97 protein-coding genes, 1 tRNA gene and 6 pseudogenes (1 of these 104 only partly in view) are annotated in these 114,402 nt (G+C 67.6%); 38 read left to right on the forward strand and 66 right to left on the reverse strand.

Going from position 1 to position 114,402, the window contains the following annotated elements; genetic code table 11:
• Positions 1-66: 66 nt before the first annotated feature.
• The 8 genes and pseudogenes from ASG60_RS00005 to ASG60_RS00035 all read right to left on the reverse strand — a co-directional run bounded on the left by ASG60_RS00005 (position 67) and on the right by ASG60_RS00035 (position 6,786).
• A protein-coding gene (locus tag ASG60_RS00005; protein ID WP_156398736.1) for an IS3 family transposase occupies positions 67-1,208 on the reverse strand; the annotation gives its coding sequence in 2 pieces (ribosomal slippage) (positions 67-941 and positions 941-1,208; 1,143 coding nt in all).
• Between the two features lie 211 nt (positions 1,209-1,419).
• Positions 1,420-1,707, reverse strand: a pseudogene (locus tag ASG60_RS00015) (transposase); the annotation flags it as partial.
• A 43-nt stretch (positions 1,708-1,750) separates the two neighbouring features.
• Positions 1,751-2,230: a transposase gene (locus ASG60_RS00020; RefSeq protein ID WP_200947642.1), complete on the reverse strand. Its 480-nt coding sequence runs from the start codon at positions 2,228-2,230 to the stop codon at positions 1,751-1,753.
• Positions 2,220-3,196, reverse strand: a pseudogene (locus ASG60_RS00025) (IS3 family transposase); the annotation flags it as partial. The pseudogene ASG60_RS00025 and the gene ASG60_RS00020, both read right to left, overlap by 11 nt.
• 88 nt (positions 3,197-3,284) lie before the next feature.
• Positions 3,285-3,572: pseudogene (locus tag ASG60_RS21655) on the reverse strand (transposase); the annotation flags it as partial.
• 163 nt (positions 3,573-3,735) lie between these two features.
• Positions 3,736-4,440 (reverse strand): annotated as a pseudogene (locus ASG60_RS00030) (helix-turn-helix domain-containing protein); the annotation flags it as partial.
• A 94-nt stretch (positions 4,441-4,534) separates the two neighbouring features.
• Positions 4,535-5,206, reverse strand: a complete 672-nt coding sequence (locus ASG60_RS22325; RefSeq protein WP_156398737.1) for a hypothetical protein — start codon at positions 5,204-5,206, stop codon at positions 4,535-4,537.
• Positions 5,207-5,445: 239 nt separating this feature from the next.
• The gene (locus tag ASG60_RS00035) at positions 5,446-6,786 is read right to left on the reverse strand and encodes a hypothetical protein (RefSeq protein WP_056383829.1); all 1,341 of its coding nucleotides are present in this window, start codon (positions 6,784-6,786) and stop codon (positions 5,446-5,448) included.
• 159 nt (positions 6,787-6,945) lie between these two features.
• Between ASG60_RS00035 and ASG60_RS00040 the strand changes: the two are divergent.
• Positions 6,946-7,287, forward strand: a pseudogene (locus ASG60_RS00040) (transposase); the annotation flags it as partial.
• Positions 7,288-7,328: 41 nt separating this feature from the next.
• Positions 7,329-7,622: a hypothetical protein gene (locus ASG60_RS00045; RefSeq protein ID WP_244476537.1), complete on the forward strand. Its 294-nt coding sequence runs from the start codon at positions 7,329-7,331 to the stop codon at positions 7,620-7,622.
• Between the two features lie 418 nt (positions 7,623-8,040).
• Here ASG60_RS00045 and ASG60_RS00050 read toward each other — a convergent pair whose 3' ends face one another.
• The 5 genes and pseudogenes from ASG60_RS00050 to ASG60_RS22330 all read right to left on the reverse strand — a co-directional run.
• Positions 8,041-8,394, reverse strand: coding sequence for a hypothetical protein (locus ASG60_RS00050; protein ID WP_056383835.1), 354 nt, complete (start codon positions 8,392-8,394; stop codon positions 8,041-8,043).
• A gap of 35 nt (positions 8,395-8,429) precedes the next feature.
• Positions 8,430-8,849 carry a hypothetical protein gene (locus ASG60_RS00055; protein ID WP_056383837.1) on the reverse strand — a complete coding sequence of 140 codons (420 nt, stop codon included), beginning with the start codon at positions 8,847-8,849 and terminating at the stop codon, positions 8,430-8,432.
• A gap of 13 nt (positions 8,850-8,862) precedes the next feature.
• Entirely contained in the window at positions 8,863-9,096 is a 234-nt protein-coding gene (locus ASG60_RS00060; RefSeq protein WP_056383839.1) for a hypothetical protein, read from the reverse strand.
• A 273-nt stretch (positions 9,097-9,369) separates the two neighbouring features.
• Positions 9,370-10,692: a site-specific integrase gene (locus tag ASG60_RS00065; RefSeq protein WP_056383841.1), complete on the reverse strand. Its 1,323-nt coding sequence runs from the start codon at positions 10,690-10,692 to the stop codon at positions 9,370-9,372.
• Positions 10,693-11,163: 471 nt separating this feature from the next.
• Positions 11,164-11,657: pseudogene (locus tag ASG60_RS22330) on the reverse strand (IS5 family transposase); the annotation flags it as partial.
• 727 nt (positions 11,658-12,384) lie between these two features.
• Between ASG60_RS22330 and ASG60_RS00070 the strand changes: the two are divergent.
• The 7 genes from ASG60_RS00070 to tssG all read left to right on the forward strand — a co-directional run bounded on the left by ASG60_RS00070 (position 12,385) and on the right by tssG (position 20,816).
• Positions 12,385-13,173, forward strand: a complete 789-nt coding sequence (locus tag ASG60_RS00070; protein WP_244476538.1) for a MetQ/NlpA family ABC transporter substrate-binding protein — start codon at positions 12,385-12,387, stop codon at positions 13,171-13,173.
• Positions 13,174-13,259: 86 nt separating this feature from the next.
• Complete coding sequence (locus tag ASG60_RS00075) at positions 13,260-14,060, forward strand: MetQ/NlpA family ABC transporter substrate-binding protein (protein ID WP_056383843.1); 801 nt, start codon at positions 13,260-13,262, stop codon at positions 14,058-14,060.
• Entirely contained in the window at positions 14,048-15,196 is a 1,149-nt protein-coding gene (locus ASG60_RS00080) for an ATP-binding cassette domain-containing protein (protein ID WP_244476539.1), read from the forward strand. Before ASG60_RS00075 ends, ASG60_RS00080 begins: the two co-directional genes overlap by 13 nt.
• Entirely contained in the window at positions 15,177-15,830 is a 654-nt protein-coding gene (locus ASG60_RS00085) for a methionine ABC transporter permease (protein ID WP_056383844.1), read from the forward strand. Before ASG60_RS00080 ends, ASG60_RS00085 begins: the two co-directional genes overlap by 20 nt.
• Positions 15,827-17,200 carry an LLM class flavin-dependent oxidoreductase gene (locus ASG60_RS00090; RefSeq protein WP_056383846.1) on the forward strand — a complete coding sequence of 458 codons (1,374 nt, stop codon included), beginning with the start codon at positions 15,827-15,829 and terminating at the stop codon, positions 17,198-17,200. The genes ASG60_RS00085 and ASG60_RS00090 overlap by 4 nt, the downstream gene beginning before the upstream one ends.
• A 776-nt stretch (positions 17,201-17,976) precedes the next feature.
• Positions 17,977-19,785, forward strand: coding sequence for a type VI secretion system baseplate subunit TssF (gene tssF, locus ASG60_RS00095; protein WP_056383848.1), 1,809 nt, complete (start codon positions 17,977-17,979; stop codon positions 19,783-19,785).
• Complete coding sequence (gene tssG, locus ASG60_RS00100) at positions 19,782-20,816, forward strand: type VI secretion system baseplate subunit TssG (protein WP_210168481.1); 1,035 nt, start codon at positions 19,782-19,784, stop codon at positions 20,814-20,816. The genes tssF and tssG overlap by 4 nt, the downstream gene beginning before the upstream one ends.
• Before the next feature lie 64 nt (positions 20,817-20,880).
• Here the strand turns inward: tssG and ASG60_RS00105 are convergent, their stop codons facing one another.
• From ASG60_RS00105 to ASG60_RS00140, 8 genes are all read right to left on the reverse strand, one after another.
• Positions 20,881-21,951: a serine/threonine-protein kinase gene (locus ASG60_RS00105; protein WP_056383852.1), complete on the reverse strand. Its 1,071-nt coding sequence runs from the start codon at positions 21,949-21,951 to the stop codon at positions 20,881-20,883.
• Complete coding sequence (gene tagF / locus ASG60_RS00110) at positions 21,944-23,407, reverse strand: type VI secretion system-associated protein TagF (protein ID WP_056383853.1); 1,464 nt, start codon at positions 23,405-23,407, stop codon at positions 21,944-21,946. The genes ASG60_RS00105 and tagF overlap by 8 nt, the downstream gene beginning before the upstream one ends.
• Positions 23,408-23,423: 16 nt before the next feature.
• The gene (tssM, locus tag ASG60_RS00115) at positions 23,424-26,333 is read right to left on the reverse strand and encodes a type VI secretion system membrane subunit TssM (RefSeq protein ID WP_056383855.1); all 2,910 of its coding nucleotides are present in this window, start codon (positions 26,331-26,333) and stop codon (positions 23,424-23,426) included.
• Positions 26,330-27,793, reverse strand: a complete 1,464-nt coding sequence (gene icmH / locus ASG60_RS00120) for a type IVB secretion system protein IcmH/DotU (RefSeq protein WP_056171554.1) — start codon at positions 27,791-27,793, stop codon at positions 26,330-26,332. Before icmH ends, tssM begins: the two co-directional genes overlap by 4 nt.
• A 187-nt stretch (positions 27,794-27,980) precedes the next feature.
• Positions 27,981-29,318, reverse strand: a complete 1,338-nt coding sequence (gene tssK / locus ASG60_RS00125; protein WP_056356809.1) for a type VI secretion system baseplate subunit TssK — start codon at positions 29,316-29,318, stop codon at positions 27,981-27,983.
• Between the two features lie 22 nt (positions 29,319-29,340).
• Positions 29,341-30,603 carry an FHA domain-containing protein gene (locus tag ASG60_RS00130; RefSeq protein WP_056383857.1) on the reverse strand — a complete coding sequence of 421 codons (1,263 nt, stop codon included), beginning with the start codon at positions 30,601-30,603 and terminating at the stop codon, positions 29,341-29,343.
• Positions 30,604-30,673: 70 nt separating this feature from the next.
• Entirely contained in the window at positions 30,674-32,059 is a 1,386-nt protein-coding gene (locus ASG60_RS00135; RefSeq protein WP_056383859.1) for a TrbI/VirB10 family protein, read from the reverse strand.
• Positions 32,060-32,162: 103 nt separating this feature from the next.
• Complete coding sequence (locus tag ASG60_RS00140; protein WP_156398738.1) at positions 32,163-33,380, reverse strand: DotH/IcmK family type IV secretion protein; 1,218 nt, start codon at positions 33,378-33,380, stop codon at positions 32,163-32,165.
• 295 nt (positions 33,381-33,675) lie between these two features.
• Here ASG60_RS00140 and ASG60_RS23685 point away from each other — a divergent pair, with 295 nt between their 5' ends.
• Genes ASG60_RS23685 through ASG60_RS00150 form a run of 3 tightly spaced genes read left to right on the forward strand, consistent with a single transcriptional unit; the run spans position 33,676 to position 35,551 of the window.
• Complete coding sequence (locus ASG60_RS23685) at positions 33,676-33,810, forward strand: hypothetical protein (RefSeq protein ID WP_274533789.1); 135 nt, start codon at positions 33,676-33,678, stop codon at positions 33,808-33,810.
• On the forward strand, positions 33,807-34,970 hold the full coding sequence (locus ASG60_RS23690) for a type IV secretory system conjugative DNA transfer family protein (RefSeq protein ID WP_056383863.1): 1,164 nt from the start codon (positions 33,807-33,809) through the stop codon (positions 34,968-34,970). Before ASG60_RS23685 ends, ASG60_RS23690 begins: the two co-directional genes overlap by 4 nt.
• Entirely contained in the window at positions 34,967-35,551 is a 585-nt protein-coding gene (locus ASG60_RS00150; RefSeq protein WP_056265793.1) for a DUF882 domain-containing protein, read from the forward strand. The genes ASG60_RS23690 and ASG60_RS00150 overlap by 4 nt, the downstream gene beginning before the upstream one ends.
• Before the next feature lie 77 nt (positions 35,552-35,628).
• On the opposite strand, the gene tssE is transcribed toward ASG60_RS00150, so the two are convergent.
• The 6 genes from tssE to tssA form a co-directional block, all read right to left on the reverse strand.
• Positions 35,629-36,099, reverse strand: coding sequence for a type VI secretion system baseplate subunit TssE (tssE, locus tag ASG60_RS00155; RefSeq protein ID WP_056383865.1), 471 nt, complete (start codon positions 36,097-36,099; stop codon positions 35,629-35,631).
• A gap of 8 nt (positions 36,100-36,107) precedes the next feature.
• Positions 36,108-36,917, reverse strand: coding sequence for a type VI secretion system accessory protein TagJ (locus ASG60_RS21665; RefSeq protein ID WP_156398740.1), 810 nt, complete (start codon positions 36,915-36,917; stop codon positions 36,108-36,110).
• A 28-nt stretch (positions 36,918-36,945) separates the two neighbouring features.
• The gene (gene tssC / locus ASG60_RS00160; protein ID WP_244476540.1) at positions 36,946-38,358 is read right to left on the reverse strand and encodes a type VI secretion system contractile sheath large subunit; all 1,413 of its coding nucleotides are present in this window, start codon (positions 38,356-38,358) and stop codon (positions 36,946-36,948) included.
• A gap of 7 nt (positions 38,359-38,365) precedes the next feature.
• Positions 38,366-39,859 carry a type VI secretion system contractile sheath large subunit gene (tssC, locus tag ASG60_RS00165; protein WP_056383867.1) on the reverse strand — a complete coding sequence of 498 codons (1,494 nt, stop codon included), beginning with the start codon at positions 39,857-39,859 and terminating at the stop codon, positions 38,366-38,368.
• Positions 39,860-39,861: 2 nt separating this feature from the next.
• Positions 39,862-40,398, reverse strand: coding sequence for a type VI secretion system contractile sheath small subunit (tssB, locus tag ASG60_RS00170; RefSeq protein WP_056171576.1), 537 nt, complete (start codon positions 40,396-40,398; stop codon positions 39,862-39,864).
• 120 nt (positions 40,399-40,518) lie between these two features.
• Positions 40,519-41,595 carry a type VI secretion system protein TssA gene (tssA, locus tag ASG60_RS00175; RefSeq protein WP_056383869.1) on the reverse strand — a complete coding sequence of 359 codons (1,077 nt, stop codon included), beginning with the start codon at positions 41,593-41,595 and terminating at the stop codon, positions 40,519-40,521.
• 243 nt (positions 41,596-41,838) lie between these two features.
• Here tssA and tssH point away from each other — a divergent pair, with 243 nt between their 5' ends.
• The 3 genes from tssH (at position 41,839) to ASG60_RS00190 (ending at position 46,187) form a co-directional block, all read left to right on the forward strand.
• A complete protein-coding gene (gene tssH, locus ASG60_RS00180; protein ID WP_082531562.1) occupies positions 41,839-44,514 on the forward strand; it encodes a type VI secretion system ATPase TssH in 2,676 nt (891 codons plus the stop codon).
• Between the two features lie 66 nt (positions 44,515-44,580).
• Positions 44,581-45,057 carry a type VI secretion system tube protein Hcp gene (locus ASG60_RS00185; RefSeq protein WP_056171580.1) on the forward strand — a complete coding sequence of 159 codons (477 nt, stop codon included), beginning with the start codon at positions 44,581-44,583 and terminating at the stop codon, positions 45,055-45,057.
• A gap of 116 nt (positions 45,058-45,173) precedes the next feature.
• On the forward strand, positions 45,174-46,187 hold the full coding sequence (locus tag ASG60_RS00190; protein ID WP_056356832.1) for a LysM peptidoglycan-binding domain-containing protein: 1,014 nt from the start codon (positions 45,174-45,176) through the stop codon (positions 46,185-46,187).
• Positions 46,188-46,221: 34 nt separating this feature from the next.
• On the opposite strand, the gene otnI is transcribed toward ASG60_RS00190, so the two are convergent.
• Positions 46,222-47,013 (reverse strand): 2-oxo-tetronate isomerase, encoded by a 792-nt coding sequence (otnI, locus tag ASG60_RS00195; protein WP_056302575.1) that lies wholly within the window; start codon positions 47,011-47,013, stop codon positions 46,222-46,224.
• Between the two features lie 158 nt (positions 47,014-47,171).
• Between otnI and glp the strand changes: the two genes are divergently transcribed.
• The 3 genes from glp (at position 47,172) to ASG60_RS00210 (ending at position 52,658) form a co-directional block, all read left to right on the forward strand.
• Positions 47,172-48,422, forward strand: a complete 1,251-nt coding sequence (glp, locus tag ASG60_RS00200; RefSeq protein WP_056356837.1) for a gephyrin-like molybdotransferase Glp — start codon at positions 47,172-47,174, stop codon at positions 48,420-48,422.
• Positions 48,423-48,943: 521 nt separating this feature from the next.
• Positions 48,944-49,639, forward strand: coding sequence for a TerC family protein (locus ASG60_RS00205; RefSeq protein WP_056172148.1), 696 nt, complete (start codon positions 48,944-48,946; stop codon positions 49,637-49,639).
• The gene (locus ASG60_RS00210; protein WP_056383873.1) at positions 49,632-52,658 is read left to right on the forward strand and encodes an ATP-binding protein; all 3,027 of its coding nucleotides are present in this window, start codon (positions 49,632-49,634) and stop codon (positions 52,656-52,658) included. Before ASG60_RS00205 ends, ASG60_RS00210 begins: the two co-directional genes overlap by 8 nt.
• Positions 52,659-52,664: 6 nt before the next feature.
• On the opposite strand, the gene ASG60_RS00215 is transcribed toward ASG60_RS00210, so the two are convergent.
• From ASG60_RS00215 to ASG60_RS00230, 4 genes are all read right to left on the reverse strand, one after another.
• The gene (locus ASG60_RS00215; RefSeq protein WP_056265813.1) at positions 52,665-52,916 is read right to left on the reverse strand and encodes a hypothetical protein; all 252 of its coding nucleotides are present in this window, start codon (positions 52,914-52,916) and stop codon (positions 52,665-52,667) included.
• Between the two features lie 77 nt (positions 52,917-52,993).
• Positions 52,994-53,473 carry a 30S ribosomal protein S9 gene (gene rpsI / locus ASG60_RS00220; protein ID WP_056171590.1) on the reverse strand — a complete coding sequence of 160 codons (480 nt, stop codon included), beginning with the start codon at positions 53,471-53,473 and terminating at the stop codon, positions 52,994-52,996.
• Positions 53,474-53,475: 2 nt separating this feature from the next.
• Positions 53,476-53,949, reverse strand: a complete 474-nt coding sequence (gene rplM / locus ASG60_RS00225; RefSeq protein ID WP_056171592.1) for a 50S ribosomal protein L13 — start codon at positions 53,947-53,949, stop codon at positions 53,476-53,478.
• A 313-nt stretch (positions 53,950-54,262) separates the two neighbouring features.
• Positions 54,263-54,703 carry a PaaI family thioesterase gene (locus tag ASG60_RS00230; protein WP_056265815.1) on the reverse strand — a complete coding sequence of 147 codons (441 nt, stop codon included), beginning with the start codon at positions 54,701-54,703 and terminating at the stop codon, positions 54,263-54,265.
• 59 nt (positions 54,704-54,762) lie between these two features.
• Here ASG60_RS00230 and ASG60_RS00235 point away from each other — a divergent pair, with 59 nt between their 5' ends.
• Complete coding sequence (locus tag ASG60_RS00235) at positions 54,763-55,188, forward strand: CoA-binding protein (RefSeq protein WP_156398742.1); 426 nt, start codon at positions 54,763-54,765, stop codon at positions 55,186-55,188.
• 18 nt (positions 55,189-55,206) lie between these two features.
• On the opposite strand, the gene ASG60_RS22345 is transcribed toward ASG60_RS00235, so the two are convergent.
• The 3 genes from ASG60_RS22345 to ASG60_RS00245 form a co-directional block, all read right to left on the reverse strand.
• Entirely contained in the window at positions 55,207-56,400 is a 1,194-nt protein-coding gene (locus ASG60_RS22345; protein WP_156398743.1) for a hypothetical protein, read from the reverse strand.
• Between the two features lie 48 nt (positions 56,401-56,448).
• Entirely contained in the window at positions 56,449-57,729 is a 1,281-nt protein-coding gene (locus ASG60_RS00240) for an MFS transporter (protein ID WP_056383877.1), read from the reverse strand.
• 243 nt (positions 57,730-57,972) lie between these two features.
• The gene (locus tag ASG60_RS00245) at positions 57,973-58,320 is read right to left on the reverse strand and encodes a DUF3140 domain-containing protein (RefSeq protein WP_056384271.1); all 348 of its coding nucleotides are present in this window, start codon (positions 58,318-58,320) and stop codon (positions 57,973-57,975) included.
• A 231-nt stretch (positions 58,321-58,551) separates the two neighbouring features.
• Between ASG60_RS00245 and ASG60_RS00250 the strand changes: the two genes are divergently transcribed.
• The 3 genes from ASG60_RS00250 to ASG60_RS00260 all read left to right on the forward strand — a co-directional run bounded on the left by ASG60_RS00250 (position 58,552) and on the right by ASG60_RS00260 (position 61,748).
• Positions 58,552-59,829, forward strand: a complete 1,278-nt coding sequence (locus ASG60_RS00250; RefSeq protein WP_056384272.1) for an O-acetylhomoserine aminocarboxypropyltransferase — start codon at positions 58,552-58,554, stop codon at positions 59,827-59,829.
• 198 nt (positions 59,830-60,027) lie between these two features.
• Complete coding sequence (locus ASG60_RS00255; RefSeq protein WP_056383879.1) at positions 60,028-60,423, forward strand: response regulator; 396 nt, start codon at positions 60,028-60,030, stop codon at positions 60,421-60,423.
• A gap of 29 nt (positions 60,424-60,452) precedes the next feature.
• Positions 60,453-61,748: an aminotransferase class I/II-fold pyridoxal phosphate-dependent enzyme gene (locus tag ASG60_RS00260; protein WP_056171601.1), complete on the forward strand. Its 1,296-nt coding sequence runs from the start codon at positions 60,453-60,455 to the stop codon at positions 61,746-61,748.
• Between the two features lie 174 nt (positions 61,749-61,922).
• Here ASG60_RS00260 and ASG60_RS00265 read toward each other — a convergent pair whose 3' ends face one another.
• Both ASG60_RS00265 and ASG60_RS00270 read right to left on the reverse strand, forming a co-directional pair.
• Positions 61,923-62,651 (reverse strand): RNA methyltransferase, encoded by a 729-nt coding sequence (locus tag ASG60_RS00265; RefSeq protein ID WP_056171603.1) that lies wholly within the window; start codon positions 62,649-62,651, stop codon positions 61,923-61,925.
• Positions 62,652-62,655: 4 nt separating this feature from the next.
• The gene (locus ASG60_RS00270) at positions 62,656-63,204 is read right to left on the reverse strand and encodes a formaldehyde-activating enzyme (RefSeq protein WP_056171605.1); all 549 of its coding nucleotides are present in this window, start codon (positions 63,202-63,204) and stop codon (positions 62,656-62,658) included.
• A gap of 220 nt (positions 63,205-63,424) precedes the next feature.
• On the opposite strand from ASG60_RS00270, the gene ASG60_RS00275 reads away from it, so the two are divergent.
• A complete protein-coding gene (locus ASG60_RS00275; RefSeq protein WP_056093930.1) occupies positions 63,425-64,636 on the forward strand; it encodes an NADP-dependent isocitrate dehydrogenase in 1,212 nt (403 codons plus the stop codon).
• Between the two features lie 41 nt (positions 64,637-64,677).
• On the opposite strand, the gene ASG60_RS21670 is transcribed toward ASG60_RS00275, so the two are convergent.
• Positions 64,678-64,989: a plasmid stabilization protein gene (locus ASG60_RS21670; protein WP_082483744.1), complete on the reverse strand. Its 312-nt coding sequence runs from the start codon at positions 64,987-64,989 to the stop codon at positions 64,678-64,680.
• A gap of 212 nt (positions 64,990-65,201) precedes the next feature.
• Entirely contained in the window at positions 65,202-67,466 is a 2,265-nt protein-coding gene (gene glgX / locus ASG60_RS00280; protein ID WP_056171607.1) for a glycogen debranching protein GlgX, read from the reverse strand.
• A 234-nt stretch (positions 67,467-67,700) separates the two neighbouring features.
• Here glgX and ASG60_RS00285 point away from each other — a divergent pair, with 234 nt between their 5' ends.
• From ASG60_RS00285 to ASG60_RS00295, 3 genes are all read left to right on the forward strand, one after another.
• Positions 67,701-68,477: an SHOCT domain-containing protein gene (locus ASG60_RS00285; protein ID WP_056383880.1), complete on the forward strand. Its 777-nt coding sequence runs from the start codon at positions 67,701-67,703 to the stop codon at positions 68,475-68,477.
• Between the two features lie 87 nt (positions 68,478-68,564).
• Positions 68,565-69,632 carry a spore photoproduct lyase family protein gene (locus ASG60_RS00290; protein WP_056356869.1) on the forward strand — a complete coding sequence of 356 codons (1,068 nt, stop codon included), beginning with the start codon at positions 68,565-68,567 and terminating at the stop codon, positions 69,630-69,632.
• A 39-nt stretch (positions 69,633-69,671) separates the two neighbouring features.
• On the forward strand, positions 69,672-70,136 hold the full coding sequence (locus ASG60_RS00295) for a nucleoside deaminase (protein ID WP_056265836.1): 465 nt from the start codon (positions 69,672-69,674) through the stop codon (positions 70,134-70,136).
• Positions 70,137-70,304: 168 nt separating this feature from the next.
• On the opposite strand, the gene ASG60_RS00300 is transcribed toward ASG60_RS00295, so the two are convergent.
• From ASG60_RS00300 to ASG60_RS00335, 8 genes are all read right to left on the reverse strand, one after another.
• Positions 70,305-70,616: an ETC complex I subunit gene (locus ASG60_RS00300; RefSeq protein ID WP_056302594.1), complete on the reverse strand. Its 312-nt coding sequence runs from the start codon at positions 70,614-70,616 to the stop codon at positions 70,305-70,307.
• A gap of 39 nt (positions 70,617-70,655) precedes the next feature.
• Positions 70,656-70,732: transfer RNA gene (locus ASG60_RS00305), tRNA-Pro, on the reverse strand.
• A gap of 62 nt (positions 70,733-70,794) precedes the next feature.
• Complete coding sequence (locus tag ASG60_RS00310; protein WP_056356882.1) at positions 70,795-71,028, reverse strand: hypothetical protein; 234 nt, start codon at positions 71,026-71,028, stop codon at positions 70,795-70,797.
• A gap of 463 nt (positions 71,029-71,491) precedes the next feature.
• Entirely contained in the window at positions 71,492-72,001 is a 510-nt protein-coding gene (gene msrA / locus ASG60_RS00315; protein ID WP_056171617.1) for a peptide-methionine (S)-S-oxide reductase MsrA, read from the reverse strand.
• 126 nt (positions 72,002-72,127) lie between these two features.
• On the reverse strand, positions 72,128-73,816 hold the full coding sequence (locus tag ASG60_RS00320) for a methyl-accepting chemotaxis protein (protein WP_056383882.1): 1,689 nt from the start codon (positions 73,814-73,816) through the stop codon (positions 72,128-72,130).
• Positions 73,817-74,098: 282 nt separating this feature from the next.
• A complete protein-coding gene (locus tag ASG60_RS00325) occupies positions 74,099-74,812 on the reverse strand; it encodes an RlmE family RNA methyltransferase (RefSeq protein ID WP_056265849.1) in 714 nt (237 codons plus the stop codon).
• Complete coding sequence (locus ASG60_RS00330; protein ID WP_056265853.1) at positions 74,809-75,918, reverse strand: Ppx/GppA phosphatase family protein; 1,110 nt, start codon at positions 75,916-75,918, stop codon at positions 74,809-74,811. The genes ASG60_RS00325 and ASG60_RS00330 overlap by 4 nt, the downstream gene beginning before the upstream one ends.
• A 147-nt stretch (positions 75,919-76,065) precedes the next feature.
• Entirely contained in the window at positions 76,066-76,533 is a 468-nt protein-coding gene (locus ASG60_RS00335; RefSeq protein ID WP_056171626.1) for a response regulator, read from the reverse strand.
• 375 nt (positions 76,534-76,908) lie between these two features.
• Here ASG60_RS00335 and ASG60_RS23695 point away from each other — a divergent pair, with 375 nt between their 5' ends.
• Both ASG60_RS23695 and ASG60_RS00345 read left to right on the forward strand, forming a co-directional pair.
• On the forward strand, positions 76,909-77,682 hold the full coding sequence (locus ASG60_RS23695) for a cold-shock protein (RefSeq protein ID WP_056171628.1): 774 nt from the start codon (positions 76,909-76,911) through the stop codon (positions 77,680-77,682).
• A gap of 112 nt (positions 77,683-77,794) precedes the next feature.
• On the forward strand, positions 77,795-78,046 hold the full coding sequence (locus ASG60_RS00345) for a hypothetical protein (RefSeq protein ID WP_056383884.1): 252 nt from the start codon (positions 77,795-77,797) through the stop codon (positions 78,044-78,046).
• Between the two features lie 148 nt (positions 78,047-78,194).
• On the opposite strand, the gene rpsD is transcribed toward ASG60_RS00345, so the two are convergent.
• Both rpsD and murI read right to left on the reverse strand, forming a co-directional pair.
• The gene (rpsD, locus tag ASG60_RS00350; RefSeq protein ID WP_056086744.1) at positions 78,195-78,812 is read right to left on the reverse strand and encodes a 30S ribosomal protein S4; all 618 of its coding nucleotides are present in this window, start codon (positions 78,810-78,812) and stop codon (positions 78,195-78,197) included.
• A gap of 221 nt (positions 78,813-79,033) precedes the next feature.
• Positions 79,034-79,897 carry a glutamate racemase gene (murI, locus tag ASG60_RS00355; protein ID WP_244473791.1) on the reverse strand — a complete coding sequence of 288 codons (864 nt, stop codon included), beginning with the start codon at positions 79,895-79,897 and terminating at the stop codon, positions 79,034-79,036.
• 221 nt (positions 79,898-80,118) lie between these two features.
• Here murI and egtB point away from each other — a divergent pair, with 221 nt between their 5' ends.
• Together egtB and egtD are read left to right on the forward strand one after the other, a co-directional pair.
• On the forward strand, positions 80,119-81,390 hold the full coding sequence (gene egtB, locus ASG60_RS00360) for an ergothioneine biosynthesis protein EgtB (protein WP_056383885.1): 1,272 nt from the start codon (positions 80,119-80,121) through the stop codon (positions 81,388-81,390).
• Positions 81,391-81,456: 66 nt separating this feature from the next.
• Entirely contained in the window at positions 81,457-82,395 is a 939-nt protein-coding gene (gene egtD, locus ASG60_RS00365; protein ID WP_244476563.1) for an L-histidine N(alpha)-methyltransferase, read from the forward strand.
• Positions 82,396-82,444: 49 nt separating this feature from the next.
• Here the strand turns inward: egtD and ASG60_RS00370 are convergent, their stop codons facing one another.
• The 4 genes from ASG60_RS00370 to ASG60_RS00385 form a co-directional block, all read right to left on the reverse strand.
• Complete coding sequence (locus ASG60_RS00370; protein WP_056265863.1) at positions 82,445-82,702, reverse strand: hypothetical protein; 258 nt, start codon at positions 82,700-82,702, stop codon at positions 82,445-82,447.
• A gap of 194 nt (positions 82,703-82,896) precedes the next feature.
• Positions 82,897-85,356, reverse strand: coding sequence for an ATP-dependent Clp protease ATP-binding subunit ClpA (clpA, locus tag ASG60_RS00375; protein WP_056383890.1), 2,460 nt, complete (start codon positions 85,354-85,356; stop codon positions 82,897-82,899).
• Between the two features lie 24 nt (positions 85,357-85,380).
• On the reverse strand, positions 85,381-85,782 hold the full coding sequence (gene clpS / locus ASG60_RS00380) for an ATP-dependent Clp protease adapter ClpS (RefSeq protein WP_056172158.1): 402 nt from the start codon (positions 85,780-85,782) through the stop codon (positions 85,381-85,383).
• 254 nt (positions 85,783-86,036) lie between these two features.
• Positions 86,037-86,396, reverse strand: a complete 360-nt coding sequence (locus tag ASG60_RS00385; RefSeq protein WP_244474305.1) for a phasin family protein — start codon at positions 86,394-86,396, stop codon at positions 86,037-86,039.
• Between the two features lie 327 nt (positions 86,397-86,723).
• Here ASG60_RS00385 and ASG60_RS00390 point away from each other — a divergent pair, with 327 nt between their 5' ends.
• A complete protein-coding gene (locus tag ASG60_RS00390; RefSeq protein WP_056171641.1) occupies positions 86,724-88,193 on the forward strand; it encodes a D-alanyl-D-alanine carboxypeptidase in 1,470 nt (489 codons plus the stop codon).
• Positions 88,194-88,322: 129 nt separating this feature from the next.
• On the opposite strand, the gene ASG60_RS21675 is transcribed toward ASG60_RS00390, so the two are convergent.
• The 3 genes from ASG60_RS21675 to ASG60_RS00400 form a co-directional block, all read right to left on the reverse strand.
• Positions 88,323-88,862 carry a J domain-containing protein gene (locus ASG60_RS21675; protein WP_082531563.1) on the reverse strand — a complete coding sequence of 180 codons (540 nt, stop codon included), beginning with the start codon at positions 88,860-88,862 and terminating at the stop codon, positions 88,323-88,325.
• Entirely contained in the window at positions 88,859-89,122 is a 264-nt protein-coding gene (locus ASG60_RS21680; protein WP_082515286.1) for a hypothetical protein, read from the reverse strand. The genes ASG60_RS21675 and ASG60_RS21680 overlap by 4 nt, the downstream gene beginning before the upstream one ends.
• 70 nt (positions 89,123-89,192) lie before the next feature.
• Positions 89,193-90,329, reverse strand: coding sequence for a trypsin-like peptidase domain-containing protein (locus ASG60_RS00400; protein ID WP_056171643.1), 1,137 nt, complete (start codon positions 90,327-90,329; stop codon positions 89,193-89,195).
• 427 nt (positions 90,330-90,756) lie between these two features.
• On the opposite strand from ASG60_RS00400, the gene ASG60_RS00405 reads away from it, so the two are divergent.
• Positions 90,757-90,972 carry a hypothetical protein gene (locus ASG60_RS00405; protein WP_056171645.1) on the forward strand — a complete coding sequence of 72 codons (216 nt, stop codon included), beginning with the start codon at positions 90,757-90,759 and terminating at the stop codon, positions 90,970-90,972.
• Positions 90,973-91,243: 271 nt separating this feature from the next.
• Here the strand turns inward: ASG60_RS00405 and ASG60_RS23825 are convergent, their stop codons facing one another.
• Both ASG60_RS23825 and galU read right to left on the reverse strand, forming a co-directional pair.
• A complete protein-coding gene (locus ASG60_RS23825; protein WP_056383891.1) occupies positions 91,244-91,450 on the reverse strand; it encodes a DUF817 family protein in 207 nt (68 codons plus the stop codon).
• A 459-nt stretch (positions 91,451-91,909) separates the two neighbouring features.
• Positions 91,910-92,776 carry a UTP--glucose-1-phosphate uridylyltransferase GalU gene (gene galU, locus ASG60_RS00415; RefSeq protein ID WP_056383893.1) on the reverse strand — a complete coding sequence of 289 codons (867 nt, stop codon included), beginning with the start codon at positions 92,774-92,776 and terminating at the stop codon, positions 91,910-91,912.
• 255 nt (positions 92,777-93,031) lie between these two features.
• Between galU and galE the strand changes: the two genes are divergently transcribed.
• The 3 genes from galE to ASG60_RS00430 all read left to right on the forward strand — a co-directional run bounded on the left by galE (position 93,032) and on the right by ASG60_RS00430 (position 96,672).
• Entirely contained in the window at positions 93,032-94,021 is a 990-nt protein-coding gene (galE, locus tag ASG60_RS00420) for a UDP-glucose 4-epimerase GalE (RefSeq protein ID WP_056171650.1), read from the forward strand.
• Between the two features lie 80 nt (positions 94,022-94,101).
• The gene (locus ASG60_RS00425; protein ID WP_056384273.1) at positions 94,102-95,241 is read left to right on the forward strand and encodes a lytic murein transglycosylase; all 1,140 of its coding nucleotides are present in this window, start codon (positions 94,102-94,104) and stop codon (positions 95,239-95,241) included.
• 84 nt (positions 95,242-95,325) lie between these two features.
• A complete protein-coding gene (locus tag ASG60_RS00430; RefSeq protein ID WP_056383896.1) occupies positions 95,326-96,672 on the forward strand; it encodes an SGNH family hydrolase in 1,347 nt (448 codons plus the stop codon).
• 18 nt (positions 96,673-96,690) lie between these two features.
• Here ASG60_RS00430 and ASG60_RS00435 read toward each other — a convergent pair whose 3' ends face one another.
• Positions 96,691-98,121, reverse strand: a complete 1,431-nt coding sequence (locus ASG60_RS00435) for a glutamate synthase subunit beta (RefSeq protein WP_056265875.1) — start codon at positions 98,119-98,121, stop codon at positions 96,691-96,693.
• 204 nt (positions 98,122-98,325) lie between these two features.
• Entirely contained in the window at positions 98,326-102,993 is a 4,668-nt protein-coding gene (gene gltB / locus ASG60_RS00440; RefSeq protein WP_244472875.1) for a glutamate synthase large subunit, read from the reverse strand.
• Positions 102,994-103,646: 653 nt separating this feature from the next.
• Between gltB and ASG60_RS00445 the strand changes: the two genes are divergently transcribed.
• Complete coding sequence (locus ASG60_RS00445) at positions 103,647-104,543, forward strand: hypothetical protein (protein ID WP_244476541.1); 897 nt, start codon at positions 103,647-103,649, stop codon at positions 104,541-104,543.
• Positions 104,544-104,553: 10 nt separating this feature from the next.
• Here ASG60_RS00445 and ASG60_RS00450 read toward each other — a convergent pair whose 3' ends face one another.
• The 6 genes from ASG60_RS00450 to ASG60_RS00475 form a co-directional block, all read right to left on the reverse strand.
• Entirely contained in the window at positions 104,554-104,844 is a 291-nt protein-coding gene (locus ASG60_RS00450) for a formate dehydrogenase subunit delta (RefSeq protein WP_056171658.1), read from the reverse strand.
• A 34-nt stretch (positions 104,845-104,878) separates the two neighbouring features.
• Positions 104,879-105,733, reverse strand: coding sequence for a formate dehydrogenase accessory sulfurtransferase FdhD (gene fdhD / locus ASG60_RS00455; RefSeq protein ID WP_056356916.1), 855 nt, complete (start codon positions 105,731-105,733; stop codon positions 104,879-104,881).
• Complete coding sequence (gene fdhF / locus ASG60_RS00460) at positions 105,720-108,581, reverse strand: formate dehydrogenase subunit alpha (RefSeq protein ID WP_056171661.1); 2,862 nt, start codon at positions 108,579-108,581, stop codon at positions 105,720-105,722. The genes fdhD and fdhF overlap by 14 nt, the downstream gene beginning before the upstream one ends.
• A gap of 13 nt (positions 108,582-108,594) precedes the next feature.
• Positions 108,595-110,154 carry a formate dehydrogenase beta subunit gene (locus ASG60_RS00465; protein WP_056383898.1) on the reverse strand — a complete coding sequence of 520 codons (1,560 nt, stop codon included), beginning with the start codon at positions 110,152-110,154 and terminating at the stop codon, positions 108,595-108,597.
• Complete coding sequence (locus ASG60_RS00470; protein WP_056383900.1) at positions 110,151-110,624, reverse strand: formate dehydrogenase subunit gamma; 474 nt, start codon at positions 110,622-110,624, stop codon at positions 110,151-110,153. Before ASG60_RS00470 ends, ASG60_RS00465 begins: the two co-directional genes overlap by 4 nt.
• A 158-nt stretch (positions 110,625-110,782) precedes the next feature.
• Positions 110,783-111,691 carry a LysR family transcriptional regulator gene (locus tag ASG60_RS00475; protein ID WP_056171667.1) on the reverse strand — a complete coding sequence of 303 codons (909 nt, stop codon included), beginning with the start codon at positions 111,689-111,691 and terminating at the stop codon, positions 110,783-110,785.
• 276 nt (positions 111,692-111,967) lie between these two features.
• Between ASG60_RS00475 and coxB the strand changes: the two genes are divergently transcribed.
• Together coxB and ctaD are read left to right on the forward strand one after the other, a co-directional pair.
• Entirely contained in the window at positions 111,968-112,810 is an 843-nt protein-coding gene (gene coxB / locus ASG60_RS00480; RefSeq protein WP_056171669.1) for a cytochrome c oxidase subunit II, read from the forward strand.
• Positions 112,811-112,895: 85 nt separating this feature from the next.
• A protein-coding gene (gene ctaD, locus ASG60_RS00485; protein WP_056171670.1) for a cytochrome c oxidase subunit I crosses the window boundary here: on the forward strand, positions 112,896-114,402 show its 5' portion. The gene runs 125 nt beyond the window's last position; only the first 1,507 of its 1,632 coding nucleotides appear in the window; its start codon is at positions 112,896-112,898; the stop codon falls past the right edge of the window.

A 114,402-nucleotide genomic window follows, 5' to 3' on the forward strand; every position in this document is an offset into this window, starting at 1 on the left:
TGACCTGACCGGTATTTTGGACCGAGCCTGACCTGACCGGTATTTTGGACCGAGCCAATTGGAAGGCTACTGCATGGTGGCGGCCATGGGTAGCCGGAAGGCCAGATCCGGGAGGGTGACAGGCGCAGGTGGCCGGTAGCCCAACGACGAATGCGGCCGAACGCGGTTGTAGGTATTCTGCCAGATCCCAATCACGGTCTGTGCCTCCTTGAGCGAGTAGAAGATCTCTTGGCGTAGACACTCGTCCTTTAGCTTGCCATTGAAGCTCTCGCAGTAGCCATTCTCCCACGGCGATCCTGGTGCAATGTACTGGATCTGCGGGCCGGTTTTGGCGACCCATTTCCGCAAAGCCTTCGAGATCATCTCTGGACCATTGTCGCAGCGGATGTTCTCTGGGATGCCGTGCAGACACATCGCATCGGCCAGCGCCTCGATCACGCCCAGGCTGTTGATGCGCCGGGCCACCTTCAGCGCCAAGCACGCCCGGCTGTGCTCGTCGATCAGCGTCAGGATGCGCAGGCTCCGCCCGTCGTGGGTCTGTGTCTGCACGAAATCGAAGCTCCAGACGTGATTGCGATGGAGAGGCCGCAGCCGCACGCAGGAGCCATCGTTCAACCACAACCGGCTTCGCGGCCGATGCTTTTGCGGGACCTTGAGCCCCTCACGACGCCAGATCCGCTGAACCCGGTCCTTGCCCACCTGCCAGCCCGCTGCCTGCAGCAGCGCGGTGACACGGCGGTAGCCATAGCGTCCGTATTCAGACGCCAAGGCGATGATGGCGCGGGTCAGCGCATCCTCGTCAGCCGGCACAGTCGGTATGTAGCGTTGCGTGCCCCGGTGCTGGCCAACGATCCGGCAGGCATGGCGTTCTGAGAGACCATACTTCTCCCTGATGCCGTCGACGGCCTGCCGACGTCGCTCCGGGGCTATAAGTTTCCCGCGGCGACGTCCGCCAGCACCTGCTTCTCCAAAGACAAATCAGCCACGAGCCGGCGCAATCGCGCGTTCTCACGTTCCAGATCCTTCATCCGGCGCGCCTGGTCGATCGGCAAGCCGCCGTACTCCTTGCGCCAGCGATAGTAGCTCTGCTCGGAGATCTCGGCCTCCTTGCAGGCCAGGGCCAAACTCTTGCCCTGCGCCGTCTGAACCTCGATCTGGCGAAGCTTCAGCACCACCTGCTCCGCACCCGTCTTCTGACCTCGCCGCATGTCCAGCTCCTTCGGTCCTGGCTGATCCTCTCAATCAGCCCGGTCCAAAGCCAGCCAGTCACGTCAGCTCCGCACCCGTCTTCTGACCTCGCCGCATGTCCAGCTCCTTCGGTCCTGGCTGATCCTCTCAATCAGCCCGGTCCAAAGCCAGCCAGTCACGTCAGCCTGTCGCGGGTTAGTTTGATTGAGGAGTTATACCAGCTCTCATTGATCAGCACGCATGTGCCCATTGGCGCAATCCGATGGACGTGATGCGCCAGGGCTGGGCGATAATCTTGTTCCAGGCATCGCAACAGTGGTTGAGGATGTCGGCATAGGATCGGAAGATGCGATTGCCGAGCCAGTTGTCCCGTATGAACTGCCAGAGGTTTTCGACGGGGTTGAGTTCGGGTGAGAGCGCCGGCAGGGGCAGTAGGGTGATGTTGTTGGGGACGGGCAGCTTCCTGGTGGTGTGCCAGCCGGCCTGATCGAGCAGGAGCACGGCGTGGGCACCTGGAGCGTACGCCTTCGGTGAAGGCCGCGTTGGTAGTCCCGGCGGGGTTTCAGGCGGCAATCTGCCGGGACTGACGCTGGGTCCAGTTCCACGGCAGCAGATCGTCGATGCACCGGGCGGGATGGTCGGGTAGCCGCGCGAGCACGTCGGCGAGCCACGCCTGCGGGTCGATGCCGTTGAGCTTGGCGGTCTTGATCAGCGTGTAGAGGGCAGCAGTGCGATGGCCGCCCGCATCCGACCCGGCGAAGATCCAGTTGCGGCGGCCTACCGCGATGGGCCGGATAGCGCGTTCGGCGGCATTGTTGGAGAGGCAGATGCGTCCGTCATCAAGGAACCGGGTGAAGGCGGTCCAGCGCTTGACCAGGTAGTCGATCGCCGCGGCTGTGGGAGCTTTTACCGAGAGCCTGGCGCGGTTCTCCCGCAGCCACGCCTCCAGGTTGGTGACGAGGGCAGCCGAGCGAGAGCGGCTGTGGCCGACACGGGCCTCTGATCCTCCCCCGCTTTCGCGGACACGGGGTTTAGCTTGCATTCGGCTCGGCTTGCTCGGGCGTGATGTAACCGAGCGCCGAGTGGATGCGCTGCCGATTGTAGTAGCCCTCGATGTAGGCGAACAGGTCGCGTCGGGCCTCGTCCCGGGTCGCCCATCGTCGTTGGTGGACGAGTTCGACCTTGAGTGTGTGGAAGAAGCTTTCCATGGGAGCATTGTCGTAACAACAGCCCGTACGGCTCATGGAGGGCGTCGCCTTCATGTCGGCAAGCTGCTTTCGGTAGGCCTCGGCGGCGTATTGGCTGCCGCGATCCGAGTGACAGATGAGCCCAGCGGCCGGTCGCTGCCGTTGGGTGGCCATCATCAAGGCGGCCGATGTCAGCTCGGTCCGCATGTGGTCGCGCATGGACCAACCGACGATTCTTCGCGTGGCGAGATCGAGGACGGCGGCCAGATAGAGCCAGCCCTCGCCGGTGGGCAGGTAGGTGATATCGGCCAACCAAACCGTGTTGGGCAGGGCAGCCGAGAACTGTTGTTTGAGGAGGTTGGGCGCGATCGGCAGATCATGACGACTGTCGGTGGTGCAGGGCCGGAACCGACGCCCTGCCAGAGCCCGGATGCCTTGACGGCGCATGAGGCGCTCCACCCGCCCGCGACTGACGGTTCGGCCCTCTGCGCGCAAGGCCGCGTGCACCCGAGGTGAGCCATAGCGCCGATGATGCTCGGCATGGATCCGCCGGACGTCGTCAAGGAGCTGACGGTTCGTCACCGACCGGTCGCTCTCGGGACGTGACCGCCAGCCGTAGTAACCGCTGGGGGAGACTGCGAGCACGCGGCACATGAGACGCACCGGCCAGGTGTTCGCATGCTGCTCGATGAAGGCGAACGTCACTTGGGCATCTCCGCGAAGATGCCGATCGCTTTTTTTAGGACGTCGCGCTCCATGCGCGTCCGGTCGAGTTCACGCCGCAGACGGGCGATCTCAGCGGCTTGGTCGGAGGGGGACGCCTGCCGGGCCTCGCGCTTCCCCCCGTCGGCCTCGCCCTGGAAGATGCCGATCGCTTTTTTTAGGACGGAAGATGCCGATCGCTTTTTTTAGGACGTCGCGCTCCATGCGCGTCCGGTCGAGTTCACGCCGCAGACGGGCGATCTCAGCGGCTTGGTCGGAGGGGGACGCCACTGGGCTCGCAGGCGCGGCTCCCGGTGACCCTGCTCTCCGCGGTGGTGGGGAGCCACCCATCAGCGCCGAGCGCCACTGCCTCAGCATTGAGGGTTGGATCCCGAGCTCGGCTGCGATCTGCATCTGCGGCCGGCTGCTACTTTCCAGCAGGGCCACCGCCTCGCGTTTGAACTCGGGGGTGAACTCGCGTCTCGTCTTGGCCATCAAACACCTTCCCCGCCCGCAAGGAGCGTATCAGAGGTGTCCGTGAAAGCGGGGGAGGATCAGTGAACTCGGGGGTGAACTCGCGTCTCGTCTTGGCCATCAAACACCTTCCCCGCCCGCAAGGAGCGTATCAGAGGTGTCCGTGAAAGCGGGGGAGGATCACCTCGTCGCATAACCAGATCTCTACGGGCTTGGCCCCGACAGCCTCCGCGATCTGCGCCAAACGGTCGGGGAAGCCTTTTTAAAAACGGCGGCGGCCTCGGGGGCCTGGGCGTGATGGCGCGGGCGAGCCGAGAGTTTGCGGTAGCCCATCGCCCGCAAGACCCGGCTCAAGGTCTGCTCGGAGACCTATACGCCGTGATCCTCGCACAGGATCTGGGTCAGATCGCACAAGCGCCAGCGGACCACGCCGTGGGCGGCGGGTGTCGGCCCCTGTTCGACCAGGGCCCTAAGAACCTCGCGCTGGTCGGCGTTCAGGCGCGGACGGGCACCGGGAGCCTTGCCGTCGATCAGCCCGTCCGGGCCATCGGCGTTGAAGGCCACGACCCAATCACGCACCGTCTGCAACCCGACCCCGCCGATCTCGGCCGCCTCCCCCTTGCCGTCGATCAGCCCGTCCGGGCCATCGGCGTTGAAGGCCACGACCCAATCACGCACCGTCTGCAACCCGACCCCGCCGATCTCGGCCGCCTCCGAGCGCATACCGCCCGCGGCGATCACCGACAGCGCTAACAGGCGGCGGGTCTGGGCCGGGTCACGTCAACACTTGGCCAGGACGCGCAGGGCCTCGGCATCAAAATCCGTCCGCAGCGGTACCGGAACAGGCATCGCATCCTCCTCGGGCTCCAAAACCAGAGGACAGAATCATGGCCCAGATAGCGATGCTACCCCGCATGAGCCTTGCTCAATGATGCTTGGTATAAGTTGATATTTTTCATCGGAACAACATACCCGCCACTCACTCAGTAGCCATCCTCTTGTTTCTGTAAATTAGTGATACCAGATATCGCATTCCTTAGCGCATAATCAATGGACTTAAGATACTCAGGACACTTGTGTTCTAGCCATTCGGGTAGATCCTCCTCAACAATTTCGAGGGCTCGGCCATAATTCTTTTCACTGAGGTGCTCTTCAAGGTAGGCAAGTTTTCTCCCAACCCCAAAACATTGGATTGGGTCTATCGCGTGATTTGCTTCCACCTCACCGGTTTTGCGATCTATCTCCTCGTAACCAACCTCTTTCATTGCTTTCAAGAGGGAAGCGATTAGCTCGTTGAACGGGGCAGCAGCCTCTACGGACAATGGTAGACCGGAGGCAGCATCCAAGAAGTTGTCCTCCAACTCCTTCGCCGATGTAAACATGTGATCCGGCAGAGACGAAGATTCCGGTCCGGTCGGCCGGTCCCTTAATAGCTCTCTGTGTAGCGCTATGAACGATAGGGCGCTCCGATCCAAGGAGTTTGCCTTGAGATAAATTTGCGCGCGGCGAGCTGCTCGACCGAGTCGCATATAGTACAGATTACCCTCTAGGTGGTCGAGATCGACCGTTGCAAGCTCTGCGCATCCGATTAGATCGAGTAGAAACGCTTCCGCATCGGCCCGAAGCACGAACCAGCTATTTGGCATTTCGCTCATGTTATTATTTCCTCGCCTTTATCGGGCAGCAACGAGTCCCGTGGTCATTTGAGAAATATTATAAACTGGAGTAATTTGTACACTAATTCATGGTGAAAAAGTGGGACAAGTGGCAAGGTCGGAATACGAGCGCGGACCAGGTCGTTCTGAAGCTGCGCCAGATTGGAGTGCAAATACCTCAACAAGAGTTTTCAGCGAAATGCCCGTTAGGAGGAGGTCGAGGGATTGCGCAACATGCCTCAAAAGGTGAACGCTTCGGAGTCGCTGCCCGTTTTGCGGGGGCGTCCTGCGAGCCAATCCTGAACGTCCTCTCTCTCGTCCGCCGTAAGTTCCAGAACAGAGAGGTCCCGAGCGGCCTCGGCCTCCCGCAGCTTAGTGCCGACGAACGACTGTCGCGCTCTCAGAGCGAGCGTTTCAAGGAGGCTGGCTTTCACCCCTTCAAGCTCGTCCGTGCTTCCGAAATCGTAGGGTAACTCAAACGCATCGTATCGGAGGAACAAGCGTTCGAGCTGACCCTTGTTGTTGCGTAATAATTGAATCTTTGCGGTCCACCGCTCGAAACGGTCTTCTTGGTCCACGATCAACCCTTGCTCCACCATCCCCGATGCGGCTTGCCCTTCTGCGGCCACGAGCTGCTCAAGGCGGTCGGTCTCTGTCGCGGTCAAGAACCCCTTGTGGAAAGCCTGGAACTCACCGCTGTGGCGAACCGCCTCCTCGGCTATGGCCCAGATGTCTCGCGGGCACCACAGTCCGAGGAGGGTGTCGACGGCGTAATTGCGGGTGAAGCCGTTCGGCAACGATCTCTGCCCAGCCGTTTCCATAACGGTAGACAGCGGGTTGCGGGAGATCGTCACCTGATCAACATCGGCGCCGAACGCCTGCAAGGTAGGGTCAACCGTCACCCGACGCCGCCCTTCAGGGGTCAGGGCGTAGCGGATGCTGACCTTCTCGCCTATGCGGCCCTCCCACTTGTGTAGGTAAACACCGCTCGCGAGGAGGCCGTAAGTGAAGCTCCGTTCATCATGGCGGCGCAGGGCGGCGTCCAGGGAAGTTGCCTTATCTAGCAGCCACTGCCAGTGCCCGAGGAAGGCCTGAACGCCCTCCTGTTCGACGGTTAGGCTCATCAGCTCGACGTTCATGCTGCTGTTAGTCAGGCCACCTCCTAAGCCGGGCCGGGTCGCGTTCCCGGAGCCAATCCAGACCAGACCTTCGCCGTAGCCGTCGCTCGTGACCTGAACGACAGCAAAGGCTTTTGCATGCATGAGCGACCCAAGCCGCAACGGCGACCAGCAGATACGCACGTCGGGTCCGAAGCCTGCCCGTAGCTGATCCAGCTCGCATTGCAGGTCGGACGGTGTTCGACCACGCCATGCTTCCATCAGCTCGAAGGCGAGGTGGACCTCGACCAGATTGACACCCGCGGCGATTCTCTCCGCCAAGCGCTTCACGGCCGGTACGTCGATGTAGCAGCTTAGGACCAGCAGCGCATACCGGCGTCTCGTCCTATAGCGTAGCAACCCGAGCGATAAAACTATTTCTTTTTGCAGACTGCTGCTGCGCGATGTCTGCAGGTGGATCATCAATGTTCTCGTGAGTGGTTTTGTAGATTCGAGTTTACAACGTAAGATGGCGTCCGTCAACGAGATGAAATCTGGAAGAAAGGTAATAAAGTCGAAATTATGCTTCGGTGGAGCTCCACGCTTGAGCCAGAAAGGTCGGGATATGGGCTGGTATCTTCGAGGAGCCTTCGACCCAGGGCGATCTCGGTGGGTGCCGACATGGCCTATGACGCCGAGGACTTCGTCAACGAGCTCAGGTCGATGAACGTGCGCGCGCACGTGGCCCGGAACACCAACGGCCGCCGCTCCTCCATCGACGGACGAACCACTCGCCACGCCGGCTACGGTCGGTGCCAGAAGATCCGCAAGCGCATTGAGGAGGGCTTTGGCTGGATCAAGACCGTCGGCGGCCTGCGCAAGGCCCGCTTCAAAGGCCGCGACAAGGTCGGGTGGGCCTTCACTCTGACGGCGGCGGCCTATAACTTGGTCCGCCTGCCAACGCTGCTCGGAGCTCTGGCGTGAGCGTCCTGGGCAAGTGGCGGATCGTCGAGTTGCCCGGCTACATGGACGACTACGCCGACATGGTCGAGGCGGCCTACATCCTCTTCGAGACCGGCTGCGGCGCGTTCGCCTTCGGGTGTGTCACCGGGGCATTCGTTGGCGGAGCCACCTGCGGGAGTGATCGCGCCGCCATCGTGTTCGACTGGAATGGCAATGACGAGATGGAGGCGGTCTGCGGCTCGGGATCGGCCGAGGTCCAGGCCGACGGCTCGCTTCGCGGCGAAATCGGCGTCCACCGCGGCGACGAAATCTCCTTCATTGCCCGCCGTTGGCTGAATTCTTCAACACCCTGCTAGGTAGCCTTGTCGACCAGCGCTGAGACTGCGAGCATGGCCGTCAGGAGGACCGATTGGCTTGGCTCACGCTGCCTACACCTGGGCGGCTGAAGGCCCAACAGAGTGATCGAACCACCTGCGCTTCTTGAGCCATCGTTGAGGCGGCAGCAGCTTCGGAAGTGCAAGTGCAGGTAGGAGTATGGCCGTGCGTAAGGGACCGTGGTCGTGCTGGTCATCGCTTGGTTAGCCCTGCGTCGCGCTGAACGTGGGTCTACGCGGCGGCTGGCGGTGTAGTTGGTCGCCGCAGTCGCCCTCCTGCCCAATCTGTGGTCGGCAGGGGAGTTCTTTTGATGTAGCGCTGAAACCGCCGAAGAACAGGCGCGCGTCCCGTGTGCCTCGCAGCGATGGAGGGGTGTGTCGTGCCGACCGCGGGAGCGTTCTATCCGCCCGCGCCATTCGGATCCGGTGGATCGCGCAGACGCCAGACCGGTACGCGGTCTGACTTGAGTCGGGCGCGCCGCTCCTCCATTTGGTTGCTGAAGAAGAGCTCGGAAGTGAGTAGTGCGTCACCGATCGCCAGCCGCAGGCGCATATGAGCCGCCCCCTCGTCATCCTCGACTTCACGCAGAAGCCGCAAGACCCGGTGCAAGTCGACCGGAGCGGCCTGGATCAGCGCTGCCGCATCGGCGCGGTGGTCGAGCGCGTCGGAGCGGTACCAGAGCCGCAGCAAGTGCTCGGCACTCGCGAGCCGCGCCTCGGTCCCGAACCACTCGCAGGGGGGGGGCGCTTCCATCAGCAGCCGCGCTTCCGTGGTCCATGCTCTCGGTATCAGCCAAGCGTTCGGTAGTGCACGTCTGAGCGCACAAGGTGGCGCTCTCCGTCGAGGCCAAAGAGACGGACGAGCTCCGTGATCGCCTCCGGCCGCTGCAGGTGTCGGTCGGCGTAGAGGGTGAACAGCGCGGGCGTGCGCATGTAGACGACGCGCCCTCGCGGAAGCTCTTCGTACTCATGTCCCGCAATGGCCGCTGGCATGCCGCGTCGGCGCAGCTCCGTGGCGCCAAGTGCCCGCCATGTCTCCCAGATCTCGTAGTGACCGTGTGGGTGGGTGAGGCAGTCGCCATAGGTTTCTGCCACTGCCAGGGGCGTCCGGTCCGTCACCAGTACGGTGCGCCGACCATCCGGTACGCCCCAGAAGATGCCGACACTCGGGGGGATGGCTACGACCGGATCGGTGAATGTGGTGCTCATACCGCTCGCTCCATCAGTACACGAACTTCCAGTCGATCCGGCTCACCCCCGCTGCTGTGTCGGCGAGGTGCGCCGTGCAGAGGACGACGATGTCCTGCCGGATGGCCTGCGCGCCCGCCTGCACCGGGGTTGGCTTGACCATGAAGCACGCGCCGGTGGCCTTCCACATGCGCTGGCTGGTCGGCTTGTCGTAGGTCATCAGCGTCAAGTTGGTCACGCGTAGGGCGTAGCCATAGGCATTCTCCATTTCGGGGGACCGTTCTAGGCGGGGTGACGGGACGGGCTGAACATGACGAAGGGGTCTCGCGCACGCTCCGGGGGAGCTGAGGGCAGGGATTCCCGTTGCCGACGGCGGAATTTACCGTGGAACTCAGATTCCCACCGCGGCCAGTTGTTATATCCCTCCCAGGCTGGTGTCGTTAGACCGCGTCGGGTGTCTGCACGGCCTACATGTTCTGAACGGCGAGTTGCTGCGCTGCTCCTTCGGGATGCGGCGTCATGCCTACTGATAGCGACGTGCCTACCGTAAGGTGGTGAGCGAGGTTGCGATCAGGTTCGAGACGTGTTCCGCCGCAGCGCGTGCTGGGTCGCGCGCGATGTGAGCGTATCGCTGTGTCGTCTTGGGGTCGCGGTGTCCTAGGATAGCGCCGAGTAGCGGAAGGCTACTGCCGGCGGACGCGCCTACGCTTGCGAAGGAGTGGCGTAAGTCGTGCAGGCGCACATCCGGCAGGCCTGCACGAGCACGGATGCGTTCCCAAACCTTCGCCAGCCCAACAAAGGGTCGGCCTGGGACGTTGCCAGTGAACACGAATGGATTGTTCTCCAGCCTCGGCTGCAAGTCAATCAAGGCCAATGCCGCCGTCCCGATTGGGATTGCCTTCGCGCCCGTCTTGCTCGTCGGCAGTCGGAGATAACCGTGCTCGCGATCGACATGCGTCCATTGGAGTTGCAGGACCTCAGATTTGCGAGCCCCCGTCAGTAGGAGGAGCCGAATGGCGCCTGTTGCCGAGAGACTCTCGGCGTGTGCAGGGGGGCGAGGTGGCTTTCCACGCCCAGCGCGCTCGCTCCAAGTCGCGAGATCGGCCGCGTGCTGCCGCCAAGCGTCGTCCGAGACAGAGAGGGCCTGCCCAAGCTGCCGAAGCTCTGGGCCTGACAAAAAGCGCTCGTTGCGCTTGTCCTTGAACCGCTGCACGCCTCGAACTGGGTTGTCGATACGCATACGCTTGCGCACCGCGAACGCGAAGATACCGCCGAGAAGCCCGACCGTTCGGGTGGCAGCCCCGCGGCCACCTTCGACGATCGCGCGGCCGCGTGAGCCGGTTCTCATGTCGAGAGCGGTCCTACCCGCCGCCACATCGTGCAGGAATGCTTCGATGTCGTCAGTAGTCACGTCCTGCACGCGCTTCCGGCCGAGCAGCGGTTCTATGTGGCGCTGGATGCGGCTCTCGTCCGTGAGGATTGTTGAGGCCTTCTTCGGCTCATCGAACTTCGTCAGAATCTGTCCCGCTCGGGCTGCGGCGAGGTAGAGATTACACAGTTCCAATACCGTCAGATCGGCTGTCGTCTGTGCCTGCTTTGCTTCCTGGGGATCAATGCCATTTCGTGCCTGCACAAGGAGCCGCATCACCTCACTGCGCGCTGTGTCGGGTGTCCAGGGTGAGCCGTGCTTCCCAATGGTGTGCCAGCGCTGGCGACCTCGGAACAGGTACTTCAACGCGTAACTCTTTGTGCCGTCGGCGTTCACCCGCAGTCCGAAGCCCTTCAATTCTGCGTCCCAGAGCGTGTAGCGCACGTCCCTCGGCTTAGCCGCCTTAACGATCTGAAGGGTCAACCTACCGGTCACGCTGCTCTCTGGGCTACAACGGGGCTACAGCATTGCAGGATACTCCCTATGATACCTGCCGGGAAGTGTCGCCCTAAGTCATTGTTTTTACGTAGGTAAGGCGGGTCGCGGCGGCTGGTGTCAGCCTGGATACTTGCCCTCCGAAGGCAAAGGTCACACGTTCGAATCGTGTCGGGTGCGCCAATCATCAAGCCATTGGTCTCGCTTATGATTCGGCTCCGCGTTTCAACCTCCCCATGGCGTCGTTGATCGACCTGTCGCCCGTTTTGTAACAGGTAACGGGTTTCGAATCATGGCTGCCATTCGTCGGCGCAGTCGATCCTGGCAAATTCAAGTGCGAGGCGCTGCCCCGCCTCGTCACGGGCATTCTCTCCGAAGAGTGAAACCGTATCGTGGGCAGAAGCGCAGGCGCGTGAAGCCCAACGGCGAAGGCGTCTCTGCAAAATCATGTGAGCCAGAGCATGCTGATGCCAGGGCGAATCGCTCGTGGCGCTCGCCCGCCATCAGCACCGTAGTGCTGGGTGCACAACCGCCTTCGGCGCGCAGAGGCAGCTTGGTCGACAACCCGCCCTGGCTGCGCCCAGGGGCGCCCCCCGCCTTCGACCGTGCCCTCATCCCCCAATGGCGCCGGACCGGCGTGCTGGTGGACGCGCACCACCGTGGTGTCCACGAAGTGCAGGTCCCAGTCGAGGTCGCGTCGGGCATCGGCTTGCGCCTGCAGGCGCCGCCGCACCCGGTCGAACACGGCTGGCCTGCCGCCCGCGATGGAACCGGCTCGACCCGGTCCCGACAGCACCATAGCGGGCCGGCAGATCCGCCCAGGGTGCGCCGCTCCGCAAGATCCACAGCGTAGTGTTCAGAATTTGCCGGTTGTCCTCGGAAGAAGGGCCCGTGCGTAGCTGCTGCGGAGGCAGCAGCGGAGCGATCGGCTCCCACTGCGCACCGGTCAATTCGTAGCGTCGCATCCCGTCCACCTGGGGGCGATCACCCCGCCGATGAAGCCTTCGCAGAGACGCTCTATGACGCGGTGTGTCGGCTGATCTGCCAGGTGGCGGCGCGCGCAGGGGGGCCGGAGGCGAGGTCCGAGCCAGCACTGGGGCGGGTCTACGGCTGGAACCGGACCTTCGAGCCGGTATCGATCGCGGAGGCGCGCTGGGGCCCGACCACCTACGGCCACGATACCAACGGTCAGGTGACAGAGGCGCGGCGACGGACTGGCGGAGCGCTTCGATGACGATCGGGCCCTGAACGGGGCGGCGTTCCACGTGGTGGATGCGGGTCGGGGCGGTCTGGCGCAGGCGGCACGCCTGCCGGAAGCGGCAACCGACAAACGCCCGGGGGCGCCTTCGACGCGACGGGATCAACCCGGAGACGGTCGCCGAGTAGAAGAAGCGGGCCTGGGTCGCCGACCAGCGCACGGGATCGAAGAATCGCCGTTCGCCGGTACTGACGGTGCTGAGCGCTGTGTCGAATTTGTCTGGAAGCCCAAGCCGACGCGACACGAAGTTTCGTCGGCAAGGCTCGTCTCGGCGTCGTGCAGGGAGAAGATCGATGCGCTTCGAGCACGGCATGTGAAAACAACAGTCTGCAAAGTGACAAAATTTTGATATTCAGCACTCTTGATGCGAGCCGTTCCTTTGGAGATACAGAGATCGTCTTTCCTTGTTCTAACAACAGCGAGAAGCGTGCGCCGTGCTTGCACCGACCCGTCGCGTCTTCCTGTCCGGCGCCCTGGCCCTGAGCATCGCACCGGCCCGCGCCGCATCGACGCCCCTGCGGGTCGTGGCCTCCTCGCTGCCGCATACGGAGATCCTCGAATTCGTCGGCGAAAAGCTCGCCCCCGAACTGCCTCTGAAGATCATCGAGATCTCGGGCGATCTGCGCCCGAATGCCCTGCTGCGTGACGGCGACGCCGATGCCAACTTCTTCCAGCACGTCCCCTTCCTCCGCTCGGAGGAAGCCGCCATGGGAATGCGCTTCGCCGTCGTCGCGGCGGTGCATGTCGAGCCCCTGGGATTGTACAGCCGCCGCGCCACGTCGCTCGCGGCCCTCCCGAGTGGCGGTGCCGTCGCCCTGTCGAACAGCGTCTCCAACACCGGCCGCGGGCTGTCGCTGCTTCAAGCGAACGGCTTGATCCGACTGCGGGCGAGGGACGCGGGCGTGGACGACATCGTCGAGAACCCGAAGAACTTCCGCTTCGTCGAGATCGCACCTCCGCAACTGCCGCGCTCCCTCGACGACGTGGCGCTCGCGGTGATCAACGGCAACTACGCGTTGGAAGCGGGGCTGGAGCCCGCGCGGGATGCGTTGGCCCTCGAAGCCGCCGAGGGCAACCCGTATGCGAACGTCCTCGTCACCATCGAGGGCTTGGCGAAGGATTCCCGCGTGCTGCGTCTCGGAACCCTGCTGACCTCGGCCGAAGTCGCTGGGTTCATCGGCCACCGCTACCGCGGCTCGGTCGTCCCTGTCCGCCCGTCCTGACCGGCGGGGGTGAAACTGCCCCCCACACGTCGATAGTCCCATCCTGCCCTGCCTTCGCCGAGTTGGGCGACCGGAGTCCACGACCGATGCGCTTCCTGAAGACCCTCGCCATCGCCCTTTTTTCCATGGGTACGATGGCGGCCCAGGCCAAGACCTTGACGATCGGTACCGTGCCGGGCGCCTACAGCGACGCCATCACCGCGGCCGCCAAGGAGGCCAAGGCGCAGGGCATCACCGTGAAGGTGATCGAGTTCAGCGACTGGACGACGCCCAACGTCGCCCTCGATGCCGGCGACATCGACCTGAACTTCTTCCAGCATCGCCCCTTCATGGAGAACGCCGCGAAGCAGAAAGGCTACCGGTTCGACATCGTCGGGCTCGGCATCCTGCAGAACATCGGGCTGTTCTCGCTCAAGCATAAGAGCTTCGACGGGATCCCGGCGGGGGGCAAGGTCGCCATCGCCAACGACCCGGTGAACCAGGGCCGAGGCCTGCTGCTGCTGCAGAAGGCCGGCCTCATCAAGCTCAAGGACGGTGTCGGCTTCCTCGGTACCGTCGACGACATCGTCGAGAACCCGAAGAAGCTGAAATTCACCGAGGTCGAGGGTCCGCAATTGGTGCGGATCACCGGCGACGTCGATCTCGCCCAGGGCTACCCGCATTTCATCGTCGCCGCCGGGGCCTTCGACCCGAAGAGCGGGCTGATCTATTCCGGGATCGAGGACAAGCTGTTCGCCGTAAGCTTCGTCACGAAAGCCACCCGCAAGGACGATCCGACCATCCGAAAATTCGTCCAGATCTTCCAGAACTCCGAGGCCGTGAAGCAGCAGATCCACACATCGTTCGCCGGCAGCGAAAAGCTGTACCTGCTCGCGTGGCAGAACTGACCATGGTGAGCCTGGCTTTGGATCGCCTCGGGGCGACGGGTTCGGCCCGGTCGAAGGCGATCGGCCTGGACGCGATCCCCGCCGCCCGGACCGAAGCGGGCCGGCGCGGCACCGGCACCGTGCGGTTCGAGAACGTCTCGAAGACATATCGCTCTGCGGGTGGCGAGGTCCGTGCCCTCGACGACGTCAGCCTCGACGTTCCGTCCGGCGCGATCCTCGGCATCATCGGCCGCTCGGGTGCCGGCAAGTCGACCTTGCTCCGAACCGTCAACCGTCTGGAGGCGCCGACGTCGGGACGGGTGCTGGTCGACGACGAGCCCATCGAGGCCCTCCAGACGGACGGCCTCGTGGCCCTGCGCCGCCGCACCGGCATGATCTTCCAGCACTTCAACCTGCTGTCGGCCAAGACCGTCCGGCAGAACGTGGCCCTGCCGCTCAAGGTGGCCGGAATCCGCCCGTCGGAGATCGAAGGCCGGGTGGAAGCGGTGCTGCGCCTCGTCGGTCTCGAAGGCAAGGCGGAGGCCTATCCGTCGCGCCTCTCGGGCGGGCAGAAACAGCGCGTCGGCATCGCCCGCGCCCTGGTCAGCGACCCCGAGATCCTCCTCTGCGACGAGGCGACCTCGGCCCTCGACCCGGAGACCACCCTGTCGATCCTGGGCCTGCTGCGGGATATCAACCGGCGGCTCGGCCTGACCATCATCCTCATCACCCACGAGATGAGCGTGATCCGCGAGATCTGCACGGACGTCGTGGTGCTGGAAGCCGGGCGGATCGCCGAGTCCGGTCCGGTCTGGCGCGTGTTCGGCGCCCCGGAACACCCGGCGACGCGGGCCCTGCTCGCGCCCCTCACCCGCGACCTGCCCGACGATCTGGCGGAGCGGCTCGTGCCGCATCCCGTCCCGGGCGCCCAGGCCGTCCTGCGGATCACCTATTCCGGGCGGTCTGCCCCCGACCTGTCGGCCCTCGTCGCGGCGACGGGCGGCCCGCTGCGGCTCCTACAGGCGAGCGTCGAGCGCATCCAGGGACACGCCGTCGGCCGCCTGCTGATCGCCGCCGAGAACCGGCAGGCAGAGGCCCGCCTGAGAGCCATCGGGGTCACCGTCGAGGGAATCGGCTATGTCGCCGCAGATGATTGACCGCCTCTGGCAGGCGGCGTTCGACACGATGTTCATGGTGGGCGTCTCGGCGGGAATCGCGGTGGCCGCCGGCATCCCGCTCGCGCTGTTCCTCGTCACCTCCGGGCCGGGCGGCATCTTCCCGGCACCGCGGACGAACCGCTTCGTCGGCCTTCTCGTGAACGGCTTTCGCGCCGTGCCCTTCATCGTGCTCCTGGTCGCGCTGATCCCGTTCACCCGGCTCGTCGTGGGAACCACGATCGGTGTCTGGGCGGCCATCGTTCCCCTCGCGGTCAGCGCGACGCCCTTCTTCGCACGGATCGCCGAGGTCTCGCTGCGGCAGGTCGATCCCGGACTGGTCGAGGCGGCCCAGTCCATCGGCTGCCGCCGCCGCCACATCCTGCTCCACGTGCTGCTGCCCGAGGCGCTGCCGGGGATCGTCGGCGGCTTCACCATCACGATCGTGTCGATGATCGGCGCCTCGGCCGTGGCCGGCGCGGTCGGCGCGGGTGGGCTCGGCGACGTGGCGATCCGCTACGGCTACCAGCGCTTCGACACCACGGTGATGTCGGTGGTGATCGCGATCCTCATCGTCCTCGTCTGCCTCGTGCAGTTCGCGGGCGACAGCGTGGTGCGGAGGCTCCGGGCACGATGACGGGCGCCGCCAAGCAGATCCGGCTCAACGCGTTCAACATGAACTGCGTCGGTCACATCAACCACGGCATCTGGACCCATCCGCGCGACCGCTCGGCCGAGTACAACACGCTGCGCTACTGGACGGACCAGGCCAAGCTCCTGGAACGCGGCCTGTTCGACGGGATGTTCATCGCCGACATCCTCGGCGTCTACGACGTCTACGGCGGCGGCATCGACGTGACGGCACGGGAAGCCGTGCAACTGCCGGTGAACGACCCGACACTGATCGTTCCGGCCATGGCGGCGGTGACGGAGCATCTCGGCTTCGGCGTCACCGTCAACGTCTTCGCGGAAGCGCCCTACACCTTCGCCCGGCGCCTCTCGACGCTCGACCATCTCACCGGCGGGCGGGTCGGCTGGAATATCGTCACCGGCTATCTCGAGAGCGCCCATCGCGGCCGGGGCGAGACCCTTCCGGCGCACGACCGCCGCTACGATTACGCCGATGAGTATCTGGAGGTGCTCTACAAGCTCTGGGAGGGAAGCTGGGACGACGCGGCGGTACGCCGGGACTGCGGGGCGCGGGTGTTCGGCGATCCAGCGTTGATCCGGCCGGTCTCCCATCGCGGCGAGTTTCTTTCCGTCGACGGCTACCACTTGTGCGAACCCTCGCCGCAGCGGACGCCCGTGCTCTATCAAGCGGGCGCCTCCGGCCGGGGCCGCGCCTTCGCCGGGCGACACGCCGAGTGCGTGTTCATCTCGGCGCGGGACAAGGCGGCGGCCCGAGACGCCGTCCGGGCGATCCGGGCAGAGGCCGCCGCCGCCGGGCGCGACCCACAGGACTTGAAGGTGTTCATCGGCATCGCCGCCATCCCCGGCCGCACCCGTGCCGAAGCGGAGGATAAGCGCGCCGAGTACATGCGCTACGCCAGCGCCGAGGCCGGGCTCGCCCACTTCTCCGCCTCCACCGGCATCGATTTCGCCCGCTACGGCCTCGACGAGCCGATCCCCTACGCCCCCGGCAACGCGATCCAGTCGGCCACCGCGGCTGCGGCCAAGCGCGGGCTGACCAAACGCGACCTCCTTGCGGAACTCGGCCTCGGCGGCCGCTACGCGGTGCTGACCGGGGACGCCACGTCCATCGCCGACGAGCTGCAATCCTGGGTCGAGGAGGGCGAAGTGGACGGATTCAACCTCAGCCGCATCGTCGTGCCGGAAAGCTTCTCGGACTTCATCGATCTCGTGATCCCCGAGCTTCAGGACCGCGGCCTGTACAAGACCGCCTACGCGCCGGGCTCGTTCAGAAACAAGCTGTTCGGCGCGGGCGACCGCCTACCCGCCCGCCACGCCGCCCAAGCCTACCGAGGCGCCGCCGCCGTGAGCGGCTGACGGCAGACGCCGCGATACCGGCGGGCATGGCCGCGGCGATAGACGGACGAAGCAGAACACCCCCAAACGCGTCTTGGAGATCGTCGCAGGGAGAGATCCGCAAGTGTCCGGCCGGCGCCGTGGGCCAAGGCAGCGGTGGGATCGTGCGAACAGGCCTCATCCCCCTGATGTCCTCATCCCCCGTGGTATCCTCATCCCCCGTGGTATCCTCGGGCTGCGTCGTACGGGTAGGCCTGGACGCGTTCACCGACGCGCGCGGGATTCGCGGCGGCGCCGTTGTCAGGCCGCCCGCCGCGCCCGGGGAGGCAGCTCGCGAAGGTGGACTTGGCCGGGTGGGTCCGGGTCGCCGCACAGGAAGGCGAGTGCACCAGGCACCGCGATCGCCCGGGGGCGCATCCCGAGCCGATGTCTTCGCATGAGAAAGCGCGATCCCCGCAGGGAAACGACAGCGCGGGCGCCCGGCGGTCGAACATCCGCGGGCACGCTTCACCGGCTCGGAGCCACCTCCTCAAGACAACCCAGGGTCGCATAGAATACGGATCGCTGGTTCAGGGACGGGACGGCTCGGCACAACAGGACGTCCGGGATCGATTGCTGCGCGACCCAGCACGTGTACCTCTGGCCGGATCGGAAGTACAAATCTGTATTTGCGACGATCTCATGAAGACCATCATCGTCCATGTCCCTGCACAACCAAGCAGACCGGCGCGATTTTCCGTGATTCGACCGATCGTCCGGTGTAGGTTTTCTACCGTCCGAGCCTGGAGAGCGCCCCCGTGAACGACCGCCTCTACGGCTTCTACAATTCCGAACTCGAGGCCCTGCGCGGCCTCGGCGGCCGGTTCGCCGAGCGGCATCCGAAGATCGCCGGGCGGCTGCGGCTGTCGCCGGATGCCATCGACGATCCCCATGTGGCCCGGCTGATCGAGAGCTTCGCCTTCATCGCCGCGCGCCTGCGGCTCAAGCTCGACGACGACTTTCCCGAGCTCACCGAGACACTGCTCGAATTCCTCTATCCGCACTACCTCGCGCCGATCCCGGCGCTCGCCGTGACGCAGGTGGCGTTCCCGCCAGACCTCAAGGAGGTCATCACCCTACCGCGCGGCGCCGTGGTCGAGAGCGAGGTGCTGGAGGGCGACGTCTGCCGGTTCCGGACCACGCAGGACGTGGAGCTCTGGCCCGTCCGGGTCGCCTCGGTCGCCCTGACCGGGCGTCCCCTCGTCGCGCCGCCCTGCCCGCATGTCGAGGCGCCCGCCAGCCTGCGGATCGTCCTGGAGACCGTCGATCCGGGCGTGACCTTCACGGATCTCGGCGTCGACCGCCTGCGCTTCTACCTGCGGGCGCCCTGGCAGCCGGCGGTGGCGCTCTACGAACTCCTGCTCAACGACTGCCTCGAGATCGCCCTCGCGGATCACGCCGAGGACGGGGGAGCCGTCTTCATCGGGCCGGACGCGATCCGCGCGGTGGGGTTCGAGCCCGCCGAAGCGGTGCTGCCGCCCGCGCCGCGGTCGCATCCGGCCTACCGCCTGCTGACGGAGTTCTTCGCCTATCCGCAGAAGTTTCTCTTCCTCGACCTGTCGCGCCTCTCGGCGAAGACCCTGCGGCGGGCCGACAACCGCCTGGAGATCTTCTTCTATCTCGGCCGGCATGCGCAGGAGCTCGAACGGGCCTGCACCGCCGGAACCTTCGCCCTTGCCTGCACGCCGGTCGTCAACCTGTTCGAGCAGCGCGCCGAACCGATCATGCTCACCCAGGTGGCGAGCGAGTACGCTCTCGTGCCCGACGCGCGTAGGCACGCCTCGCGCGAGGTCTACGCGGTGGAACGCGTCACCCTGACCGACCGCGCCGGGATGACCCGCGACGCGAGTCCCCTGTTCGGACGGACGCTGGCCCAGCACGACGCGGTCGGCGCGCTCTACTGGCAACTGCGCCGCCGGCATCTGGCGGAAGGGGGCGAAGGCACGGATGCCCGGCTCGCCCTCGTCGATGCGGCCGCCTCCCCGGCCTCGCCCACGGATGCGGTCCTCTCCGTCGACACCACCTGCATCAACCGGGACCTGCCCGCCCGCCTGCCCTATGGCGGCGAGCACCCGGTCCTCACGGTGCTGCGCGGACCGGGCGAGGTCGGGCGCCTGAAAGCCCTGACGCCCTTCACCGCCACCCTGCGGCTCACGCCGGGCGACGGCCTCCTGTGGCGGCTGATCTCGCACCTGACGCTCAACCACCTGTCGCTCTCCAACGGCGAGGGCGGACCGGAGGCGCTGCGCGAGATCCTGCGGCTCTACGACTTTCGCGATGCGCCGGAGACCCGCACCCTCATCGACGGGATCGTGTCCGTCACGCACCGGCGCGCGACGGCGCGGGTGGCCGAGGGCGGTCTCGCACGCGGCCTCGACATCGAGGTGGAGATGGACCGCCGCTACATCGATCCGGGCGCGGCCTTCCTGCTCGGGCAGGTGCTCGACCGGTTCTTCGGCCTCTACGTCAACCTCAACAGTTTCACGCGCCTGACCGTGCGGATGCGCGGGGCCGCCCGGGCGCTGAAGACATGGCCCGCCCGCTCCGGCGCCCGGCCGCTCGTATGAGCCCGCGCGATGGAAAGGCCGTCCCGGAGCGGCTCGGCGACAAGCTCGCCGCCGAGATCGACCGCTTCGAGCCGTTCGAGGGCTTGCGCCTCGTCGAGGCGTTCGGCCCCAGGCCCGCGCCGGACGAGGCGGAGGCCCCGGCCGATCGGCCCCTCGCGACGGGCGCCCTGACGAGCCGGCACGTCGCCACGCCCCTCGTGCCGGGCGGTCGCTTCGGCCTGGACCGGAGCGGGATTCCCGAGATCGCCTTCGTCGGGCTCGCCGGCCCCCTCGGCCCGCTGCCGCCGATCTACACCGAGGTGGCGCTCAAGGAACGCAAGGCGCGCAATCCGGGATTCGCGGCCTTCTTCGACGTATTCGTCGCCCGGATCACCACGGCCTTCCTCGACACCTCCGAGAAATATCGGCTTCCGGCCCTGGTGGCGCGCCGCGGCAGCGGCGGGGCCAACCGCATGACGGAGGCGTTGCGCGCCCTCATGGGCCTCGGCCTGCCGTCGCATCGGGGCCGGCTCGCCACCCCGGACGCCGAACTCCTGCCCTATGCGGGCCTGCTCGGGCAGGACGTGCGCTCGGCCGCGGGCCTCGAAGTGCTCCTGGCCGACCGGCTCGGCACGCCGATCCGGGTCGCGCCGTTCATCGCACGCTGGCTGCCCATCGCCCCCGCCGAGCAGAGCCGCCTCGCCGGGCCGAACCCGGCCTTCGGACGCCTCGGCGTCGATGCCGTCGCGGGCTCGGGGATCATGGATGCCTGCAGCACCTTCCGGGTGGTGGTGGGGCCCCTCGACGCGGCGACCTTCGCGGCCTTCGCGCCCGACGGGACGCGGATGGCGGAACTGGTGGAGCTCGTGCGGCTCTACATGGACCCCGGCCTCGACTTCGACGTCCAGATCATCCTGCGCAGGGACGACGTGCCCGAGTGCCGACTCGGCCCGGCCGCCCCGTCCCTCGGCTGGAACGCCTGGCTGCGCCAGCTGCCCGCCGAGCGCGACGCCGATCAGTCGGTGCACGATCCCATGCGGGGCGCGCACTGAGCCCGACGCCGGGTGTCGTCCAGCCGGACGCTCGCGCGGCTCGCTCGCGCGGCTCGCTCGCGCGTCAGCGCCGCCGCAACACGCGCGGCAGCCAGCCGCCCGCACCGAGCCGCGACAGGACCTCCTCCGCCGAGGGCCGGCGGTCCGGATCGGCGCGCAGCAGGGCCCGCACCAGGCGCCCCAACCGGCCGTCGAGGCCGCTGTCCGGCGGCCGCAGCCGCGCCGCCCGCGCGCTCTCGCGATCGGTGCCGAGGGGCGGCCGCTCGCCCCGCGCGGCGCAGGCGAGGAGGAGGCCGAGGGCGAAGAGGTCCGCGGCCGGACCGCCGGGCTGCCCGTCGAGCTGCTCGGGGGCGGCGACGGACCACTTGCCCGCGAACGCGATCTCCGGATCGGGCTCGCCGATCCTCCGGGCGACGCCGAAATCGATCAGCGTGGCGCCCGCGGCACCACCGCACAGCATCACGTTCTCGGGCGAAAGATCGCCGTGCACGAAGCCGGCCGCATGAACGGCCGCGAGGGCGCCGGCGATGCGCCGGGCCAGGACCGCGACCTCGTCCGGCGCCAGGCCCCCCCGGGCCCAGATCGCCCGTGCCAGCGTCTCGCCGTGGAGCAGGTCCATGACGATGAAGGCGCGGCCGTCGGCGTGCCGCAGCAGATCGCGCACCTGCGGGATGGCCTCGTGGCGCAGGCTCATCAGCGTGCGGGCCTCGGCGACGTGGAGACGGGCGATGACCGGATCGCGGACGCGATCCGGCCGCAGGATCTTCACGGCGTGGTCGCGCCGCAACTCGCGATGGCGGACCTGGTAGATCTCGGCGATCCCGCCCCGTCCGATGCGGTCGCGCACCACGTAGGTGTTGGCCAGGACCGTATCGGGGCTGAGCGAGGCGGTGTCCGGCGCGTCCGGCGCGGCGGAAGGCTGCGCGCGCGACGCCTGCGCCAGGGCGGAGCCGCCGTCGCCGAGGCGGTCGAGGGCGGCGCGCGCCGCGTCCACCAGCGCCCGTCGCTCGGGTTCGAGGCGCGGACGGCCGTCGCCACCGGCGACGATGGCCTGGACCAGGGCGTCCAGCCGCACCTGGACCCGCAGGGTTTCACGCCGGGCGGCCTCGCCCTCCACGTTCGCCGCCTCACCCATCGGCGCCGACGACATCGACGACGACGGCCGAGATGTTGTCGCGCGCACCGGCGATCAGCGCGTCGTCGATGGCGCTTCCGACGGCCTCCTGCGGGGTGCCGTGACCGACGGCGTGGCCGAGCCCGGCCTCGCCGAGCGCTCCGACCAGCCCGTCGCTGCACAGGACGAAGCGGTCCCCCGGCCGGATCGTCCCCTCGACCCAGTCCGCCGCGAACGCATCCTCCGCCCCGACCGCACGGGTGACCATCCTGCGGCCCTCGCGGGTCACGTGGTCCTGCGTCAGGGGCCGGAGCGCATGGCCGCGCAGGAGATAGGCGCGGCTGTCCCCGACCCAGACCACGGCGTAGCGGCCCCGGTGGACGAGGAGCGCCACCACGACGGCCGCCACGATCTCCTCGGGCCCGAGCCGGCGGGCACGGGCCCGCAGGGCGGCGTTCGCCTCCAGGAGGAGATGGTCGATCTCCGCCCGCTCCGGCGCGCGGCCGAGGGGGGCCGGCATCGCTTCCAGCCGGTCGGCGACGACGCCGGCCGCGTAGTCCGCCGCCGCATGGCCGCCGGCGCCGTCGACCACCGCCCACAGGCCGAGGTCCGACCGGTTCACCACGGCGTCGTCGTTGCGCCGCCGCCGCGTCCCCTTGTGCGACCGGGCGGCGCCGACGAGCTTGACCAGCCCCGGATCGGGCTCCGGTTCCGGGGGCCCGGCGGGCTTCGACGCGGCGGGCGGCCCGGCCCGCAGGCCCTCGTGCCAGCCCCATTTGCGCCAGCGCCCGTCGAGCAGGGCGGCGAACTGCTCGGGTTCCGGCGCCGCGTCATGGAGGAGCAGGGACGGCGCCACGGTGCTCGAGCCTCGCGTCCACCAGGCGGAGAAGGGTCGGTTCGTCCCCGCCAGCATCGCCTCGACGGCGTCGGCATAGGCCTGGATCGGGCCATCCGCGCCGTCGCGCGCGAAGCGGCTCGGGTTCGGCCGGGCCGGCTCGTCCGGTATCGGGGCCGGCGGGCCGAACGCGCGCACGGCCTCCTCAAAGGCCTCGAAATCGTAAGCGTCGTCGAGACAGCTCCGGGCCAGGGCCTCGACACCGTCGAACCAGGCTTCGGCGGCGCGCACGAGCCGCCACGGGCTGGCCAAGCCCGGAAGTTCGAGGGCGATCACCAGGGGGAAATAGCGACCGACCCGGTCGACGGAGGGCATCAGGACGCCAGCCGTGGCATGCGGCCCGAGGGTCCCGGGGCCGGCGACGAAGCGCCAGACCGGGGCGACGAGATAGGTCGGCAACCACTCCGTTCCGAGCTGGCGCCGGCTCGTCACGATGGCGCGGGACAGCCATTGGTCGAGGGCGGCCTGCAGGGCCTGACCCAGGCGGCGGTTCACGAAGTCGCCCCGGGTCGGGACCTTGCCGAAGAAGCCGAGCTGCGGCGGGCCGGGCGGCGCGGCGCCGGCCGCGCGCTTCACGGGCATGGGCCACGCCCCCCCGTCATGGAAACCTCGGGCAGCGGAAGCTCCGCAGGGCCGCGAGCCCGAACGGACTCGGCAGCGCCAGGCTGCGGATCTCGAAGGTCACGGCGTGGCTCGCCGTGCCGTAGGTCACCCGGGTCCGGTCCGGCGCGACGGCCTCCGCGCGGCCGGCATCGAGGAGCCGGAGCAGGGCCCAGGGTCCGGTGAAGGAGAGGGCCTCCGGGGCGCCCGGCTGCACGCTCACCCGCGCCGCCGGGCCGGCGAGGCCCGGCGTCGGCCAGGTGAAGCGCAGGGGGCGCGCGCTGCCGCGCGAGAAGGCCGCCTCCTGGCCGTCGCTGACGAACGAGGCGGCCGTCGCCTCGGGATCGAGGCGAATCGGCGTCACCTCGAAGGCCAAGGCGGGCTGCGCCCCGGCCGCCGGAAAGAAGGCCTGCCGGATCTCGTCCGCATCCTCGAAGCTGCGCAGGAGGGCGGCGCTGCCCGCCGATCGCCATCGCCAGGGCTTCCCCGTCCCGTCGACGGCATCCGCCATGTGGGTGCGGAAGAAGGTGGCGAAGACGCCCTCCGGTCCGAACACCGCGGCGAACTCCCCCAGCGGCGTATCGGCCGCCGCATTCCGATCGAACGGGAAGCGCCTGTCCGTCGCGGCGCGGCAAGCCTGCTCGCCGGCCTGGCTCCAGCGGCGGGCGAGATCGACCACCTGCGCCTTGCCCTCGGCTCCCGCGATGAGGGTCTCGTCGAGGGCGATCGGCACCAGGGGACGCGCCAGCATCGCCGCGACGTGCCCGTCGAGGCTCGTCCGCAGGACGGCGTGCTTCTCCTCCGGGTAGAGCCGCGCGAACAGCCCCTCGAGCCGCGCGTCGGCGAAGGGCTTGTCGAGGGAGTCGGCGCCGCCGAGCATGCGGTAGAGACGCAGGGTCTCGCCGATATCGGCTCCGGCCGATCCGGAATCCGCATCCTTCGCGCCCCTGTCCTTGCTTACCGCGTCCTTGCTCCCCGCGTCCTTGGCACCCAAGTCGGCGACACCGGCCTGGATCGATTCGCGGACCAGCCTCGGCGAAGCTGCGCCGGCCACGCCCGGGACGGCCTCCCGCGCCGCGGCGGCGGGCGGCCGGGGCATTCCTCTCGGCACCACCGGCGCGTCCGGGTTCGGTTTCGGGGCAGCGTCGGCGTCGGCGTCCCCGGCCGCGCCGGCCTCGCGCAGGGTGTTCCCGAGCGCGACCAGGATGCGCGGCAGCAGGAAGCCCGTCAGGGCGCGCTCGTAGAGGTTGGCCCGCCCGGCCGAGATCTTCTCCGCCTGGTCGAAGGTATCGAGCAGACGTGGAGTGCCGGCCTCGGTGAAGGGCGTGGCCGCATCGCGGGCCTGGCTCAGCACCACTTCGGCGCGCACGAAGTCGGTATCCGCTACGGCCTCGACGGGTAGGGTCCCGGCCCCGGCGGTGTAGACGGCGAGGCGCGCATCGGTGTCCGAGAGCATCCGCTCCTGGCGCAGGTAGGCGACGAGCCAGGTCAGGGACAGGCCGAGGACGAGGGCCGCGGCCAGGCCGCCCGCCGCGGAGCGCAGGATCCTGCGGCGGCGCTCCAGGGCCGGATTGGTCGAGACGAGGTTCGCCTCGTTGAAGATCACCTCCCGCAGCAGGCGCGCGAGGAAGTAGCTGTGCTGCCCGTCCGCCGAAGCGGCACCGAAGCGCGGCAGGTCGATGGCGAAGCGCTGGCTCGCCGAACGCGTCACGAGGTCGAGGCCGCTGCCGCTCTGCTCGGCCGAGGCGAGGTAGAGGCCGCGCAGCCGCGGCGGGGCGTCGAAGCGCGAGGACGCCGCGATCTCGCCGATGGTCTCGTGGAGCGGCTCGGCGATGAGGGCGAGCTGGCTCGGAAAAGCGAAGATCTGCGCGCGCCGCTCGGGGTCCGTCTCGGCCTGCAACCGGTCGAGGAGGAGTTGGTCGAGGCGTCCGACGAGCCGGTCGAAGGCGGAGCCGAACCGGTCGGCGAGGTCGCGGCCCTCGATCCCGCCGCGCGGCGGCGGCAGGGTGACGCCCCAGACCTGCTCGCGGCCGGTCCGGGCCATGTCGTCGAAGAAGGCCGTGAATCCGGCGAGGCGGTCCGCCTTGGTCAGCACGAGATAGACCGGCACGCGAAGGCCGAAGGCCTCGTCGAGTTCCCGCAGGCGCTTGCGGATCGTCCGGGCGTGATGCAGCCGCTCGGTGGCGGAGGCCTGCACCAGCAGGTCCATCCCGACCATCACGATGGCGCCGTTGAGGGGCTGGCGCCGCCGGTGCTTGCGCAGCAGCGTGAGGAACCCGCGCCAGCCCGCCGCATCGGCCTCGCCGTCGCCCTCCTGCGCGGTGTAGCGCCCTGCAGTGTCGATCAGGATGGCCTCGTCCGTGAACCACCAGTCGCAGTGGCGGGTGCCGCCGACGCCCTCGACGGATTCGCCGACGCTGTCGGCGAGGGGAAAGCGCAGGCCGGAATTGCGCAGGGCGGTGGTCTTGCCGGAGCCGGGCGGGCCGATCAGCGCGTACCAGGGCAGCGCGTAGACGGAGGCGCGCCCCATGGTCTTGCGCAGGAGCTTCAGGGCGTCGCGCAGCCGCGACTTCAGTTCGGCGACGTCGTCGGCCGCGGCCCGGGCGGGATCGGCCTCGGCCCCGGCCGCGACGGCGTCGATGAGCGCCGCGTCGCGCCGCTGGCCCCGGACGAGGCGGACGAGGCAGTAGAGCACGAAGCCGACGGCGATCGCCCCCACCGCGTACAGGCGGGTCTCGAAGCGCTCGAACGGCCGCCAGCGGCCGAACGAGACGCCGTCGCCGTAGAAGAACACCACGCAGGCGGCGACGAGCGCCCAGATCAGGGCGACCAGCCACCAGGCCTTGACCCGGCTGGCATAGGTCGTCGCGTAGGACCGGATCTCGTAGATCCAGTTGAGGATGTTCATGGCGTGGCTCCCGCCCTCGACGGTCCCGGGGCCGGTGCGCCCGATGCAGGACCGTCCGATGCAGGACCGTCCGACACGCCCCGGGCCGGCGTGTTGCGGCGGATCAGGAGTTCGGTGCGCCGGTTCTCGGCCCGTCCCTCGCGGGTGTTGTTCATGGCGATGTTCTCGGCAGAGTCGTTCGGGCGGGTCGGCTGCGCCTCGCCGCGGCCCTCGGCCCGGATCGCGTCGCTGCCGATGGAGCGGCCGAGGATGGCCGCCACGGCCTCGGCGCGGGCGACGGAGAGCTGGTAGTTCGAGGGGAACCGCACGGTCTGGATCGGGACGTTGTCGGTGTGCCCGACCACCTGCACCGTGACGTCGTCCGTCCGGATCGCCGCGCCGACGCGCTCGAAGAGCTGGACGAAGGCGGGAGCCACCGTCGCGCTGCCCGAGTCGAACAGTCCGGCGTTGCGGATGCGCACGATCGCGCCGGAGCCGCTCGGCTCGACGTCGATGGCGCCCCGGTCGATCTCCGGCTTCAGCACGCGCCCGAGCCCGGCCGCGAGGGATGTGTCGGATGCCGGGGGCGCTTCGGCGATCGGTTCCGCCGGAGCTCGGGCCGACGGCACGCGACGCAGGCTCGGCGTCCCGCGCGGCGGCGCGTCGAGAAAGGCCGCGAAGGTCGCGTCCGAGCGCCGGTTGACGGCCCATTGCAGGGCGAGGAACAGGCCCGCGAGGGCGAGGATGCCGAGTCCGGCCCCCGCCCAGAGCAGGAGCTGCCCGCGGATCGGGGGCAGGCGCGCATCGACGCCGCGCCACTCGGGCGACAGTTCGCGCTCCACCGGCCCGCGCAGGGTGCGGTAGAGCCCCTCCCGGATACGCCCGATCTCGAGATGCCCCTGCGGATGCACCCGCATCCGCCCCTCGAAGCCGAGGGAGAGGCAGTGGTACATGAGCAGCAGCACGTCCCGGTTCGAGCCGGGGTCCTTGTGCAGGTGCGCCAGGAGGTCGAAGAAGCGCTCACCGCCCGTCACGTCGGTGTGGAAGGTCGAGACCATGCCCTGCCGCGCCCACAGGCTGTAGGCGCCCCAGGACGAGTTCAGCACCACGTCGTCCACCGTCGCGCAGAGGGCGTAATGCGCCGCCTGCGCCCGCTCGCGCGTGACCGCGACGCCGAGGATCGCCGCCTCGAAGGCCTTGACGGCGGCGATCACCTTGAGGCGCAGGGCCTCGAGATCCGGCGGGCTCGACAGGCTGCGCAGGCGTCCGACGAGGCTGAGGATCGGCAGGGCGGCCGCCACCATCGGGGGCACGCCGGACCGGGCGAGATCGAGGCTGCCGAGGGTCTCGATGGCCGCGTCCGGGGGGGCCGCCGCCGGCTGCGGGTCCACCCGGAGCACGGGCTGGGGACGCACCCCGCCGGGCGTCGGCTTGACCACCGTGGATTCGCCCGCAAGCCCGCGGGCCTCAGCTTCCGACACCGTTCGCTCCCGCTCGCTCCAAGGTCGTCCACCGGCTCGCGACGGCCCGCGGGCGAGGGCCGCGGCCGACCGCTCCGCGCACGGCCGAGGTCACCCGCGACACTGCGCCAGAACCACCGCCCGTCCCAAGGGAAATTCTACCGAGGATCGCATAAAACAGAACAGACACCGTTTGCGTGTTTCGCGCTCAGCCCTTGATCGCCCACAGTTCGAGTTCGAGATCGGGGAAATTGCCGGCGAGGTGGATGGCGACCGCACTCGAATGCTCGAGTTCCCGCCAGAGCGGGCCGGTGGTGTCGAGCTCGAAGTAGACCGTGCCGCCGCGATAGGGGAGCTGGCGCGGCGCGACGGCGAGGGGCCTGACCGCGATGCCCGGCAGGGCGACGTTGACGAGCTGGGCGATCTGCTCGACGGGACCGATCTTGACCTGGTTCGGCAAGGACCGCCGCAGGCTCTCGGCCGGCATGTTGGCGCGCACGGCGAGGACGAACCCGGCGCCGAGCAGCAGGGAGCGGTCGTTGATCGCGCCCACCCGCACGCCGTGGCGGCGCTCCTGAAGGTCGATGGGCACGGCCACCTGATCCAGGAGTGCGGAGAGCGCCGCCCGCAGGTCGGAGAAGACCGTCGCGAACGTCGCCGCCAGATCCTCGTGGGAATAGTCGGGAAAGCGCGTGGCGCGCTTCGAGGGCGCCGTGAAGGTCGCGAGTTCGCCCGCCAGGGCGAGGCAGAAGCCGTAGAACGCCTCCGGCGGCAGACGACCCGCCTGGGCCGCCGCGTGGCGCAGGGGCGGATCGGCCCGGTTCAGGGCCTGGAGGAGCAGGAAGTCGGCGACCTCGGCGGTGCCGCGCACCGTCGGGTCGGCGATCCGGGCCGCGATGGCTTCGGCCCGATGCGAGACGAGACCCTGCAGCTCGTTGACGAGGGCGGCCAGGGGCGCCTGCGCGGCGCAATTGAGGCAGGGCGCGATGAACCGGTCGTCGAGGACGATGCTGAGGTCGGAGCGGACCTCGACCACCCGGGCGACGGCGAGGCGTTCCGTGCCCGCGAGCGGTCCGTTCGACGGGGCATAGGCGAGGCGCAGGCGCCCCACTTCGAGGCTCGCGCTCGTGAAGCTGTCGCCGTTGGCGTCCGGCGCGTCGTAGGCGGTCCGCCGCAGGCGGGTGGCGGCGTCCTCGCGGCGCTCGGCGCCGATCTCGGGACTTCCCGGCTGGCGCATGGGAATCGCGAGGTAGATCGTGACGTCGCGGGTGCCGGGCAGCAATTCGAGGGGCGGCGGGAGGTCGGCGTCGCCGGGCGCTTCGAAGGGGGTTCCATCGGGGAAGATGCCCCGGGCGTGCGCGACCGCGAAGCGCCCGGCGCCGAGGGTCTCGCGATTGATGCCGATGTCCGAGAAGCCCCAGGGATAGGGCGCGAGGTCCCGCGTCAGGCCGCGCACGAAGCGTTCCGTCCAGCGGTCCGCCTGCTGGAAGTGCTGGACGCGGAGGAACATGCCCTCCGACCAGACCACACGGTTCTCGCTCAGCATGGATCGGGGCTCCCGGGCTCTGTCAGGTCCTGCGGGCGTAGGCCCGACGCAGCGGCGTCAGCACGACGTCGGCCGCGGGGGCGTCGGGCGCGCCGCAGAGGTTGGCGTGAAGGGCGACGTAGCGGTCCCACGAGGCGGCGCGCAGGAGCGGGCCCACGGCGAGGCGGGTCCGCTCGCGGGCCGCGTCCTCGAGGAATTCGGGCTGGATCTGCGCGCCGAGATCGGCGGCGGCCTCGCCGACGGAGAGGCCGAGGGCACGGCTCGCCTGGGCGAGGCGGGCGAGGCGGGCGGTGAGTTCGTCCGTCGCCCCGGCATCCCCCGTCGCGAGGGCGGCGGCGAACAGGGAGGCGAGGTCGGCCCCCGACGTCTCCCGGTCGGACAGGCCGAGGTCGCGTTCGGCGGTGCGATGCACCGCCTCGAGGGCGGCGAGGACGTCGATGAGGCGACGCAGGATCTGCCCGCTGCGGACCATCGCGGCGCGGTCGCGGGCGGGCGCGACGCCCTCCGGCATCAGGCTGCCGAGGCCGGCGCCTTCCACCAGGGCGGCCTGCGCATCGCCCCAGTCGGGTCCCGCGGCGCCGCCCGACGCGGGCGCCGCATCGTCGCCCAGATCCCAGTCGGCCGGCAGGATCGCCCGGACGCCGCCGAGCTGCAGCGCCTCGCTCACCGGCGAGAGGTGCTCGCTGCGGCTGGCGAAGTCGCTCAACGGCTGGAGCATGGCCTCGGGCTCGTCCGTCAGGGACGTCGCGGGCGGAGCCTGCCAGCCGAAGGGCTGCACGACCTGCGCATCGACGGCCCCGCCCGGCAGGGTCGAGAGCCAGTCGCTGGCGCTGCCGCCGAGGCTGCGCGCGGCGCGCCCCTCGCTCGCCTCGCTGGTGCCGGCGAGGATCCCGGTCACGCCCTCGGCGGTGCCGGGCGCGATCCGGTCCGTCCCGCCACGCGGGTCGGGCAGGGTCGCGTCGGCGGTCCGATCGAGGGCGATGCGATAATCTCCGATGCGGAAGACGTCGCCCGGCCCGAGGAGGCGCCGCTGGTCCCGTCCGACGGGGCGCGTCTCGGCGGCGAAGAACACCCCGTTGCTCGACAGGTCCACGAGGTACAGGCCATCGGGTCCGTTCTCGATCCGGCAATGCACCTTGGAGATGTGGCGGTCGGGATCGGCGAGGATCCAGTCGTTGTCCGGCGCCCGGCCGATGGCGAACGGACAGGCGGACGGTTCGAGGCGCCGCGGGTCGATCCCCGGAACGCCCGCGGGCGTCTGCAGGACGCGCAGGGTGAACGTCATCGTCCCATGAGGCTCCGCCGGAGCCCCCGTTTCGTGAACCCCCGAATCCTGCGATTCCCCGCCCGCACCGCTAGTTCGCCCGCATCCGGACGCGGGTGTCCCGCTCGCTTCGGCCCGAGCCGTAGACTGCGTCGCGCGGTAGGGCCGGCGGCTCGAGGAAGACGACGCCGATGCCCATGCCCGGGGCGCCCGCGATGGTGGCCGGCTTGTTGAAGTTCTGCGCGCCGATGGCGGTGGCGGCCTGGCCCAGGGGCAGGAGCGCGCCGATGGCGGCCTGCGTGCGGATGCCCCCGCCCTGCGAGGAGACCGCGAGGCCCGTGCCCGGGTCGATGGCGATGTTGCGGTTTCCCTGCAGCAGGAGTTGGCCGGCCTGGCCGGCGCCCTGGATCAGCGCCCCCGCGAACAGGCCGGCGTAGCGTTCGAAGACGTGCTGGTCGACATCGTTCGAGACGCCCGTGCGCGCGTCGCGGGCCGAGATCGCATAGGCCTTCAGGGGGAACTGGCGCCCGTCGTTGAGGACCATTTGGCTGAACTGGATCGCCGCCTGGTTGCTGCTGTAGACGATCTGGCCGATCAGGCGGACGCCGTGCAGGGGGCCGGGCCGCTGCGCCCCGTCGACATCGTAGATCGTGGCGAAGATCGGCGCCTGCGGATCGTCGGAATTGAAGCCCTGGTCGAGGGACGCGTAGACCGTGTCGCCGGCGCGCGCGACGGCGTAGCGCCGGACCGGCGCCCCCCCGAACTGGCCGTTCGGACCGGCCTGCCCCGGATATGCCCCCTGCCCCGGATATCCCCCCTGCCCCGGATAAGCATTCTGGCCCGGATAACCGCCCTGGCCTTGCGAACCGCCGCCATAGCCCGCCGGCCCCGGGGCGCCGCCCGGCCCAGCGGAGCCGCCCGGAGACCCGGACTGGCCGCCGCCGCCAGCGCCGCCGAAGCCGCCCGGCTGTGCCCCCGCCTGCGGGTAGTTCGCCTGCTGGATCGGTGTGCCGCCGCTTGGTGCGGGCGATCCGCCGCTGCGGGTCGGGCCGGCACCGGAGATCCCACCGCCCCCCGCCCCCTCGGCCCGCCCGTAGCGCTGCAGGGTGAAGCCGCCGCTCGGGGGCGCCATCAGCGCCTCGATCTGAGCGTTGATCCGCGCCTCGATCGCCGGGTCCGAGAGCGCCTGGCCGGGGGGGCCCTGGTAGACGACGCTCGGTGCGGCCGGCGCCTGCCCCGGCAGCGACCCTTGCGTGAACGGCATCGCCGCCTGGGGCGGCGGCTGGACGGGACTGGCCGACGACTGGGTAAGACTGGCGGGCGCCTGGACAGGGCCGGCGGGCGCCTGGACAGGGCCGGTGGGCGCTTGGACGGTGCCGGCGGGCGCCTCGGCCTGGACGCGGATCAGCAGGGTGGCGTCGGGTGTCGCGCCGGCCAGAGCCGCACCGAAACCGAGGGCCAGGACGAGGGATGGCATCGTTTCACCTAGTCACGAGGGCGGGGTCACGAGGGCGGAGACACGCGGACGGGGTCGCACGGCATGCGGCCGATCCGAGGCGGTCCCGGTCCGGCGAACGGAATCAGTACGCGATGGTGACGGCGCGCTCGCGGCCCTCGGCATCGGTCACGAGAAGGCGCGGCACCGGCCGGTCGAAGCGCCAGACCCGCAAACCATCCGTGGTCTGAGCCATGGCGTCCTGAACCGGGTTCACGACGACGACGGGTCCGCGCACGTAGAGCCGCCCGCCGTAGCTCCAGGCCGACACCACGGGGTCGTCGACCCGCAGGCGCAGGGCGGAGCGGGGCGGGACGCCGGTGCCGAAATCGTCCATCAGCCGGTCGGGGTCCGGCGGGCCGCCCGCGCGCCGAACCCGGGTCGAGACGAGGCGCGCGGGGCCGGCATCCGCCCCCGCGGCGGCGGCCACGAGCGCCGTGTGCCGGGCGTTGACGGGCCCCTCCCGGAGGAGCCGGCTCGCCGCCGCGGTGGACGCGGCCTCGGCGTCCGGCGCCCGGCCGGCGGCCGAGGCGCCGCGCCCGCGCACCGTGATGGCGACGGGCAGGTCCACGGTCTCGATCCCGCGTCCGCCGCTGCGCACGATCAGCACGATCGGCAGGGGGTAGTTCTCGATGGTGATCGAGATGTTGCCGTAGGTGGAGACCCGGCAGGGCATGATGTGGATGGTGCTGGGGCGCTCGGCCGGCGCCACGGCCTGGCCGCCGCAGCCGCCGCCGTCAACGGCGAACATGCGCGGGTCGTAGGCGGTCGCGGTGATCGGCCAGGGATGGCCGCCACCGTCGAGGATCGTGATCGGCGTCACCATCCCGAAGGCGAGGTGCACGACCTGGGGCGCCGCCATGTCGACCTGAGGCTGGATGCTCATCAGCTTCGGCCGGACCTTGGGCGGCGGCTCGTCCGAGTAGCCCGACGCCATGGCGGCGCTCTGCGCATCGATGATGCGGTTTCGGATCGCTCCGATGTTCCCGGGGGTGAGGATCGCACCGCCCGACCGGTCGGTCATGGCGCTCTGGAGCGCGGAGACCTCGGCCGGCGTGAGCTCGCGCGGCGGCGGAGGCGTCGCGGCCCGCTGCGCCTGGGGGGCCGGGCCGGGGGGCGCAGAAGCCGAGGAGGGCGCAGAAGCCGAGGGCGGCGCGGGAGCCTCGCCCGCGACCGGGCGGGCGGGTTCGGCCTGCGCCACCTGGGTCGCGGCACGCGCCTGCGCCAGGGCCGGCGCCGCTCCGCCCGGCGCCAGAACGCAGAGCCACACCACCAGGGGTGGCGATAATTTCCTGCTGATCAAGCCCGAAAGCCTCTTCGCCTCACGCACGTCACCACCCCTCGGTTGTGGCGGGATCGGCTCACCTGCCGTGCTTCGGCGCCGAAACGCAATGCCATTCCTGCCACACCCCGGGTTTTCGGCAACAACTCGGCGGAGCGGGAACGCCTGAAAATCGCAGGACGCCCGGGACCGTGCTTCGGTTCTGTGATCCCCCGGACACAGGGCCCGGCAATCATCGGCGGACCCGCCGAAGCGGATTGACGCGGGCGCTTCCGAACGGGGATGACAACTTCTGGTTATTGCAGGGAGCCCGGGTATGAAGTCGCTACGCCTGCTCGTCCTGGTTGCGGCGGCCCTCGGCCTTCAGGCCTGTTCCTCGACGGGCGGCACGGGCTCGCCCGAGAGCACGCGAAGCTTCCTCAAGGACGAGATGGGCCGGCGCGGTCTATGAGGCTCGTTCGTCCGCTCCTCGCCGCGACGGTGTCGCTCGCTCCGGTCGCCGCGACCGCTCAGGTGAATCCGATCCTCGCGGCGACCCAAGCCGCGGCCCCTTTCGTGCCCGGCGCCTTCGCCCCCGCGCCCTATCCCTACGGGGCTCCGGCCGGGTACGGCGGCTTCTATCCTCCCCCGTATCCCGGCTACGGATCGCCCTACCCCGCCACCAATCCCGCCCTGAACCAGATCACCCAGTCGCAGGGGAGCCCGAACGTGCCGAGCCGCGCCGGCGCGACGCAGATGCAGGGTCTGCTCGGCGGTGGCCAAGGGGGCGGTCAAGGGGGCGGTCAGGGCAGCGGCCAGGGCGGCGGCCAGGGAGGAGGATCCGGCGGTGGCGGATCGCCGGGCGGCGGCGGCGCCGCGATGCTTCCCGCGCCCGATCCGGACACCAGCTACGAATTGCTGCAGGATCCGGGCTCGCCGGTCTACGGCCGCTACGGCGGCCTGCGCTCGAAGAACGGCGACATCCGCCAGCAGATGATCGCCCAGGCGGCCCGCGGCGTCGGCGTGCGCCAGGGCTTCGCGGACGAGACGGCCCGGATCAACGCCGAACTCGACGGCGCCTACGGCGCAGCCCTCGACCGGCGCTACGACTTCGCGCCCCTGATGATCGACCGTACCCTGGTGCCGCCCGTCATCGTCGAGCTGCGCCGCCTCGGGGAGCGGGCCGACGACCGGCGGCTCTACCTCACCCTGGGCGCCTTCGAGATCGTGCGGCCGGCCCGCCTCGCCCTCGCGCCTCCGGGCTGGCGCGACTACCTCTACAACACGGGCGTGCCGCCGACGCTGCCGCCATCGGCCTCCGAGGTCCGGCCCGAGGGCGGCGCCGAGGAGGGCGTCTGGGGGATCGCCTTCGAATCCGGCGTCGCGGTCGGGATCGCCGAGGCGCGCGCCAGCTTCACCGCCAACCTCGACCGCCTCGAGCGGGACCATGCTGGGATGGGCCGCTATCACGACCTCGCCCGCAGCGGCGCCGTCAGCCTGCCCGTGGTCGGAACGTCGGCCCGCCGGGTGCGCGTGGCGGCGGACGGCGCACGCGCCTTCGTGGGCGAGCGCGTCGTCAGCCTGCAGGTGAGCCCCCGGTTTCGCGCCGCAGCCCCCGCCGCCTTCCGTTGAGGCGCTTCGCGCGCCGCACCGTCCTGGGCGGTCTCCTCGCCGGAGCGTGGCCGGGCGACGCCGCCTATGCCGACGCCCTCGCGTCTCTGCGTGACCGGCCCAACGGCCGTGACCGTCTCTGGCTGCGCCGCGCCGACGGCTCGGAGATCGTCAGCCGGTTTCGGGACCCATCCGGCGCCTACGACCGCGCGCAGATCCTCCTGCTGTCATGGTTCATGCGCGACATCCGCGACGACGAACGGGCGGTCTGGATGGAACCGCGCCTGTTCGACCTCCTCGCCTCGGTCCAGTCGAGCATGGCGGCGGTCCACGGCGCCCCGCTCCCCCTCCTGGTGACCAGCGGCTACCGGACCCCGGCCCACAACGCCGCCCTGGAGAACGCGGCGCGCCAGTCGATGCACGTCTACGGCTATGCCGCCGACGTGCAGGTGAAGGGGTACGCTCCCCGCGCCGTCGCCCTCGCGGCCTCCTTCGTCTCGGACGGCGGCATCGGCCTCTACGACAGCTTCACCCATCTCGATGTCTGGACCCGCCGCAGCTGGGGCGGCGAAGCCAGGAAGCCGCCGGAGCCGTCGCCCTGAGCGGGGGCGGAGTGGTTCTTCCGCGGCGCGGGCCGTCGGTCGCCCCGACGCCCGCGATCACGCGACACCCATTCCCCTCAGTGCGGGCTCTCCACGGCGAAACTCCGGATCGCCGGGTCGAGCGAGGTCTCGAAGGCGACCGGCTCCGGGCCGGCGCCGAGGTGCGCGACGGCCTCGATGCGGATGCGCAGCAGGCGTTCGAGGGGATCGCGGCCCTTGACGACGCTCACCCGCACGGAGTGGAACCGCGGCTCGAACGCCTTGATGGTGGCTTCGAGGGCGCGGGCGAGGTCGGTGCGCTGCTCGGCCGTGGCGAGCGGCGCGCCGACGAAATCCTCGACGCCGTAGCCGGGCAGCGCTCCGCGCAGGGCGGTGAAGGCCGCCGGCAGGGTCGTGGGCCTCCGGCGGGTGTTGAGGAGCGATTCGAGGTCGCGCCGTAAGCCCTCGCGGATGCGGCGCAGTGCGTCGCTCCGCGCCCGCGGCGGGTCCGCCGCCCGCTCGGGCTCGTCGTCGATCAGCCGATCGAGGAGGGAGGCCTGGAGGCGCATGCCGCGGCTCAGCGCGGCGCGAAGGCGACGCGGCCGAGGCTCAGGAACTCGCGCACCGCCTCGCCGACGAGCCAGACGCGCTGGCCGCGCCCCCGCGCCGTGCCGCCGGGCAGGTCGATCCAGGCGGTCTCGCGGGCGAGACGCGCCGCCTCGCCGGCCTCCGGATCGTGATACTGCGCCAGGACGAGGAAGGTGGTCTCGCGTCCGTCCACGAGGCGCGCCTCGGCCCGGCGCCAAAGCAGGTCGGTGGGGCGCCGGGGCGGCGCGAACACCAGGCTCTCGACCCGCTCCGGCGCGAGCCAGAGGTAGCGCCCGGCGAGCGTCAGCGCCTCGAATCCGGCCTGAGACAGGTCGCACACGTCGCGGACCTCCTGCATCGCGCCCGCGTCGACGGCGGCCAGAATCGGCGGCATCGCCTCGAGGGCGAGGCGTGCGGCCTCGGCGGCCGCGGCATCGCCCGCCCGCACGGCGAGGGCCAACCGCATCGCCTCCCCCTGACGCGCGGTCGGGCCGTCGATGAAATCCGGGAGGGCGCCCTGGTGGTGCCAGGCCTCCCGCGCCACGGCGGCCCGTAGCAGGTGGCGCATGGCGACGAGGGCCGTCGCCTCGGCCGGCGCGTGTTCCATGGCGACCTGAAGCTGCGCTTCGGCCCGGTCGAGGGCGCCGGCGAGCACCAGCAGTTCGGCCAGGGCGAGGCGCGCCGCGGCCTGCGTCGGCCGGGCCTTCACGCCCTGCGAGGCGACCGCGATCGCATCGTCGAGGCGCCCGGCGTCGAGGAGGTCGGCGAGACCGGTCGGCGCGTCGTCGGTCGTGGTCATGGTCAGGCCTCTGGCGGGGGAAACGGCGTCACGCGCCGCTCTGTGCGGTGGTGACCTCGGCGACGAGCTGGAAGCTCGCCGCGACGTCGTCGAGCTGGAAATGCGGCTGCAGGCGCAGGGTGCACCCGAGCACGCCGGGGCGGCCGGGGATCTCGCGTACTTCGACGCCGGCGTCGCGCAGGGGATAGCGCGCCTTCAGTTCCGGAGCGGCCGTGTCGTTGCCCAGGCGGTACCGGCCGAGCCAGTCGACGATCAGGCGCTCCACCGCGGGGGCGTCGCCGAGGCGCCCGACCTGATCGCGCATCATCACCTTGAGCGTATGGGCGAAGCGCGCGGCGCAGAGCACGTATTGCAGCATGGCGGCGAGCCGGGCGTTCTCCTCGGCCGCGGCGCCCAGGCTGTGGGGCGGCCGATGCAGGGACGGGTTGGCGTTGAACACCAGGGAGGCCGTGAACGGCACCCAGCCCACCGGGATGATGCCCTGGTCCGACAGCTGGCGTTCCTGGCTGGCGGTGAGGCGGATCTCCACGGGGGGCTGCGCGGCGAGGCCCGGCCGATCGGTGCCGAAGGAGAGCGTCGGCAGGTCGGTGACGAGGCCGCCGCCATCCTGGTCCTGCGGGGCGCCGCGCAGGTCCGCGAACCAGCCCGACAGTCCGAAGGCGCGCAGGACGACCCGGGCGAAGGCGTAGATCGGGCTGCCCCACAGGAGGGCATGGCCATCGGCCCGCACATCCTCCTCGAACGGGAAGCCGTCCACCCGGCCGCGATGGTGGGCGCGGTGCGGCCGGCGCATGAGCACGCGCGGCGCCAGGATGCCGAGGAACCGGCAATCCTCCGTCTCGCGCAGGCTCTTCCAGCGGAGGAAGTCGGGCCCGTCGAAGGCGCCGCCGAGCTGCGGCAGCCCGTCGAGGTCCGTGAAGGCGTCGACCGCGAGGGTTTCGGGCCGCAATGCGGTGAGGAACGGCGCGAAGGCCGCGGCCGCCACGCCGGCGATGCCCTTGAGCGCGGCGATGTCGTCGGTGCGGTCGACGGGATCGAAGCGGTGGCCGACCGCATAATCGCCGAGCAGCAGCCCGAACGGCTCGCCCCCCGGCATGCCGAATTCCTGCGCGTAGACGAGCTCGAACAGCCGGCTCTGATCGAACTCGACCGCCCGCTCGAAATCCCGGCACAGGTCGCGCCAGGACACCGAGAGCAGTTTGACCTGGACGTCGCCCGTCTCGGCCGCCACCCCGACCAGGTAGGCGAGGCCGCGCCAGCGCGCCTCGAACGCCTGGAACTCGGCATGATGCAGGATCGCGTTGACGGACGTGTTGAGCGCGCGGTCGATCAGCGCGACGAGGCGGTCGGCCTGCCTGCGCGCGGCCGCGCCATCGGACGGGGCCGCCTGCCCCATCCCCCCGAAGGACGATGCGGGCTGTGCGCGGTCCGCGTCGAGCACCGGGCGATCAGCCCTGCCGCGGGATGCGAGCCACCATGCGCAGGGAGGTCGTGAGCTCCTCCATCTGCAGCCAGGGCCGCATCCACGTGATGGCGTTGTAGGAGCCGGGCCGGCCGGGGATTTCCTGGACCTCGACCTTGGCCTCGCGCAGGGGATAGCGGGCCTTCATCTCCGCGCCGGCGTCGTCGTTGGCGTTGACGTAGTTGCCGATCCAGCGGTTGAGCCACTTCTCGCAGTCCTCGGCCTCCATGAAGGAGCCGATCTTGTCGCGGGCGATGACCTTCAGGTAGTGCGCGAAGCGCGCGGTGGCCATGATGTAGGGCAGCCGGGACGAGATCGCGGCGTTGGACGTCGCCTCCGGGCGATCGTACTTCTCGGCCTTGTGGGTTGTCTGCGCGCCGAAGAACACGGCGTAATCGGTGTTCTTGTAGTGGCAGAGCGGCAGGAACCCGAGCTTGCCGAGTTCGGCGTCGCGCCGGTCGGTGATGCCGACCTCGGTGGGGCATTTGAGGTCGAGGTCGCCGTCGTCGCTCTGGAAGACGTGCATCGGCAGGGATTCGACCTTGCCGCCGCTCTCGGCGCCGCGGATGGCGGTGGCCCAGCTGGTCTTGGCGAAGGCGTCGGTCAGGCGGGCGCCGAGGACGAACGCGGCATTCGACCAGCAATACTGCGCGTGGGTGAGGGATGTGCGCTCGCCGACGAGCCCGCCGGGCGTCTCCTCGAAATCGAACTCGTCCACCGAGCGGGTCTCTCGGCCGTAGGGCAACCGCGCGAGGACGCGCGGCATGGTCAGGGTGACGAAGCGGGAATCCGGCGAATCCCGGTAGGAGCGCCACTTGGCGTATTCCACCGTGTCGAAGATCTTCTCGAGGTCGCGCGGCCGGGCGAGATCGCGGAAATCCTCGAAGCCGAACAGCTTCGGGCTCGCGGCGGCGATGAAGGGCGCGAACGCGGCACCCGCCACGCCCGAGAGCCCCTGCAGCATCTCGATGTCCTCGAAGTGGTTCGAGAACTCGTAGTTGCCGATGAGCGCGCCGTACGGCTCGCCGCCGGGGGTGCCGAACTCGTTCTCGTAGATCGCCTTGAAGATCTGGCTCTGGTCGAACTCCGTCGCCTTGAGCAGATCCTTGCCGAGCTCGCGCTTCGAGACGTTGAGCACGCGGATCTTGAGGTTGGCCGACGTCTCGCTGTTGTGGACGAGGTATTTCAGGCCGCGCCACGATCCTTCCAGCTTGAGGAACTCGGGATCGTGCATCACCGCCGCGAGCTGGCGCGAGATCCGCGCGTCGATCTCCGCGATGGCCCGGGTCAGGGTGACGGTGAGGTTGCGGTCGAAACTCACGGTGCCCGCGAGGGCGGTCTGCGTGAGGGTGCGCAACAGGCCCTCGGTCCGGTCCGGCTCCGTCTGCTTCGTCGCCGCGATGGCCGTATCGAGCAGGCTGGTGGAGCCCGTGACCGATTCCGTGGTCGGGAGGGCGCGGGGATCGGCGGATCGCGACATCGTCAGAGAGCTCCGTCGGGGGTGTGGGTCGGCGGCGAGCCCGGTGCCTCGCGGTCGAGTTCGCCGACGAGGCGGCGCAGTTCGCCGTTGTCCTGCAGGATGCGTTCGAGCAGGAGCTCGAGATCCTCGGATCGGTCGGCCTTGGTCATGAGATCGCGCAATTCGTTGCGGGTCTCGAACAGCTTGGCCAGGGCCGGCACCTGCCTGACGATGGCGGCGGGCTCGAAGTCGTCGAGCTTGTTGAAGCGCAGCTTCAGCGCCATCTGCGTCCCGTCGTCGGCGAGCGTGTTGTCGACGAGCAGGTTGAGGCCGGGCGCCATGCGCGCCATGACCTCGTCGAAATTGTCCCGGTCGATCTGGACGAACTTGCGTTCCCGGAACGGCTTGAGCGGCTCCGCCGGATTGCCGGTGAAATCACCCAGCACGCCGACGACGAAGGGAAGCTCCTTCTCGATCAGGGCGCCTTCGGTCTCGACCTCGTACTTGATATGCACGCGCGGCTTGCGCACGCGTTCGAGCTTCTCATGAATGCTGGACACGCGGACCTCTTCCTGTGCTGGAGCCGGGACGGCGATCTAGGCAGCGGGAGCGCCGCGGCGATCCGCGCGCGACGATCCGTGGCGGAGCCGAACCGGCAGGAATTTCGGACGTGGACGGCCTCACGGCACGGGCCTTTCGGCACCGGATTCGATTCCGGCCTGTCGGAGGAACTGAACCCGGCCCGCCGCATCCGGGATCAGCTCGGAGAGCAGATCGAGGAGGCTCATCCGGCCGCGCCGCACGATGGTCTCGAGGGCGTAGGAGATCGGCGAGTGCGGCTCGGCCCGGCGGAAATAGGCGGCGATCCGAAGGAGCTCGTCGAAGGCCTCGTCCCGCGTCGCGATCTCGGTCCGGACGCCCTTCGGGGCCGGGCGAGCGGCCGGCCCGTCGGGAGCGGGCGCCGGATCGGGGGCGTTCTGCGGCACCGGCACGGCCACGGTCGCGGCCGGGCCGTACCAGGATTCGCCGAGCATCCTCCGGTAGACGTCGAGGACGTCCTCCAGAACCGTGCGGATGTTGGACAATGGCGGCGCGTCGGCGCCGCAGAAGGCATCGAGGGTCGCGCTCATGCGCTGAAACGCCTCGTAGGCCGCGCGGGCCATGTCGGCATGGGCGCGCAGGGCCTCGGAGCCCGCCGCCGCCCGCGCCTCTAGGAAATCCTGGCCGGACCGGTCGGCCTCCCGCCCCGAGCGCTGCATGTGCCAGAGGGCGTTCGCGCCGTAGGCGTGGTTCGGAAGCAGCGAGATCATCCGGATCGGCTGAATCAGGACCCCGTCGCCGCCCACGCCGTTCAGTCCGGCCAGGGGAGAGAGCCGGCCCTCCGCATCGTCCTCGTCGTTCGAATGCAGGTCGGGCCAGTACCGGTCGATCAGCCCGTCGACCAGGGCGAAGCCCTGCGCCAGGCCGGAGAAGCCGTCCTGCCGGACGAGCGCCTCGGTGAGCCAGGCGGTGACCTCCAGATCCTTGCTGTGGTTCGCCAAAGCCTCGGCGGCGAGCTGACGGACCGTGGTCCAGGCCGCGGGCACCGAGGTCGGCTCACCCGACGCCTCGGCGGTGCGCTCCGCCGCGCGGGCCTGCGACCGCGCATCCTTCAACCGGAGGTACAGCGCGTCCGAACCGAGATTCGCCCTCAGATCCGAGCCGGCGGGCTCGGGTCCACTGAAACGCTCCAACAGGGTGGCGAGATCGATCGGCATCGACGCTCGATAAAGCGCATCTATCTACGATTGTACAGGCCTTGACCGCTCGCGGCAGAGTTATAATAACTGACGCCCGGGGCGTTCGGCGGACCCCGGCTCGGATCCGACTGGACGGAGCCGCTCTAGCCTGACGACACAAGTAGAATTCGAACTCCACCTTCACGACCAAGGCTGAACCCCAGTCGAAGACAGCGATCGCAGCGGCTTCATGGTCCGGCGCGGCGGAGCAGACGAGATCCCATGCCGACATTCGACCTTCACGTCGTGGTTGCAAGACTGGACCCGCCGCTTCGGCAGGCCCTGGAGAAGGCCGTCGGCCTCGCGGTCGCCCGCGAGCACGGCGCGGTTGAGGTCGAGCACTGGCTGCTGGCCCTCGTCGACGGATGCCGGCCGTTCACCGATCTCTTGAGCGAACTCGACTGCCGGAGCGCCTCGGTGTCGAACGAGGTCGCCCATGCACTGGATCGGATGCGCCGCAGCGGCGGCGGCGCCCCCTCCCTGTCGCAGGCGACGATCGGGTGGATCGAGGAGGCCTGGCTGACGGCCTCCCTCCGCTACGGCCGGGATACGGTCACGGCGGCCGACCTCGTCTCGGCGCTGACCACCTCGACCGCGCTCAGGGCCACGGTCCGGGACATCGCCCCGTCCCTTCGAGTCGATCCGGGCCGGGTGGCGGACATGGCCGCGGCCGTTCCGGCATCGGTCCGAGAATCGGGTGGCGCCCCGGTCGACGGCCGTTCGCCCGAGGACGCCGAGATCGAGCGCTACACGGTGGACCTCACCGCCGAAGCCCGAGCGGGCCGGATCGATCCCGTGATCGGGCGCGAGCCGGAGCTGCGCCAGGTCATCGACATCCTCCTGCGGCGGCGGCAGAACAATCCGATCCTCACGGGCGAGGCCGGGGTCGGCAAGACCGCCATCGTCGAGGCGCTCGCCCTGCAGATCGCCGCCGGCGCGGTTCCGGCTCCTCTGGCGGACGTGTGCATCCGTGCCCTCGATCTCGGTCTCCTGCAGGCCGGCGCGGGCGTGAAGGGCGAGTTCGAACGCCGGCTCATGGCGGTCATCGCCGCCTGCAAGGCGGCGCCGACACCCGTCATCCTGTTCATCGACGAGGCGCACACGCTGATCGGCGCGGGCAACCAGGCCGGCGGCAGCGATGCGGCGAACCTCTTGAAGCCGGCCCTCGCCCGCGGCGAGGTCCGGTCGATCGCGGCCACCACCTGGTCCGAATACAAGCGCCACATCGAGCGGGACCCGGCCCTGACCCGCCGGTTCCAGGTGGTGAAGGTCGACGAGCCGGGCGAGGAGAACGCCGCGCGGATGCTGCGCGGTCTCGTGCCGGTCCTCGAAGCCCACCACGGGGTGACGATCCGCGACGCCGCCATCGTCGAGGCCGTGCGCCTGTCGGCCCGCTACCTGCCCGCGCGGCAGCTGCCCGACAAGGCCGTGAGCGTGCTCGACACGGCCGCCGCCGCGGTGGCGATCAGCCGTTCCTCCGACCCGGCCGCCCTGCAGGATCTCGTGGCCGAGGCACGATACCTCGAGACGGAGCGGATCTCGCGGGCCCGGGACGGCGACAAGGTGGATGGGGCCAAGGGAGACGGGACCGGCGGGCCGGGATCGTCGGGGGAACTCGACGCCCGCATCCGCGCCGTGGAGGAGCGCCTCGCCGCCGTCCGCGACAGGCTCGGGCGGGAACGGGAACTGATCGCGGCGATCGAGGCCCTGGAGGCCCTGGAGGCCCCCGGGGAGATCGCGCGTCCGGGCGTGTCCGAGCGGCACGCCGCCCTGACGGCCGACCTCGCGGCGCTGCAGGGCGACTCCCCCCTCGTCCACCGGGAGGTCGACCGCGAGGCCGTCGCCGCCGTGATCGCGCGCTGGACCGGGATTCCGGCCGGGCGGCTCCTGCGCGACGCGGCCCTTGCCTCGCAATCCCTGGAAGAGCGCCTCAAACGGCGGGTGACCGGGCAGGACGCCGCGCTCGCGACGATCGCGGCCGCGACGCGGACCGCCACCGCCGGCCTCGCCGATCCGCGCAAGCCGCCGGGCGTGTTCCTCATGGTCGGGACCAGCGGCGTCGGAAAGACCGAGACCGCCCAGGCGCTGGCCGAGGCGCTGCACGGCGGCGAGGCGAGCCTGACCGTCGTGAACATGTCGGAGTTCAAGGAGGAGCATAAGGTCTCCTCCCTGATCGGGGCACCGCCGGGCTACGTCGGCTACGGCGAGGGCGGCGTCCTCACCGAGGCGGTCCGGCGCCGGCCCTACGGCATCCTGCTCCTCGACGAGGTCGAGAAGGCGCACCCGAGCGTTCAGGACGTGTTCTACCAGGTCTTCGACAAGGGCTCCCTGCGCGACGGCGAGGGCCGCGACGTCGATTTCCGCAACACCACCGTGATCCTGACGGCCAATGCCGGGTCCGAGACCCTCGCCGCGCTGGCGGCCGACCCGGAGACGATGCCGGAGGGCGAAGCCCTGGTGGAGGCGATCCGGCCCGAGCTCCTGCGCCATTTCAAGCCGGCGTTCCTCGGGCGCGTGACCATCGTGCCCTACCGGCCCCTGACGCCCGAGATCCTGGCGCGGATCGCGCGGCTCCAGCTCGAGCGGGTGCGCGAGCGCGCGGCGGCCTCGCACGGGACCCGGCTGGTCTGGGACGACGGGGTCGAGGCGCGGATCGTCGCCCGCTGCCTCGCGGCGGATATCGGCGCGCGGGCCATCGAGGGCACCCTGACCCGCGAGATCCTGCCGGCTTTGTCCGACCTGATCCTCGAACACGCCCTCGACGGACGCGTGCCGCGGGAGATCGCCCTCGGCGTGGCGTCCCACGGACAGTTCACCGCCTCGGCCGACGGGGCCCCCGCCGCAACCGCCGGGGCCGCGACGCCCCCGGTCGCACCCTCGCACGGTCGCCCCCTCTAAGGCGCCGGCGAACGTTCCCGGGCGACGCCGCCCACACCGCTCCACACGAGACACAGGGCCCAAACCATGCCGATTTACCTGCAGATCGACGGAATCCAGGGCGACGCCACCCACGAGACGCACAAGCGTTGGATGGACATCGAGTCGCTGCACTGGAACGTGACGCGCAACATGAACACCTTCGCGGGCTCCGCCTCGAACCGCGAAGCCTCTGAGCCGACGGTGAGCGAAGTCACCCTGACCAAGGTCAGCGACAGCTCCACCACCAAGCTGTTCCAGGAGGCCTGCTCAGGCCGCAACGGCAAGACGGCGACGATCCACCTCGTCACCACCGGAAACCCCGGCGACACCTACATCGAGTTCACGCTGCACAACACGCTGATCGCCGGCTACACCGTCGGCACCACGGGCGACCGTCCGGTGGAGACCGTGACGCTGAACTTCACCAAGATGGACGTGAAGTACACGCCGTTCGACGACAAGAACGCGCAGCAATCACCCATGATCGCCTCCTACGACCTCGCCACCGCCCGCTCGTCCTAACGGGCCGCGGCCACACCCGCATCGGAACCGGGCCGCGCCAGCGTGCGGCTCGGGTGGATCGAGATCCGGCCTTCGCCCGCCCCGTGGCGCGGCGGCGGACCAACACGGGGAACCCGATGAAGCCTGTCCGCTACGTGCTGAAGGCGGGCGACACGCTCTGGCGTGTCGCCGAGGCGCATTACGGCGATCCCGCCCGCTGGCCCGATCTCTACGCGTTCAACAATCGCCCGGACATCCTGGCGATGACCGAGCGGCCCCTCGTCAACCCGGACCGGCTGGTTCCGGGCCAGGCCATCTTCCTGCCCGCCAGCCGGGAGCGTGCGACGCAGCGGAGGGCGCCCGCCAGCCAGGCGACGCGCTCGCCGGGGGTGCGCGGCGGGGGGAGCGCGGCCGGGCCGATCGCCGACGGCCTGGCCCGGAACGTGGCAGCGGAGACCCTGGTCAACGATTTCGCACACGGCTTCCACCTCGCGGACGAGCGCCTCGCGGTGCGGGGCGAGGCGTTCGGCGCCACGCTCCGGATCAGCGGCGCCATCGCGCTGCAGCGCAACGGCCCTGTCCCGCTGGTGAACTACAGCCTTCGCAGCGCCGAGACGCAGGCGCGGACCCAGTCGGCGATGCTGCTGGGGCGGCTCCTGGCCGCGCACGGCACCCGGCTGGGCTGGAACGCCGGCGCCGCCCGGGTGCGCTACCACGCGCCGCTGCTCGATCTGGCGTCCGTCGCAGCCCCCGAGGCCCGGCTGACACCGGGCGTGACCGCCCGCGGCGAGCCGGTGCTGACGGCGGAGATTACCCTGCCGGACTTCGCGGGCCGCATCGCCAACCACACCTTCGTGGGTCAGGGCGTCACCCTCGCGGTGGAGTTGCGGGCGACGCGGAGCGCCACGGCGGGCGCGGCCGCCCCGACGGGCGCGCGCGGCGACGATCCGTCGACCTGGACCTGGGCGAGCGCCTCGCCGAGCGCGGGGGTGATGCTCGTCGGAACCATCCTGTCGGAGGCGTGCGTGACCCCGGGCGGCGGCCTCACCGACATCGTGACCATGCTCGGGTCGTCCGTGGCCGGGCGCAGCCTGCCCGCCGGTTTCGCCGCTGCGGCCCTGCCGCGCACGCCGGTGCGGATCGGCGGCTGATCCGGCCGCGCGGCGGTGCGGGCGAACGACGGCCTCACCCGCCCACGATCTGCCCGGCCCGGTAGGGGGTGAACCAGCCCAGGCCCGCCTCGGTGCCGGCGGCGGGGTTGTACTCGCAGCCGACGAAACCGGCGTAGCCGAGGCGGTCGAGTTCGGCGAACAGGAACGCGTCGTTCATCTCGCCGGTGCCGGGCTCGTTGCGGGCGGGCACGCTCGCGGTCTGGACGTGGCCGACCAGCGGCAGGAGGGCGCGCAGGCGGGTGGTCACGTCGCCGTGCAGGATCTGGCAATGGTAGAGGTCGAACTGGAGCCGGAGGTTCGGCAGGGCGAGGTCGCGGATGAGATCGGCCGCCGCCCCGAAATCAGCGAGGAAGTACCCCGGCATGTTGCGGGGATTGATCGGCTCCAGCACGAGGTCGAGCCCCGCGCGGGCGAGCCGTTCGGCGGTCCATGCCACGGCCCGGCGATAGGCGTCCCGCGCCGCCGGGTCGCGCGGGTCGGCGAGGCCCGCCATGAGGTGCAGCCGGGCGACGCCCGTGGCGGCGGCGTAGGGCAAGGCCGTCTCGACGCCGGCCTGGAGCTCCGCGAATCGGTCGGCCAAGGCCGCGAGGCCGCGCTCGCCCGCGTCCCAATCGCCCGGCGGCAGGTTGAACAGGGCCAGGGTCAGGCCGTGCCGGGCGAGGCGTTCGGCGATCGCCTCCGGCGGATGGCCATACGGAAACAGGCACTCCACCGCCGTGAAGCCGGCCTGCGCCGCCGCGGCGAACCGGTCGAGGAACGGCACCTCGGTGAACATCAGGGTGAGGTTGGCGGCAAAGCGCGGCATGGGTCCTGGCACTCCCGGGCATTCGAAGAGGGCGTTCGCAACCGGCCGGCCGCGTGCCCGCACATTGCCCTTGGCGAGTCGGCAGGTTAGCCCGGCAGCGTACAGATCCGAAACGGTCCGCGCTTCGGGCTCGGGCCGGAGAAGCGGGATCCGGCGGCATGGCGCAACTCACCGACAGCAGCCTCGTGGGTCGCGGACGATCCCTCGCCCTGTCCCTCGACGAGGCCGTGGCCCGCGTCGCCGCCCTCCCCGTGCGCGCCGGCATCGAGAGCGTGAGCCTCGGCGAGGCCGACGGCCGGGTGGCGGCGCACGCGCTCACCGCCCGCCGCGACGTGCCGCCCTTCGACAATTCCGCCGTCGACGGCTACGCCGTGCGGGCCGTCGACCTCGCCGCCACGGGCGAGACCCGCCTGCCCGTGCGGGGCCGCATCGCCGCCGGGCAGACCGGCATTGCCCTCCCCGGCACCGCCATCCGCATCTTCACCGGCGCGCCGATGCCGGAGGGCACCGACACGGTGTTCATGCAGGAGGATGTCCGCCGCACCGGTGACGAGATCGTGCTGCCGGCCGGTCTGGCACCGGGAGCCAATTGCCGCCGGAAAGGCGAAGATGTCGGCACGGGCCAGCGCATCGTCGCCGCGGGCCACCGCCTGACCCCGGCCGACATCGCCCTCGCGGTCGCCGCCGGCCACGGCCGGCTCGACGTGCGCCGGCGCCTCCTGGTGGGGCTGTTCTCCACGGGCGACGAACTCGCCGAGCCCGGGGCCGCCCTCGAGGCCGGCGCGATCCACGATTCCAACCGGCCGATGCTCGCCGCCCTGCTGCGCCGCCTCGGCGCCGACGTGCGCGATCTCGGTATTTTGCGCGACCGGCCCGAGACCCTCGGCGCGCGCCTCGCGGCGGAAGCCGGCCGGCACGATTGTCTCATCACCACCGGCGGGGTCTCCGTCGGCGAGGAGGATCACGTCCGCCCCGCAATCGAGGCCGTCGGGCGGCTCGATTTCTGGCGCCTCGCCATCAAACCCGGGCGCCCCGTCGCCATGGGGGACATCGCCGGAACGCCGTTCGTCGGCCTGCCGGGCAATCCCGTGGCCGCCTACGTCACCCTCCTCTTCGTGGTGCGTCCCCTCCTCGCCCGCCTCGGCGGCTGGGACTCGCCCCCGCCCCTGGCGGTCGCGGCCCGCGCCGCCTTCGACCACACCAAGAAGGCCGGCCGGCGCGAAATCCTCCGCGTCGGCCTGCGCCGAACCGACGACGGTACCCTCGAGGCGGTCCGGCCCGCGGGCGCGGCGGCGGGCGGTTTGTTGTCCCTCGCGGCGAGCGACGGCCTCGCCGTCTTGTCCGAGGACCTGACCGCCGTGCGCGTGGGCGACGGGATCGCGGTCTATCCCCATACGAGCCTCGCGTGAGCTTGCCGTCGCGGGCGGCGTTGAGGGGACGACCCGCCTGGCCACGGGATCGGGTGCGGGCGCCCTCCCCCGGGAGGGCACCGGGTTCGGACACGGGCCCGCGGGCGCGCGTCGGAAGCCGCCCTCTGCCGGCGTGAGGCACGAGGGCGCTCACTCTCTTGTAAGGCGTGGCGGCCCGCGTCATCCGCGCGAGGAACCGAGTCCACAGCCCGTGTGGCGTCAGGCTGACAACCGGGGTGGACGAGGTCCCCGTCGGGCCGAGGCTGGCGAAGCGCCCGGACCGTCGACGCCGTCCCGGACGTTCGACGGGTCTCGGACACGTCAGAAATCCGCTGGGGTGAGGGCTGCGTCGCGCCGAGAAGTGTGAATCCGCGAGCCGCGACGGTAAGGGAGCACTGGCGCGACGGCACGCGAGTAGGCACTTCACACGGGGACGGTACGAGACCGGGCTCATGTCCGCCGTTCGGGCGCACGCCCGGAACGGCATCCGCTTCCGCCAGACGACGCCCCATAAGGTTTCGATGATCACCCTCGACACGCCCTTTCTCGTCTCGGTGCTGCAGATCGTGTGGATCGACCTGCTGCTCTCCGGCGACAACGCCGTGGTCATCGCCTTGGCGTGCCGGGCCCTGCCGCCGCGCCAGCGCCGCATCGGCATGCTGCTCGGTGCCGGAACGGCGGTCGCCCTGCGCATCGTCTTCGCCCTGGCGATCACCTGGCTCCTCGCGGTGCCGCTCCTGCGCGTGGTCGGCGGCGTGCTGCTGGTCTGGATCGCCGTGAAGCTGGCGCTCGGCGAGGACGAGGATGCCCACACGGTGGACGAGAGCACCTCCCTGTGGCGGGCGGTTCGGACCATCGCCATCGCGGATGCGGTGATGAGCCTCGACAACGTCGTCGCCATCGCGGCCGCCGCCAAGGGGCATGTGGAGCTGTTCGTGTTCGGGCTGCTGCTGTCGATTCCCCTCATCGTCATGGGCGCCACCCTCATCAGCCGCCTTCTCCAGAAGTATCCCGCCATCGTCTGGGCCGGCGCGGGCCTGCTCGGCTGGATCGCCGGCGAGATGATCGCCACCGACCCCTTCGTGGTCGAGCGGATCGCCGCGGTGCCGCATGCCGCGACCTGGGCGGCCGCGGCCTGCGCCGCCTTCGTCATCGGCGTCGCCGCCCTCCTCACGCGGCGCCGGACCCAGGCTGCCGACGCGGTGCAGCGTGGCTGAAGACCGCTCTGGCACGCCCCATCGTCCGCGCCTCTCCGCCGCCGCATGGGCGGCGGGCTCCGCTGCCCTCGCCATCCTGTTGCTCGGCAGCTGGCAGTTCGCCCGAACGGCCGAGATCGAGCGGGCGGTGGTCGATGTCGCCGGATTCGACTTCGCGCTGGCCGGTGGCTTCGTCCCGTCCCTGATCGTCGGCCTGTCGGTGGCGGCCCTCCTCGGCCTCGCCATCGCGGCCGAACGCCGTACCCGGCGGCTCAAGGCCGAGGCGGACGCGGCCGAGGCCCGCTTCCTCGACGCCTTCGAGGCGGCGCCGGATCTCCAGCTCCTCGTCTCGGTCGCCGCCGATGGCGGGTCGACCCTCATCCGGGCGAACGCAGCCGCGCGCCGCCGCCTCGCGCAGCCCGGAGATCAAGCCTCCCCGGCAAGCTTGGCCTCCCCGGAAAGCTTGGCCTGCCCGGAAAACCTGCCCTTCACGGACGTGTTCTCACGCGATGACGCCGAGGCCATGCGGCCCCACCTCGAACGCGCGGTCGCCACCGGCCTGCCGGTGCGGAGGGAGGGTGGGAGCCTGCGCCTCGGTGGCCTCGACAGCACGGATGCGCTCTACGTTCCCCTCCGGGGGGCGAAGGGCGCCGCGCTCGTCTGCATCACCCTGCGCGACACCACGCGGCTGAAGGCCGCCGAGGCGGAGGCGCACGCCGCGACCCACCTTCTCGGCATGGCCGAGGAGGTCGCCCATGTCGGCCACTGGCTCATCGGCCTGCCCGGCTTCGCGCTGACCTGGTCGGAGGAGGTGTTCCGCATCCATGGCGTCGATCCGGCAACCTTCGTGCCGACCCTGGCGGCGGCGATCCAGGCCTACCATCCCGACGACCGGGCGCGCGTGGAGGCCTGCATCGCCGCCGCGATCCGCGACCGGGCCGGCTTCGAGATCCGCCTGCGCATCGTCCGGCCGGACGGCGACGTGCGCGAGGTGTTCGCCCGCGGGGTCTATCAGGTGACCGATGCGGGCGGCGCCGAGGCGACCCATGCGCTGTTCGGGGTGTTCGCCGACCTCACCGACCGCAAGCAGGTGGAGCGGGCGCTGGCCGACAAGTCCGAACTCCTCGAGGCGACCCTGGAGGGCATCGATCAGGGCCTGATGGTGATCGCCGCCGACGGCACCGTGCCCATGGCCAACCACCGCGCCCTGGAGATCCTGCGCCTGCCGCCCGAGATGATCGCCAGGCGCCCGGATTACCGGGCCGTGCGCCGGCATTGCCGCGCCACGGGCGCCTGGGGCGTCCTGATCCAGGACCCGGCCCACTGGCACCTCGACGGCGAGCGGCGCACCACGGACCTGCGCTCCGAGCGGCGCCGCGTCGACGGCAGCGTCATCGAGATCCGCTCCCTGCCGATCCTCGGCGGCAAGGGCTACGTCCAGACCCTCACGGACGTCACCGAGCGGCGCCTCGCCGAGGACCGCCTGCGCGACAGCGAGGCGCGCTACCGGCTGCTCGCCGACCACGCCTCGGACCTCATCCTCCTCGAAGACCCGAGCGGGCGCCACCTCTACATCTCGCCCGCCGTCACGCCGATGCTCGGCTACACCGTCGACGAGGCCAACGAGGCGGGCCTGCGCACCCTCGTCCACCCGGAGGACATCGCCAACCTGTCGGCGACCCTGCACGCCCTGTCGTCGGCGCGCCCCACGGGCTCGGCGGTCTATCGCCTGCGCCACAAGGACGGGTCCGACATCTGGGTCGAGGCCGCGTTCCGGCGCATCGAGGAGCACGGCGTCCAGATCATCCACGCCATCCGGGACGTGACCGAGCGCCAGCGCCAGGAAGCCGACCTGGAGCGCGCCAAGGTGGCGGCGGAAGCCGGCGCGCGGGTGAAGGCTGAGTTCCTCGCCAACATGAGCCACGAGCTGCGCACGCCCCTCACCGGCATGCTCGGCGTCCACGATCTGCTCATGGGCGAGGCGACCTTGAGCGTCTCGCAGACCCGCCTCCTCGGCCTCGCCCAGGAATCGGGCCGCTCGCTGCTGACCATCGTCAACGACATCCTCGACTTCTCGAAGATCGAGGCCGGGCAGCTCACCGTCGAATCCCTGCCCTTCGGCCTGCGCGCCCTCCTGGAGGCGTGCCGCGAACTTTCCGTCGAGGCGGTGCGGGGCCGGTCCGTGGCGATCTCCGTCGAGGTCCCCCCCGGGATGCCCGACTGGTTCATCGGCGACCCGACGCGCCTGCGGCAGGTGGTGCTGAACCTCGCCACCAACGCCATCAAGTTCACCCCGGACGGCAGCGTCACCCTGCGGGCGCGCCACAGCGGTACCGGCGCCGTGCCCCTCGTCACCATCGAGGTGGTCGACACCGGCATCGGCATCGCGGCCGACGCCCTCCCCCACCTGTTCGAGCGCTTCTCGCAGGCCGACGGCTCGATCTCGCGGCAATACGGCGGCACCGGCCTCGGCCTCGCCATCAGCCGCCGCCTCGTGCGCCTCATGCGCGGCGAGATCGGCGCCACCAGCCGGGTGGGCGAGGGCTCGACGTTCTGGTTCACGGTGCCCCTGCCCCTGGCGCAGGCGGCCGATGCCGGAACCGGGCGGACGGCGCTGACGGCCCCGGCGCCCCTGGCGCGGCGGCTGCTGCTGGCGGAAGACAACCCCATCAACCAGGAGATCATCGGCACGGTACTGCGCCAGAAGGGCCACGCCGTGACCGTGGTGGGCGACGGCGAGCGGGCGGTGAGCGCGGTGGCGACGGAGCCGCCCTTCGACCTCGTGCTCATGGACGTGCAGATGCCCGGCCAGGACGGTCTGGCGGCGACGCGGGCGATCCGCCGGGCGGAGGCCGACGAAGGCCGCGCGCGACTGCCCATCGTGGCGCTCACCGCCAACGCCATGGCGGAGGAGATCGCCCGCTGCCGGGCGGCCGGCATGGATGCCCACGTGGCCAAACCCGTGGACTGGGCCCTGCTGTTCTCCGCCATCGACGGGCTGCTGTCGCAGCGCGCATCCGGGCCGGACGCGCGCCCGTAAAGGGCCCTACCCTTCGAGCACGCCCCAGGACGGCTTCCACACGGCGCCGGGATCGATCACCACGATCTCGAGGCTGCCCTCGTTGGCCACATGCACGGCGATGCCGAAGGCCTCGGCCACGGGGAGCGGCCCGGTGGTGCTGAACAGCCGGCCGTCGGCGAGTTTGACCTCGCCCGTCACGTCGCCGCCCTTCTGGTCGAGGCACAGGGTGACGGCGCTCGCCACGGGGGCCTCGACGCGCCGGAAGGGTTTTGCCATCGCGGGCTGCTCCTGCTGAGTGAACGCAAAAAGGGCGGCTGTGACGCCGCCCTCTTCGTAAGACCGATATGGGCCGATCAGCGCTTCGAGAACTGGAAGCTGCGGCGGGCTTTCTTGCGGCCGTACTTCTTGCGCTCGACCACGCGGCTGTCGCGGGTGAGGAAGCCCTCGCGCTTGAGCGGCGAGCGCAGCTCGGGCTCGTAGTAGGTCAGGGCCTTGGACAGGCCGTGGCGCACGGCGCCGGCCTGACCCGAGAGACCGCCGCCATGCACCGTCACGGTGATGTCGTACTGGTCGACGCGGTTGGCGATGGTGAGGGGCTGGCGCAGGATCATGCGCAGCACGGGGCGGGCGAAGTACACCTCGACGGCGCGGCCGTTGACCACGACGGTGCCGTTGCCGGGCTTGATCCAGACGCGGGCGACCGCGTCCTTGCGCTTGCCGGTGGCGTAGGCGCGGCCCTGGGCATCGAGCTTCTGCACGTGGACCGGGGCGGCGTCCTCGGGGTTCTCGACGTTGCCGCGGGTGAGGTCGGAGAGGGACTGAAGGGTCGCCATGATCAAGCGCTCACGTTCTTGCGGTTGAGGCTGCCGACGTCGAGCGCCTGCGGCTGCTGGGCGGTGTGGGGATGCTCGGTGCCCTTGTAGACCCGGAGGTTGCCCATGATCTCGCGGAACAGCGGGCCGCGCGGGAGCATGCGCTCCACGGCCTTCTCCACCACGCGCTCGGGGAACCGGCCGTCGAGGATGAACTTCGCCGTCCGCTCCTTGATGCCGCCCGGGTAACCGGTGTGGTGGTAGTACACCTTCTGCTCGCGCTTGCGGCCGGTGAACTTCACCTTCTCGGCGTTGATGACGATGACGTTGTCGCCGCAATCGACGTGGGGCGTGTACGAAGCCTTGTGCTTCCCACGCAGGCGCATCGCGATGATGGAGGCGAGCCGGCCGACGACCAGGCCCTCCGCATCGACGATGATCCACTTCTTGTCGACATCGGCGGGCTTCAGCGAAAAGGTCTTTTGCGCGCTGCTCATCCCGTGACGTTCCAGTCTGATCTTGAAAAGGGTGCGCCGCCGCGTTCGGGACGCGACGGCGTTGGCACGGTCTCTAGGGGGTGACGGCGGGCGCGTCAAGCCCGAAAGCAGTTCAGGGCCGGGAAACGCCAAAAACCGCAATGGTCTGAACGGTTTCGTGGAAGTGGTATTCTGGTACCGCAAGCCTTCCTGGCCCCCTCGCAAGTGGCGCCGCGGTTTCTCAGGAGCACGACCGGGCTCCCTCTCCTGGAAGGAGAGGGGACCCGCGGTTCGCGCCCGAACCATCGTCCCCTTGGGTGAACGGCTCCGCGCCTCACCGCTCCGGCGGGATCGAGTAGGTGCCGGTGGCGTGGCAGACGAGGTCCTCCGAATCGGGGGCCGTGATCGCCACCTCGCCCACCGCGAGCCGGCGCCCGAGCTTGAGCAGGCGCGCCTCGGCCACCAGCCCGTTCGGGCCGGGCTTGCGCAGGAAGTTGAAGTTGAGGCTCGTGGTGACGGCCAGCGCCACGGGGCCGATGTTGGCCAGGATCGCCGCGTAGAGGGCGTAATCGGCGAGCGCCATCATGGACGGACCCGAGACCGTGCCGCCGGGGCGCAGGTGCCGCTCGTGGTGGTCCATCCGCATGGTCGCGCGCAAGGGGCCGACGCCGACGAGGTGATAGGTCCGCCCGCCCGCCGCCATCTGGGGAAACGCCGCGTCGAGGAACGCCACGGTCTCGGGCAGGGACAAAGCAAGGGTGGGGGCGTCGGACATGCGGGCGGGTCTCCGTTCCACCTTGCAGCATGCCGGGGCATGCCCGACAAGATGGCGGCATGTCCGCTCACGACGCCTACGACCCCGCCCTGATCCGCCGGATCCTCACGGAGACCCGGAGCATCGCCCTCGTCGGCGCCTCGGCCAATCCCGCCCGGCCGAGCCACCACGTCATGGCGTTCCTGCTCGGACGCGGGTTTCACGTCACCCCGATCAATCCCGGGCTCGCCGGGCAAACGCTGCTGGGCCAGCCCGTCCTCGCCCGCCTCGCCGACCTGCCCGCCCCCGTCGATATGGTGGAGATCTTTCGCAGTTCCGACGCGGCCGGCGGCGTGGTGGACGAAGCCCTCGCCCTGCCCTGGCTGCCGCGCTTTCTCTGGATGCAGGTCGGGGTGCGGGATGACGCCGCCGCCGCGCGGGCGGAGGCGAAGGGCGTTGTGGTGGTGATGGATCGGTGCCCGAAGATTGAGATGTTTTATAAGTAATATTTGCTATTCGAGCGATCAATCATCTTGGGGAGGCGCGTCAATTGCCCCTGCGAGTTTTTCTTCGGCTTTTTTTCTCAATATATTTAAGTTTTTAGTGACAATTACATTGGTTAGTGATTGCTCCCATCCTATGCGTTCCTGAAATTTTTGGAAATTTACGTCATCGTCAACTTTTTTAATCCAAGACTCAATCCAGTATAAGTACTCCCATCCGGAACTTCGCATTAAAGTAAAAAATGGAAACTTCACCGATATTTCGAGAGAGCATTGATAACATTTTATTTCCCGAAAATCCTCACCGAGATATAGCTTATCGAAATGACCGCCCGTTACTGTATGCCACCCCTCAAAAACCGATCTGATATTTATCAGGAATTTTTTGTTCTTGATGTCAATTGAATTATTTAAATTTCGAGTGATAAATGTATTCTTCGGCAGTATCAACTCAAAATGCTCGAATATAGCTCCATCGGAGCTGCGCGCCGAAACTATAGTTCCATCTTCTGTTCCATGAGATACTTTCGTAATTTGGACCATTACTTTATTCTCCGTATTTCTTTCTTGAAAAGCCTCCCTCTCCTCCATTGGGCGCGTGAATAATTCTAGAAATCGATTCGTAAGGAGAACAGTTGGAATATCTGACCGTGAGAGATTGACAATTTTTTCAGAGGATATGCTTTGCTTTGCTGTAGTCGACTCGAAATACCCCGACAAATGCGAGGAAAGTGAACTTAATGCATAGTACTCTATTGCCTCAATGATAAACTTATTCCGCGCTGGCAACGAGTTAAACTCTGCTTGAGTTTCGTATGTATTAACATCAATTATTTCAGATCTGTTCCATAATGCTTTATAAGCGCCATTCTCTAAAAATAATCCCTCCATCGAGTCGGCCAAATCGCTAGTGAACCGATAGCGAGGTATAATGACGATTTTATCTGTCTTATCGGAAATAATTAAAGTTCCTAAAATTTTATAGATCTTGTTGACTCTTGGCACGGCGCGTTTCGCAATAACGAAAATGCCATATACTATTGCCGAAACGCTAAATATCACGAGGAATGCCCCTCGATATGTTGAGATATCAGCGCTTGTGAGAAGATTAACTCCAACAGCGATGACAATCGATATGAGTATTGTTTCGGAAACATTTCTTCGGACGTCAGTTGCCGACGCTACTTCGCCTTCAGGATTTTTCGAAATGCTCATAGAATCGCCCTGGCAACAATTACTTGGGATGATATAACCTACATATTGTCAGATAGCAGTGTGGCGTGTTTCCTCCATCAGCGCCACAGCCACAAAACTAACCCCAGCCGCCGCAGCCAAATAAAGCCCCACCCAACCCACACCGCCCCATTCACTCAACCGCTGCGCCAGATACGGCGCAGCGGACGCCCCCAGGATCCCCGCGAGGTTGTAGGTCACGGAGGCCCCGGTGTAGCGCACGCGGGTCGGGAACAGCTCCGGCAGCAGGGCCCCCATGGGGCCGAACAGCCAGCCCATGGCGAACAGGCCGAGGCACAGGAACCCGAGCACGAGGCCGCCCTGGCCGCTGCCGAGCATCGGGCCCATGAGCAGGCCGAGGCTGGCCGTGAAGGCGAGGCCCGAGAGGAGGACGGGGCGGCGGCCGTAGGCGTCGGCGGCCCAGCCCGAGAGCGGGATGCCGAGCGCCATGAACAGCACGGCCACGCACTCGAACAGCAGGAAGGTCGGCCGGGTGAAGCCGAGCGTCGAGACGCCGTAGCTGAGGGCGAACACCGTCGAGAGGTAGAACACCGCGTAGCACGCCACCATTGCGAAGGTGCCCAGCAGGGTCGCGCGGAGGTACTTCGTGAAGATCACCGCCAGAGGCACGCGCTCGGGCGCGGCCTTCTCCAGAGCGGCCTTGAAGATCGGGGTCTCGGTGAGCTTCAACCGGACGTAGAGCCCGACGCCGACCAGCGCGGCGCTCGCCAGGAACGGGATGCGCCAGCCCCAGGCCTGGAAATCTTCGGGGCTGAGCGCCAGGGCCAACCCCAGAAACCCGAGATTGGCGGTGATGAAGCCCACCGGCGCCCCGAGTTGTGGAAAGATGCCGTAGAGGGCGCGGCGGCCCGGCGGGGCGTTCTCCACGGCGAGCAAAGCCGCCCCGCCCCACTCGCCGCCGAACCCCAGCCCCTGGCCGAAGCGCAGGACGCAGAGCGCGAACGGCGCCCACCACCCGGCGGTGGCATAGGTCGGCAGGCAGCCGATGAGCACCGTCGACAGGCCCATGATCATCAGGGAGGCGACGAGCGTCGCCTTGCGGCCGACCCGGTCGCCGAAGTGTCCGAAGAACGCCGCCCCCAGCGGCCGGGCGATGAACGCGATGGAGAACGTCGCGAACGCCGCCAGCGTCTGCACCGCCGGATCGCCGGGGGGGAAGAAGATCGGCCCGATCACCAGGGCGGCCGCCGTGGCGTAGACGTAGAAATCGTAGAATTCGATCGCCGTGCCGACGAAGCTGGCGATGAGAATCCGCGCGGCGGAAACGGGTGGCGGGCTGACGGTGCGCATGGCGCCGCTTTAGCGAAGCTTTTTGGGGGCGCCTAGCGCGGATTGGACGCGTGTTGCCTTACATCTTGGCGTGAGGCGCGACGGGCCCCCTCTCCTGGAAGGAGAGGGTTGGGGTGAGGTGTCGTCCCTCTCCGAAAAGGTCACACACCTCACCCTGTCCCTCTCCTGGAAGGTGTGAGGACCCGCACCATTCTTGCCAGGGCGGCGGACAAGTTCTCCCCGTCTCCCGATCTCTGCCGACCCTCACGTCTTCAGCGGATCGTGCCCCCAGTTCATCAGCGAGAGGCGCCAGGGCGAATCCTTCACGGCGTCCTTGTCGTCGGGGCCGCCCTGCTCGAGGTGGCGGTGGATGTAGCTGACGACCTTGCGCATGTGCGCGTAATCGTCCTCCGTGAGATCCGCTTTTCTGGTGTTCAGCAATTCGACGATGCGGCGGCCGGAGGCGTGGCCGGTGGACTCGTCGCTGCCCTTCGCCTTCTGGCCGACGGATTTGCTCTCGTCGGTGTCGAGAAACTTCTCCAGGGCGGAGGCGGTCATGTTGACGGCCTCCTTGAAGTCTTTCCACGTGCTCGCGTCGTCGTGCTCGGCCACCGCGCCATCTCCCGGGTTGGCTTCCATTCGCTCCACCGATCACGCGCATCGGGGCGGTGCGGTTCCGGGCCGTGGCCGCGTGCCCCAGGGCGCCCGCGCTTGACCTGCCGGGATCGTCCGCTACAAAGAACGCATGTTCGTTTAAGCGGAACGGGGCCAGCCCCTTTCGCTGGGGTCGAGGCCGGCGCTAGAACGGTGCCGCTGCGGGCCCGCCGGCCCGAGGAGGATTTCATGACCGACCGCCTGCCCGGCTTCAACACCCTGGCGATCCATGCGGGTGCCGCCCCCGACAAGACCACGGGCGCGCGGGCGACCCCGATCTACCAGACGGCGTCGTTCGTGTTCGACGACGTCGACCACGCCGCCTCGCTGTTCGGGCTCCAGGCCTTCGGCAACATCTACTCGCGCATCACCAACCCGACCAACGCGGTGCTGGAAGAGCGCATCGCGGCGCTGGAAGGCGGCACGGCCGCGGTGGCCGTCGCCTCGGGCCACGCCGCCGAGTTCCTCACCATGAACGCCCTGATGCAGCCGGGCGACGAGTTCATCGCAGCGAACAAGCTCTACGGCGGCTCGATCAACCAGTTCAACCACGCCTACAAGAACTTCGGCTGGAACGTGGTCTGGGCCGACACGGACGACCCGTCGTCGTTCGAGCGCGCCATCACGCCCCGCACCCGGGCGATCTTCTGCGAATCCATCGCCAATCCCGGCGGCGTCGTCACGGACATCGCGGCGCTGTCCGACATCGCCAAGCGGCACAACATTCCGCTGGTGGTCGACAACACCATGGCGACGCCGTACCTCATCCGCCCGTTCGAGCACGGCGCCGACATCGTCGTGCATTCGGCGACGAAGTTCTTGGGCGGCCACGGCAACTCCATCGGCGGCCTCGTGGTCGATGGCGGCACCTTCAACTGGGCCGGCGACGACCGCTATCCGACCCTGTCGAAACCCCGGCCCGAATACGCCGAGATGGTGCTCGCCGAGAATTTCGGAAACTTCGCCTTCGCCATCGCGATCCGGGTGCTCGGCCTGCGCGACCTCGGGCCGGCGCTGGCGCCGTTCAACGCCTTCCTCATCCTCAACGGCATCGAGACCCTGCCGCTCCGGATGCAGCGCCACTGCGACAACGCCCTGGCGATCGCCAACCACCTCGCGCACCACCCCGCCGTGGCGTGGGTGAGCTATCCGGGCCTGGAGACCGACCGCTACCATGGGCTCGCCCGGCGCTACTCGCCCCTCGGCTCCGGCGCGGTGTTCACCATCGGCCTCAAGGGCGGGTACGAAGCCGGCGTCAAACTCGTGTCGAACCTGCAGCTGTTCTCGCATCTGGCCAATATCGGCGACACCCGGTCCCTGGTGATCCACCCGGCCTCCACCACTCACCGCCAGCTCACCGACCCGCAGAAGATCACGGCCGGCGCCGGACCCGAGGTGGTGCGCCTGTCCATCGGTCTCGAGGATCCGGCCGACCTCATCGAGGATCTCGATGCCGCGTTGGCCTGAGCCCGGCGCATCGGGCGCGCGCGCCGGCGCGGGCCGGGGCGTGGACCGGGCCGATCCTCGGCGCATCGGCGCCTGCGCCGGCGCACCGCGTCATACCCGCGCCGGTGAAACGATCGTGCGCCGCGCCCCGTTGTTGACGGCATGGATGACGGGGAATAGGCCCCACTCACCCCGTAGCGCGAGATCGTCCGGCTGCCGATGACGCACTCCCCTGACTTCCCTCAAGATTTGCCCGTCGTGCTCCTCGTCGAAGACGACGGCCTGCTCCTGATGGAGGCGGCCGACACGCTGGCGGATGCGGGCTTCACGGTGGTGGAGGCGAGCCACGCCGACAAGGCTTTGACGGTGTTAGAGAATCGCAGCGACGTCGGCGTGCTGATGACCGATGTCGACATGCCGCGCGGCTCCATGGACGGCTTCGCCCTCGCCCGCCTCGTGGCCCATCGCTGGCCCGACATCCCCGTCCTCGTCGTCTCCGGCATGGGCACGCCCGGGCCCCACGACATGCCGGACGGCGCCCGGTTCATCCCGAAGCCCTACGAACCCTCGACCCTCGTCCGCACCCTGCGCGCCTTCGTGCACCGGGCCGCCTAACTTCCTGACAGAATTCGAGAAAAGGCCCCATGGCCAGCGAGACCAGACCCCACCGCTTCGCCACCGCCGCCATCCATGCCGGCGCGGCGCCCGACCCCGCCACGGGCGCCCGGGTGCAGCCGATCTACTTCACCAACGGCTTCGTGTTCGAGTCGACGGAGCAGGCCGCCGACATCTTCGCCATGCGCCGGACCGGGTTCTCGTACTCGCGCGGCTCCAACCCGACGGTGGCCGCCCTCGAGCGCCGCGTCGCCGCCCTGGAGGGTGCCGCCTCCGCCGTGGCGGTCTCGTCCGGGCAGTCGGCCCTCCTGCTCATCCTGATGACGCTGATGCGCAGCGGCGACGCCTACGTCGTCTCCCCGCGCCTGTTCGGCGGCTCCCTCGGCCTCATCACCCGCCTCGACAAGCGCTACGACATGAAGGCGCAATTCGCCCAGGGTCTCACCCCGGCGGATTTCGAAGCGGCGATCACGCCCGAGACGAAGGCCATCGTCTGCGAATCCATCGTGAATCCGTGTGCCACCGTGATGGATCTGGCGGGCATCGCGGAGGTCGCGCGTCGGCATAGGCTGCCGCTCATCGTCGACAACACCCTCGCCTCCCCGGCGCTGATCCGTCCCATCGAGCATGGCGCCGACATCGTCATGCACTCGACGTCGAAGTTCCTCGGCGGCTCCGGTCAGACCATCGGCGGCGTGATCTGCGACGCCGGCACGTTCGACTGGAAGGCGGCGGGCGACCGCTACAACCTCATCGCCGAGCCGTGGGAAGATTACGACGGCCTCGTCATCACGGAGCGCTTTCCCGATTTCAGCTTCGCGGTGGCCTGTCGCCTGTTCGGCCTGCGCGAACTCGGGCCCGGCCTCTCGCCGATGAACGCTTTCCTGACGCTGACGGGCATCGAAACCCTGCCGCTGCGCATGGCGCGCCACTGTGCGAATGCCAAGGCGGTGGCGGGCTTTCTCAGGGATCATCCCGCCGTCGATTGGGTCAGCTACCCGGCCCTGCCCGGTCAAGCCGGCGAAGCGCTGGCGGCGAAGTACGTCCCGGACGGACCGGGCTCAATCTTCACCTTCGCCCTGAAGGGCGGCGAGCCCGCGGCGGTCAAGTTCATCATGGGCCTCCGGCTCATCTCGCACCTCGTCAACATCGGCGAGATCAAGTCCCTGGCCATTCATCCGGCGACGACGACGCACCGCCAGCTGCTGCCGCACGAGAAGGCCGCCGCGCTCGTTGGGCCCGAGACCGTGCGCCTCTCGATCGGCTTGGAGAACGCCGAAGATCTCATCGCCGACATCGATCAGGCACTGGCACAGGTCGGCTGAATTCGTCTCGCGGTCCGCTCCTCATCTGCGCACACCTCGTGCTCCATGGGCGACGAGGATCGCAGCCTTGTTTCCATACTCCCGATGGTGACCGGCACCCGCAAGCGGCGCGTCAGCCTTCCGAAAGGGTGGAAGCCGAGACTGATCGAGCAATAACCAAGCTACGTCCGCCGATCACCCTCGACGATGACGCCCGCCGTTGAGGGCGCGAAGGGCGCCGCGCAAAGTGCGTACGTCCTGCTCCGTCATCGCCATGCGGTGCAGCATGTCCCGCATGTTGCGGGCGATGATCTCGCGCTTCTCCGGCGGATAGAACCCGGCCGTCGCCAGGCTGTCCTCCAGGGTCCCGACGAGGGACGCCATAGCCTCGCGGGTCGCAGGCGGCGACAGCATCTCGCCCGAGAACGGCAGCTTCGCGAGCCCCGCCGCACGGCGCCATTCGTAGCCGACGAGGAGGACCCCCTGGGCGAGGTTGAGAGACGGGAACTCCTCCGTCACCGGGAACGTCACGATGGCGTCGGCGAGGGAGACTTCGTCGTTGCTCAAGCCCGCCCGTTCGCGCCCGAACAGGATCCCGGTCCGCTGGCCGGCGCGGGCAGCGACGTTGCGCATGGCGTCCTCGGGCCCCACGACGCGTTTCATCTGCCCGCGCTCGCGCGCCGTCGTAGCTAGGACATAGTGAAGGTCGGCGATGGCCTCCGCGACGGTGTCGAACACCGCCGCACCATCAAGGATGTGGGTCGCGCCCGAAGCCGCCTCGCGCACACCCTTCTTCGGCCAGCCATTCTTCGGCGCAACAAGCCGGAGTTCGGACAGGCCGAAATTCGCCATGGCACGCGCGACCATGCCGATGTTCTCGGCCAGCTGCGGCTCGACGAGGACGACGACAGGCGCGCTCGGCATCGGACTAGATTTTCCCGTCGAGACCCATCTGGTAGTACTTGTGAATGATCTTGTCCTGGTTCTCCAGAAGCCAGTCGATGGACGGCTCGTTGGACATCGCCTTGCGGATAGCCTCCGTCATCCCCTTCCGCTGGATTTCGAACAGGGCCTTGTGATCGACGGTCTCGGCCTCGATCACACCGGGGCTCAGCCAGACCGAGCAGATGATCCCGAGATCGTTGGCTCTGTCTTTGGGAATGTAGCCGAGCCGCACAGCGTCCAGCACCCCATTGGCGATGGCGAACTGCACGGTGCCCATGAGGATTGAGGTGTACTTGCTCTCTGTCACGCTGACCTTGGACACGCACAGAGTCACCGGCCGGACCATGATATCCGTATTCAGCAGCGCAAAGACGCGGCTGTGTCCCACCACCTGATCGCCCGTCAGTGTAGCGAGCGCGGTGCCGACGGGCCCATCGAGTTCCCCGATGATGACTTCCGGCTCGGCGGCGGTGTTGGGCGGGCCACCCGCGACCAGGGCCTCGCCGGCTCGCAGGATGATGCGTTCGCTCATGGGTTTTCCCGTTCCGTCTCGTTGCGTGATGGTAGCCAGATCCCCCCTTGCGCACCGAATGTCCAGCCCCGGCCCCCACCTGACAGATGCCGTCCCCTGTCACGGCGTGATGGGTCCCTGGCGGCTTTCGCCGTTGGAACGCCCGCGCTATGACCCTGCCCGCGGCCGCACGGCATTTGCATGGGGCCCCTCGGGATTTTTGCGGAAGGCCTGACACGCGATGGATAAGATCAAGGTAGCCAAGCCCGTCGTCGAACTCGACGGCGACGAGATGACCCGGATCATCTGGAGCGAGATCAAGACCAAGCTCATCCATCCCTATCTCGACCTCGACCTCGAGTACTACGATCTCGGAGTCGAGCACCGCGACGCCACGGGCGACCGGGTGACCGTCGAGGCGGCCGAGGCGATCAAGCGCCACGGCGTGGGCGTGAAGTGCGCCACCATTACCCCCGACGAGCAGCGGGTAAAGGAATTCAACCTCAAGGAAATGTGGAAGTCGCCCAACGGCACGATCCGCAACATCCTCGGCGGCGTGATTTTCCGCGAGCCGATCATCTGCAAGAATGTGCCCCGCCTCGTGCCGGGCTGGACTCAGCCCATCGTCGTCGGCCGCCACGCCTACGGCGACCAGTACAAGGCGACCGATTTCAAGGTGCCGGGCAAGGGCCGCCTGACCATCAAGTTCGAGGGCGAGGACGGCACGGTCATCGAGCGGGAGGTGTTCAACTTCCCCTCCCCCGGCGTCGCCCAGGCGATGTACAACCTCGACGATTCGATCCGCGATTTCGCCCGCGCCTCGATGAACTACGGCCTCAACCGCAAGTATCCGGTCTACCTCTCGACCAAGAACACGATTCTCAAGGCCTATGACGGCCGCTTCAAGGACCTGTTCGAGGAGGTGTTCCAGAACGAGTTCAAGGCCAAGTTCGATGCCGCCGGCATCACCTACGAGCACCGCCTCATCGACGATATGGTGGCCTCGGCCCTCAAGTGGTCGGGCGGCTACGTCTGGGCCTGCAAGAACTACGACGGCGACGTGCAGTCCGACACCGTGGCGCAGGGGTTCGGCTCGCTCGGCCTGATGACCTCCGTGCTCCTCACCCCAGACGGCCAGACCGTCGAGGCCGAGGCGGCTCACGGTACGGTGACGCGGCACTACCGAGAACACCAGAAGGGCAAGGAGACCTCGACCAACTCCATCGCGTCGATCTTCGCATGGTCGCGGGGCCTCGCGCACCGGGCCAAGCTCGACGGAAACGCGGATCTGGCCAAGTTTGCCACGACCCTGGAGACCGTCTGCGTCGATACCGTCGAGGCCGGGTTCATGACCAAGGACCTCGCCCTTCTCGTCGGCCCTGATCAGAAATGGCTTTCGACCACAGGCTTCCTCGACAAGGTCGATCAGCACCTCAAAGCCGCGATGGCCTGATCCGAAGCCGAGCGCGGCCCTGCATCGGGCAGGGCTGCGTTTCAGGCGTTGGCGGCATTCCGCTTGCGCGTCTCGGCAGCTTTTTTCGCCGAGGCCGAGCGCTGTTCCGCCGTACGCGCTGCAGACGCCTTGCCGCCAATTTCGCCGCCTTTCCTGGCAGCCGGATGATCAGTCGAGCGGCCGCGGCCGGCTCCGCCAGGCTTCTTTCCACCACCGTCGTCCTTGTTCACGGTGGCCCAGGCACGAGCCTTGGCTTCATCCTCCGGAACACCGCGGGCCTCATACGACTCCGCGATGTGGTCGGCTTTACGAACTTGCTTATCGGTGTAGCGCGACTTGTCTCCCTGCGGCACCGCCTTGTCTCCTTCCGTCGCTCCCCGCCCCAACGACGCTCCCTGATCCACAGAGCGAACATGACGCAACAATCGGGGTTTCGAGGATGCCTGACCTTCACGAGCTCAACTCGCCTATCGCACCTTCGGTTCGCTGCAGGGCTATGTCCGTTAGCATGCGTGCGTAGACGACAAGCGGGACGATGCGAACGAAGCACCGTCCCGGACCCACATCAATCCTTGCGCGCGCCGAAGCGGACGCTGTCGATGTTGGCGCGCTCGAACGCCTGCATCACATGCTGGTATGAACGCTCCATCTCGGTCACCTCGGCGTCCTCGACCTCCTCGGGCTTGAGCACAAACATAAGCATCGAGCGACCCGTGACATCGTAGCGTTCGCCGATCGGTACGCTGACCACTTCCTGACTGTCAGGCAGATTGGTGTCGAGGAGGCGCGTCCACGCGGAAGCGCCTATGGTTGCCGGCAAAGTGAACGACACGAGATCGTGGTAGGCATTGTAGAGCAGCAGCAACGTGGCGTCGCCGCCCCGGCGCTGGATACCCGAGACCTGCGCCCGGCCGTCGAGAACGACCGCCAGTGACCGAGCATCACCCTGCGACCAGTTCTCCGGCGTCATCTCAGTGCCGGCCGGGGTTAGCCACGTCACGTCGCGTACACCGAGTTCCTCGTCGAACTCACCGGTGAGGAACCGCCCACGGGTGAGAATCGGCAACGATTCACGAAGAATCATCAGCCGCTGCGTGAACTCGGTGAGGTCGCGCTCCTCTGGGCCGATGGCGCCCCAATCGAGCCAAGAGATCTCGTTGTCCTGACAATAGGCATTGTTGTTGCCGTTCTGGGTCCGGGCGAACTCGTCACCAGCGAGCAGCATCGGCGTGCCTCGAGACAGAAACAGCGTCGCCATCATATTGCGCATCTGGCGCAGGCGCACGGCCCGGATTTCCGGATCCTCCGTCGGCCCTTCCACGCCGTAATTGTTGGAGAGGTTGTGGGAGTGCCCGTCTCGGTTGTTCTCCCCATTCGCCATGTTGTGCTTGTCGTTGTACGAAACCGTATCGTTCAGCGTAAAACCATCATGGGCGGTTAGGAAGTTCACCGATGCCCAGGGCTTGCGCCCGCGCTTGTTGAATTTGTCCGCTGAGCCAGTGATTCGGGACGCAAGCGACGGAAGCAAGCCGAGATCCCCCCGCCAGAAGCCGCGAACGTCGTCACGGTACCGGTCATTCCACTCGGCCCAGCCGGGTGGAAAACCGCCAACCTGGTAGCCGCCGGGGCCGCAATCCCAGGGCTCGGCAATCAGTTTGACGGAATTGAGCACGGGATCCTGGCGACAGGTATCGAGGAACCCGCCCCCTTCGTCGAACCCATGGGGCTCGCGGCCGAGGATCGTCGCAAGATCGAACCGGAATCCGTCGACGCGCATCTCGGTCGCCCAGTAGCGTAGCGAGTCGGTAACGAGTTGCAGAACCCGCGGGTGGGAAAGATTGAAGGTATTCCCGGTGCCGGTGTCGTTGATGTAGTAACGCGGCTCCTTGGGCATCAAGCGATAATACGAAGCGTTATCGACACCTTTGTAGGATAGCGTCGGCCCCTTCTCGTTGCCCTCCGCCGTATGATTGTAGACGACATCCAAGATTACTTCGAGACCGGCGCCATGCATGCGCGCGACCATCTCCTTGAATTCGGAGAAGGCAAAATCAGGCACTGCCGAATAACGCCGGGCTGGGGTGAAGAACGAGATCGTGTTGTAACCCCAGTAGTTCACCAGGTCTTTTTCCTGGAGATAGTCGTCCTGCACGAAGGCGTGGACCGGCAGCAACTCGACGGACGTGACGCCAAGGCTCTTGATGTAATCGAGCACCGCCGGTGTCCCAAGACCTGCATACGTGCCGCGCAGCTTCTCCGGAACGGCCGGATGAAGCTTGGTGAAGCCTTTTACGTGCGTCTCGTAGAAGATCGTCTTCTCCCACGGCACATGCGGCTTGCGGTCCCGCCCCCAGGTGAAGGCCGGATCGATCACCCGGCTACGGCGGGTGAACGGCGCGGAATCGCGCTCGTCGTAGGTCAGATCGTCGCCTGTCTCCATCTGGTACCCGAACAGGGCCGGGTTCCAGGTGATGGAGCCAACGAGACCTTTGGCATATGGATCGATGAGCAGCTTGTTGGGATTGAAGCGGTGACCGGCTTTCGGATCGTATGGACCGTGTACGCGGTAGCCATAAATGGTACCTGGCCTCGCATCGGGTAGATACCCGTGCCAGATCTCGTCCGTGTACTCCGGCAGTTCGATGCGCTCGAGTTCCTGTTCGCCCGCATCGTCGAACAAGCAGAGCTCGACCTTCGTGGCATGGGCCGAGAACAGGGCGAAATTCACCCCAAGCCCATCCCAATTTGCCCCCAGCGGATAGGGTGAGCCTTCCTTGATACGCGAGCGGGTGGCGGACGCCTTGCCCGTCTGAGAAAAATCGTCGGCCATAACTGCTCCAGGGACGGCGCCCTGCCCGATGCGGCGCTCTCATCGGGCACGTCGGCACGCCAAAACCGAAACGGGAACGCTCACGCTTCCCTCGAAGGTCCGCGCCCGAGAAAACTTTTTGCGTTGCGAAGCCTGGCGCGGGGCACCATTCTGGGGTCGAGGATGCATCACGGAGTTCGGCGGCATCGATCGCTTCCCGATGCATCGCCTCACCCTCCCATGGGGTACTCAACGATGACCGACCAACCGAACGGCCTGCAAACCATCGCCGACCGGTACGGAGTAAGCCTCGACGCCATCCGCCATCTCGTCGATGCCTTACAGGCCGGAAACGGCACCATGGCACAGTTCAACCACCGCGAACTCGGCGGCTTCGGTCAGTGGTCCTCGGGTGGCATGACGATGATCGGCAACATGTTCGACGCGGAGCTCAAAGCCCGCGTCGGTGCATTGTGCAGCACTCTGGCCGAAGCCCTGCCGGCAGTCGGCTTTCCAATCACCAGCGTCACGTCGGATGCCTGGTGGCCGCAGCACCTCGGACGGCCCGCGACTTCGGGCTCCCAAAACGGTCTGCGCTATGCTTATTTTCCGCATGCCCAACGCCTCGCCATCGCGATGGATGGGAATGTCATTCTCTATGGAACGGCAGGGCAGCACATCACCGGGGTTTCGCAGCAGCAGGGTGGCACTGGCGGCCTACGGTTCTCCGGTCCTGACGGGGCCATTCCTTTCGAATCCCTGCGTCGGATCGACGACGATCGTGGCGAATCGTTCGTTTCCTCATCGACCTCCACCGAACTCGACACGCCCGTCCAGCGAGATACCACCCTTCAGCCCAAGCCGTTCACGCCTGAACCCATTCATCGGGTGGAAGCGGGCCCGGCGCGCGCGCAATCCCCGGCCGACGAGGTTCTGACGACCCTGGAACGACTGGCCGAACTCCAACGCAAGGGAGTGCTGACGGAAGCGGAATTCTCGTCCAAGAAAGCAGAGCTGCTGGCGCGCCTCTGATGGGTGTCGATGTCCTGCGCCGACGTGTCCACAGCCAGCAGGTTGCATGCGGGTCGCCACCGGCTCGCCGAGTCCCATGTCTCCTCAATGGGACTCTCGCGCGACTTCATCGATGTTCGGACGATCTATCACGAGGCGGCAGTCACGACGTTTCCGCGCGGCCGTGAGATCTTGGATCGCTTCCCCGACGCACAGCGCATCCAGGTACCGTCACATTGGAACATTCCGGACCTCCACGGCAACGCCGGCTCGGTTGACGATTGGGTGCGGATCAAGCGCTCGACACTTGTCCTGGGGGTGAAGAAGGGGCTGGCCATGCGTCCGAATGGGCGCAGTGCTCACTTCATTGCCCCTTCGACGTCGAACGGCTGCGCTATGGCGTGCGCCTATTGTTATGTGCCGCGCCGTAAGGGATTCGCCAATCCGATCTCACTGTTCGTCAACGTCGAGGCGGTTTGTGCCGCGATCCGTCGGCATGCCGAGCGTCAGGGGCCCTTGTCCGCGCCGGACAGCGTCGACGCCGCCCTCTGGGTCTACGATCTCGGCGAGAACGGCGATCTTTCGGTCGATGCCGCGATCAGCGACACCGTGCGCGACCTCATCGGCCTGTTCCGCGCATTGCCCAACGCAAAGGCGTCCTTCGCAACCAAGGCGGTGAACCGCGACCTTCTCGCCTACGATCCGCAGGGAAAGACCCGCATTCGGTTCTCGCTGATGCCCGAGCGCATCGCCCGTATCGTCGACGTCCGCACGAGCCCGATTCGAGAGCGGATCGCCGCCATCGACGACTTCGTGGCCGCCGGTTACGAAGTCCATTTGAATTTCTCGCCGGTCATCCTTTACGAAGGCTGGGAAGCGGACTGGGCTGAGCTCTTCACAGCGATCGATGATGGGATCGGGCGCGCAGCGCGGGCGCAGGTGAAAGCCGAGATCATCATGCTGACCCACAATGCCGATCTGCATGCGGTCAATCTGGGTTGGCATCCCAAGGCCGAGGATCTCCTCTGGCGCCCCGACATTCAGGAAGCCAAGATCTCCCAGGGTGGGGGTACCAATCTGCGCTACCGCACAGGCTGGAAAGGCCGGTGGCTCGCCCGTTTCACCGCACTCCTCAGCGAACGGATGCCGTACTGCACCGTCCGCTACGCATTCTGACCATCCGTTTTGAAGCCCGGCCCTGGAGAGCCTTCAGCCATGACCCATGAAGCCCATCTTCTCGACGCCGTCACGCTGGCCCACGGCAATGTGCTCGCCGAAGGCCGTCCGTATGGGGCCGTGATCGTGCGGGACGGGGCTGTCCTCGTACGTGCCGTCAATCGCACGGCCGAGACGCGGGATCCGACTGATCATGCCGAGATGGTTGCGATCCGGGAGGCGAGCCGCATTCTGGGATCGGCAAAGCTCGACGATTGTGTCGTCTATGCGAGCGGACGTCCCTGTCCGATGTGCCATGCCGCCATGCGACTCGCAGGCATCCGCGAAGCCTACTTCGCCTATACAGCGGAGGAGGCCGAAACCTACGGCCTCATCAGTGCGGGCATCTACGCCGAACTCTGCCGCCCCTTGGCTGACCAACCGATGCAGGTGACGCATCACCCGGTACCCGCCGAAGATCATCCGTACGCGGCATGGCGTGAACGCCAAAAGACCAAAGATTAAGTCATTGGCTTTGTAAGTTGCTGGCGCTAGCCTGGGGCCATGACAGAGAACGATCTTCGCGAATCGCGCGCTGCGCTGATCCTGTTGGCCGTGACGGTTACCGCAGTGCTGATCTTCGGTGCAGTGACGATACTGATGCAGCTCTGACCGGAATAGACACAGCTGCGCTCAATGCGTCCAAGGCGCCGTACGATTGAACTTGAAGTTATCGGAGTAGGACAGCCCCTTCCGAACGATCGGTTGTTGAGGCTCCTCGACCCGGTAGGATAAGCCGGCACGCGCGGCATAAGCGATGGCCTCGTCGCGCGTCTCGAACTCCAGGCGGACCTGCTGGAGCATATCCGAGGAACTCGTCCATCCCATCAGCGGGTCGGTCTCACGCGGTGCGCTTTGGTCGAATTCGAGGACCCAAACCTTCGTGCGGGCGAGCCCTGACTGCGACGCGTCCTTCGCAGGTTGATAGATCCGGGCGCTCGACATCGGACGATTCCCAACGGTCTCGGGTTACCAGTCGAAAAATGGTCGGGGCGATAGGATTCGAACCTACGACCCTCTGGTCCCAAACCAGATGCGCTACCAGACTGCGCTACACCCCGACGCGTTCTCGACGCCCTTGGCTCTTAGGAGCTTTGCGTGTTCCCGGCAAGGATGGAAGCGGTCAGGCGAGAATATCGAGGACACGCTTCTCCATATCGAGCGAGGAGCGGAGCATCACGGTGTTCAGGGAAACGTCCGTCTTGGCCGCGAGAAGCTGCATCGCCGTGGTCGACAGATCGACCTGTGCCGCCGCAGGCAGGCTCGTGCCGATCCTGGCGATCCCCTCCGCGGCTTGGGCGAACCGTTGGGTGGCCGCCGCTATGCCGCCGCTGCTGATCGACACCGCACTGATCATGTGCCGCTCCTCGCTTTTCCCGGACGCCCCCCATCAGGCTGCGGCTTCAAGGCCGACAACCTGCGGCGGTTGGAGAACTCATTGGTCTCGGACAGAAAGGTGCACGGACCTCGTTAAGCGAAGCGATCCGGGACGCATCGGATTCTAATGATTCGGTGGAAAAAACGTCTCACATCGACTGGGCAGCGGGTTAGATGATCGACCAGCAAGTCCGGTCCTTCGAGCCGCATAGGGAACGCTGGACCATTCCGAAATCGAACTCCGGAGCAAAGCCGGACGTCACAGGCACGATCGATGCCCCTTTCGATGGTGACGACGATACTGATCGATTCACGATCGAAACGGACGGTTCTTCCTGTTGACTGTCGTGTCAACTGAATGTCCAACGGTCCCGAGCGCGTACGCAACGGGAGCGCGCACCGGCCGCAACGATACGGCGGCGCGAGCCCCATTGCGGACCGCGTCAGGCAGCGTCGGCCCGGCGCGGCAGCGTCCAGTTCGGCCGTATGAAGTGACAGGTGTAGCCGTTCGGAATGCGCTCCAGGTAGTCCTGGTGCTCTGGTTCGGCCTCCCAGAATGGCCCGACGGGCGAGACTTCAGTCACCACCTTGCCGGGCCATAACCCGGATGCATTGACATCGGCGATGGTGTCTTCGGCCACTGCCTTTTGCGCTTCGCTCTCGTAGAAGATCGCCGATCGGTAACCCGGTCCCCGATCGTTTCCCTGCCGATCGACCGTGGTCGGATCATGAATCTGGAAGAAGAACTCTAGAAGCTTGCGATAGCCGATCACCTCAGGGTCGAACAGGATCTCGATCGCTTCGGCATGACGGCCGTGATTGCGATAGGTTGCGTTCGGCACCTCACCGCCGGAATAACCGACCCGCGTCGCGATGACGCCCGACTGTTTACGGATGAGGTCCTGCATCCCCCAGAAACAACCTCCTGCCAGCACAGCGCGCTCGGTGGTCATGCATGGGATCCTTCCATCTGGGCGGCAGGCTGCCGCCGCTACTCAGATGGTGAATCGCGTGGTCGTTTCCAGCACCCTAGGCACCGACCGTGGCATCGCGGCAAGAACGGAGGCGCTCTGAACCGCTCAGGCGGCGCGGACCCTGGCGAGGAACCGCTCGACCTCGGCACTGAGATGGCCGGACTGACGCGACAGGTCGGAGGCCGACGCAAGAACCCGAGTGGCGGCCGTACCGGTCTCCTCGGCGGCCGACGCGACAGCGGCGATGTTCACCGTCACCTCGCCCGTACCCGCAGCCGCCTGGGAGACGTTTCGGACGATCTCCTGGGTTGCTTCACCCTGTTGTCCCACGGCCGCCGCAAGCGAGATCGCGACGGTGCTGATCTCGCCGATTCGACCGCGGATCCCGGCGATGGCGGTCACGCTGTCTCCCGTCGCCCCCTGGATGCGGGCGATCTGGCTGCCGATCTCCTCGGTTGCGCGTGCGGTTTGACTCGCGAGCTCCTTGACCTCCGCCGCGACCACCGCGAATCCGCGTCCGGCCTCGCCAGCTCGCGCCGCCTCGATGGTTGCGTTCAGGGCAAGAAGGTTGGTCTGCGACGCGATATCGGCGATGAGTTTGACCACGTCGCCGATCCGGGCGGTGGCGCCACTGAGATCTTGCACCAGGGCGGCGGTTGCACCAGCCTCGCGCACGGCGACCTCCGCCAGGTGGGCCGAGCCCTGGACCTGCCGTCCGATCTCTTGGACCGTCGAACCGAGTTCTTCCGCCGCGGCCGCCACGGTCTGAACGTTGATGGCAGCCTCTTCGGCCGCCGCTGCGACGGAGACGGACCGAGTGCCCGCCTGAGTCGCCGTCGCGGTCATTGTCTGAGCCGTCGCCTGGAGCTCGGCTGCAGCGCTTCCCACCGAACCGACGATTCCACCGACCGCCCGTTCGAACGAATCGGCCATGTCACGCATGCCTTGCCGGCGCTGGGCCTCGGCTCCGGCACGCGCCAAAGTGGTCTCCTCCTCCAGATGCTTCATGCGGATGAGACCGTCCTTGAAGACCTGAACGGCGTCGGCGATGCGGCCGATCTCGGTGCCATTGCCTTGGTTCGGGATCACGGCGGTGAGATCGCCTTCCGCGAGCGCGGTCATTGGCCGGACGACGGCACCGATCCCGCCGGAAATGCCTCGAATGATGAAGACTGCGAGCAAGATCGACAGGACGAGCCCGCCTCCGACCACGGTCAGCACGATGGTTTCAGTTCGCTCGAACGCCTGCTCGCTCGCGAGGCGTGATTGTGCGGCGAGGCTGCTGTTCAAAGCGGCCAACTCGTTGGATGTGTCGATCGACGAGCGTTGGAGTTCGGAGGCTTTGCCCTGGAGGCGCTCGAAAGCATCCTCGTTCAAGCCTCTGCGTGACAGCGCCAGGATCTCCGTGACCTCAACCTGATAGGCAGCCCAATTGGCTTTGATCCGGTCGTACAAGACTCGCTCTTCGGGCGAACTGATGAGAGCCGCGTACTCTCCGACCACCTTCGCCACATGAGCCCCACGCTCATCAAGCTCGGTGTCGGCCCGCTTCTTGGAATCCGGGTCGAGGAGCGCACTGTGGCGATAGACACTGATAGCGTAACGCGCCATCCAGGATGTAATTTCGCCAGCCTTCGCCACGCTCGGCAAAGAATCCGACTGAACCTGCACGAGATGATCATTGATGGTACGCGTGGCCTGCAGCGCCACCACCCCGATACCGGTCATGAGAACGATTACGATCGCGAAAGCACCGATCAGACGAGTCCGGATCGACAATCTGAATTGTGTCATCGATATTACCCGATCGATTTCGGAAAGAGCATCGATCTGGTCTAACCATGAGAAATGAAGATTTTCTGAAATCGGTCGCGACTTTGACTGCCATTAAATCGCAGGCCGCACCTTTAATTTGAATAAACCCAGCATTTGAATGCAAGATACTTCCAGGCTGGCTAGGCAAGCCGCGTGCTTTGTGCGTCGCGCACTCGGCGTCGCTCGGACATCCGTGCAATGTGTCGGGTCGGCGGACCTTTCGGATCAGCCGAGGAACAACCCGGCCGGAGCCGAGAGTTCTCAGGCTTCTTCCGCGTCGTCCGATCGCCGCCCACCACGATAGCCCGAGGCGAGAACGTAGAGTTCGCTCGAATCGGCACGGCTGGCATTCGGCTTGACATGCCGCACACTGGCGAAATCGCGCTTCAGATCAGCGAGAAGGCTGCCTTCGGTACCGCCTTGGAAAACCTTCGCAAGGTAAGACCCACCGGGGGCGAGAATCTCACGGGCGAACTCGGCGGCCGTCTCGGCCAGACCGATGATGCGCAGGTGGTCGGTCTGCTTGTGGCCGGTGGTATTGGCAGCCATGTCAGACAGGACCAGGTCTGCCGGCCCGCCAAGCAGGCCGGTGAGCAGTTGGGGTGCCGCAGGGTCGAGAAAGTCGAGGGTGATGAACTCGACACCGGCCATGGGCTCGATTTCGAGGAGATCGATCCCGACGATGCGACCGGTGTCGCCGACGATCTTAGCCGCCACTTGCGACCAGCCGCCGGGGGCGGCGCCCAGATCGACGATACGCTGGCCGGGCTTCAGGAGTTTGAAGCGCTCGTCGATCTCGATGAGCTTGAAGGCGGCCCGCGAGCGATAGCCCTCGCGTTTCGCACGGGCGACATAGGGATCGTTCAGCTGGCGCTCCAGCCAGCGTTTCTGCGAAGCCGTACGACCGCGCCCGGTCTTCACCCGTTGCTTGAGTTCGCCGCGCAACCCTGCACCGGCACCACGCCTGTCACTCACCGGTAACCCCCACGGCGCCACACGCCGTCCTCACGCATCATGTTCATCAGGAGCCCCTCGCGAAGGCCGCGATCGGCGATCCGCAGGCGATCGGATGGGAACGCCCGCCGGATTGCTTCCAAGATCGCACACCCCGCCAGCACCAAGTCGGCCCGGTCACGCCCGATGCAAGGATTGTCCGCCCGCTGGTCGAGACGCGTGTCGAGGAGGTCGTCGATGGCGCCCCCGACCTCGCCGTCGCTCATCCACAGGCCATCGACGCGGCGACGCTCGTAACGGGCGAGGCGCAGATGCATGGCCGCGAGCGTCGTCACCGTTCCCGACGTGCCGAGCAGGTGGAAGTGCCGGGCATTGGCGGCGGGCGCCGCACGGATCGCGAAGCGGGCGAGCATGTCGGCCACTTCTTCCACCATGCCTTCGAAGGTCAGGCGCGTCACGTCGGCGCCGCCGTGACGCTCCGCGAGAGTGACCACGCCCACCGGCAGGGAGTCCCAGGCGCGGATGCGCAGGGTCGGGTCGGTGGACGGGTTCGTGGCCGCGCCGTCGAGCCATGCGATCTCCGTGGAGCCGCCACCGATATCGAAGATCACCACCGATTCGGCATAGGGGTCGGCCAAAGCCGCGCAGCCAGTGACCGCAAGGTAAGCCTCTGTCTGACGATCGACGATCTCAAGATCGAGACCGACCTCGTCGCGTACGCGCTCGACGAAAGCCGCGCCGTTCACTGCGAGCCGGCAGGCTTCCGTGGCGATGATCTTGGCGCGTACGACACCGCGCGCCTGCATCTTCGCACGGCAAACACGAAGGGCATCGATGGTACGCTCGATGGCGGGCTCACTCAGGCGGTCGGCATTTCCGAGGCCTTCGCCGAGGCGTACGATGCGCGAGAACGCATCGATGACTCGAAACCCGTGGGATGCGGGCTCGGCGATAAGGAGACGGCAATTGTTGGTGCCGAGATCGAGGGCGGCGTAAGCGTTCCGCCGCGGCGGCCGGTGGGTGGTGGCCTGCGTTCCGGATCGTTGCATTTCCCCTGGCGCGACCGTGGGGGTGATCGGGCCGGCCATGGAGCGGGCCGGGATGGTCGCGGCACTCTCTTCCCGCATCGGCTGTGCCGAAGTCCTTCCGCGTGATCCCAGGCGGAGAGCCGGATCATCATTCAGGCTCCACGCTACAGGTGTCGCGGGCAAACTGCAAAGCCCTGGATTCGTTGCGCGGATCGCCCTTGGCGCGGCGCTTCTGCGTCGGTCAGGCTACGCCTTGCCGGCGGCGGCGAGCCGCGGCACTGGCCGCAGCAGGCTCTTGACCTGGGAGAATGGGCGCGGCCGGTGGATCACCTCGTCGAGGCGCGACCAAAGGGTCTTCGGCGAGAAGGGCTTGGCGATGATCTCGTTGACCCCGAGCGAGATCGCACGGTCGACCACGTTGCGGCGCGGCTGAGCGAGCATCAGAATGATCGGGACCGTCGGAGAAGGCGATGTGGTCGGTGTGCGGGCGAGACGAATGAACTCTTCACCCGAGAGAATTGCCAGATCCCAATCGATGATGGTGATGTCCGGCTTGCTCTCTGCCAGCACCCCGAGCGCCTCGGCCCCGTCGGGAGCCTCGAGGACGCGCTTGATGCCGACGCGCATGAGCATGTCCCGCACAATACGGCGGATGTACAAGCTTTCGTCCACGACCAGGGCGGACAGGTCCGGAAACGTTGGTGTGGCGATCATGCGGCAGCATTCGGCTCCGGTCCGCTCACTCGGATCGGCCCGGCATCACCCTTAACCCACGAGCCTTTTCGCTTTCCTAACGTCGGACCCAAATCCGCCCGCGTTCGACGTACAAGGGCGATCGGAACCAAACCTTCCCACAGTCTTTCTGCACCCACCCCGACCCGCTACGCATTTTGCCGCACAAAATTAAGGGAACCGTCGCTCGGGCGCCGAAATGGACCTTGCGAGAGTGGCGCGTTTCAGTCAGGACTAAGGCGTTATTCTTGGTCACCGCTGCCGGGGGTAATGATAGTGCGGAGCGTGGGCTGTCTGGGATGGCGCGCACGCGGTATTCACAAATGATGGTCGGCGGACGGTTTTTGCGAGCTTTCTATGGGACGTGGTCGTGATTTCAGGGGGCCGCAGAAGCGCGGCTTCGATGAGGGTGGAGCCGAGCCGCGTTGGCCCGATCAGGCTCCGCCGAGCGGCGGTGGCTACGGTGGCGGCTTCGGCGGTGGCGGCGGCTTCGACCGCGCCCCGTCGCGCGCGGCGGCAGCCCCCTCGGGACCGGAGCGCGATGCGACGGTCAAGTGGTTCAACAAGGAGAAGGGCTTCGGTTTCGTCGAGCTGGCTGACGGCTCGGGCGATGCCTTCCTCCATATCCGCGCCGTCGAAGCCGCAGGCCATGCCGACCTTTTGCCCGGCACGCGCCTGACGGTCCATACGGCCCAGGGCCAGAAGGGTCCGCAGGTGACCGACGTCACCAGCGTCGACACCTCCACGGCCGAGGCGGCCCCCATGCGCGATGCGCGTCCGCCCCGTACCGGCGGCTTCGGCGGCGGCGACCGCTTCGGCGGCGACCGTGGTGGTTATGGCGCCCCCGCCGGTGGCGGCGATCGCTACGGCAGCGCTGGCGGCGGCGACCGTGGCGGCGGACGCTTCGCCAGCGGCCCATCCACGGAGATGAGCGGCACCGTGAAGTGGTACGATCCGGCCAAGGGCTTCGGCTTCGTGTCCGTCAACGATGGCGGCAAGGACGTTTTCGTGCACCGTTCAGCCCTGTCGCGCGCCGGCCTCGAATCACTGGCCGAAGGCCAGCAGGTCGTGCTCGGTGTTGTCGAGGGTCAGAAGGGTCGTGAGGCCCAGAGCATCAACGTCGACGATTGATCTGTGAGCCTGGCCGTCCTTTGGCCATGGTTCCGAGTTCAGTTCGAGCGAGCGGCGGTCCCCCGGGGCCGCCGTTTCGCGTTTCAGCCCCGAATTTCCAGGTGGAGAGACCATGCGAATCGTCCCGCTCAGCCTGATCTGGCTCGCGGCCCTGGCCGTCCCGGCCTGGCCGGAAGCCTTTACCGGTGCCTATGCGGGCGTGAACGCAGGTTATGCCTTGTCCGGTCGGGACCGGACCGACGCGGGCCCCGGTCTCCTCGCTCCGGATGGCGCCCGCGCCCAGGAGATGCCGCCGAGCGCGCAGCAGGCGTCGGAGGCGTTGCGCGCTCGGAACCTGAAGGATCGCCCCTCTCTTCCCCGTTAGACATCGGCCAAGCGTGGACGCCGGGTCTCGGCAAGGGCCGATGCAAAACGGCGCCCACCAAACCCACGCCTCGCGAAGGGACGCCCGACCAACAAAAAGAGCCGCCCCATGGGGCGGCCCTTTTCGCATCGGCGGCGATCCGGTCGGATCAGCGCGAATAGAACTCGATCACGAGGTTCGGTTCCATCTGGACGGGGTAGGGTACCTCGCCGAGGTTGGGGATGCGGGTGACGCGGGCGGTCATCTTGGCGTGATCCACCTCGATGTAATCCGGCACGTCACGCTCGGCGAGCTGCGAAGCCACGACGACGATCTCGAGCTGCTTCGAGGAATCCTTGACCTCGATCACGTCGCCGGTCTTCACGAGGTAACTGGCGATATTCACCCGCTGACCGTTGACCTTGACGTGGCCGTGGTTGACGAACTGGCGCGCGGCGAACGGGGTCGGCACGAACTTGGCGCGATAGACCACGGCGTCGAGGCGACGCTCGAGCAGGCCGATCAGGTTCTCGCCCGAATCGCCCCGGAGACGGATGGCCTCGGCGTAGTAGCGGCGGAACTGCTTCTCGGTGATGTTGGCGTAGTAGCCCTTCAGCTTCTGCTTGGCGCGCAGCTGAGTGCCGAAGTCGGACATCTTGCCCTTGCGGCGCTGGCCGTGCTGGCCTGGGCCGTACTCGCGGCGATTGACGGGGCTCTTCGGGCGGCCCCAGATGTTCTGGCCCATGCGGCGATCGAGCTTGTGCTTCGCCTGAATACGTTTTGACATCGCGGTTCCTCTCGCAACGGAGATCTATCGAGGAACGCGCCCTCCTCTTTCCGGACCGGCCCTATGGCCTGACCCGGAACGACAGAGCGGCCGAAGCCGACTCACGGGTGCGCTTGAAAACGTTTCGGGGCCCCTCGTCGGGACCCCGTCACGTGCGTTTCCCTAGAGTAGGGCCGTGCCCTCGTCAATGCCGAGCCGGCTTCGTCGTCGGGAAAGTGCTCTCACTGGAGCCCGAGGGGCATCGCCTCGACGGCGACGGAGGTGACGTCGCGCAGGGCGAGGGAGGCCCGCAGGGGCTCGGTGAGCCCGGCGCCGCCCGTGAAGGCGCCGAGTATGGAGCCAGCGCGGTGGTCCATACCACGCGGCGGCGCGCCGAGGAGCTGCGTCACCCGGCGGGCGATGGCAGGAGCGGGGTCGATCCACAGGACCGGCCATGGCGCCAGGGCCTGGAAACGGGCCAGCAGCAGGGGGTAATGCGTGCAGGCGAGGCACACCACGTCGGTACGGCGCCCGTCGTCGCTGATACTGAAGCACGGGGCGATCTCTGCGGAGAGCCGCGCATCGTCCACGGGGGTACCGGCAAGCTCCGCCTCGGCGAACCCGGCGAGGTTCGGGGCCCCCACCAGGGTCACGGCGCAGGCCGCGGCATAGGATTCGATGAGTTCGTGGGTGTAGGTGCGCGCCACCGTGCCGGGGGTGGCGAGCAGGCTGATCCGGCGCGAGCGCGTCGCTTCCGCGGCTGGTTTAATTGGTGGAACGACGCCGACGAACGGAATCGTGAAGCGCTGGCGCAGGGCCGGCAGGACGAGGGTCGAAGCGGTGTTGCAGGCGATGACCACGAGGTCGGGCCGGTGGAGCGCGACGAGGCGGTCCATCACGGCGAGCACCCGGTCGACGAGGGCTGCTTCGTCCAGGCGGCCATACGGGAAGGCGGCGTCGTCGGCCGCGTAGACGTAGGCCGCGTCCGGGCGGGCGCGGCGCACCTGCTCCAGCACCGTGAGGCCGCCGAGTCCCGAATCGAACACGAGGATCGTCGGGGTCGGGTTCGCGCCCGTCGCCACGGGAATCGTGGCCGTGCCCGCCATGAGATTGTTCCGCATCCGAACCTGGTCCGACGCCCCACCAAGGGAGCAAGTGTCGATGGCGCTCGGTTAAGAGGATGTGACCACGGCACGAAAAAGGCGATCGTCCTCGAACACCGCGTCGCCAGCCCGACGAACCGCGACGAACCGACCGGCCCGGCGGCCGTTGCCGAATGTCGCGTCCACCATATGTTCCGACACCACGAGCTTCTGGAGACATCGGCATGGCAGCGACCGCAGCGTTTCGCGACACCGGACCCGCGTTGTCCGGCCGCCCCGCTTTCCCGCCCCCGAATCTCGGTGCCAAGCCCGTCGACCGCACGGCCTGGATCGCTGCCTTCCACCATGTCCGTGACGAGACCGAGCGCCGGGCCGCCCCCCTGTCGCCGGAGGACCAGCAGGTCCAGTCCATGGCGGATGCGAGTCCGACGAAGTGGCACCGCGCTCACACGACGTGGTTCTTCGAGCAGTTCCTGCTCCGGGCGCACCTGCCGGGATACGCGCTCTACGACGAGCGCCTGCACTACCTGTTCAACTCGTACTATGTCGCCGCCGGTCCGCGTCAGCCCCGTATCCTGCGCGGCCTCATCACCCGGCCGACGACCGCGGAGGTGGCTGGCTACCGGGCGCATGTCGACCGCGCCGTGGACGCGCTTCTCGCGCAGGCCTCGGCGGCGGCCCTCGAAACGCTGCTGCCGATTCTTGAAATCGGGCTCTATCACGAGCAGCAGCACCAGGAATTGCTGGTCACTGATATCCTGCATGCCTTCGCGCAAAACCCCCTTGGCCCGGCCTACGACGCGGACTGGCGTTTTCCTGCGCCATCCGCCGCGTCGGGCAAGGTCGACCTGGCCCGGGGCATCACCCGGATTGGACATGGCGGCGAGGGGTTCTCGTTCGACAACGAATCACCCCGGCACGACGTGCTGATCCAGGGCGGCACCCTTGATCGCGCGCTCGTGACGAACGCCGAATGGCTCACTTTCATGGCCGATGGGGGCTACACCCGGCCCGAACTCTGGCTTTCCGACGGCTGGCTCGCGGTCCAGGCCGAGGATTGGAACGCGCCGGGCTACTGGCGCCAGGACGAAGCCGGCTGGGCTTCCATGACGCTCGCCGGAATCCGGCCCATCGACCCGTCCCTGCCCGTCAGCCACGTGAGCTACTACGAGGCCGACGCCTACGCGCGCTGGGCCGGACGCGACCTGCCCACGGAGTTCGAGTGGGAAGTGGCGGCCCGCGACGGTTGCCTCGCCGATGCCTTCGGCTCCGTCTGGCAATGGACCCGCAGTGCCTACACGGCCTATCCGGGCTACCGGCCCGTGGACGGGGCGCTCGGCGAATATAACGGCAAGTTCATGTCGAACCAGTTCGTTCTGCGCGGCTCGTCGGTGGCGACGCCCGAAGGCCATGCCCGCGTCGGCTACCGGAACTTCTTCTATCCGCATCAGCGTTGGCAGTTCACGGGCCTCCGCTTGTCCGACATCCGCATCTGAACTGAAGCCCGCGTCCCGGAGACTCCAGCGTTGACCATCAATCCCGTCTTCACGAACGCGAAGCCCCTGGCTGCCCGGGACGCCCGCCAGCAATTCGAGGACGACGTCGTCGCCGGCCTCTCGGCGCCGCAGAAATTCCTGTCCGCGAAGTATTTCTACGACGCGGCCGGGTCGGACCTGTTCGAGGCCATCACCCGCCAGCCGGAATATTATCCGACCCGCACGGAACTCGGCATCCTCGATACCAGAGGTGCCGAGATCGCCGCATGCCTCCCGGCTCGAGCCAATCTGGTCGAGCTCGGCAGCGGCTCAACCGTGAAGGTGCGTCGCCTCCTGGTGCACCGACCGGACCTCGCCGCCTACGTGCCGGTGGATGTCTCCGAGACGTTCCTGCACAGCGAGGCCGAGACCCTGGCCGCCGACTTCCCGAACCTCGCCATCGCGCCCGTGGCGGCGGATTTCACCCGCGCCTTCACCCTGCCGGACGGGCTGTCGCACGATGCCGTCGCGGGGTTCTTTCCCGGCTCCACCATCGGAAATTTCGAGCCGCCCCAGGCGACGTACCTGCTGGCGCATTTCGGCCGGGTGCTCGGGCCTGGCGCCACCCTCATCGTCGGCGTCGACCTCGTGAAGGACAAGACCGTGCTGGAGGCGGCTTACGACGACGCGGCTGGGGTGACGGCGGCGTTCAACTGCAACCTGCTCATTCGCATCGCGGGCGAACTCGGGGCGATCCTCGACGTCGAGGGGTTCGGCCACCGGGCCTTCTTCAACGCGGACGCGTCGCGCATCGAGATGCATCTCGTGAGCCGGCGGGCGCAGACGATTCACCTCGCGGGCCACACCTTCGCCTTCGCCGAGGGCGAGACCATCCACACGGAAAACAGCTACAAGTACACGCTCGACAGCTTCCGGACCCTGGCTGTCGCGGCAGGCTGGATGCCACAGGCCGTCTGGACTGATGCCGAGGGCCTGTTCTCGATCCACGCCCTGACACGGGCGTGAGAAGTCGCGCCTGAAACGTCGTCCCGGACATCGTATCCGCGACGAGACCTCAGCTGCGCTTCTCCATCATCGCCTTAACCTGCATCAGTTGATCCCAAACCTGTCCCGGCGACGTGCCCAGCGCGTCGAAACCGGCATTGATTCCCCAATAGAGTCCCACCACCATGATTGGGACGAGGATCCAGCCGAGAATCTCCTCTCCCCTGTGGCGACGGCGGCGGCGCGCGCGTCGATCGTCGCGCCGTGTCGCAGCAGGCGCGGACTGATGTTGTACCGGCGTGAGGGGGCCCTCATGCAGATCGCTCATTCGGATGCCCCCTGATGATTGACTGGACCACGCGCACCGTGCGCTGAACCGAAGCGCCTGCGCCTCAAGGCCCGCTTGCTAACCATCGCAAGCCCGCGTGTCGACCGCTTGAATCGAGGTGCCGTTCGCCTCCCTGAAACAGCAGCGGGACCGGCCGGCACGACCCGACCGACCCCGCTCCATGTCTCGACGGCTCAGGCTTTGACCAACGGTACTTTCGGCACGGTGCGAACGTTTCCGGAGCCCCCGTTGCCGGACCCGTCGTCCTTCTTCCGCGGGGAGACCTTGGCCCGCGTACGCTTGTGCTTCTTGGCCGCGTTGGTCACGTCTTTTTCGGGCTTCGGGGTCACCGGACCGGCCGGGAACTCGAAGCCGAGGGCCTGCTTCTCACCCTCCTCGGGCGTCTTCACCACCACCCGTACGGCTCCGCCGTCCTTGAGGCGTCCGAACAGTACCTCGTCGGCGAGCGGCGTCTTGATGGTGGACTGGATCAGCCGCGCCATGGGGCGGGCACCCATGGCATCGTCGTAGCCGTGCTCCACCAGCCACTCGCGCGCCTCGTCGGACAGTTCGATGGTGACGTTGCGGTCGGCGAGCTGCGCCTCGAGCTGGAGGACGAACTTGTCCACCACCTTGGCGACGACCTCCTTCGGCAGGTGACCGAACGAGATGATCGCGTCGAGACGGTTGCGGAATTCCGGCGCGAACAGCTTGTTGATCGCCTCCACATCGTCGCCCGTGCGCTTGGTCTGGGTGAAGCCGTAAGCCGACTTCGCCAAATCGGAAGCGCCCGCATTCGTGGTCATGATGATGATCACGTTGCGGAAATCGACCTGCTTGCCGTTGTGATCGGTGAGCTTGCCGTGGTCCATCACCTGCAACAGGATGTTGAACAGGTCCGGATGGGCCTTCTCGATCTCATCCAGCAGCAGCACGCAATGCGGATGCTGGTCGATGCCGTCGGTCAGCAGGCCGCCCTGATCGAAGCCGACATAACCGGGGGGCGCGCCGATGAGGCGGCTCACCGTATGACGCTCCATGTATTCCGACATATCGAAACGCAGCATCTCGACGCCGAGGGAGGCCGCGAGCTGCTTGGCCGCCTCGGTCTTGCCCACACCCGTGGGGCCGGCGAAGAGGTACGAGCCGATGGGCTTGTCGGGATCGCGCAGGCCGGCGCGGGCCAGCTTGATCGCCGAGGTCAAGGCCTCGATGGCGCTGGGCTGGCCGTAGACGACGCGCTTGAGGCTGTCGGTGAGGTTCTTCAGCACCACCGCGTCGTCCTTCGACACGGTCTTGGGCGGGATGCGCGCCATGGTGGCGATGGTGGCTTCGATCTCCTTGACACCGATGGTCCGCTTGCGGCGCGCCTCCGGCACCAGCATCTGCGAGGCGCCGGTCTCGTCGATGACGTCGATGGCTTTGTCGGGCAACTTACGATCGTTGATGTAGCGCGCCGAGAGTTCCACGGCCGCCTTCACCGCCTCGGTGGTGTACTTTAGCTTATGGAATTCCTCGAAGTACGGCTTCAGCCCCTTCACGATCTCGATGGCGTCCGGGATCGACGGCTCGTTGACGTCGATCTTCTGGAACCGGCGCACGAGGGCGCGGTCCTTCTCGAAGTACTGGCGGTACTCCTTGTAGGTGGTCGAGCCGATGCAGCGGAGCGAGCCGTTGGCCAGTGCTGGCTTCAGGAGGTTCGAGGCATCCATGGCCCCGCCCGAAGTGGCGCCGGCGCCGATCACCGTGTGGATCTCGTCGATGAACAGCACCGCGTTGGGGTGCGCCTCGATCTCCTTCATCACCTGCTTGAGGCGCTCCTCGAAGTCGCCGCGATAGCGGGTGCCGGCGAGCAGCGTGCCCATGTCGAGGGAGAACACCGTGGCGTCGATGAGGACTTCCGGCACCTCCTTGTGGATGATCTTGCGCGCCAGCCCCTCGGCGATCGCGGTCTTGCCGACGCCGGGATCGCCCACCAGCAGGGGGTTGTTCTTCTGACGCCGGCACAGAATCTGGATCGTGCGTTGCACCTCGGTCTCACGGCCGATGAGCGGATCGATCCGGCCGTCGCGGGCCTTCTTGTTGAGGTTGATGCAGTACGCCTCGAGGGCATCACCTTTCTTCTTCGGACGGGCGTCGTTGTCCTCTCCGCTCGGGCGTTCGGCTGCGGATTCCTCTTCGGCACCCCGTACGGGCTTCGGCTCAGACGACCCGGGCCTCTTGGCGATCCCATGGCTGATGTAGTTGACCGCGTCGTAGCGGGTCATGTCCTGCTCCTGCAGGAAATAGGCGGCATGGCTCTCGCGCTCGGCGAAGATCGCCACGAGCACGTTGGCCCCCGTCACTTCCTCGCGGCCCGAGGACTGCACGTGGATCACCGCGCGTTGGATCACGCGCTGGAAGCCCGCCGTGGGCTTGGCGTCCTGGCGTCCATCGCCGATGAGGTTGGCGAGTTCGGTGTCGACGTACTCGACGAGGCTACGCTTGAGCGTGTCGACCTCGACGTTGCAGGCCCGCATGACTGCCGCGGCGTCCTGATCGTCCACAAGGGCGAGGAGGAGGTGCTCCAGCGTCGCGTATTCGTGCCGCCGCTCACCGGCGAGCGCCAGGGCGCGGTGGAGAGCTTGTTCAAGGCTGCGAGAGAAGCTGGGCAAAGCGTGGCCTCTGTGTGGGGGTGCCTATTTCTTTTCCATAACGCACTGGAGAGGATGTTGGTGTTTGCGGGCGAAGTCCATCACCTGCGTCACCTTGGTCTCGGCGACCTCATAGGTAAATATGCCGCATTCGCCGACACCATTCTGGTGTACGTGCATCATGATCTGGTAGGCGTCTTCCTGAGATTTGTTGAAGAACTTTTCGACGACGTGCACGACGAACTCCATCGGCGTGTAATCGTCGTTGAGCAGCAGAACGCGATACAGACTCGGGCGCTTCGTCTTCGGCTTGGTTCGGGTGATGATCGCCGTGCCGGACCGGCCGTCATCGCCGTTCCCCGGATCGTCGGGATTCGAGGCCGCCCTTGGCTCGGGTCGGAGCGGCGCATCGCGTGCGTTGCGATAATCCTCGCGCCGTTGCGTCATGGCTATGCCCTGCTTCAGGACGTCGGACATCTGAATCGCATCGACCCCATGAGGCGGCACGGCACCGTCGAGACACCCCGTCTCGCGAGCCGTGCGGGTGGTGAACACAATCTATAGGGCGATGGGCGACTTCGCCAGTCGGCTGCGCGCACTTGTCCGCTGGCCGACCCCGGCTCGGGGTCGAGGCAAGCGAAAAAAAGCCCCACGCGTCTGTGACGCGCGGGGCCGATGGAACGATGGGTCCGGGAGGACGATCAGATGGTGGCGGGCAGCTTTGCACTGGTGCCCTGGGACTTCATCGTACCGGCGAGGCCGGAATAAAGGTCGCGCATGACTTGGGTCTGGGTCATCAGGCGCTCGTACGAGCCCTTGAGGTAGGCGGCCTGGATTTCGAAGACGGCCTGCGGGGTGCGCGCGGCGGCGAGCTTCTTCATGGTGGCACTGCCCTCTGCAAGGGACTGGCGGGCATAATCCGCCCACTCGATGCTGGCGCTTTGGTTCGCCTTGGCCACGGCCGTGAAGCCTTTGATTGCGGTGCCCAAGCCAGCCTTGTCGTCGGCGCCAGCCTTGAAGAGGGCGGAGGTCTTTTCGAATGCTTGCGTCATCATGTTCATCGTTTGGCACTGCCCTGGCGGGCATCCCCTTGGCATCGACATCGGTCTGCCGCGGACAGCGGCCCGCCAGGCGCGGACCGCCGGCTCCGCTTATTTGTGCGATGCAATATAGAACGTCAAGGGTTTATGATGCATCGCAATATAACCGGCAAAATCCAGCGCACCTCATTAACCCGGCCGTAACTGCATCCACCTAGCCTGATTGACAGATGTTGCGGGGTAACGGCGGCGCAGATGCCTCCCCGCCCCGATGTTGCGGTGCAAGCCGGCCCCGTGCCGTGCCTGTCGAGGCAGTGAGTCGTGATGCGTAGCGTTCCCAACCACGCGATGGCCGACCCCGCGCGAGCCCCGCGTCCGGGCCTGAAGCGATCCCTGCCCGCGCTGCTCGCGGCGGCGGCGGTCCTGGCCACGATGGCCTCCCCCGCTGAAGCCAAGCGGCGCGCCCATCATCGTGGCGGCGGCGGCTATAGCCCGCCTTACGCGGCGATGGTCGTCGACGTGAAGACGGGCAAGACCCTGCACGCGGTCAACGAGGATTCCCTGCGTCACCCGGCGTCCATCACCAAGGTGATGACCCTCTATATGCTCTTCGAGCAACTCGAGCGCGGTCGCTACACCCTCGAATCGCCCCTCACCATCTCGTCCTTCGCCGCGTCGCAATCACCGTCGAAGCTCGGCCTGCGTCCCGGTTCGACCATCTCCGTCGAAGATGCGATCAAGGCCATCGTGACGAAATCGGCCAACGATGTGGCCTGCGCCATCGGTGAGAACATCGCCGGGTCCGAGCCGCGCTTCGCCGAGATGATGACCGCGAAGGCGAAGGCTCTCGGCATGGGCCGGACTAACTACGCCAACGCGTCGGGCCTGCCGGATTCCGATCAGATCACCACGGCCCGCGACCTTACGGTGCTCGCCCGTGCCATCCAGGATCGCTTCCCCCGCTACTACCGCTATTTCCAGACCCGCTCCTTCGCGTTCCGTGGTCGCGTGATCGGCAACCACAATCGTCTCCTCGGCAATGTCCAGGGCGTCGACGGGATCAAGACCGGGTACACGCGCGATTCCGGCTTCAACCTCATGACGGCTGCCCGGCTCGACGACCGCCAGATCGTCGCCATCGTCCTCGGCGGCAAGTCCGGGGCGAGCCGCGACAAGATCATGGCTGATCTCGTGCGAGCCAACCTTCCCCGCGCTTATGCGGGCAACCGCCAGACCCCGGCCACGATCGAGGTCGCCGAGCGCGCGCGCCCTGCCGTGGTGGCCGACGGCGCTTCGCGCACGCGCACGCAGATGGCATCGGCGGACGACGAGGATGTCGAGACGACCGCCTCGACGGCGCAACCCCTCGACATTTCCCCGAGCCGGGCAACCACCACTCCGGGTAGCGCCGGCGTCAAGGGACGCCTGCCGGCCAACGCCCAGGCCTACGCCCCGACGGCACCGGGTTCTCCGTTTCCGATGGGCGTGAAGAGCCCGGCGCGGCTCGCCTCCGTCGACGGTCCGCGCACGGAATCCGCGCCCAAGACCGTCTCGGGCGCCAAAGTGACCCCCACCGCCTGGGTGATCCAGCTCGGTGCCATGGACGACGAGGACAAGGCGAAATCCATGCTCGCCGAGGCGCGCAGCCGTGCCGGCGGCTCCCTGTCCCGAGCTGCGCCCTACACGGTGAAGGTCGAGCACGGCGGCGCCACCCTTTACCGCGCGCGCTTCTCGGGGTTCTCCGAGCAGGATGCGGCCCAGGATGCCTGCAACACCCTGAAGCGCAGCGGTTTCAGCTGCTTCGCCACCCGAAGCTGATACATCCGCGGATTCGCCGATCCCGTCCGGATCGGCGCTCGACCCGAACCGTCCCTCGCGGCGGCGCGGGGCCGGCTCGTCATGCCGGCAGACACGTCCCTACGATCCCTCTGGCACGCGCGTGGAGTATCAGCGATGTCGGTTCGTCAGCCTGTCTCGGGCCGCGTTGACGCGCGCCGCCTGCTCGGCCGTCCCCCCCTGGTCGGGATGGAGCCGCTTCATGAGCGTTCGGTGAGCCGTGCGGACGTCCTCCAGGGACGCCCCGCGCTCAAGCCCCAGGACCTCATAGGCCTGCTCCTGCGTCATCGCCCCTGGGTCCGCCGGACGGCGCGACCGCGGGTCGGCGTCAGCCTCAGCGTGTTCACGCCGGCCGGCGTGCCGGCGGTCGAGATCCGCCTGTAGGGGAAGCTTGCCGCGAACCCGCCGCGACAGCGCGCTCCACCGGTGGCGCAGGCCGGCGTCACCCTCGAGGAGCCAGAGACCCGCGACGACGAGGATCACCCCGAGCTCAGGCCGGCCCCGGACCAGGACCAGTCCGGCCGCAGCCAGGGCCGCGTACCCCCCGATCCGCCGCAGGAGCCGCGTCGTGGCGGCTGGCGAACGGCGCAGGGCGTTTCGGCCGAGCCACCACATCAGCAAGAGGCCGAAGCCCGCGAGCAGCAGGGTCATCGGGCGCTTCCGTACTCGGCGCCAACGCGGCCCCCGACACGCAGACGCACGCCCCCGACATCGCGAAACCCATCCCCATCGCGCGGCCTGGCCGTCGGCAGGGTCGAACAGCCCGGCCGGTCCGGCAGGCGCACGCCCTCCGGCGCATCCTGCGGACAGGGCAGCCGCGCCGCGCGCGGTCGTGCCCCCTCCCCCGCCTGTGCGCTGGAGTTCAACAGAATCAGTGTGAGGATCGCCAGAAGGCGAGGGTCAGGACGCATCGGCCGCTCTCGTGATCTTCGACCTTAGACCATTCGCGCGTCCAAAGGACATGAAGGGCGGCGTCACCTGTCAGCGTCGCGCTTCGGCGACATCCGTCGTGGTGACACGGACGCGCCGAGGACGGCCGTCGCGCTCGACCGTGAGATCCATGGTGGCGTCGATGCCTGCGGCCGCCATGGCGGCGGTGAGGTCGGCCAGGCGATGGATCGGCCGATCCCCGGCCGCCACGATGACGTCGCCGATGGCGCCCGTCTGTGGATCGACGCCGCGCAGGCCGGCTTGCGCCGCCGGCGACCCCCGGATCACCCGTACCACCACGACCCCGTCGATTCCCAGGCGGGCGGTGACCGATTCCTGTCCGGCGATGATGCCGATACCTGGATTGCGCGTGCGCCCGTTCCGGATGAGTTCGGGCACGACGCGGTTGACCACGTCCACCGGGATGGCGAAGCCGATGCCGGCGCTGGCCCCGGACGGCGAGAAGATCGCCGTGTTGACGCCGATGAGGCGTCCGGCCGAATCGAGAAGGGGGCCGCCGGAATTGCCCGGATTGATCGCCGCATCCGTCTGGATCACGCCCGAAAGTTCACGGCCCTCGGCCGTCGGCAAGCGGCGCTGGAGTGCGCTGACGACGCCGGTGGTCAGGGTGTGGTCGAGGCCGAACGGATTGCCGATGGCATAGGTGGCTTGGCCGACCTTGAGGTCGGCGGAGGTGCCGATGGCGAGCGGCGGTGGGGGCGTGGTGCGGCCGAGTCGGAGTACGGCGAGGTCGTAGCTCGGCGCGGCCCCGACGATGCGAGCCGGCACCACCACCCCGGAGGAGAGCCGAACCGAGACGGAGCCGCCCCCCTGCGCCGCAGCGGCCACGACGTGGTTGTTGGTGACGATGTGCCCACCCGCATCCCAGACGAAGCCCGTGCCCGTTTGCGATCCGCTGCCCTCCTGCTCTCCGCCATCCTCGGACTCCGCGCCGAGGAGCGCGCGCCCCTGTGCCGCGGCCTGTGCGAAGACATGGACCACGGACGGGCTCGCTTGGGCGAAAAGCGCAACGGTGGCGGTCTCCGTCGATGCCAGATCCCCCCGAGCCGTGATGGCGCGTGGGGTTCGTGCCGCGAACAGGAAAGCCGTCACGTAGGGCTGCGCCACGAGGAGCGCGAGCAGGACGAGCGCCGCGCCCGCCGCCATTCGCACAAACCGGTCCGCCATCACCATCCTCTTCCAAAAAATGGGAAAACCCATTTGCTGCACTGCGGCATTAACCGCTCGGTGACGCCTCTAGGGTCAACTGATGCTCAAGCGCAGGGACGATCCGGGTGCGTTCGCACACCGTTCAATTCCAAGGCGACAGCTACAGCCTACCTATAGGGCAGACCCAGAGAAGACCCGTATCCCGACAAAGCGGTATCTCCAAAGCAGCAGCGGACGCAGCGAGGCTCATACCGTCGGTCTGAGCCTGCGTCGAAACGGACGCAACCTTCAAGATTGCGCCCGAAAAGATCGCAAAGCCGCCCCAGAGATGCTGCCATTGCCGATCACTTTCCGCAGCGGCCGTTCAGGTTGCCCCCCTTACAAAGGGTGAGACCGAACAGCCGGCATCGCGGGGAGCAACCCTCTCGATCAAGGAACAGGACCCATGGAAACCGAAGCCCTCGAACGTCCCGCCGACCTGACCATCTGGCGGACTGCGCCGATCCCGGCTCCTCTCGCTCAGCCCGAGCGCTACGACACCCTGCGCGAGGCCATCAAGGCCGCCGCCGGCGCCCTCACCGATCCTGCCAAGCAGCCTTGGATCATCACCGAGGAAGGCGAAATCCTTTCCCCGAACTGGATTCGGACGTACCTCAACTGAGATGATCGGCGACGCTACCGGCCTTTGCATTGGCCGGCCTTCCCCGCGAGCCGACCGCCGGACTTCCCGCGGCCGGCTCACGAGGGTGACGAGCACATAAGACGCGATCATCAGACGGTCCCACGAGCCGAACTTCCCCCAAGGGTACCACTGCCCATCCGGCGCGCTGGTCGGGATAGCGCCAGACCCGTGCGATGTAGAAGCCGATGCTGGCATAGAAGAAGCCCGTGAAGGGCGGGACGCATGAGAAGCGTGGAACGCTGGCCTCCGGTTAGATCCAGGATCCGACCCCGGTCCTGAAGAGTTTCACGACGGTTCCGATCCCTTGATACGGGGCGATGACTTTCGCCTCCTCCCGGGTTTCCCTCCGCAGCGCGAGCATCGCGATCCAGATCTTGACCACCGCCAGGGTGAGGGCATCGTAGCGGTGCAGCGAAGCGTCCGCCGAATCGAACAGGACGCTCGCGATAAGCGGCATCCAGATCGAGCCCCCGGAAGAGGCAGGCCCGGGCCTGCTTCATGCCGAACCTCAAGCTCGGACACGCCTGCGACGAGGGGACTTTGTGCCTGCGCCCGAGCTCCCAGCCCTGCCTCGGTAGCGGTAAAATGGGTGAGCACTGGCCACAGCCGAGCGGCGCCGTGATCCAAATCGAAACTTGAATCGTGATCTCAGCGACATTTGCCGGTCTGGGCGGCCGCCGTATCGGACACAGGGCGCTCATCGCGCGTGGCTGGTTCACACAGAAAAAAAGGCCGCTCCGAAGAGCGGCCCGAAGTCTAGGGAGGAAACGCCCAAGAAGGGCAACGGGAGCGCGACGCCATCGCGCTCCCGCAATGCACAAACTAGTGTGCGCCGCACAAAAGGCAAGAGTTTTCGGAGGATTCGCTCAGCTTTTCCCTGAGGCCGTCCATCGCTCGCGAGCGGCGCGGGTGCCGGCTACGCCTGAGCCAGCAGACGGGCGATCTCGGCCCGCAACGGACCGCCGAGGTCTTGGCGTTCCAAAGCGTAGGCGAGGTTGGCCGTGAGGAAACCGAGCTTCGAACCGGTGTCGTAGGTCCGACCTTCGTAGCGCATGCCGAAAAAGTCCTGCGACTGCGCCAGCTCGATCATCGCGTCGGTGAGTTGGATCTCGCCGCCAGCGCCCTTCCTGCCGTGGGACAGCACTTCGAAGATTTCCGGCTGAAGGATGTAGCGACCCGAGATGATGAAATTCGACGGGGCGGTGCCCTGCTTGGGCTTCTCGACCATACCGGTGATCTCGAAGGTCTGACCGAAGGTGTCGCCGACGCTGACGATGCCGTACTGGTGGGTCTCCTCGGGGGCGACCTCCTCGACGGCGATCACGTTGCCGCCGTGGCGTTCGTAGGCCGACAGCATCTGTTGCATGCAGCCGCGGCTGAGCATGTCCGGCAGGAGAACGGCGAAGGGCTCGTCGCCGACGATCTCGCGGGCGCACCATACGGCATGGCCCAGGCCGAGGGGTTCCTGCTGGCGGGTGAAGCTGGTCTGGCCAGCCGCGGGCAGATCGCGCTTCAGGTCGTCATAGGCCGCCTGCTTTCCGCGCTCTAGGAGCATCCGGTCGAGTTCGAACGAGATGTCGAAATGGTCCTCGATCACCGCCTTGCCGCGCCCGGTGACGAAGATGAAATGCTCGATCCCGGCTTCGCGCGCCTCATCGACGACGTGTTGCACCACGGGGCGATCGACGACGGTGAGCATCTCCTTCGGCATCGCCTTGGTCGCGGGAAGGAATCGGGTCCCGAGGCCAGCGACGGGAAGAACGGCCTTGCGAATCGGTTTCATCGAGCGGGACCCGGTATCGAATGGGGTGGGACGAGCCTCGGAGGCGTCGCACGACAGCATCCCGAGACCGGTCTTACAGCGTGACCGTGAGACGGCATAACCGATGCGAAGGTTTTACGATATATCGGGTGTCCACGGTCCTGAGCAGGTTCGCATCGGCCAGCCAGCGCCTCACCCGCTTAAGAGTTGGTGAACCGGAGGTTTTCGATGCAGACCCGGTGACCACTCTTGCGCAATCTGCTTGGGGATGTCGGCATGGCGGTTCTGGTGACGGGTGGGGCGGGCTATATCGGTAGCCACATGGTTCTGGCCCTGCTCGACGCAGGTCATGAGAGTGTCGTGGTGCTCGACGATCTCTCGACGGGCTTCGACTGGGCCCTGCCGCCGGAAGTGACCCTCGTCACCGGTGATATCGCCGATCAGACACTGGTGGCCGGCATCATCCGCGAACATGGCATCGACGCCTTGGCGCATTTCGCCGCGCGCATCGTCGTTCCGGATTCCGTCGCCGATCCCCTGGGCTACTACCTCGCCAACACGGTCAAAACCCGCGCCCTCATCGAGACGGCCGTGCGTGAAGGCGTCCGCCACGTCATCTTCTCGTCCACGGCAGCGGTCTACGGCGAGCCCGATATCGTACCCGTGCCGGAAGATCTCACGACCGCTCCGATCAATCCCTATGGGCGTTCCAAGCTCATGAGCGAGTGGATGATCGCCGATGCCGCGAGGGCGCACGGCTTCACCTACGTGATTCTGCGCTACTTCAACGTCGCGGGTGCGGACCCGCGCGGACGCACCGGACAGTCGACCCCGAACGCGACCCATCTCATCAAGGTCGCGACGCAAGCCGCCCTCGGTCAGCGCAGCCACCTCGACGTCTACGGCACCGACTACCCGACGCCGGACGGATCGTGCCTGCGGGACTACATCCAGGTCTCGGACCTCGCCGAGGCGCACCGAGTCGCCCTCGACCACCTGCGCGGCGGCGGCGAGAGCCTGACCATGAATTGCGGTTACGGCCAGGGCTACTCCGTCCTCGACGTCATCGAGGTGGTCAAACGCGTGTCCGGCAAGGATTTCGAGGTTCGGCTGTGCCCGCGCCGTCCTGGCGACCCGGCGCGGATCATCGCCCAGGCGGACCGGATCCGGGGGTTAGGCTGGACGCCGCGCCATGCCAGTCTCGAAGGGATCGTCGGCCAGGCGCTCGCCTGGGAGGATGCCCTGACGAAGCGCAACCGCACGTGACGGGCCTTCGCCTCGCCGTCGTGCTTCTGTTCGCGGCCTGCGGTACCGCGAGGTCCGAGCCCACGAAGCCCACTCCGAAGCTGCCCGCAGCGGAGAAGCCTCCGGCGCCTACGGACCTCCGTGCCTTCATCGAAGCACTGCGCCCCGACGCCCTCAGCCGCGGGGTCTCGCCCAGGACCTTTGCCGCAGCCTTCTCCGTGACCACGGCGGACCCGGATGTCCTCGCACGGACCCGGCGCCAGGGCGAGTTCGCCCGTCCCGTCTGGGAGTATCTCGTCGGCGCGGTCTCTCCGGGCCGCATCGCACGTGGACAGGCACAGGCGGCGCGCCTCGCCCCCACCCTCGCGGCGATCGAGGCACGCTTCGGCGTACCGCGCTGGATCGTCCTGGCATTCTGGGGGGTCGAGTCCGATTTTGGCGCCAGCGCAGGCACGGTGCCGACGGTCCGGGCGCTCGCCACACTGGCTCAGGCGGGATTCCGCGGCACCCTATTCCGAGATGAACTCCTGGCGGCGCTCACGATCCTGGAACGCGGCGACATCGCGCCGTCCGGGATGAAAGGTTCCTGGGCCGGGGCGATGGGGCAGGTCCAGTTCCTGCCCTCGAGTTTCCTCGCCCATGCCGTCGATTTCGATGGCGACGGCCACCGAGACATCTGGGGCTCGCAGGCCGACGCCTTGGCCTCGATCGCGAACTACCTGAAGTCCCTCGGCTGGAATCCGGCCCTCTCCTGGGGTTATGCTGTCACCCTGCCGCCGGGCTTCGACCTGACGGCCTACCGAGCCGACCTGTCGGACTTTGCCCGGCGGGGCGTGCGCCGAACAGATAACGCGCCCCTGCCGTCCTCGGGAAACGCCAGCCTTTTCCTGCCCGGAGGCCTCGGGGGGCCGGTCTTCCTGATCACCGACAATTTCGAGGTGGTGCGGGCCTACAACACCTCCGACTCCTACGCCCTCGCCGTCGGCCACCTCGCCGACCGTCTCGCCGGGGGACCTTCCCTCGTCGCGCCATGGCCGAGCGATGCGGCCCGCCTCGACAAAGGCGGCCTCCAGGCCCTGCAGACGGGCCTGTCCGCCCGAAAGCTCTATGCCGGCGAGGCCGACGGCCGGGCCGGGCCGAAACTGCGCGAGGCGGTGCGCCGCTATCAGATCGAGCAAGGATTGCCAGCCGATGGTTACGCGACACCCGCGCTCCTCGAACACCTGAAGCACCGTCCCTGACGACGTTGCCCTTAGACCGAGGGCCCGTCCTCGGTTAGGATTAGGTCTACCGCACCGCCCGTCCGGTTCTCGAGAAGGTTCGTCATGACGCTGCCGGCACCTCGCGCGGCTTGGTCCTCCCTCGTCGGCCTCGTCCTGCTCCTCGGTGCGGCCCCGCCCGCCGCTGCGCAATGGGGCGATTCCTACGACGCGCCTTCGCGAAGGGCGCGGGAGTATTACCGCGACGACGGCGGCTATGGCGCCCGGCAGTCGAACCGTCGTTACGCGCCGCCGCCGCAGGAAGCACCGCGCCAGTTCTATTGGCCATGGGAGGACCGGCCCCAGCAGGCACAGCCGGCGCCGACGCCGACCATTCGCCCGACGCCGCGGCCGCGCACGCCCACCTATGCCGACGATCCCCGTGCGGTCCGGCGCAAGCCGCGCCCGGCGCCGGTCATCGCGCAGCCGAAGCCCACCGTGCCCAAGGCCGAGCCCGCCACCCGGATCGCGGTATTCGGGGATTCCCTGGCCGGCTCCCTCGGCACCGGACTCACCGATGTGTTCGAGGACAACACCGAGATCGGCATCGTCGACCGATCGCGCGCCGACAGTGGCCTGGTACGCAAGGATATCGTGGATTGGCCGAAGGCCGTCGAAGACACCCTCAAGTCCACTCCGAAGGTCGCGTATGCGCTGGTGATGGTCGGTGCGAACGACCGTCAACCGATCCGGGATGGCGACCAGACCATCGAGCCCCTGAGCGAACGTTGGCGCCAGATCTACGGGGAGCGCGTCGAAGCCCTGGTGAAGGTATTCTCCGACCACAAGATCCCGCTGATCTGGGTCGGAGTGCCGCCGATGCGCAGCGAATCCCTCACCAAGGATCTCGCCGAAATCAACGATATTGCCCGCGAGCGCGTTGCCAAAGCGGGTCAGACCTACGTCGATATCTGGCCGGGTTTCGTCGACGACCGCAACCGCTACGCCGCCACGGGGCCGGATCTCGACGGACAGGAGGCGAAGCTGCGCGCTGGCGACGGCGTCCATTTCACCAAGGCCGGTGCGCGCAAACTCGCGCACTTCGCCGATGTCGAGTTGAAGCGGATGATGGGGACGAGCGCGACGCCGGCCGTCCCGGTCGCAACCGCTCCCGCTGTACCGGCCGAGGGCGAGGCTCCTCGCCTCGACGATGCGGCGGCCATCGACCGCCAGATCACCGCCATGCTGCCGAGTCTCCCAGAGCCACCCGGCATCCCGGCCCTGCCGGTCAAACCGGCCGCCGGGCCGGTGATTCCGCTTGGAAGGGCTGAACTCGCGCCTGGAGGAACGCTTGTCAGCGGGCGGCCCCGCGACGCCGATCCATCCGGCAACGTCGAGCGGGCACTCCTACGGGGTGCCGCACCCGCGACGCAACCGGGGCGGGCAGACGACTTCCGCTGGCCGCCGGGCTGAACCGGCGACCCTGCTTTCCTATCGCGGCAGGACGCTGGCGCCCATGAGCGCCTCGTCGATGGACCGCGCGGCCTGCCGGCCCTCGCGGATCGCCCACACCACGAGAGATTGCCCACGGCGCATGTCGCCGGCGACGTAGATCTTTTCGTTCGAGGTCCGATAATCGACGGTGTCGGCAGTGACGTTGCCACGCTTGTCCATGGTCACACCGGATTCTTCCAGCAAGCCCTTACGAACGGAGCCGGCGAAGCCGATCGCCAGGAAGACGAGATCGGCCGGTAGCACGAACTCGCCGCCCGGGACGGGCTGGCGCTTCTCGTCGACGCGGGTGCAGACCACGCCGGTGAGCTTGCCCTTCTTGCCTTCGAGACGCAGGGTCGCCGCCTGGAACTCGCGCTCGGCGCCCTCGGCCTGGCTCGACGAGGTCCGCATCTTCGTCGGCCAGTACGGCCAGACCGAGAGCTTGTCCTCGCGCTCCGGCGGACGCGGGCGGATATCGAGCTGCGTCACAGACAGGGCGCCCTGGCGGAACGAGGTCCCGACGCAATCGGACGCCGTGTCGCCGCCGCCGATGACGACGACGTTCTTCGCCGTTGCGAGGATCGGCTGTTCGCCGTTGCCCGGCATCGGCTCCGCCCCGACCCGGCGGTTGGACTGGACGAGGAACGGCATGGCATAGTGCACGCCGATCAGGTCCTGACCCGGCAGCTGCGGGTTACGCGGGTCTTCTGCGCCTCCGGCGAACAGAACCGCGTCGTGCTCGGCCGAGAGCTCGTCGAGGGGCTTCGTCACGCCGACATTCACGCCGTAGTGGAAGCGGACGCCCTCCGCCTCCATCTGCTTCACACGCCGATCGATATGGCGCTTCTCCATCTTGAAGTCGGGGATGCCGTAGCGCAGCAGGCCACCGGCCTTCGGCTCACGCTCGAAGACATGGACCTCGTGGCCGACGCGAGCGAGCTGCTGCGCCGCGGCCATGCCGGCGGGACCGGACCCGATGACCGCAACCTTCTTGCCGGTCTTGTGGCTGGCCGGCTCGGGCTTGACCCATCCGTTGTTCCAGGCGCGATCGGCGATGGCCTGCTCAATGGTCTTGATCGCCACAGGCTGATTCTCGAGGTTCAGCGTGCAGGCCTCCTCGCAGGGCGCAGGACAGATGCGGCCGGTGAACTCGGGAAAGTTGTTCGTGGAGTGCAGGTTGCGCGCCGCCTCCTCCCAATCCGACTGGAACACGAGCTCGTTCCAGTCCGGAATCTGGTTGTGGACCGGGCAGCCGGTATCCCCGTGGCAGAACGGAATGCCGCAATCCATGCAGCGGGCCGCCTGCTTTTTTAGGTCATGCTCGTCCAGCGGCAGCGTGAACTCACGAAAATGCCGCACGCGGTCGGCGGCGAGCTGATACTTCTGCTCCTGCCGGTCGAATTCGAGGAAACCCGTGACCTTGCCCATCGTCTGACTGTCTTTCGCGAGTCTGTCTGATCCGTCGCACGGAAAGCGGCCGGATCGGCCTGTTCCGCTTTCTTCCTCCGAACCGGCTTCTTCGCCAGTTCGCTTCTCATGTCGTTCGCCCGGTCGCGCAAACCGCCACCCTCTGGGTAGGATCACCCGAGCGACGATCGTGTCGGGTTACGACACGGGTCTGCAGTGCGGAGCCTACTCGGCTGCCACAGGCATCCGCGCCATTTCCATCTCGCGCAGTGCCCGGCGGTACTCGACCGGCATCACCTTGACGAACTTGGTGCGGTAGCCGGCCCAATCATCCAAGATCTCCTTGGCACGCGGGGAGCCCGTGTACTTCAGGTGGTTGGTGATGAGTTGGCTCAGGCGCTCCTCGTCGTGGCCCGACATGTCGGCAAGGATATCGACGCGGCCCTTGGTCTCGAGATCGCCGTCCTGATGGAAGCGACGCATCAGGTCGTCCTCCTCCTCGATGGGCTCGAGATCGACCATGGACAGATTGCATCGTGCCGAGAAGGAGCCATCGGCATCGAGGACGTAGGCGATGCCGCCCGACATGCCGGCCGCGAAGTTGCGCCCGGTCTCGCCAATGGAGACGACGACGCCGCCGGTCATGTACTCGCAGCCATGGTCGCCCATGCCCTCGACCACCGCGATGGCGCCGGAATTGCGCACGGCGAAGCGCTCGCCGGCCGAGCCCCGGATATAGGCCTCGCCCGCGATGGCGCCGTACAGCACGGTGTTGCCGGCCATGATCGTGTGCGCGGACGGCGCCCGCAGAGCGTCGGACGGGCGGATGATGAGCTTGCCGCCCGACAGGCCCTTGCCGACGTAGTCGTTGGCATGGCCCGTCAGCACCACGGTGACGCCTGCGGCGAGCCAGGCACCGAAGCTCTGACCGGCGGTGCCCGACAGGTTCACCCGGATGGTGTCGTCGGGCAGGCCCTCGTGGCCGTAGCGCTTGGCCACGGCGCCGGACAGCATGGCGCCGGCGGTGCGATCCGAGTTCTTGATCACATCCTCGACCACGACAGCCTCGCCGCTGTCGAGCGCCGCCCTGGCACCGGCAATGAGGCGCCGATCCAGGACGTGGTCGATGGGGTGCTTCTGCTTCTCCGTATGCCGGATCGCCACGTGCGCCGGCACGTCCGGACGGTGGAACAGCTTCGAGAAATCGAGGCCCTTCGCCTTCCAGTGCTTGATCACCTCGAGGGTATCGAGGAAGTCCGCCCGGCCAATGAGGTCTTCGAGCTTGGTGTAGCCCATGGCCGCCATGAGCTCGCGCAACTCCTCGGCGACGAAGAAGAAGTAGTTGACCACATGCTCGGGCGTGCCCTTGAATCGCTTGCGCAGGACGGGGTCCTGCGTCGCCACACCCACCGGGCAGGTGTTCAGGTGGCACTTGCGCATCATGATGCAGCCGGCGGCGATGAGCGGCGCGGTGGAAAAGCCGAACTGGTCGGCACCGAGCAGCGCCGCGACGAGGACGTCGCGACCTGTGCGGATGCCGCCATCGGCCTGAAGCACCACGCGGCCGCGCAGGTGGCTCAGCACAAGGGTCTGCTGGGTCTCGGCGAGACCCGTCTCCCACGGACCACCGGCGTGCTTGATGGAGGTGAGCGGCGCCGCGCCCGTGCCGCCATCGAATCCCGAGATGGTGATGTGGTCGGCCCGTGCCTTGGCGACACCAGTCGCCACGGTGCCGACGCCGACTTCCGACACCAGCTTGACCGAGACGTCGGCATCCGGGTTGACGTTCTTCAAGTCGAAGATGAGCTGGGCGAGATCCTCGATGGAATAAATGTCGTGGTGCGGCGGCGGCGAGATCAGGCCGACGCCCGGGGTGGCGTAGCGGACCTTGGCGATCTTGGCGTCGACCTTGTGACCGGGCAGCTGGCCGCCTTCGCCGGGCTTAGCGCCCTGCGAGACCTTGATCTGCATCATGTCGGCGTTGACGAGATATTCCGTCGTCACGCCGAAGCGGCCGGACGCCACCTGCTTGATCGCCGAGCGGCGCGAACGCCCATCGGCCATGGGCTTGAAGCGCTCGACCTCCTCGCCGCCCTCGCCCGAATTCGAGCGGCCGCCGAACGAATTCACGGCGATGGCCAAGGTTTCGTGTGCTTCCTTCGAGATGGAGCCGTAAGACATGGCGCCCGTGGCGAAGCGCTTGACGATGTCGACGGCCGGTTCGACCGCCTCGATGGCGACGGGTTCGCGGCCGAGTTCAGCCGCCTGCTTGATGCGGAACAGGCCCCGGATGGTCTTGAGGTGGCTCTCCTGCTCGTTCACGAGGCGGGCGTATTCGCGGTAGCGCTCGGGAAGGCCGAGGCGCACGGCGTGCTGGAGCGTCGCCACGGAATCCGGCGTCCAAGTGTGGCTCTCGCCGCGCAGGCGGTAGGCGTACTCGCCGCCCACATCCAGCGCCGTGCGGTAGACCGGCGCATCGCCGAACGCGTCCGTGTGCCGGCGCGCCGTCTCCTCGGCGACCTCGGCCATGCCGATGCCCTCGATGGTGGTGGCGGTGCCGAAGAAGTCGCGCGCCACGAAGGCCGAGTTCAGGCCGATGGCGTCGAAGATCTGCGCACCGCAATAGGACTGGTAGGTCGAGATGCCCATCTTGGACATGACCTTGAGCAGGCCCTTATCGATGGACTTGATGTAGCGGTAGACGATCTCGTCCGGGGTCAGGTCCGGCGGGAACTCGTCCTTCATCGCGATCAGCGTCTCGAAGGCGAGGTAGGGGTTGATCGCCTCGGCGCCGTAGCCGGCGAGACACGCGAAGTGGTGCACTTCGCGTGGCTCGCCCGATTCCACCACGAGACCCACGGAGGTGCGAAGCCCCTTGCGGATGAGGTAGTTGTGTACGGCGGCCGTGGCGAGGAGCGCGGGAATCGCGATGCGATCGGGGCCGACGCCGCGATCCGACAGGATGATGATGTTGTAGCCACCGCGCACGGCGACCTCGGCCCGGTCGCACAGGCGGTCGACGGCGCCCTCCATGGCGGCCGCCCCGGTCTCGGCCGGGAAGGTCATGTCGAGGGTCTTCGTGTCGAACCGGTCCTCGAAGTGCGAGATCGAGCGAATCTTCTCGAGATCGCCGTTGGTGAGGATCGGCTGCCGGACTTCCAGGCGCTTCTTGCGGGACGCGCCTTCCATGTCGAGGAGGTTCGGACGCGGACCGATGAACGAGACGAGGCTCATGACAGCCTCCTCGCGGATCGGGTCGATCGGCGGGTTGGTGACCTGCGCGAAGTTCTGCTTGAAGTAGGAGTAGAGCGACTTCGGCTTGTCCGAGAGGGCCGAGAGCGGCGTGTCGGTGCCCATGGAACCCACCGCCTCCTGGCCGGTCACGGCCATGGGCGCCATGAGCAGCTTGAGGTCTTCCTGGCTGTAGCCGAACGCCTGCTGGCGATCGAGCAGCGACACGTCCGAGCGCGAGGCGCGCGGGATCACGGGCTTCAGGTCCTCCAGCACGATCTGGGTGTTCTTCACCCACTCGGCATAGGGGTGGGCTGCGGCGAGCTCGCTCTTGATCTCCTCGTCGGAGACGATGCGGCCCTTCTCCAGATCGATGAGCAGCATCCGGCCCGGCTGCAAACGCCAGGACTCAACGATCTTCTCGTCGGGGATCGGCAGCACGCCCATTTCGGAGGCGAGCACCACGAGGCCGTCGTCGGTGACGAGGTAGCGCGCGGGACGCAGGCCGTTGCGGTCCAGCGTCGCGCCGATCTGGCGGCCGTCGGTGAAGCACACGGCGGCCGGACCGTCCCACGGCTCCATCAGGGCGGCGTGGTACTCGTAGAACGCCTTGCGCTCCTCGTTCATGAGCGGATTGCCCGCCCACGCCTCGGGGATCAGCATCATCATGGCGTGGGCCAGCGAGTAGCCGCCCTGCACGAGGAATTCGAGGGCATTGTCGAAGCACGCGGTGTCGGACTGGCCCTCGTAGGAGATCGGCCACAGCTTCGAGATGTCGTTGCCGAACAGCTCGGAATCGACGCTGGCCTGGCGCGCGGCCATCCAGTTGACGTTGCCCCGCAGGGTGTTGATCTCGCCGTTATGCGCGACCATCCGGTAGGGGTGCGACAGGCGCCAGGTCGGGAAGGTATTGGTGGCGAAGCGCTGATGCACGAGGGCGAGGCCCGAGACGTAACGCTCGTCCTGCAGGTCGCGATAATAGTCGCCGAGCTGGGTCACCAGCACCATGCCCTTGTAGACGATGGTCCGGGTCGACAGCGAGACGGGATAATAGACGTCGGCCCGCGGGTCCTTGAGGCCGTAGACCTTGTTCGAGATCACCTTGCGAACGGTGAAGAGGCGGCGCTCGAAAGCGTCCTCGTCCGTGATGGCGGCCGGGCGGCCGATGAAAACCTGGCGGTGGTGGGGCTCGGTCTCCTTGACCATCACCCCGAGGTCGCTCGGGTCCACGGGAACGTCGCGCCAGCCGAGCAGCGGCAGGCCCTCCTCGGCCAGGGCCTTCTCGACGATCTCCTCGATGAGCCGCCGCGCCTCGTCGTCCTTCGGCAGGAAGAACTGGCCGATGCCGTAATGGCCCGGCTCCGGCAGGGTGATACCGAGCGTGGCGCACTCGGCCGTGAAGAAGGCATGCGGAATCTGCGTGAGGATGCCACAACCGTCGCCCATCTTCGGATCGGCGCCCACGGCGCCGCGATGGTCGAGGTTCTTCAGGATTTGAAGCCCTTGTGCGACGATGGCGTGGGTCCGGCGATCGTGCATGTCGGCGACGAAGCCGACACCGCAGGCATCGCCTTCGCGGGCAGGATCGTACAACCCCTGAGCCTTGGGCAGCGCCTGATCCCGCACGACGAGGGGCGCACCGCCGTCTCGGGTGGCTGGAATGGACGCCTGAAGCGCCCCGAATTCAGCAGATGCGACCACGCTCACCATTCCTCGCCTCCGACGTGCTCGCTTGCGAGCATGTTTCGTGCCCAAGCGCCAAACGGCTCCCGGGTGCATCCTCTCGACAACGTCGGCTCTCAGCGGATCTGTTTGTCAGCGGGACTTCGGTGAGGAAGCGCCCGCGACCCGCGGGCACGACGCCGGCTTGGTCTCAAGCCACGCGGACCCGAATCGCCACGATAGCGATCGTCTTCGAATCTCGTTTGTTCGCCGGAAACGTCACCCGCGGAGATCCTTGGCCATCCAGGAAGTCACCACCCCGGAAATGGGACAGCGTTGCTGTCCTAACGACGGAAAGTGACAGATTTTAAACGCTCCAGCAAGGCCCGTTCCGACGGCTTGTAAGCCTTTTCCGCGCGCGCGAACGTTTCACGGCCCGCTCCGTTGCCGCAGGTACGGGTTCGGATCGAGTCCTGCTTCGGCATACCCCGACAGAAACCCGCCTCGAAGCCCTCGCATTCCCGCCCCAATCCCACGCTTAACAAGACCTTGCCGGGCACAAGCGGCATGCGGGGGCGAGGCCCTGGCGGAGACCCACCGGAGGACCCGCGCCAACAGCGGGCCTCCGGATCGAACCTTCTGAACGAGGCCTCATGATCGTGCGTGGTCAGAACCAGCGCAGCAAGCCCCGTCCGCGCGCGTCAATGCCGCGCCTCTCAAAGATACTGTGCGGCCTCACCCTGTCCGTCTTCGGATCGGGAATCGCCATGGCGCAGTATTTTGACGACCGCGACATGCCGATGCCGCCGCGCGCCGTGGTCTGGCGACTGAACGACCGCGGATTCACTGCCGTCACCCGACCCCAATTCGACGGTCGTGCCTACGTCGTCGAAGCCGACGACCCCTACGGCGAGCGCGTGCGCGTGTTCGTCGATGCCCACGATGGAGCAATCCTTCGTCGCCAACGTCTGAACGTCGCCCTCGCCTCGCCGCCGATGCGCGTTGCGCGGCCGGCGCCGGGATACGGTTGGACCGAGGAGGAGGCGGTTCCGCGCCGTCCCGTCCGTGAAGCGGAGCGAATCATACCGCCCAGCACCGTTCCGAACGCACCGCTTCGCCGCGCGCCGCTCGATGCCGTTCGGGTGGGCCGAGCCGAACCCCTGGACCGCAATCCAATGGGCTTGAATCCCGACGCGTCGTCGCAAGCTCAAATCCCCCCCCAAGCTCCGGGTAAGGTGGTCCGGCTCAATCCTCCGCCGAAGCCGGCCGCTACCCGGATCACCCCGCAGGCACCCCGCCTGTCCGAGACACCTTCGTCAAAGCCGGAAGTGCGGGAGCCGGCGGCTGCCTCCCTCGAAGCCCCGAAGTCCGTGACGCCAGCGACGAACGCCACTGCGCCGACACCAGCTGCCGTGCAGCCGCAAATCGACGCGAAGGCGCCTAAAGCGTGGAAGGACCCACCCGCGGATCAGAAGAAGTCGGTTCGGGTGATCGGCGGCGCCACCATCGTGCCGGGGGCAACACCGCCGAGCGAGCCAGCCAAAGACTGACGTCCCCCAGTCAGCCGGCGTCGCTCGCGCCGGCGCCCTGAAGCGCGGGGTCCCGGGTGGCAGCGCGCACGGGGCTCTCTGCCTGAGGCTTCTCGGTGATCGCCTGGAGTGCGAGCGGATCGAGCCCACTCCCTTCCGTGGGGCCGAAAGCGACGAGGGCGTGGCGCATCTTGGGAGTCCAGAACGCCACGATGTGCTTGTGGATGCCGGCAACAGCCTCGTCGTCCGGATACGAGCGGAAGAAGGTGGCGATCTGGTTCGCCATGCGGACGAGTTTCTGATCGGATGTCATGGCGCTCATGGGGACGCTCGCGTCGTTTGCGTTGCAGGATTGATCAGAGAGACGGGGCGAGGATCAAACGCTCGCGACCGTGAAAGACCGTGAGGGTGTCGGAGCGGGCGATAGCGCAGAGGGTCATGCCGTGCAGCCGCGCCCGGTCGATGGCCAGCGATGTCGGAGCGGAGATGGCAACGAGGATCGACGCGCCGAGGCTGGCCGCCTTTTCGACCATCTCGAACGAGCAACGGCTCGTGATCACGAGGAAACCGGTCGCCGGATCGATCCGCTCGCGCATCAGAGCGCCGATGAGTTTGTCGAGGCCGTTGTGACGCCCGACATCCTCCCTTACCGCGAACAGGGACCCGTCGAGATTGGCCCAGGCGGCGGCGTGAACCGCGCGGGTCCGACGGTTCAGCACCTGTGCCTCACCGAGTGTGGTGAGAGCCCGTTCGATGGCGGCGATTCCGACACTGCCCGCCCCATCGACGCGAGCTTCGGCCATGGGAAGTGCGGAGAGATCGTCGATCCCGCATACGCCGCAACCGGTCCGGCCACTGATGGCACGTTTGCGGGCAAGGTGCTCACGAAGGCGCCCCGGAGCGAGGTCGACGAGGAGACGCAGGCCCCCATCGGCGATCTCGACCGTGACGTCCCGGATCTCGCCGGCCGAGGCCACGATGCCCTCCGTGAGGCTGAACCCGTAGGCAAAATCCACGAGGTCGGCCGGCGTCGTCATCATCACCGCGTACGGCACGCTGCCGTAGACGAGGTTGACCGGCATCTCGACAGCGAGGTCGCGCTCGCCCGGCCGGGCCGCGGGATCGTCGTACGCGACGACCAAGGTCTTGACGCGCCGGGCGGTCTCGGCCGGCGCGTCGTTCTCGTTCAGGTCCTGGCTACTCGGCAGCATTCAACTGGGTCGCGATACGGGTCAGGGAGAAGTCCTCTTCATAGAACTTCGCCTGCCAATCGGAAGGCCGGTTGGTGCGCCGGACCTGCACCGCCGTCACCTTGTACTCGGGGCAGTTGGTGGCCCAGTCCGAGTAGTCCGTGGTGATGACGTTGGCGCCGGTCTTGGCATGGTGGAACGTGGTGTAGACCACGCCCGGTTGCATCCGCTCGGAGACCACGGCCTTGAGGGCGATGTCGCCCGAGCGGCTTTCCAGCGCCACGAGGTCGCCGTCGACGACGCCGCGCACCTCGGCGTCGAACGGATGGATCTCCAGCACGTCCTCCTCGTGCCAGCGCGAGTTCTCAGTGCGGCGGGTCTGAGCGCCGACATTGTACTGCGACAGGATACGCCCGGTGGTGAGGATGAGCGGGAAGCGCGGACCCGTGCGCTCCTCGGTCGGTACGTACTCGGTGATCATGAACTTGCCCAAGCCCCGCACGAAACGGTCGACGTGCATCATCGGCGTGCCACGCGGCGCCGCGTCGTTGCACGGCCACTGGATCGAGCCGAGTTCGTCGATCTTGGCGAAGCTCACACCCTTGAAGCTCGGGGTGAGCGAGGCGATCTCGTCCATGATCTCGGACGGGTGACTGTAGTTCATCGGGTAGCCCAGGGCGTTCGAGAGCAGCATCGTGCCCTCCCAGTCGCCAACGCCGGAGAGCGGCGGCATCACCTTGCGCACGCGGGAAATACGGCGCTCGGCATTGGTGAAGGTGCCGTCCTTTTCGAGGAACGAAGCGCCCGGAAGGAAGACATGGGCGTACTTTGCCGTCTCGTTGAGGAAGATGTCCTGGATGACGATGCACTCCATCGCCATCAGGCCGGCGGTGACGTGGTGCGTATCGGGGTCGGACTGGGCGATGTCCTCACCCTGGATGTACATGCCCTTGAAGGCGCCATCGACGGCCTCGTCGAGCATGTTGGTGATGCGCAGGCCAGGATCCTTGTCGAGCGAGACGCCCCACAGGGATTCGAAGGTCTCGCGGGTCGCGTCGTCGGAGACATGGCGGTAGCCCGGCAGTTCGTGCGGGAACGAACCCATGTCGCACGAACCCTGGACGTTGTTCTGACCGCGGAGCGGATTCACGCCTGCGCCCAGCATGCCGATGTTGCCGGTGGCCATGGCGATGTTGGCCATGCCCATGACCATGGTCGAGCCCTGGCTGTGCTCGGTCACGCCGAGACCGTAATAGATGCCGGCCGCGCCACCCTTGGCGTAGAGGCGAGCGGCACCCCGGAGCTCGGCCGGATCGATGCCGGTGAAGCGCTCCTGGGCCTCGGGCGAGTGGCGCTCGTCGGCGACGAACCGCGCCCAGGCCTCGAAGTCGCCGAGATCGCAGCGCTCGCGAACGTAGGCCTCGTCGATCAGCCCCTCGGTGACGATGACGTGCGCCATCGAGTTGATGAAGGCGACGTTGGAGCCGGGCTTCAGGGGCAGGTGGAAGTCGGCTTTGACGTGGGGCGACTTCACCAGATCGATTTTTCTCGGGTCCGCGACGATGAGTTTTGCCCCTTCCCGGAGGCGCTTCTTCATCCGCGAGCCGAAGACAGGGTGGCCGTCGGTGGGGTTGGCGCCGATGACCAGGATGACGTCGGAATGCGCCACCGAGGCGAAGTCCTGGGTGCCGGCCGAGGTGCCCAGCGTCGACATCAGGCCGTAGCCGGTAGGCGAGTGGCAGACGCGGGCGCAGGTGTCGACGTTGTTGTTGCCGAAGGCGGCGCGGACCAGCTTCTGGACGAGGTAAGCCTCCTCGTTAGTGCAGCGCGACGAGGTGATGCCGCCGACCGAATCCTTGCCGTATGTCTTCTGGATGCGCTTGAACTCGGAGGCGGCGCGGTCGATGGCGACCTCCCACGACACTTCCTGCCAGGGGTCCGTGATCTTGTCGCGGATCATCGGCTTGGTGATGCGGTCCTTGTGGGTGGCGTAGCCGTAGGCGAAGCGTCCCTTCACGCAGCTATGGCCCTCGTTGGCCTTGCCGCCCTTGTAGGGAACCATCCGCACCACGCGGGTGCCCTGCATCTCGGCCTTGAACGAGCAGCCGACGCCGCAATAGGCGCAGGTGGTGATCTCGGAGTGATCGGGCTGGCCGTGCTCAATGATCGACTTCTCCTGGAGCGTCGCCGTAGGGCAGGCCTGCACGCAGGCGCCGCAGGACACGCACTCGGACTCCATGAAGTTCGTCGGGCCGGCGGCGACGCGGCTGTCGAAGCCGCGGCCCTCGATGGTGAGCGCGAAGGTGCCCTGCACCTCCTCACACGCGCGGACGCAGCGATTGCAGACGATGCACTTCGACGGATCGTAGGTGAAGTAGGGGTTCGAGGTGTCCTTCGGCAGGTACTGGTCCGAGGACGGCTTGACGTGGTTGGCGCCGTCGTAGCCGTAGCGCACGTCGCGCAGGCCGACCGCGCCGGCCATGTCCTGCAACTCGCAATCGCCGTTGGCCGCGCAAGTCAGGCAGTCGAGGGGGTGATCGGAGATGTAGAGCTCCATCACGCCCTTGCGGAGCTTGGCCAGCTTGTCCGTCTGCGTCGAGACCACCATGCCGTTCTCGGCCGGGGTGGTGCAGGAGGCGGGGGTACCGCGCCGGCCCTCGATCTCCACGAGGCAAAGGCGGCAGGAGCCGAAGGCTTCCAGCGAATCGGTGGCGCAGAGCTTGGGGATCTGCGTGCCGGCGTGCATGGCGGCGGCCATGACGGAGGTGCCGGCCGGCACTGTGACGTGCATGCCGTCGATGGTGAGCGTCACGGTCTGCTCGGACACCCGGATCGGGGTGCCGTAATCGATCTCTTTGATGAGGGCCATGGGTCGCGCCTCCTTACTCGGCGGCGACGGACATGTGTCCGCCACGCTCGAAATCCTCGGGGAAATGGGTGATCGCGCTCATGACGGGCATTGGGGTGAGCCCGCCCATGGCGCAGAGCGACCCGTCGGTCATGACGTCGCAAAGGTCTGAAATGACGGCCAGATTGCGCTGGGTGTCCGTGCCGGCGATGACCTTGTCCATGGTCTCCACGCCGCGCGTCGCCCCGATGCGGCAGGGGGTGCACTTGCCGCAGGATTCCACCGCGCAGAACTCGAAGGCGAAGCGCGCCTGCTTGGCCATGTCCACGGTGTCGTCGAAAACCACGATGCCGCCGTGGCCGACGAGGCCCTTCTTGGCCGCCATCGCCTCGTAATCGAGGGGCGTGTCGAGGAGGTGATCGGGAAAGTAAGCCCCGAGCGGGCCACCGACCTGAACCGCGCGCACCGGACGGCCGCTCTGCGTGCCGCCGCCGAAATCCTCGATGATCTCCCGGAGGGTGATGCCGAAGGCGTACTCGATGAGACCGCCATGCTTGATGTTGCCGGCGAGCTGGATCGCCAGCGTGCCGAGCGACCGGCCCATGCCGTATTCGGCATAGGCCTTGGCGCCGTGCTCGAGGATGTAGGGCACGGCCGTGAAGGTCATCACGTTGTTGACCAGTGTCGGCTGACCGAGGAAGCCCTTGAGCGCCGGGATCGGCGGCTTGGCGCGGACGATGCCGCGACGGCCTTCGAGGCTCTCCAGGAGGGAGGTCTCTTCGCCGCAGATATAGGCCCCGGCGCCGAGGCGCACTTCGAGGTGGAAGGCTTTGCCGGAGCCCATGACGTCGGCGCCGAGGAATCCGGCCTTCACCCCGTTGGCGATGGCTTCCTTCAGGGTCGCGAAGGCCTGCGGGTATTCCGAGCGAAGGTAGATGTAGCCGCGCGTGGCACCCGTCGCGATGCCCGCGATGGTCATGCCCTCGATGAGGTTGAAGGGGTCGCCCTCCATCATCATGCGATCGGCGAAGGTCCCGGAATCGCCCTCGTCGGCGTTGCAGACCACGTATTTCTGGTCCGACGCGGCGAGCATCACCGTGTTCCACTTGATGCCGGCCGGGAAACCGGCGCCGCCGCGCCCGCGCAGGCCGGACTCGCGCACCTCGGCGACGATGCCGGCGGCATCGAGCTTCAGGGCCGCTTCCAGACCCCTGTAGCCACCGTGCGCCCGGTAATCCTCGACGGAGACCGGATCGACGACGCCGCAGCGCTGGAAGGTGAGGCGATGCTGGCGGGCGAGGTAGGGGATCTTCTCGGGCTCGCCGAGGCGCAGGGGATGCTCCCCGCCGTCGACCAGGCCGGCGTCGAGCAACGCATCGACATCCCCGGGGGTGACCGGACCGTAGGCGATGCGCCCGTCCGGCGTGCCGACCTCGACCATCGGCTCGAGCCACAGCATCCCGCGCGATCCCGTGCGGACGATGGTGACGTCGAGGCCCCGGCGCTCGGCACCGGCGAACAGGGCGCGGGCGACGCGGTTGGCCCCGAGCCCGAGGGCCACGGCATCGCGGGGAACGTAGAGGGTGATGCTCATGACTTCACCTCGGCGAGGGCCGATTCCAGGGAGTCGGCGGTGAGCCGGGCCAGGGGCTCGTCATTCACGAGGGCGCCGGGGCCGTTGGCGCAGAGGCCGAGGCAGTAGACCGGCTCGACGGTGACCTGCCCATCCGAAGTTGTGCCGTGCCAATCGATCCCGAGGCGGGCGAGGATGTCGGCGTGGAGCTTGTCCGAGCCCATGGCCTGACAGGCCTCGGCCCGGCACAGCTTCACCTGATGCTTGCCCGACGGGGCGCGGCGGAAGTCGTGGTAGAAGGTGATGCAGCCGTGGATCTCGGCGCGCGACAGGTTCAAGGCGTCGGCGATGAGCGGTACGGCCCCCTCGTCGACGTAGCCGAAGGTTTCCTGAAGGGCGTGCAAGATCGGAAGGGTCGCCCCTTCGAGATGAAGATGTTCGTCGATGATCCCGGCGGCGCGGGGCTCGCTCCAGGGCTCGTTCGGCAGCATTGTTCCACCCGGTTTATCTTGTTCTCGTTCCAAGGTGGTATATCACCGAGCTTGAATCAATCGCGCCTTTCCGTTGGTCGACAACAGATTTTTGTCAAAACTCGATTGTGCAACGCAAAAACTCATAGCGACGGCAGAGATCGCCGGGACGGCAAACCTCACAGAGAGGCAATATCCTGCGCGATGGTGGATGCGGCGGCGCGGGCCTCGACGATCAGGGCGGCGCAGAGCGGCGTCATCGGTTCGCGCTCGGGCACGACGAGGCCGATGAGGTGGCTGACGTCGGGCTCGACGATGGGCACGGCCCGTACCCGCTCGCTGAGGCGGAAGCTGTCGGCCAGCACTGCCGGCATGATGCTGGCCCACTTCGCGGTCCGGACATGGGTGAGCAGCACGATCATCGAGTTCGATTCGAGGAGCGGCGCCGAAACCCGCCCGACATTGGTGAGGTGCCGGTCGATGATCCGGCGGTTCTGCATGTCGGGGGTGAGGAGGCAGAGCGGGATGCGGGCCACCTCCTCCCATGTCACCGAGTCCCGGGCGCCGAACACGCCGTCCACCGCCGTGAGCAGCCGGTAGCGCTCGCGGTAGAGCGGCACGGCGGTGAGGCGTCCCAGCGGCTCGTTCTCCAGGTAGGTGATGCCGGCATCGATCTCGAGATCGGCGATGAGGCGGCCGATCTCGCCCGAGGTGGTGGAGTGCACGGAGAACCGTACCTCGGGGTGGCGCATCCGGAACGGCGTCGTCAGGGCTGCGACGATGGGCGTAGCCGTGGGGATCGCGGCGAGCCGCAGGGTCCCGGACAGGCCGCGCCGCAGGCTCGCCACCTCCTCCCGCATGGCACGGGCATCCCCGACGATGCGGCGCGCCCATTCGAGCACCCGCTCGCCCTCCGGGGTGAAGCCCTGGAAGCGTGAGCCGCGCTGGACCAGCATGACGCCGAGGCGTTCCTCGAGCTGCTTCACGCCGGCCGACAGGGTCTGCTGCGAGACGTTGCAGACCTGCGCGGCCCGGCCGAAATGACGCTCGCGGGCGAGAGCGAGGATGAATTCGAGGCGTTCGATCACGGACCGGCACGAACCTCCCTGACGACGGGACTCCCCTTTGGGGGAACGCGCGCATCGCGCGAGTCCGACCCGGCGTAACCCGCTGGAATGCCGCCGATGCGACGCTGTTGCGGTTGCGCCCCCACAATCCATGTGGTCTGACACGCCGATCGGCATTCAAGGTGGGCAAAATCCGCGGGATGCCGCAACACCCGCAGAACGCACTTGCGCTTTCGTCTAAATATAGCAAGAGGCGCGGGGACAATCGATCACGTCATGGGGAGCCGAGAGAGGCAGATGCGGACGACGCAGGCGCAACACCGGTCATCATGGGGGCTTGCCGCGCTTGGCGCCGTCCTCGTCTCGTCATCCTCCGCGTTGGCGGCGGGCATCGGTCAACCCGTGCCCTGGCAGATGGACCGTCAGGTCCCGGTCACCGAGAATGCACGGGACATCCACACGTTCGAGCAGGGCATGCACTGGCTCTCGTTCGGCATCTCGCTCTTCGTGCTGGCGCTGATCCTGTATTGCGTCTTCCGCTTCAGCGAGAAGGCGAACCCGACGCCCTCGAAGACCACCCACAACACCCTCATCGAGGTGGCCTGGACCATCGTCCCGGTGCTGATCCTCGTCGCCGTCGCGATTCCCTCGTTCCGCCTGCTGCGCACGCAGCTCTCGGACCCGAAGGCCGACGTGCTGGTGAAGGTGATCGGCCACGCCTGGTACTGGTCCTACGAGTATCCGGCCGTGGAGAACGGCGGGGGCTTCACGTTCGACGCCAACCTCGACGAGGACAAGCAGCCCAAGCTGCTCGGCACCGACAACGACATGGTCGTGCCGGTGAACAAGATCGTGAAGATCCAGGTCACCGCTGCCGACGTGCTGCATTCCTGGGCGATCCCGTCCTTCGGCTTCAAGATCGACGCCATCCCCGGCCGCCTCAACCAGTTCTGGTTCAAGGCCGAGCGCGAGGGCACCTATCACGGTCAGTGCTCCGAGCTCTGCGGCGCCCGCCACGCCTACATGCCGATCACGGTCCAGGTCGTGAGCGACGAGGCGTACGCGAAGTGGCTCGCCGAGGGTAAGACGAAGTTCGCTCGGATCGACAACGACACCTCGAAGTTCGCTGCGGCCCGCTGACGGGTCCGGCCGGACCGGGCGCGAAGGGCGCCCGGTCCGGCCTCGTTTCATGAGATTCAAGAGAAACCTGGACTGAGGTCTATCCATGGCTAACGCCGCAGCACATTCGGGGCACCACGACGCCCACGCCCACGATCACAAGCCGCCGTTCTTCTCCCGCTGGTTCCTGTCAACGAACCACAAGGACATCGGCACTCTCTATCTGCTGTTCGCCTTCTGCGCGGGCATCATCGGCGCGTTCCTCTCCTTCGGCATCCGCATGGAGATGGAGGAGCCCGGCCTCCAGTATTTCGCCAACCCCGGCACCTACAACGTGTTCGTGACCGGCCACGGCCTCATCATGGTGTTCTTCATGGTGATGCCCGCCCTCATCGGCGGCTTCGGCAACTGGTTCGTGCCCCTCATGATCGGCGCGCCCGACATGGCGTTCCCGCGCATGAACAACATCTCGTTCTGGCTGACGGTGGCGGGCTTCCTCAGCCTCGTCTGCTCGCTGTTCGTCGAGGGCGCTCCGGGCTCCAGCGGCGCCGGCACCGGCTGGACCGTCTACCCTCCGCTCTCCAGCGCCGGACATCCCGGCCCCGCCGTCGACTTCGCGATCTTCGCTCTCCACCTCTCGGGCGCCGGCTCGATCCTCGGCGCCATCAACTTCATCACCACGATCCTGAACATGCGCGCGCCGGGCATGACCCTGCACAAGATGCCGCTGTTCGCCTGGTCGATGCTGGTGACCGCGTTCCTGCTGCTCCTGTCGCTGCCGGTTCTCGCCGGCGCGATCACCATGCTGCTCACCGACCGCAACTTCGGCACGACCTTCTTCGATCCGGCCGGCGGCGGTGATCCGGTGCTCTACCAGCACCTGTTCTGGTTCTTCGGTCACCCCGAAGTGTACATCATGATCCTGCCGGCCTTCGGCATCGTCTCGCACATCATCTCGACCTTCTCGCGCAAGCCGGTGTTCGGATACCTCGCCATGGCCTACGCCATGGTGGCCATCGGCGTCGTCGGCTTCGTCGTGTGGGCACACCACATGTACACCGTCGGACTGTCGCTCCAGACCCAGTCCTACTTCGTGTTCGCCACCATGGTGATCGCGGTGCCCACCGGCGTGAAGATCTTCTCGTGGATCGCCACCATGTGGGGCGGGTCCATCCGCTTCACCGCCGCCATGCATTGGGCCGTCGGGTTCATCTTCCTGTTCACCGTCGGTGGCGTCACTGGCGTGGTGCTCGCGAACTCGGCCGTCGATAAGTACCTGCACGACACCTACTACGTCGTGGCGCACTTCCACTACGTGCTCTCGCTCGGCGCGGTGTTCATCATCTTCGCCGGTGTCTACTACTGGTTCCCGAAGATGACCGGCCACATCATCCCCGAATGGGCCGGCAAGCTGCACTTCTGGCTCGCCTTCATCGGCGCGAACGTACTGTTCTTCCCGATGCACTTCCTCGGTCTCGCCGGCATGCCGCGTCGCTATGCCGACTACCCGGAGGCGTTCGCCGGATGGCACAAGGTCTCGACCTGGGGCGGGCACATCTTCGCCCTCGGCATGGTGGTGTTCTTCATCGGTGTGGTTCTGGCGTTCCGCTCCA

Origin of the sequence: Methylobacterium sp. Leaf469 (assembly GCF_001424745.1) — a bacterium.
In the GTDB taxonomy this organism is placed as follows: domain Bacteria; phylum Pseudomonadota; class Alphaproteobacteria; order Rhizobiales; family Beijerinckiaceae; genus Methylobacterium.

Coding starts and splice junctions, on each gene's coding strand:
- rpsD (WP_056086744.1), bottom strand. CDS start 78,812: ATGTCAAAACGTATTCAGGCGAAGCACAAGCTCGATCGCCGCATGGGC.
- ASG60_RS00215 (WP_056265813.1), bottom strand. CDS start 52,916: ATGGCAAAACCCTTCCGGCGCGTCGAGGCCCCCGTGGCGAGCGCCGTC.
- ASG60_RS00130 (WP_056383857.1), bottom strand. CDS start 30,603: ATGACGTTCACCCTGCGCGTCCTGCAGACGCCCGCGGGCGTTCCGGGG.
- ASG60_RS00045 (WP_244476537.1), top strand. CDS start 7,329: ATGGACGACTACGCCGACATGGTCGAGGCGGCCTACATCCTCTTCGAG.
- ASG60_RS00275 (WP_056093930.1), top strand. CDS start 63,425: ATGGATAAGATCAAGGTAGCCAAGCCCGTCGTCGAACTCGACGGCGAC.
- ASG60_RS23685 (WP_274533789.1), top strand. CDS start 33,676: ATGAAGTCGCTACGCCTGCTCGTCCTGGTTGCGGCGGCCCTCGGCCTT.
- ASG60_RS21665 (WP_156398740.1), bottom strand. CDS start 36,917: ATGACCACGACCGACGACGCGCCGACCGGTCTCGCCGACCTCCTCGAC.
- ASG60_RS00435 (WP_056265875.1), bottom strand. CDS start 98,121: ATGGGCAAGGTCACGGGTTTCCTCGAATTCGACCGGCAGGAGCAGAAG.
- tssH (WP_082531562.1), top strand. CDS start 41,839: ATGCCGACATTCGACCTTCACGTCGTGGTTGCAAGACTGGACCCGCCG.
- clpS (WP_056172158.1), bottom strand. CDS start 85,782: ATGACGCAACGGCGCGAGGATTATCGCAACGCACGCGATGCGCCGCTC.
- ASG60_RS00060 (WP_056383839.1), bottom strand. CDS start 9,096: ATGGAGAATGCCTATGGCTACGCCCTACGCGTGACCAACTTGACGCTG.
- ASG60_RS23695 (WP_056171628.1), top strand. CDS start 76,909: ATGGGACGTGGTCGTGATTTCAGGGGGCCGCAGAAGCGCGGCTTCGAT.
- ASG60_RS00250 (WP_056384272.1), top strand. CDS start 58,552: ATGACCGACCGCCTGCCCGGCTTCAACACCCTGGCGATCCATGCGGGT.
- ASG60_RS00450 (WP_056171658.1), bottom strand. CDS start 104,844: ATGAGCGCCATGACATCCGATCAGAAACTCGTCCGCATGGCGAACCAG.
- ASG60_RS22325 (WP_156398737.1), bottom strand. CDS start 5,206: ATGAGCGAAATGCCAAATAGCTGGTTCGTGCTTCGGGCCGATGCGGAA.
- ASG60_RS00330 (WP_056265853.1), bottom strand. CDS start 75,918: ATGCGGGAAGAGAGTGCCGCGACCATCCCGGCCCGCTCCATGGCCGGC.
- ASG60_RS00190 (WP_056356832.1), top strand. CDS start 45,174: ATGAAGCCTGTCCGCTACGTGCTGAAGGCGGGCGACACGCTCTGGCGT.
- egtB (WP_056383885.1), top strand. CDS start 80,119: ATGGCAGCGACCGCAGCGTTTCGCGACACCGGACCCGCGTTGTCCGGC.
- rplM (WP_056171592.1), bottom strand. CDS start 53,949: ATGAGCAGCGCGCAAAAGACCTTTTCGCTGAAGCCCGCCGATGTCGAC.
- ASG60_RS00075 (WP_056383843.1), top strand. CDS start 13,260: ATGCGCTTCCTGAAGACCCTCGCCATCGCCCTTTTTTCCATGGGTACG.
- ASG60_RS00230 (WP_056265815.1), bottom strand. CDS start 54,703: ATGTCCGACGCCCCCACCCTTGCTTTGTCCCTGCCCGAGACCGTGGCG.
- ASG60_RS00370 (WP_056265863.1), bottom strand. CDS start 82,702: ATGAGCGATCTGCATGAGGGCCCCCTCACGCCGGTACAACATCAGTCC.
- ASG60_RS00235 (WP_156398742.1), top strand. CDS start 54,763: ATGTCCGCTCACGACGCCTACGACCCCGCCCTGATCCGCCGGATCCTC.
- rpsI (WP_056171590.1), bottom strand. CDS start 53,473: ATGGCGACCCTTCAGTCCCTCTCCGACCTCACCCGCGGCAACGTCGAG.
- ASG60_RS00255 (WP_056383879.1), top strand. CDS start 60,028: ATGACGCACTCCCCTGACTTCCCTCAAGATTTGCCCGTCGTGCTCCTC.
- ASG60_RS00400 (WP_056171643.1), bottom strand. CDS start 90,329: ATGGCGGACCGGTTTGTGCGAATGGCGGCGGGCGCGGCGCTCGTCCTG.
- galE (WP_056171650.1), top strand. CDS start 93,032: ATGGCGGTTCTGGTGACGGGTGGGGCGGGCTATATCGGTAGCCACATG.
- fdhF (WP_056171661.1), bottom strand. CDS start 108,581: ATGGCCCTCATCAAAGAGATCGATTACGGCACCCCGATCCGGGTGTCC.
- ASG60_RS00385 (WP_244474305.1), bottom strand. CDS start 86,396: ATGAACATGATGACGCAAGCATTCGAAAAGACCTCCGCCCTCTTCAAG.
- ASG60_RS00050 (WP_056383835.1), bottom strand. CDS start 8,394: ATGGAAGCGCCCCCCCCCTGCGAGTGGTTCGGGACCGAGGCGCGGCTC.
- fdhD (WP_056356916.1), bottom strand. CDS start 105,733: ATGCTGCCGAGTAGCCAGGACCTGAACGAGAACGACGCGCCGGCCGAG.
- ASG60_RS00240 (WP_056383877.1), bottom strand. CDS start 57,729: ATGCGCACCGTCAGCCCGCCACCCGTTTCCGCCGCGCGGATTCTCATC.
- ASG60_RS00465 (WP_056383898.1), bottom strand. CDS start 110,154: ATGAGCATCACCCTCTACGTTCCCCGCGATGCCGTGGCCCTCGGGCTC.
- ASG60_RS00345 (WP_056383884.1), top strand. CDS start 77,795: ATGCGAATCGTCCCGCTCAGCCTGATCTGGCTCGCGGCCCTGGCCGTC.
- ASG60_RS00295 (WP_056265836.1), top strand. CDS start 69,672: ATGACCCATGAAGCCCATCTTCTCGACGCCGTCACGCTGGCCCACGGC.
- ASG60_RS22345 (WP_156398743.1), bottom strand. CDS start 56,400: ATGAGCATTTCGAAAAATCCTGAAGGCGAAGTAGCGTCGGCAACTGAC.
- murI (WP_244473791.1), bottom strand. CDS start 79,897: ATGGCGGGCACGGCCACGATTCCCGTGGCGACGGGCGCGAACCCGACC.
- ASG60_RS00265 (WP_056171603.1), bottom strand. CDS start 62,651: ATGCCGAGCGCGCCTGTCGTCGTCCTCGTCGAGCCGCAGCTGGCCGAG.
- glp (WP_056356837.1), top strand. CDS start 47,172: ATGGCGCAACTCACCGACAGCAGCCTCGTGGGTCGCGGACGATCCCTC.
- ASG60_RS00035 (WP_056383829.1), bottom strand. CDS start 6,786: ATGATCCACCTGCAGACATCGCGCAGCAGCAGTCTGCAAAAAGAAATA.
- ASG60_RS00270 (WP_056171605.1), bottom strand. CDS start 63,204: ATGAGCGAACGCATCATCCTGCGAGCCGGCGAGGCCCTGGTCGCGGGT.
- ASG60_RS23825 (WP_056383891.1), bottom strand. CDS start 91,450: ATGCCGCTTATCGCGAGCGTCCTGTTCGATTCGGCGGACGCTTCGCTG.
- ASG60_RS21675 (WP_082531563.1), bottom strand. CDS start 88,862: ATGACCCTGCTGCTCGCGGGCTTCGGCCTCTTGCTGATGTGGTGGCTC.
- tssG (WP_210168481.1), top strand. CDS start 19,782: ATGAGCCCGCGCGATGGAAAGGCCGTCCCGGAGCGGCTCGGCGACAAG.
- msrA (WP_056171617.1), bottom strand. CDS start 72,001: ATGACCACCGAGCGCGCTGTGCTGGCAGGAGGTTGTTTCTGGGGGATG.
- tssC (WP_056383867.1), bottom strand. CDS start 39,859: ATGTCGCGATCCGCCGATCCCCGCGCCCTCCCGACCACGGAATCGGTC.
- ASG60_RS00390 (WP_056171641.1), top strand. CDS start 86,724: ATGGCCGACCCCGCGCGAGCCCCGCGTCCGGGCCTGAAGCGATCCCTG.
- ASG60_RS00430 (WP_056383896.1), top strand. CDS start 95,326: ATGACGCTGCCGGCACCTCGCGCGGCTTGGTCCTCCCTCGTCGGCCTC.
- ASG60_RS00300 (WP_056302594.1), bottom strand. CDS start 70,616: ATGTCGAGCGCCCGGATCTATCAACCTGCGAAGGACGCGTCGCAGTCA.
- ASG60_RS00290 (WP_056356869.1), top strand. CDS start 68,565: ATGGGACTCTCGCGCGACTTCATCGATGTTCGGACGATCTATCACGAG.
- ASG60_RS00320 (WP_056383882.1), bottom strand. CDS start 73,816: ATGACACAATTCAGATTGTCGATCCGGACTCGTCTGATCGGTGCTTTC.
- ASG60_RS00260 (WP_056171601.1), top strand. CDS start 60,453: ATGGCCAGCGAGACCAGACCCCACCGCTTCGCCACCGCCGCCATCCAT.
- ASG60_RS00285 (WP_056383880.1), top strand. CDS start 67,701: ATGACCGACCAACCGAACGGCCTGCAAACCATCGCCGACCGGTACGGA.
- ASG60_RS00405 (WP_056171645.1), top strand. CDS start 90,757: ATGGAAACCGAAGCCCTCGAACGTCCCGCCGACCTGACCATCTGGCGG.
- ASG60_RS00085 (WP_056383844.1), top strand. CDS start 15,177: ATGTCGCCGCAGATGATTGACCGCCTCTGGCAGGCGGCGTTCGACACG.
- tssA (WP_056383869.1), bottom strand. CDS start 41,595: ATGCCGATCGATCTCGCCACCCTGTTGGAGCGTTTCAGTGGACCCGAG.
- tssK (WP_056356809.1), bottom strand. CDS start 29,318: ATGCTGAGCGAGAACCGTGTGGTCTGGTCGGAGGGCATGTTCCTCCGC.
- galU (WP_056383893.1), bottom strand. CDS start 92,776: ATGAAACCGATTCGCAAGGCCGTTCTTCCCGTCGCTGGCCTCGGGACC.
- ASG60_RS00310 (WP_056356882.1), bottom strand. CDS start 71,028: ATGATCAGTGCGGTGTCGATCAGCAGCGGCGGCATAGCGGCGGCCACC.
- ASG60_RS00105 (WP_056383852.1), bottom strand. CDS start 21,951: ATGGGTGAGGCGGCGAACGTGGAGGGCGAGGCCGCCCGGCGTGAAACC.
- ASG60_RS00090 (WP_056383846.1), top strand. CDS start 15,827: ATGACGGGCGCCGCCAAGCAGATCCGGCTCAACGCGTTCAACATGAAC.
- otnI (WP_056302575.1), bottom strand. CDS start 47,013: ATGCCGCGCTTTGCCGCCAACCTCACCCTGATGTTCACCGAGGTGCCG.
- ASG60_RS00470 (WP_056383900.1), bottom strand. CDS start 110,624: ATGCTGCCGAACGAGCCCTGGAGCGAGCCCCGCGCCGCCGGGATCATC.
- ASG60_RS00020 (WP_200947642.1), bottom strand. CDS start 2,230: ATGCAAGCTAAACCCCGTGTCCGCGAAAGCGGGGGAGGATCAGAGGCC.
- glgX (WP_056171607.1), bottom strand. CDS start 67,466: ATGGCCGACGATTTTTCTCAGACGGGCAAGGCGTCCGCCACCCGCTCG.
- ASG60_RS00135 (WP_056383859.1), bottom strand. CDS start 32,059: ATGCCATCCCTCGTCCTGGCCCTCGGTTTCGGTGCGGCTCTGGCCGGC.
- tagF (WP_056383853.1), bottom strand. CDS start 23,407: ATGCCCGTGAAGCGCGCGGCCGGCGCCGCGCCGCCCGGCCCGCCGCAG.
- ASG60_RS21680 (WP_082515286.1), bottom strand. CDS start 89,122: ATGCGTCCTGACCCTCGCCTTCTGGCGATCCTCACACTGATTCTGTTG.
- ASG60_RS00335 (WP_056171626.1), bottom strand. CDS start 76,533: ATGATCGCCACACCAACGTTTCCGGACCTGTCCGCCCTGGTCGTGGAC.
- ASG60_RS00205 (WP_056172148.1), top strand. CDS start 48,944: ATGATCACCCTCGACACGCCCTTTCTCGTCTCGGTGCTGCAGATCGTG.
- coxB (WP_056171669.1), top strand. CDS start 111,968: ATGCGGACGACGCAGGCGCAACACCGGTCATCATGGGGGCTTGCCGCG.
- tssE (WP_056383865.1), bottom strand. CDS start 36,099: ATGCGCCTCCAGGCCTCCCTCCTCGATCGGCTGATCGACGACGAGCCC.
- tssM (WP_056383855.1), bottom strand. CDS start 26,333: ATGAACATCCTCAACTGGATCTACGAGATCCGGTCCTACGCGACGACC.
- ASG60_RS00055 (WP_056383837.1), bottom strand. CDS start 8,849: ATGAGCACCACATTCACCGATCCGGTCGTAGCCATCCCCCCGAGTGTC.
- ASG60_RS23690 (WP_056383863.1), top strand. CDS start 33,807: ATGAGGCTCGTTCGTCCGCTCCTCGCCGCGACGGTGTCGCTCGCTCCG.
- ASG60_RS00445 (WP_244476541.1), top strand. CDS start 103,647: ATGATCGTGCGTGGTCAGAACCAGCGCAGCAAGCCCCGTCCGCGCGCG.
- ASG60_RS00185 (WP_056171580.1), top strand. CDS start 44,581: ATGCCGATTTACCTGCAGATCGACGGAATCCAGGGCGACGCCACCCAC.